Source organism: Sphingobium sp. V4, from assembly GCF_029590555.1.
Lineage (GTDB): Bacteria > Pseudomonadota > Alphaproteobacteria > Sphingomonadales > Sphingomonadaceae > Sphingobium.
Genome location: NZ_CP081001.1, coordinates 1,568,604 through 1,682,079 on the forward strand (window position 1 = coordinate 1,568,604; position 113,476 = coordinate 1,682,079).

Here is a 113,476-nt window from a genome sequence, read left to right on the forward strand (position 1 = left end):
TTTCGTTTGGCCGCCCACCGCCAGACGCTGCGGGCTTGCCTGGTCTCTACACTCATTCGGATAGACAGCTGCTCGCATCAGAACGCCGCGATGCGCCTCGTGTTCATTTACAGCCCGCCCGCCTCGGGCAAGCTGACATCGGCCGCATCATCGTCGAACGCATCTACCTACGCTGTTCCACAATCATTTGATCGTGGGACAGCCTGCGCGAAAGCTTGTGGATGCCAGCCATTTCCCAGGCAGCACGATCCGGCCTGATCGCTCCTATTCACCGCGGCGCCTGAGCCCAGCGTTGCAAGCAACTTTCCCGCGCGTCTTTTTGAGGAGGTATGCCGCGCAGGTGGCAGCGGCCTGGGAGTAGCGCTCGATCTGAGCGCAGCGGAGCTGGAGCGGCGTCTGGTGGCAACGGATCGTACCGCATATGGGACGCTGAGCTGCCTGACGCTCCTGCACGAACTCAGGCCGGCGATCACCGGAGGCATGGATGCCATGCCACCGCCGCACTTTCCGATCGACATCGGCGCCACCACGGCGTCCGACGCCGCCGATACGATCATTCAAGCACTTAGATAAAGCCGATAGGTTAGTTGCGGGGCAACAGGGCCATGTTCCGGAAGAAAACAATCGCCGTCACCGTTGCGATACCGGTCAGCCGGCAAAGCCGACCGAGAGGAAGGCAGGCACCGGACCGTTCCAGCCGTCATCCGGCCCCTCGTCGGCCGCGTCGTGGCGACGCTGGCGCTGCGGGACGGCGGCGCGATCCTTGCGGTCGTCGCGGCGGTCGTCGCGGGGACGCTCCTCGCGCCGTTCGCTGCGAGGGCGCGCATCGCGCTTTTCGCCCCGTGGACGGTCATCCTGGCGATCCCGGCCCTCGGCACGCTGATCTTCGCGCGGAGCTTCGGCACCGGTCGCACCGGCCGGCAGATCGGCATAGGCGATCTTGGTACCGATCAGCTTCTGGATATTGTCGATTGCCTCGGCGTCCGCTTCACTGACGAAGGTATAGGCGACGCCGGTCGCACCGGCGCGACCCGTGCGGCCGATGCGGTGGACATAATCGTCGGGGTGCCAAGGCGCATCGAAGTTGAAGACGTGACTTACGCCCTTGATGTCCAGCCCGCGGGCTGCGACATCCGACGCGACGAGGATATTGACCCTGCCCTCGCGGAACCGCTCCAGTTCGGCGATGCGCGACGCCTGGTCGATGTCGCCATGGATCTCGCCCGACTTGAAGCCATAGCGTTGCAGGCTCTTGTTGAGTTCGCGCACCGTGGTCTTGCGATTGCAGAAGATCACCGCGCTGGTGACATCCTCGACGTTCAACATGGCGCGCAGGGCCTCGCGCTTCTTGCGCGAATCGACTTTCACCAGATGCTGGGTGATGTTGGTGGAGGCAGTGGCCGGCCGGGCCACCTCGATCGACTTGGGATTGCTGAGGAAGCGGTCGGCGAGTTTCTTGATGACCGGAGGCATGGTCGCCGAGAAAAGGAGCGTCTGGCGCTGCGCCGGCAGCTTGGTGCAGATTTCCTCGATGTCCGGGATGAAGCCCATGTCCAGCATCCGATCGGCTTCGTCGATGACCAGCATCGAGCAGCCGTTCAGCAATATCTTGCCGCGCTGGAACAAATCCATCAGCCGGCCGGGCGTGGCGATCAGCACGTCGACGCCGCGTTCCAGAGCCTTGATCTGATCGCCCATCTGCACGCCACCGATCAGCAGCGCCATCGAGAGCTTGTGATATTTGCCGTACTTCTCGAAATTCTCGGCCACCTGGGCGGCGAGTTCGCGCGTCGGCTCCAAAATCAGGCTGCGCGGCATGAGCGCACGAGCGCGACCATGGGCGAGGATATCGATCATCGGCAGCACGAAGCTGGCGGTCTTGCCCGTCCCCGTCTGCGCGATGCCGATAATGTCCTTCATCATCAGCACGGAGGGGATAGCCTGCGCCTGGATGGGCGTCGGCGTGTCATAACCGGACTCGGTTACGGCCTTGAGCAATTCGTCGGAAAGGCCGAGATCGGCAAAAGTCATTCAATGGTCCGGGACAGGAGGTGGCCTGCCCTGCGCGTCCGCGGGACAGAAATCGGCCGCGACTTGCGGAAATATCGGCCTCTTGTCAAGAAAATCGCGTCATTTCCCGCCATCAATTCGCTTAATCGTCCGACTCTGCGGCAATCAGGCGACGAAAGCTGTCGATTGCGCAGCTCAGGCCGCTACGCGCGTGCAACTCGTCCCGCCCCGAACAGAGCGACCCGTCCTCATGCGGTTCCACATAGAAACCCGAATAGAAGCCGGTCGAATCGCAGCCCCGTTCCAACCGGGCGCGATAGCGATGCTCATCCGCAAGCAACAGGTCCACGCCATTGCGCACCAGGATGTTGGCCCCACGAATGGAACGGAGCGCGATACAGCGCGGTCCTTTCTTCTCTTCCCAGGCATCCCCGGCTTCCGGCGCGATTCGCGGCGGCGCCTTGCCCTTGCGGGGCATCGGCACGCGAATGATGACGCGCTGCTGAATCGTCAGCTGCGCCAATTGCACAGGCTCTCCGGCAGGCGCGGCAAGGAGCAGCAAAACGGAATGAAACAAAATGGACCCCTTCTTGCGATCCCACGCTATCGACCAACGGTTGAACAGTCGATGAATTCCGGGGCATAGGTGCGTCCATGATCGGACAGGATATCATCGACCGCTTCGCCGCCCTGCTTGGCCCCAAGGGCGTCACCGACGACCCCGACGATATCGTTCCTTGGGTCAGCGACTGGCGTGGCCGCTACCATGGCGCGGCAGCAGCGATCTTGTCGCCCGCGTCGACGGCGGAAGTCGCCGCCGCGGTGAAGCTGGCGGCGGAACTGGGCGTCGCTTTGGTGCCCCAGGGCGGCAATACGTCGATGGTGGGCGGCGCCACCCCGCCGGCGGATGGTTCCGCCCTCATCCTCTCGCTGCGTCGGATGAACCGCATCCGCAGCCTGTCGCCCGAGGACAATCTGGCGGTTTGCGAGGCTGGGGTTATCCTGAGCGTGTTGCACGACGCAGCGGAAGCCGCCGGCCGCCGCTTTCCCCTCAGCCTGGGAGCCAAGGGATCGGCCACGATCGGCGGCCTCGTATCCACCAATGCCGGAGGCACGCAGGTGCTGCGCCATGGCACGATGCGCGCGCTCGTCGAAGGGATCGAGGCGGTTCTGCCCGATGGCAGCATCTTTGACGGGCTGGACGCGCTCAAGAAGGACAATCGCGGCTACGACATAAAGCAGTTGCTGATCGGCGCCGAAGGAACGCTGGGCGTGGTCACGGCGGCATCCTTGCGGCTGGTACCCGCCATCGCGGCGCGGGCGGTGGGCTGGGTCGGCGTCAAGAGCCCCGCCGATGCCCTCCGCCTGCTGCGCCTGACCGAGGAAAAGCTCGGCGACAGCGTGGAAGGCTTCGAGGTGATCGCGAACGATACGCTGGGCTTCGTCCTCGGCCATGTACCCGGCACCCGCTCGCCGATCGAAACGCGCACCCCATGGCATGTATTGATCGAGGTGGACCATGCCGACCTGTCGGAACCTGGTCCGTCGGAACGGCTGGAAGGGGCGCTGGCAGAAGCCTTCGATCGCGGCATCGCCATGGACGCCGCGATCGCCGCGAACGAGGCCCAGGCCGAGGCCTTCTGGCGGATTCGCGAATCCCTCTCGGAATCGGAGCGGGCGCAGGGGCCAGCGCTGCAATATGATATCAGCGTGCCGGTTGCGAAGATGCCCGCCTTCATGATCGAGGCGGCGTCGGCGGCGGAAGCGACCTTTCCCGGTACGACTGCCTCGTCCTTCGGCCATCTGGGCGACGGCAATGTCCATTTCCATGTCCGCGCTCCCAGGGGAACGAGCGACGGCCCGGCGTGGATCGCCGCACAGGGTCAGGTCATCAACGCCTTCGTCCACGATGCCGTGGTCGCAGCCGGGGGCTCCATTTCTGCCGAACATGGCATCGGCCAGATGAAGCGGGCGGAGTTGGGCCGCCTCGCCAGCCCTGCCCGGATCAGCGCGCTGCGCGCGATCAAGGCGGCCTTCGACCCCAAGGGCCTGTTCAATCCCGGCAAGCTGATCCCGCTGCCCGGCGAAGGCTGAACGCGGGCCACCGACAAAGCGATTGCACCCGACCCGCAAGGCCTATATCGCCCTGCCCCAATCTACGGACCCGCGGCGCAGGTCAACGCGTCGCATCATTGAGAGAATGGACCTGATCATGGCCAGTGCGCCCGCGAACAACCTGCCGATCTTCTATAACGACCTGCTCCCGCTCAGCACCGTGGATCATGCGGATTTCAAGAGCCGCAGCGTGGAATCGGCACCCTTCCTCACGACGCAACATGCCGTGCCGCTGACCGTCGATGAATTCGTCAACGCGCAGCGCTTTGCGCCGATCATCTTCTCGGCCGGCGCGGACTCCGTGCCGCTGCTGCTGATGGGCCTCAATGAAGGCGTCAACATCTTCGTGGATGATGAAGGCAAGCTGCGCGGTCCGGCCTATGTCCCCGCCTATGTCCGTCGCTATCCCTGGATGCTGGCCAAGCTGCGTCCCGATAGCGAGGAATTGTCGCTCTGCTTCGACCCCACAAGCCCTGCAATCGGCGCGTTCGAGGAAGGCAATGCCCTGTTCGAGGACGGCAAGCCCAGCGAACTGACCCAGGGTGTGCTGAAGTTCTGCGAGGATTTCGAGCAGGCAGCGGCCCGCACCGGCCAGTTCGTCCGCGAGCTTCAGGAACTGGGCCTGCTGATGGATGGCGAAGTGTCGATCCAGACCCCGATCGCGGACCAGCCCTTCGTCTACCGTGGTTTCCGCATGATCAATGAGGAAAAGCTGCGCGACCTGCGCGGCGACCAGCTGCGCAAGATCAATCAGAGCGGGATGCTGCCGCTGATCCACGCCCATCTCTTCTCGTTGCAATTGATGCGCGAGATTTTCGAGGCGCAGATCGCCCAGGGCAAGGGGCCGATCGCCATGCCCGAAACCCCGGTCCCCGTAGAAGCCTGAACGGCAAGTTAACCCGAACCAGCTCAAATAATTGATGGAAGCCAGGGCGCATCCCTCTTGAAAGGCAGTGCGACCTGGCCTATCTCTTGAATATACGGCGCGCCTGCCCCCCTTTCGGGTGTGTCGTATGGGCGCCTCCCCCCTTTGGAGGCGTCTCCTCCCTGAACCTTGGCCACCCCATGCTTGCATGGGGTGGTTTTTTATTATCCAGCGATAATGGCGCACGCGCTTTCTCTTGACGCGGCGGATCGGCCTGCTAAAGCGCTCCCCCTGCCCGGCCGCCATGCGGCCATGTGGCCCCTTCGTCTAGCGGTCAGGACGCGGCCCTCTCACGGCTGAAACACGGGTTCGATTCCCGTAGGGGTCACCAAAATACTCTCCCAGAGAGTATCAGAATGTGCCGAGAACGGCGGGATTCTGCGGTTTTTCATGGTATAGGTATCCCATACGGAGCGGTCTCGGACCACCGGATACCAGCAACTTGATGGTATGTCTGATGGTAGCGCGGCCCTCCTCGAAAAGGAGATACCATCATGGCGCTCACCGCCGCTGCGATCAAAAACGCCAAGGGCAAAGCCAAGCCCTATAAGCTCACCGATAGCGATGGCCCGTTTCTCTATGTGACGCCCAATGGTGGGCGCTACTGGCGGATGAACTATCGCCACCTTGGCAAACAGAAGACGTTGGCCTTCGGGGTCTATCCCGACACCGGCCTCGCCGACGCCCGCGAGCAGCGCGACGCCGCCCGCAAGGTGCTAGCAAAGGGGGATGATCCCGCCGAAAAGATCAGACTGGATCGGATTGCCGCGACCGTAGCCGCGTCCAACAGCTTTAAGGCGGTTGCCGACGAATGGTTGGTGAAAGTCGAGCGCGAAGGCCGCTCCGCCGTCACGATGAAAAAGCTGCGCTGGCTGCTGGCCTTCATTAATGCGTCGCTGGGCAAGCGCCCTGTCACCGCCATCACCGCGCAGGAGGTGTTGAACATGCTGCGTAAGATGGAGGGCAAGGGCCGCTACGAGACGGCCAAACGCCTACGCAGCACATGCAGCCAGATATTCCGCTACGCCATCGCCACGGCGCGCGCGGAGTGAGCCGCCCCGGGTTTGCCGGAGGCTCCAACTTCTGAGTAAGTGGAGCCAATATGAGCAGGACGACGAACAAGTTTGCACCTGAGGTGCGCCAGCGGGCGGTACGCATGGTGCTGGATCACGAGGCAGATCATCCCTCTCGCTGGGCGGCGATGGTTTCTATCGCCGAGAAGATCGGGTGCTCGGCACACACACTGAACGAGTGGGTAAAGAAGGCCGAGGTGGACAGCGGGAAGCGCGCTGGCGTGCCTACCGAGATGGCTGATCGCCTGAAGGCGCTGGAACGCGAGAACCGCGAGCTGCGCCAGGTCAACGAGATATTGCGCAAGGCGAGCGCATATTTTGCCCAGGCGGAGCTCGACCGCCCGTTCAAACGATGACGGCCTTCATAGACGAGCATCGCGCGGAATATGGGGTCGAGCCGATTTGCAGGGTTCTGCCGATTGCCCCATCCACCTATCATGAGCGCGTCGCGCAGCGGCGTGATCCAGAGCGCCTGTCTGATCGTGCCCGGCGCGATCAGGATCTGAAGCCAGAGGTGGTCCGGGTCTTTGCCGAGAATTTCGGGGTGTACGGCGTGCGCAAAGTTTGGCGGCAGATGAACCGCGAGGGCTTTGCAGTCGCCCGATGCACTGTCGAACGGCTGATGCGCGATTTGGGCTTACAGGGGGTGGTCCGTGGCAAGCCTGTGCGGACCACGATCAGTAACAAGGCTGCGCCATGCCCGCTCGATCACGTCAACCGGCAGTTCCATGCTCTGGCGCCCAACATGCTTTGGGTGTCGGACTTCACATATGTCGCGACGTGGGCGGGCTTCGTCTATGTCGCCTTCGTAATCGACGTCTATGCCCGCTACATTGTGGGCTGGCGCGTCAGCAGAACTGCGCATGCCAGCTTTGTGCTGGATGCACTGGAGCAGGCTATCCATGAGCGGCGCCCTGTTCACCGTGGCGGCCTTGTCCACCACAGCGATCGCGGCAGCCAAGGCGGACTCAACCGGTCGTCGCAACACCCAACAAATTGGAGGTTGCGATGGGGAAGCAAAGGCAAGGTGCAGATCGATGTGGGCGACCGCCGTTACGGTCCCCTGGCCGCCCTAGTGCTGCGGCGCGTGATGAGCGGCAGTCGTTCTGGTTTCATATCGCGAGAGGACTGAGTAGCGAGGCTGCTGCTATCGAGGCTGGCATCTCACAACCTGTAGGAACCAGGTGGTTTCGGGAGTCCGGCGGTATGCCACCTACGATTTTCAGGGCGACGGCGAAGCCGCTATCGGGAAGGTACCTCTCGTTGGCGGAGCGCGAGGAGATCGCGCTGCTTCTCGTGCAGAACTGCAGCTTACGCGAGATAGCGTGCCAGATTGGTCGTTCTGCTTCGACAATCTCACGAGAGGTTCGCCGTAATGCAGCCACTCGCGGTGGTCGTTCAAGTTACCGTGCTACCGTCGCGCAGTGGCATGCTGAACGATCTGCTCTCCGGCCCAAGGCAACGAAACTCTCCAAAAATCCTGCTCTGCGCTCGTATGTCGAAGAAAAACTCGCTGGCGTCGTACGCACCAATGGCGGCACTGCTGTTCCTGGTCCCGCTGTGCCATGGAATGGGCGGCGGCACGGACCGCGCCAGGATCGACGATGGGCTTGGGCTTGGAGTCCGGAACAGATTGCAAGCCGCCTGATCATCGATTTCCCGAATGACGAGACAATGCGCATCAGTCACGAAGCTATCTATCAAGCGCTTTACGTTCAGGGTCGCGGCGCTTTGCGTCGCGAGTTGACTGCATGCCTGAGAACGGGACGGACTTTACGAATGCCGCGCGGCCGTACCGCCCTGCGTGGTAAGAACTTCGTTTCAAGCGATATCATGATAAGCCAACGTCCCGCTGAAGCCAACGATCGGGCAGTACCGGGCCACTGGGAAGGCGATCTCATTTTGGGCTTGGGCAGTTCCGCGATAGGCACGCTAGTCGAGCGTACGACGCGCTTCACGATGTTGCTGCACCTACCGCGATTGGAAGGTCATGGTGTTGGCCCAAGTGTTAAAAATGGCCCCGCGCTTACAGGACATGGGGCCGACGCCGTACGCGATGCGATCACCCGTACCATTATGACCTTGCCCGAAGAACTTCGCCGTTCGCTCACATGGGATCAGGGTGCGGAAATGGCGCAGCATGCGCGCCTCAAGGTCGATGCTGGCGTGCAAGTCTACTTCTGCGACCCGCAAAGCCCATGGCAGCGAGGCACCAACGAAAATACCAATGGCCTCCTGCGACAGTACTTCCCGAAAGGCACTGATCTCAGTCGGCATTCGAAAGACGAACTCGAAGCAGTTGCTCACGCGATGAATACCCGGCCGCGAAAGACACTCGGATGGAAGACGCCTGCAGAAGTCCTCGACCAGTTCCTTGCCTCATAGTATCGAGCAGGTGTTGCGACGACCGGTTGAGTCCGCCCAATATGTCTCTATCCGATACTCGGAGCGCCTTGCAGAAGCCGGGATTGAACCCTCGGTTGGCAGTGTTGGCGACAGCTATGACAATGCTTTGGCTGAGACGATCAATGGCCTTTACAAGGCCGAGGTGATCCATCGCAGGGGACGGTGGCGATCTTTTGAAGCTGTCGAATATGCCACGCTCGAATGGGTGGACTGGTTCAACAACAGGCGCTTGCTGAAGCCAATCGGCAATATCCAACCGCTGAAGCCGAAGCACAATATTATGCCATGCTGGACGACGTCTCTGAGTAGCCCCTAGATTTCTGGACGCCTTCTATCCTAATTTTGAGGACAGGAGACGACGATGGGGAAGCCTAATTTCAGCGATGAGTTCAAGCGTGATGCGGTGGCCCAGATCACCGAGCGCGGGTATCCGGTAGCGGAGGTTTCTGAACGGCTCGGCGTCAGTCAGCATTCGCTGTACGCATGGAAGCGGCAACTGGCGAAGGTGGTGTCTGGCGATGCCAGCAAGGATGCCGAGATTCGCCAGTTGAAGCGCGAGCTGGCCCGGGTGACCGAGGAGCGCGATATACTAGGCCGTAGACTCATAAGCCCTGAGCCACAGCCGCATTGAGGCAAGCTGGACCATTGCAAGGAAGTTGGCCGCGAGTTTGTCGTATCGAGTGGCGACGCGGCGGAAGTGCTTCAACTTGGAGAAGAACCGCTCGATCAGGTTGCGCTCGCGGTAGAGGCGCTTGCTGAAGCAGGGTTTCCAGCGGCGGTTGCTTTTGGGCGGGATATTGGGCGTTGCGCCCTGTTCCTCGATCAGAGCGCGGATGCGGTCAGCGTCATAAGCCTTGTCTGCCAGCACGATGGTGTGGGGACCAAGATGGTCGAGCAGCGTGTCCGCGACCTGCCCGTCATGAGATTGGCCAGCGGTCAGGCCGAGACGGATCGGGAGCCCCTGCGCATCGACGACGGCGTGGATTTTGGTCGTAAGCCCACCTCGGGAGCGACCGAGACAATGATCTCGATCCCCCTTTTTGCCGTCGCGGCCTGTTGGTGGACGCGAACGGAGGTGCTGTCGATCATTTGGATGTCGCCGTCATGGGCAGCGGTGACAGCGTCCATCATCCGGTCCCAGACACCGGCCTTCCGCCATCGCACGAAGCGATTGTAGCATGTCGTGCGCGGCCCATAGCGCTCGGGCAAGTCGCGCCACGGCGCACCGGAACGCAGCACCCAAAAGATGCCGTTCAGCACGCGCCGATCATCGACGCGCGGCACTCCTCTGGATTTGTTGGGCAACAGCGGCTCGATCACGCGCCATTCGAAATCGGTCAGATCATATCGGCTCATGCCGATGCTGAATCAGATTCAGGGGCAAGATGTAATCCACCAAACGGATTTTCGCGTTATCCCGTGCATTCATCGAGAGATTTGTGTTGATAGTCGCGAAGGAGGCCTTCCTTTCCGAAGGCAACGCGAACCACTGGTCCCGCGCTCGTGTGTAACACACGATAGAAGCGGTCCTCCGAAGGCGTAAAAATCAAACGACCATCAACGATGGCCGCGTCCATTGGCACACGAAGCACTGTTCCGACTTTTGGCAGTTCGTAACGATAGGACACACCCTTTCCGTCACCGGCAAATTTCACGGTAGAAGCATCGATGACAAACCACGGCGCATCTGGGGCGATGTAACAACCGAGAATAGGGCTAGGGTCTTGGGCGGATGGCTCAGGAAAACTCGGACTGCACGAGCCCGCAAGCATTGCGAATATGAGGCAATAGGCGATGCGCGATATCATGCCCAATGAATAGCCCCTCTTGCGCGATCATCAATAACGATCCGCCACGTTCGAGCGATGCGATTTATGGGTTCACGACCTAAACCGTTTCTTGAGCAACTGGCGGGTGCGATCCCGGATCAGGCAGCGCATGTCCGAAGCCTTTACGATATCGGATCACCTTCCGAATGTGCGGGCTGGGAAGCCGTGGACATTCTGGTCGCCTTTGCCGTTCCCTGCACCGCTCAGGACATGGCGCGCGCGCCACGATTGAAGGCTGTCGTCATTCCGTCGCTCGGATTTGAGGGCGTCGATGTCGCGGAAGCGACGGCACGGGGCATCAGCGTGGCCAATGGGCATGTAACGGAAAATTTTGAAAGCGTCGCAGAGGCGGCCTTTCTTTTCATGCTGATGTCGCTCTACCAGATCCGGGCGGTCGAGGATCGGTTACGACAGGGCGTGGCGCGCGCCGGTCCGCCCACGGCCAGGATGCTGAAGGGCAAGACGATCGGCATCATAGGTTTCGGCAACATCGCGCGCGCGCTGGTCCAGCGCCTCGCGGGATGGGGCGCCGATATCCTACTGTGCACCCGTACCGCCAACGCGACGAATCAGCAAAATATCAACCATTGCGATCTGGCCACCCTGCTTCAGCGCAGCGATATCGTTCTGCCGCTCCTGCCGCTGACGAGCGACACGCATTACATGCTTTCCAAAGCGCAATTCATGGCAATGAAGAAGGGGGCGATCCTCATCAACCTGTCGCGGGGCGCGGTGATCGACGAAGCCGCGCTCTATGATCCGGAGGTGGTGGCGCATCTGGGGGGTATTGCATTGGACGTCTTCGAATTCGAACCCTTGCCAATGACCAGTCCGCTGCGCGATCACCCCAATGCGATCCTGACCGGTCACGAGATCTCCCATACTCAGGAAAACCTACAGGCGTTATTTCATATGGCGAAGACGAACATTTTTGCCGCGATCGACGGTCGGGCCATGCCGACCCGGCTCAATTCCGATGCTGGTGACTCGAGCGCGCTGCATTGAATGAGATGCAGGACGCGCGTTCAAGGCTCAGAACTCGCTGATCACAGCCAGAAGAGAGGGGGGGGCGCCGTCCGCAAGGGCGGAGAAGAAGACGGTCCCACTCCGATCGTAGCGGATTGCGACGCGGACGTCAGTCGTAGAGGCGGCCGAGCATAATCTCGATGCGGTTGCGATGCTTGTATCGGTGCGCCTCGTATTGGACGGGCATGGAGCGGGATTTGCGGTCTGTAACGCAAGGTTGATGATCTTTTTTTTTCAACGGCGTCCCTGAACCATTCGGCGTCATAGCACCGATTGGCCAGCCTCCACTGTGCCTTGCCAGACTTGCGCACCAGGTTGTAGAACATCTCGATGTAATCTAGGGGCTACTCATTCAATGCCCAAGCAATCAGTTCAGGGTAGCAACGGCACAGGGGTTGCGAGACAGCAAAATGCCCGCCAATTCGTCCGGCGCAGGCCGTCAATAGCCGGCCTCAACCGCCAGTCGAATGGCGTCCGCCGGCGTCGATACGTCCAATGCCTTGAGCAAGGCGGCCTTGTGCATTTTCACGGTGCGCTCCGACAGGTTCAGCGCATGGGCGATCTGCTTATTCAGTTGCCCCGCCGCCATCTGGATCAGAACCTCGCGCTGACGTCTCGTCAGCGCGGAGACACGCATATACGCATCCGACCGCCTGGCAGCGTCGGATGCGTCACCGACCGTTTCCCTGATCTCCATGAGAGACCCGAGATAATATAGTAATGTTCCGGTTTCGTCGAAAATCGGCGCCACCAGCACGGCATTCCGAAACGGCGTACCGTCCTTCTTGTAATTGAGGATTTCGACCAGGATGGGGCGGCGGTTGCGGATCGCCGTCCGCAGGCTTTCGGTCAGCCAAGGTTCTGTCCCGGTCCCGGTCAAGAACCGGCAATTGCGCCCCACCACTTCGTCAGATGCATAGCCCGTCAGCGCTTCGAACGCGGCATTGCAGGCCACGATCGGAACATCAGCCTGTCGCGGATCACAGATCAGGGCCGCTATCGGACTCGTGGCGATCAGGTCCGACAAGGACATATTGAACTCAGCTGCAAACCGATCATTACCGCACCATAGGTCATGTTGCGCTGGCCGTACAACGCAAGTGAGGCGATTGCGAACCATATCGTTGGCTCGACCATTGCCCGGCCGATTTTCTCTCAACATCCTGCGGCGTGCCGCAATTTCGGAACACCGCCCGACCGTGCCCAACGACCGGCTACGACGAGACCGACAGACCAGCTTTGATCCAAGGACAAACTTGAGAAAGGCGGGCATCGCGGCCCCGGCTACAACGAAATAGACAGTTGCGCGAAAGTGGCAAATTTCGTGAATTGAACGCATCATATATGCTGTTTCGTGACTAAATATCACCAAATAGCTTGAGGTGGCGCCGGCGGCATCCTTATCAAATTCTTCACCCTGATGCGGCTAGAAGCGGACGCCTCTCGACCCGACGGACCATTTGATGCGCCCTTATGCCGCCCTCTCCCTGATTTTCCTGCTGGTGGCGCCGGACGCGGCGCGCGCGCAGGTCGCTGTGGCCGACAGCGGGGATACGGCCTGGATGATGCTCTGTGCGCTGCTAATGTTCGCGGCTGCGCTGCCCGGCCTGATGCTGCGTCACGCCGGACAGGTGAATGTCCGCAACGCCCTGTCCGTCATGGCGCAGGGCGCCGGGGTGGCGGCCGTCGCCTCGATCGGCTGGGCGATTGCCGGCTACAGCCTGGTCTATGCGCCGGGCAGCGAATGGCTGGGCGGCGGAGGCAATCTCCTCCTCGCCAATCTGGGCCAGTTGCGCGACGGCCTGACGGTGCCGGAATCGGCCTTCGTCCTGTTCCAGCTGGCCGCGGTGCTGGTCGCCGCCTGCCTGCTGGTCGGCGGGGTGGCGGAGCGGACGCGGATCGGCTGGTTCTTGCCCTTCACGCTGCTGTGGCTGTTGCTGGTCTATGTGCCGGTCGCCCATGCAGTCTGGGCCGGCGGCTGGCTGGCGGGGCTGGGCGTCATGGATTTCGCTGGCGGGCTGGTCGTCCATATGGTCGCCGGCTTTTCCGTGCTGGCGCTTGTCCTGATCGTCGGCCCGCGGCGGGAGCCGTCCGGCGGAGGCCATAGCATGGTGCTGAGCATGGCCGGTAGCGCGCTGGTCTGGATCGGCCTGTCTGGACTTGTCGGCGGATGGGCGCTGGGCGCGACCGACGACGCCGCGACCGCCCTGCTCAACCATCATCTCGCCGCCTGCGCGGCGGCGCTGACCTGGGCCTTGCTGGACCGGCTGCTGTCGGCGCGCAGCAGCGCGAGCGGCATCCTGTCCGGCGCGCTGGCGGGCATCGCGGCCATTGCCGCCTCCGCCGCGCTGGTCGGGACCGGCGGCGCGATGCTGATCGGCGTGATCGCGGCGCTGGCCAGCCGGATCGCCGCAGCCATTGTCGGCCGCAGGGTCGATGACGGCGCAGGCATCTTCCTGATCCACGGGGTGGGCGGCGCTACCGGCGCCCTGCTGTTGCCGGTCTTCGCCCTGCCCCTGTTCGGCGGCGTCGGCTTCGACGCCGATGTCCATTTCAGCAGCGCGCTGATCTATCAGGCGATCGGTGTCCTGATCGTGGCGCTGTGGGCGATGGTGGGGAGCGCGATCGCGGCGCTGATCGTGTCGATCATCATCCCGATGCGGGTCGATGCACCGATGGAAGCCGCCGGGCTCGATGCGGCCCAGCACGGCCAGCAGGGCTGGGACTTTCGTTGATCCGATGACCGTCACGGTCGCCATCTTCGCCCATCAGGAGGAGCGCCGGATCGCCGGCTGCCTCGCCTCGCTGCCGCTGGACCGGCCAGGCACGCTGTTTCATGTGCTGGTGAACGGCACTACAGACGCCACGGTCGAGCGGGCCAGGGCTGCGGCGGGCGGACGCACGAACGTGATCGTCCATGACATCGCGCAGGGCGGCAAGTCACGCACCTGGAATCATTGCGTCCACGAACTGCTGACCGGGGATGATGACGCGGTGATCTTCATGGACGGTGACGCCGAGATTGCAGCGGGTTCGATCGACGCGCTGGTAGCCGACCTGGCCGCCCATCCCGCCGCCAATGCCGCCGCCGGAATGCCGATGAACGGGCGGATGGTGGAGGCCTATCGCGCGGGGCTGCGCGCCGAGGGCGGCCTGTTCGGCGATCTTTATGCGCTGTCGGGCCGTTTCGTCACGGCGATCCGCGCGCGCGCGCTGCGGCTGCCCGATGACCTGATCGGCGATGACGGGATGATCGCGGCATGGGCGCATACCGACCTCAGGGATGACAGCCATTGGGTGCATGACCGGGTGCTGGCCTGCGATGGGGCGGGATTTCTGGCGGAGCAGGTGAGCCTCGCCCGCCCATCGACCTGGGCGATGCAGTATAAGCGGCTCATCAATTATTCGGTCCGCTTCTTCCAGAACCGGATCGTGTCGGACATCATGACGCGCGAGGGGCCGGTCGGCCTCCCCGCGCGTCTGGATAGTCTCTATGCGGACTGGCTGCCCCGCTTCCGCCCGCGCCCCGGCCTGACCGGATGGTTCGACCGCAAGGCGCTCGAGCGGATGCGGGCCGCCGCTTAACGGTCGCGGCCGGCCAGTTCCTTGTTGACGTAGAGCGCGACCATCGTCGCCACCGCGCCAGACAGAAGATAGATGCCCGAGGCGGCCAGGCCGAACTTCACCGACAGCAGCAGCGCCACCAGCGGGGCGAAGCCTGCGCCAACCAGCCAGGCAAGGTCGGAGGTGAGCGCCGATCCGGTGTAGCGCGCCTCCGTGGCGAAGTTGGACGCCACCACGCCCGACGACTGACCGAAAGCGAGGCCAAGCAGCATGAAGCCGAGGATCATGAAGGCGACCTCGCCCAGTTCCCCACCGTTGAGCAGCAGCGGCGCCATGACGCTGAAGATCGCGATGCCGAGCGCCGACCATGCGAGGAGCGAACGGCGGCCGATCTGGTCCGCGATGAAGCCAGACACGACGATGGCGAGCAGGCCGACCGACGCCCCGATCATTTCGATGATGAGGAAGCGTTCGAGCGGCTGGTCGGTGTAAAGCGCGACCCAGCTGAGCGGGAACACCGTCACCATGTGGAACAGCGCGAAGCTGGCCAGCGGGGCGAAGGCGCCGATGATGATGTTGCGTCCTTCCGCCTTCACCGTGGGCAGGACTGGCGAGGGTTGCAGATCCCGCTGCTCGAACAGCCGTTCGAATTCATGCGTGACCACGATCCGCAGACGGGCGAAGAGCGCCACGACGTTGATCGCAAAGGCGACGAAGAAGGGATAGCGCCAGCCCCAGTCGAGAAAGTCCGCCTCCGTCATGTTGAGCAGGAAGAAGGCAAACAGTCCGCTCGCCACCAGCAGCGCCAGCGGCGCGCCGAGTTGCGGCACCATGGCGTACCAGCCGCGCTGATGCTGCGGTGCGTTGAGCGAAAGGAGCGATGCGAGGCCGTCCCAAGTGCCGCCGAGCGCGATCCCCTGCGCGGCGCGCAGGATGAGCAGCACCACGGCCGCATAATGGCCGATCGTCGCATAGCCGGGCATGAAGGCGATCGAGGCGGTCGATCCGCCCAGCAGGAACAGGGCGATCGTCAATTTGGTGCCACGGCCGTAGCGTCGGTCGATGGCCATGAAGATCAGCGAGCCGATCGGCCGGGTGATGAACGCCACCGCGAAGATGGCGAAGGAATAAAGGGTGCCGGTCAGCGCATCCACATAGGGAAAGACCAAACTGGGAAACACGATCACCGAAGCGATGGCGTAGACGAAGAAATCGAAAAATTCGGAGGTGCGACCGATAATCACCCCGATCGAGATATCCCCCGGCGCAATCGAATGGTCGCGCGCGTTGATCTTCCGCGCGTCATCCTCAAGTTGCGTGGAGGTGAAGGCAATGGCCCCAGAACTCATAAGCATCCGCTCCCTAGCTGGGCCGGCGGCGCCTGTTTCAAGTCTTCCGACGGCCAGAGAATGGCAACATAACAGAAAACCCACAGAGTCTAAGCAGTATCCCACACCCAAAACATTTTTTGCGGCCGCACACAATTGGACAAATTGCCCACTGGCCGACTCCGTGCGGACCCGCTAGTCGCGCGCCATGTCTACCGCTCCCTCCCCCCACCGGATCAGGCTCCTGCGCTGGTCCGCTCCGATCCTTGCGGCGCCGCTGGCGGGCTGCAACTGGGTCGTGATGAACCCGTCGGGCGATATTGCAGTGCAGCAGCGCGATCTGATCCTGATCTCGACCGCGCTGATGCTGCTGATCGTCGTCCCCGTCATGGCGATGGTCGTCTGGTTCGCGGTGCGCTATCGCGCCACGAACGAGGCGACCCAGAAGGACTATGATCCGGACTGGGATCACAGCACCAAGCTGGAGCTGCTGATCTGGTCGGCGCCGCTGCTGATTATCATCGCGCTGGGCGCGCTGACCTGGGTCAGCACCCACAAGCTGGACCCCTATCGCCCGCTCGACCGGATCGACGCGAAGACCGCGATCGACCCGAAGGTCAAGCCGCTGACGGTGCAGGTCGTCGCGCTCGACTGGAAATGGCTGTTCATCTACCCGGAACTGGGGGTTGCGACGGTCAATGAGCTGGCGCTGCCGACCAATGTCCCGGTCCGCTTCGACATCACGGCATCGACCGTCATGAACAGCTTCTACGTCCCCGAACTGGCCGGCCAGATCTACGCCATGCCCGGCATGAAGACGCAGCTGCACGCCGTCGCCAACAAGGCGGTGTCCGGCACCGGCTTTTCCGCCAACTATTCGGGCGCGGGCTTCACCCACATGCGCTTCGGGTACAAGGCGCTGGATCAGGCCGGTTTCGACGCCTGGGTCGCCAAGGTGAAGGCCAGCGGCGCGGCGCTAGACCGCAACGTCTATCTGACCCTGGCCAAGCCCAGCGAAAAGGCGCCGGTGGCCTATTTCACCGCCGCCGATCCCAAGCTGTTCGACGCGGTCGTGAACCTTTGCCCCAAGCCCGGCCAGCGCTGCATGAGCGAGCTGATGCACATCGACCAGATGGGCGGCGCGGGCAAGGAAGCGGCGAAGGAGACGCACGGTCTCCAGTATGACTTCCCCAACAGCCATGTGATCGACCAGACGGAGCGCAACGAAGGCAAGCAGACCGCCCCCGACGCGCCCGGCGCTCAAAAGGCTCCGGCCGATCACTCCTCTCACAGCGGCGCTGACGCGCACGCGCAGCATCGGTAAGGCCCATGACTGGCACAATGACAACAGCACAGATGATCTTCGGTCGTCTGACATGGGACAGCTTCCCATGGCATGAGCCCATCGTCGTCGCGACATTCTGCGCGGTGGTGCTGGGCGGCGCGGCGCTGGTCGCGGCGCTGACCTATTTCAAGCTCTGGGGCTATCTCTGGAAGGAGTGGTTCACCAGCGTCGATCACAAGAAGATCGGCATCATGTACATGGTGCTGGGCCTCATCATGTTCCTGCGCGGCTTTGCCGATGCCATCATGATGCGCCTGCAACAGGCTTTGGCTTTTGGCGGGTCGGAGGGCTATCTGAACGCCCACCATTATGACCAGGTGTTCACCGCCCATGGCGTGATCATGATCTTCTTCGTGGCGATGCCGTTCATCACCGGCCTGATGAACTATATCGTCCCGTTGCAGATCGGCGCGCGCGACGTCAGCTTCCCGTTCCTCAACAATTTTTCCTTCTGGATGACGACGGGCGGCGCGGTGCTGGTGATGGCTTCGCTGTTCTTGGGCGAGTTCGCCCAGACCGGCTGGCTCGCCTATCCGCCGCTGTCGGGGATCGACTATAGCCCGGCCACGGGTGTCGATTATTATATCTGGGCGTTGCAGGTGGCAGGCGTCGGCACGACATTGTCGGGCATCAACCTGATCGCGACCATCGTGAAGATGCGCGCGCCGGGCATGTCGCTCATGAAGATGCCGGTCTTCACCTGGACCTCGCTGTGCGCGAACGTCCTGATCGTCGCCTCCTTCCCGATCCTGACCGCCACGCTGGTCCTGCTGTCGCTCGACCGTTATGCCGGCACCAACTTCTTCACGAACGACTTCGGCGGCAACCCGATGATGTACGTGAACCTGATCTGGATCTGGGGCCACCCGGAAGTCTATATCCTCATCCTGCCGCTGTTCGGCGTCTTCTCTGAAGTCGTCTCCACCTTCTGCGGCAAGCGCCTGTTCGGCTACACGTCGATGGTCTACGCCACCTGCACCATCATGGTGCTGTCCTACCTGGTGTGGCTGCACCACTTCTTCACCATGGGATCGGGCGCCAGCGTCAACAGCTTCTTCGGCATCACGACGATGATCATCTCGATCCCGACGGGCGCCAAGCTGTTCAACTGGCTGTTCACCATGTATCGCGGCCGCGTCCGCTTCGAACTGCCGATGATGTGGACGGTGGCGTTCATGCTGACCTTCACGGTCGGCGGCATGACCGGCGTGCTGCTGGCGGTGCCGCCTGCGGACTTCGTGCTGCACAATTCGCTGTTCCTGATCGCGCACTTCCACAACGTCATCATCGGCGGCGTGCTGTTCGGCCTGTTCGCCGCGATCAACTACTGGTGGCCCAAGGCGTTCGGCTTCAAGCTCAACCAGTTCTGGGGCCATGTGTCCTTCTGGTGCTGGAACATCGGCTTCTGGCTGGCCTTCACCCCGCTCTACATCATGGGGCTGATGGGCGTGACCCGCCGGATGCGCGTGTTCGACGATCCGTCTTTGCAGATCTGGTTCGTCATCGCCGCGATCGGCGCCGCGATCGTCGCGGCCGGCATCGGTGCAATGCTGGTGCAGTTCGCCGTCTCCATCTGGAAGCGCGACGAGCTGAAGGTGGAGGGCGATCCCTGGGATGGCCGCACGCTGGAATGGGCGACCAGCTCGCCCCCGCCGGAGTATAATTTCGCCTTCACGCCGGTCGTCTATGACGCCGACAGCTGGGCGGACATGAAGAAGAACGGCTATCAGCGTCCGCTGACCGGCTATCAGGCGATCCACATGCCCAGCAGCACCGGTGCCGGCGTCATCCTGGCCGCCCTCGCCACGCTCTGCGGCTTCGCGCTGATCTGGTATATCTGGTGGCTCGCCGGCCTCAGCTTCCTGGGTCTGATCGCGGTCGCCATCGGCCACACCTTCAACTACAAGCGCGACTTCTACATCCCGGCGGATGTCGTCACGCGCACCGAGGAAGAGCGCACGCGCATCCTCGCGGCGGGAGTCTGACCATCATGAGCAGCGCAACTGCGACCACCATGGAACCTCGGGCCTATCATCTGCCCGAGGAACCGCACCTCCATGAAGGCCACAGCACCATGCTGGGCTTCTGGATGTACCTGATGAGCGACTGCCTCATCTTCGCCATCCTCTTCGCCACCTATGCCGTGCTCGGCGGCAATTTCGCCGGCGGGCCGGGGCCGAAGGATCTGTTCGACCTGAACCTCATCGCGCTCAACACCGCGATGCTGCTCTTCTCTTCGATCACCTACGGCTTCGCCATGCTGGCGATGGAAAAGAACAGGGTCAGCGCCACCCAGGGCTGGCTGCTCGTCACCTTGCTGTTCGGCGGAGCGTTCCTGTTCATCGAACTCTACGAATTCTCGCACCTGATCCATGAGGGTGCGGGCCCGTGGCGTTCGGCTTTCCTGTCGGCCTTCTTCACCCTGGTCGGCACCCACGGCCTGCACGTCACCTTCGGTTCGATCTGGCTGATCACGCTGATGGTGCAGGTCGCGAAAAAAGGCCTGATCCCCGCCAATAAGCGCCGCCTGATGTGCCTCAGCATGTTCTGGCACTTCCTCGACGTCATCTGGATCGGCGTCTTCACCTTTGTCTATCTGATGGGAATGCTGCGATGAGCGATGCCGTCCACAGCCACGAAAGCCACGGGCATCATGACGACCACGCCCATGGGCATCATGATGAAGGCGCGCATGGCAGCTATGGCAGCTACATGATCGGGTTCGGCCTGTCGGTGATCCTGACCGCCATCCCCTTCTGGCTGGTGATGTCGGGCACGCTCGGCAATCCGCAGCTGACCGGCTTCATCATCATGGCCTTCGCCGCCGTGCAGGTGGTGGTCCACATGATCTACTTCCTGCACATGAACACCCGCGTCGAAGGCGGCTGGTCGTTCATGGCCATGATGCTGACCATCGTGCTGGTCGTCATCACCCTGTCGGGTTCGATGTGGGTCATGTATCATCTGAACGCCAACATGATGCCCCATGCCGACATGAACGCCATGCAGCATATGAGCGAGATGCCGTGACAACGGCGCAAACCGGGGGGCGCCGCCGGCGCTCCCCGGCGTTCCTGATCGGCCTGACGCTGATCGCCCTCCTTCTTTTTTCCGGCTTCTGCGCGCTCGGCGCCTGGCAGGTCCAGCGTCTGGGCTGGAAGCGCGACCTGATCGCCCGCGTCGACGCCCGTATCCATGCCGCGCCCGTAGCGGCGCCCGACCGCGCGCGTCGCGACGACGAATATCGGCGCGTCGCCACGAGCGGCGTCTTCCTCCATGATAAGGCCGCGTTGGCGCAGGCCTCCACCGTCCGGGGCGCCGGCTATTGGGTGCTCACCCCGCTGCGCCGTCAGGACGGCACGATCATCCTCATCAACCGCGGCTTCGTACCCGATCGCAAGACGGCCTATGACCGTCCGCAAGGGACCGTGCGGATCGCCGGACTGCTGCGGCTGACCGAGCCGGGCGGCGGCTTCCTGCGCGACAATGATCCCGCTGCCGACAGATGGTATTCAAGGGATGTGGACGCCATCGCACGGGCGCGGGACATCGGCACGGTCGCCAACTATTTCATCGATGCCGAAGCGCGCCCCTCCTCCGCCGGCTTCCCGGTCGGCGGGCTGACGGTCGTGTCCTTCCCCAACAATCATCTGCAATATGCGATCACCTGGTTCGTACTGGCGGCGATGACCCTGGGCGCCTATATTCTCGTCATGCGCCAGACAGGAAAAGACGGCCGGGGATGAGCGCCAAGGCGCCGAACCGCGCGCGCTGGTTGCCCAGCCAGTGGCCCGCCGACGCGGCCGGCCGCAAGAATATGGCGCTTCTCGTCCAGCTTCGCTGGATCGCCATCGCCGGGCAGATCGCGACCATCCTGATCGTCCATCATGGCATGGGCATCCGCCTGCCGCTGCTGCCGATGCTAGTGGTTCCCTGCATCGCCATCGCCATGAACCTGGGCAGCCTGATGGTGCTGCGCGGCCGCACCGACATCAGCCATGCCGAGCTGTTCCTGGCGCTGCTGTTCGATGTCATCGCGCTCACGACCCTGCTGTACCTGAGCGGCGGGGCGACCAATCCATTCGTGTCGCTCTATCTGGTGCAGGTGGCGCTGGGGGCCATGCTGCTCCATCGGTGGAGCGCCTGGGGGATCGTCACCGTGTCGTCGCTCTGTGCGGCAGGCCTTGGCTTCGCCTACCGTCCGCTCAACCTGAGCGACGCGCTGGAGGGGCGGCTGTTCGACCTCCACATCGTCGGCACCTGGATCTGCTTCACCATGATCGCGGTGCTGCTGGTCCTGTTCATGACCCGCATCAACCAGAATCTCCAAGTGCGTGAAGCCTATCTCGCGCGGCTGCGCCAGCAGGCGGCGGAGGAAGAGCATATCGTGCGGATGGGATTGCTGGCGTCGGGCGCCGCGCATGAATTGGGCACGCCCCTCGCCCAACTGGCCGTCGTGCTGGGGGATTGGCGGCACATGCCCGAAATCAATCGCCACCCCGCGCTGGTGGAGGAGGTCGGCGAGATGGAGACGGCGGTCAAGCGCTGCAAGGCGATATTGAGCGGCATCCTTATGTCCGCCGGCGAGGCGCGCGGCGAGGCGCCGGAAGTGACCAATGTCCGCGACTTCATCGACATCATCGCGCGCGACTGGCGCGGCGCCAATCCGGGCATGGCGCTGCGTTGCGACTTTGGTCCCCATGATTACCCCCGGATCGTCGCCGATCCGGTGATCCGCCAGGCCGTGACCAACCTGCTCGACAATGCGCGCGAGGCAGGCGCGACCTATATCAACATGATGGTCAGCCGGGACAGCCAGTGGCTGCATATCGCCGTGCGCGACAATGGCCCCGGTTTCAGCGATGACATGCTCGCCGATGTCGGCAAGCCATACCGGTCGAGCAAGGGCAAGCAGGGCGGCGGGCTTGGCCTGTTCCTGGTGGTCAATGTGGTGCGCAAGCTGGGCGGAAGGGTCGACGCCAGCAATGGCACGGAAGGCGGCGCGATGATCCTGCTTCGCCTGCCGCTGGCGACACTGGCCCTGGAGGAGACAGGCTTTGGCGACTGAAAGGCAGTTGTTGATCGTCGAGGATGATGACGCTTTCGCCAAGACGCTCAAGCGCTCCTTCGAGCGGCGCGGCTATGAAGTGCTGCTGGCCGACAGCCTGGAAGCGGTCCACCGCCTGCTCGCCACGCAGCGGCCGGGCTTTGCCGTCGTGGACCTGAAGCTGGGGCCGCAATCCGGGCTGGCTTGCGTGCAGGCGCTGCACGCCCATGATCCCGCAATGCTGATCGTCGTGCTGACCGGGTTCGCCAGCATCGCGACCGCCGTGGAAGCCATCAAGCTGGGCGCGACCAACTATCTGGCCAAGCCGTCCAACACGGACGACATCGAGGCGGCATTCGCGCGGTCGGGCGGGAATCCGGACGCGCCGCTCGCGCCGCGCCCGACTTCGATCAAGACGCTGGAGTGGGAACATATCCACGAAGTGCTGAAGGACAGCGACTTCAACATTTCCGAGGCCGCGCGGCGGCTGGGGATGCACCGGCGCACCCTGGCCCGCAAGCTGGCGAAGCGGCAGGTCGGCTGAGGATCACGTCATGGAGCCGCCTCCCCGCCGAAGCAGGGAGAGGCGGATGCAGGCGTCAGGCCGGGACGCTGGCGAGCGCAGCCTTGACCGCGTCGAGCGCAGCCTGCGCCTTGTCGCCATCGGGGCCACCACCCTGCGCCATGTCGGGGCGGCCGCCGCCGCCCTTCCCGCCCAGCGCTTCCACGCCCGCGCGGACGAGATCGACGGCGCTGACCTGCCCCTTGAGGTCGTCGGTCACGCCCACCGCGATGGTGGCGCGGCCTTCCACCACGGCGAGCACGGCCGATACGCCGCTGCCCAGCGTCGCCTTGTTCTGATCGACGATGCCGCGCAGTTCCTTGGGGTCGAGCCCGTCGATGACCTGGCCGAGAAAGTCGATGCTGCCGACCTTCTCCGGACCGGCCGCCTGGGCGGACCCGCCGCCACCGAGCGCCAGCGCCTTCTTCGCGTCGGCGAGGTCGCGTTCCAGCTTGCGGCTCTGTTCGACCAGCGCGGCGATGCGCGCGGGCACGTCTTCGGGCGTGGTCTTGAGCGCGGCAGCGGTCTGGCGCAGCTTCTCGTCGCGCTCGCTCAGCCACAGGCGCGCGGCCTCGCCGGTCAGTGCCTCGATCCGGCGGACGCCCGAGGAGACGGCGCTTTCCGAGACGATCTTGAACAGGGCGATGTCCCCGGTCGCGCGGACATGGGTGCCGCCGCACAGTTCGACCGAATAGCTTTGTTCGTCGCCCCCAACGCCCGGACGCCCCATGGACAGGACGCGGACCTCGTCGCCATATTTCTCGCCGAACAGCGCCATGGCGCCGGCCGCGATGGCGTCATCGGGCGTCATGAGGCGGGTCGTGACCTCTTCATTGTGACGAATTTGCGCGTTCACATCGGCCTCGATCGCGGCGATCTGCGCCGGGGTGAGGGCTTCGGGGTGCGAGAAGTCGAAGCGCAGGCGATCGGGCGCGACCAGGCTGCCCTTCTGCGTGACATGCGCGCCCAGTTCCTTGCGGAGAGCGGCGTGCATCAGATGGGTGGCGCTGTGATTGGCGCGGACGCGATCGCGACGCTCCACATCCACGACCAGGTGGACGGTGTCGCCGATCTTGACGCTGCCCGCCTCGATCGTCGCGCGATGGGCGTGGAGTCGACCGAGCGGCTTGGACGTATCCTCGACCTTCGCGGACAGGCCGGCTTGCGACGTGATGACGCCCGCGTCGCCCATCTGGCCGCCGCTTTCGCCATAGAAAGGCGTCTGGTTGGTGACGATGGTGACGGTGTCGCCAGCGCTCGCGCTGTCGAAGTTCACACCGTCCTTGACGATCGCCAGCACCTCGCCCTCGCCCTCGGTCGAGGAATAGCCGATGAACTCGGTATTGCCGGCCTTTTCAGCGATGTCGAACCAGATTTCGTCCGACGCCTTTTCGCCCGATCCCTTCCAGGCGGCGCGCGCGGCGGCCTTCTGTTCGGCCATGGCGCTGTCGAAACCGGCGCGATCGACGGTCAGGCCGCGCGAGCGCAGCGCGTCCTCGGTCAGGTCATAGGGGAAGCCATAGGTGTCGTAGAGCTTGAACGCGGTCTCGCCGGGCAGCGTGCCGCCTTCGCCAAGGTCGCCGGTCGCTTCGTCGAGCAGACGCAGGCCGTTTTCCAGCGTCTTGCGGAAACGGGTTTCCTCGCGCAGCAGGGTTTCCTCGATCAGCGGCTGGGCGCGGACCAGTTCGGGATAGGCGCCGCCCATTTCGGAGACGAGGCTCGAAACCAGACGATACATCAGCGGGTCTTTCGCCCCGATGATATGGGCGTGCCGCATGGCGCGGCGCATGATCCGGCGCAGGACATAGCCACGGCCTTCGTTCGCAGGCAGCACGCCGTCCGCGATCAGGAAGCTGGTCGAACGCAAATGGTCGGCGATGACGCGATGGCTGGCCTTGTGCTCGCCGTCGGTCGCGGTCTTGCTGAGCGCGCCGCTCTCGGCGATCAGCGCCTTGAACGTGTCGGTATCATAATTGTCGTGAACGCCCTGAAGCACGGCGGCGATGCGCTCCAGCCCCATGCCGGTGTCGATCGAGGGCTTGGGCAGTTCGCTGACGATCTCGTTCGCTTCCTGCTCATATTGCATGAAGACGAGGTTCCATATCTCGACGAACCGGTCGCCATCCTCTTCCGGGCTACCCGGAGGGCCGCCCCAGATATGGTCGCCATGGTCGTAGAAGATTTCCGAGCAGGGACCGCAGGGGCCGCTGTCGCCCATCGCCCAGAAATTATCCTTGGTCGGGATGCGGATGATGCGCTCTTCGGGCAGGCCGGCGATCTTCTTCCACAGGTCGAACGCCTCGTCGTCCGTGTGATAGACGGTCGCGGTCAGCTTGTCGGCGGGCAGCCCCCATTCCTTGGTCAGCAGGGTCCAGGCATGGGTGATCGCCTGTTCCTTGAAATAGTCGCCGAAGCTGAAATTCCCCAGCATTTCAAAGAAGGTATGATGGCGCGCGGTATAGCCGACATTGTCGAGATCATTATGCTTGCCACCGGCGCGGACCGACTTCTGGCTCGACGTCGCGGTCTTGTAAGGGCGCGTTTCCAGACCCGTAAAGACATTCTTGAACGGCACCATGCCCGCATTCACGAACATCAAAGTCGGGTCGTTGTGCGGCACCAGCGGGGCGGACGGAACGATGGTGTGGCCGTTGGCCCCGAAATAGTCGAGGAAGGAGCGGCGAATGTCGTTGGTCGAGGTCATGCGCGCGATTTAGTGGGAAGCGGCCCGCCGCACAAGCGGGGGATTTGGTCGCGGTGCAACATCACTCTTCAGATTAGTTGTAGCGTGACCTCCACACCATAGTCATGTCGCGCATCGGCGAACATGGTTGCCGCCTGCGCCAAAAAATCGGACATCTCGGCCGGCAGGCGGTCGATATTTCTTATCGTCACACAAAAGGGCGGCTCGACGGCGTTAATGTCACCCAACAGGCTGTCGTATAGCGCGTCTAAATTAAGGCCATGCCAGTCGGGTGCTCCCAGTTTTGGCAACAAGGCCAGATAGAAGTCCAATGGCTTTGTCCAGCCGCACGCATCGAGTTCAATCAACCTCATCTTACCATGTTTATCCGATGGGCTCTTCAATCGACACCGGCGGTTTCGAGAACCATGCCGGTCCCTGCGGGGTCATGTGGAAACAATCCTCCATGCGGACGCCCATCACGCCTGGCAGATAGAGACCCGGTTCGTTGGAAAAGCACATGCCGACGTCCAGCTTCGTGGCTTCGCCATGGACGAGGTTGACCGGCTCATGCCCCTCCATGCCGATGCCGTGGCCGGTGCGGTGGGACAGACCGGGGAGCGCATAGCCGGGGCCGTAGCCCTGTGTTTCGTACCAGCGGCGCACGGCATCATCGACTGATCCCGCCGGGACGCCCAGCCTTGCCGCCTCGATGGCGATCATCTGGCCCTGCGACACGTCGTTCCAGACCTTGCGCTGCTGCGCGGTGGGCGCGGCGCCATGGACGAAGGTACGGCTGATGTCGGACTGATAATCCTCGACCGTGCAGCCGCAGTCCATCAGCACGACCTCGCCCGCGCGCACCGCCTGCGGCTTGCCCGATCCATGCGGATAGGCGGCGGCTTCGCCGAGCAGGATCAGGTTGAATTCGACTTTGCCGCCCAGTTGCTTCGTCGCGGCGCTCATCAGCGCACCGATGTCGGCGGGGGTCATGCCGGGCTTCACCTGCGGGTAGGTCCAGCGATAGGCGGCCATGGTGACGTCGGCGGCAGCCTGCATAAGCGCGATTTCGGCGGCGGTCTTGCGCATACGGATCGCGCGGGTGACGGGGTCTTTCACCAAAGTCGCGGCAGGCAACGCGGCGTGCAGGCCATCGACCGCGAAATAGCGGACGGTTTCCTCGATGCCGATGCGGCCCTTCACCAAACCCTTTGCGGTCAGGAAGTCGGCGATCGGGGCATAGGGACTTTCATGCTCCTGCCAGACGCGCACCTCGGCCGGGATAGCGAGCGATTCGTCGATCGACGGTTTCTCGAAAAAGGGGCAGACGATGAGCGGCGCACCGCTGGCCGGGATAACGGCGGCGGTCAGACGTTCGCTGCGGTGCCAGCGGATGCCGCTATAATAAATGAGGCTGGCACCCGGTTCGATCAACAGCGCGTCGATGCCCGCCGCCTGCATCGCCGTTTGCGCGCGGGCGAGTCGGTCTGCGCGCTCGGCCTTGCCGATCGGGGCGACAGCGCCAGTGAGGGATTTCAGCGCCTCGGTGGCTTTTTCCTGCGCGAAGAGACGCGGGGCGACGAGCGACGTGGCGATCCCGGCGGCGGCATAGCGCAGCAAGGTGCGGCGGTCAGGCGTAGGCATATGCGCCTCCGGTCTTGAGGGCGGCCTGATAGGCGGGTCGGGCGTGCATCTCGTCCAGCCAGCGGATGATGTTAGGGCGCGATTCGCTCAGGCCGCCACGCGCGCGGGACGCCTCCAGCGGGAAGCTCATCATCATGTCGGCGGCGGTGAAGGCGTCACCCGCGAAATAGGGGCGCGACGCCAGTTCGGTTTCGAGCCAGTCGAGATGATCGTCCAGCATCTTCTGCACCGTGGGCCGCGCGGGGCGACCGAGCAGGCCGAGCTTGCCGATGATGAGCAGCGCCAGCAGCGGCGGCATCATCGATCCTTCGGCATAGTGCATATATTGGCGGTAGCGGATCGCGCTTTCCGTATCGGCAGGCGGGCCGAAGCGGTTGCCGGCGCGGGCGACCAGATGCTCCATGATCGCGCCGGTTTCGATCAGGCGATGGCCGTCCACCTCCACCACCGGGGAGCGACCGAGCGCGTGGATGGCGCGCAATTCTGCGGGCGCGCGCATCGTCTTGGCGTCGCGTTCGTAGCGGCGGACTTGATAGGGTTCGCCCAGTTCCTCCAGCAGCCAGAGGATGCGTTGCGACCGGCTGTTGTTCAAATGATGGACGATGATCGTCATGGCGGCTCCCTTGCTGCGCGCCGGTCAGGGCGTAACGCAGCATGGAAGGGTTGCCAAGTTCAAGCCAGGCCCCGTCATCCCCGCGCAGGCGGGAATCCTTCTCCCGACCTCGCGCAGGAGGATGGCTTTGGAGATGGATCCCCGCCTGAGCCGGGATGAACGTGCTTATTTTCAGGCGTCGACCAATGCCCCTTGCGCCTTCTGCTTCGCGCGGAAGGCGTGGAGGAGGGGTTCGGTGTAGCCGCTGGGCTGCTCGACGCCCTCGAACACCAAGGCACGGGCGGCCTGATAGGCGAGGCTCTCCCCTTCCCGGCCGCTCATCGGCTGGTAGAGCGGATCGCCTTCATTCTGGGCGTCGACCTTGGCGGCCATGCGGGCCAGCGCGGCGTCGACCTGATCGGGCGTGCAGATGCCGTGCAGCAGCCAGTTGGCCATATGCTGCGAGGAGATGCGCAAGGTCGCGCGGTCCTCCATCAGGCCGATGTCGTGGATGTCGGGCACCTTGGAGCAGCCGACGCCCTGGTCGACCCAGCGGACGACATAACCCAATATGCCCTGCGCATTGTTGTCCAGTTCCTGCGCGATTTCCTCCTCGGAGAAGTTGCGGCCGACCGCGACCGGGATGGTCAGCAGCTTGTCGAGCGGCGCGACACCCTCCGCCGTGCGCTCCGCCTGACGGGCGAAAACGTCGATGCGGTGATAATGGGTCGCGTGCAGCGTCGCGGCGGTGGGCGAAGGCACCCAGGCGGTGTTGGCGCCGCTCCGGGGGTGGCCGACCTTCTGCTCCAGCATGTCGGCCATGCGATCGGGCGCGGCCCACATGCCCTTGCCGATCTGCGCCCGGCCCGACAGGCCGCAGGCGAGGCCGATCTGGACGTTGCGATCTTCATAGGCGGCGATCCAGTCGCTCGTCTTCATCTCGCCCTTGGGGATCATCGGCCCGGCCTGCATCGACGTGTGCATCTCGTCCCCGGTGCGGTCGAGGAAACCCGTGTTGATGAAGACGATGCGGTCGCGGACGGCATGGATGCAGGCGGCGAGATTGGCCGAGGTGCGGCGTTCTTCGTCCATGACGCCGACCTTGATCGTGTGGCGGGCGAGGCCCAGCATGTCCTCGATCGCGTCGAACAGGCGGTTGGTGAAGGCGGCTTCCTCCGGCCCGTGCATCTTGGGCTTGACGATATAGACGCTGCCCGCGCGGCTGTTGCCGCCGTCGCGCGCCAGATCATGCATGGCGATCAGGCTGGTGACGATGCCGTCCAATATGCCTTCGGGCGCTTCGTCGCCATCGGGCAGACGGATGGCCGGGTTGGTCATCAGATGCCCGACATTGCGGACGAACAACAGGCTGCGGCCCGGCAGGGTGAAGCTGCCGCCGTCCGGCGCGGCGTAGGCGCGGTCGGGGTTGAGGGCGCGGGTCATCATCCTGCCACCCTTCTCGAACGTGTCGGTCAGGTCGCCCTGCATCAGGCCCAGCCAGTTGGCGTAGGCCGCGACCTTGTCCTGCGCATCGACGGCCGCGACCGAGTCTTCAAGGTCACAGATGGCGGTCAGGGCGGATTCGAGGATGACGTCGGCGATGCCCGCCGGGTCGGTCGCACCGATCGGGTGGGTAGGATCGAAGACGACTTCGATATGCAGGCCGTTATGACGGAACAGCTTGCCCTTGGCGCTGGTGCCCACGAACTGCAACGGATCGGCGAGGATGATGTCGTCGCTCGACAGGTCAGCCCAACTGCCGGTCGCCAGCGGGATCGCATCGTCGAGGAAGACCTTGGCCCAGGCGATGACCTGTGCGCCGCGGGCGGCGTCATAACCATTTCCCGCCGCCGCGCCGGGAATGGCGTCGGTGCCGTAGAGCGCGTCATAGAGGCTGCCCCAGCGCGCATTGGCGGCGTTCAGCAGGAAGCGGGCGTTGAGGATGGGGACGACCAGCTGCGGCCCGGCCATGCGGGCGACTTCATCGTCGACATTCTCGCTGCCAATGGTGAAGGGCGCGGGTTCAGGGACGAGATAGCCGATCCCACGCAGGAAGGCCTGATAGGCCTGGCCGTCATGCGGCTGACCCTTGCGCTGTTCGTGCCAGCTGTCGATCTGCGCCTGAAGCGTATCGCGCTTGCGTAGCAGGGCCGCGTTTTCGGGAGCGAAGCGGGCGAAGATGGCGGCGGCGCCGGCCCAGAAGGCGTCGGGCGCGATGCCAGTACCGGGTAGCGCGCGGCTGTCGATGAAATCGGCCAATTGCTCGGCGACCTGGAGGCCGGCTTTGTCGATCATGCGGTCGGTCATCATCTTCTCCTGCACATTTCCTGTTCGTCGTTCCCGCCTGCGCAGGGACGACGATAATGCTGGAAAGTGTTTACGCGATTCCTATTATGTCGTGTAGACGCTATTATGCGAATACAGTCATTCCTATGGTGAACGAATATGATGGATCCCGACCATGAATTGTTCGTGAGCATAGTGGACGAGGGCGGGCTGGCCGCAGCCGGGCGGCGGCTGCATATATCGCCAGCCATGATGTCCAAGCGGCTGGCGCGGCTGGAGGAGCGGCTGGGCGCGAAGCTCGTCCATCGCACCACGCGGCGGCTGGCGCTGACGCCGGCGGGCGAGCGGCTCCATACCGACCTGCGTGGCATATTGGCGGCGCTGGAAGAGGCCGAGCGGCGGGTGTCGGGCGCGTCGGCGGTGGCGAGCGGGCCGCTGCGCATCACGGCGCCGACCTCCTTCGGGCGGATGCATCTCGCCCCCTACCTCCAGCGCTTCATCGACGCGCATCCCAAGGTTGAACTCAGCATCGACCTGTCGGACGATTTCGCCGACCTGATCGAAAGCCGCGCGGACCTCGCCATCCGCATCACCGCCGATCCGGGGCCGGGGCTGACAGCGAAAAGGCTGGCGACCAACCGGCGCATCCTGTGCGCCGCGCCCGCCTATCTGGAGCGGTTCGGCGTGCCGGAGACGATCGCGGACCTGAAGGAGCATCGCCTGCTGGCAGCGGAAGGCCAGATGCCCTGGCGGCTCGTCGGGCCGAAGGGGCCGGTCCCCGTCGAGGGACGCAGCCATGTCCGCACCAACAGCAGCGAACTGGTGCGCGAACTCGCGCTGGCCGGCGGCGGCATCGCGCTGCGATCGCTCTGGGACATCAGCGACGCGCTGGCTCGATGCGCCGTGCGGCAGATATTGCCGGCTTATGAGGGGTCGAGCGATGTAGGCCTGTTCGCGGTGACGCTGCCGCAGGCCAATCCGCCCCGCGCCATCACGGCCTTCGTCGAATTTCTTGTCGGACTATATGCCCCGACGCCACCCTGGGAGCTATCGGCGGTTGCCCTAGCGAAACGCAGTCATTAAGGCGCATCGCATGGACGATAACACCCGCCGCGCCGCCCTCGACTATCACCGCTATCCGCAGCCCGGTAAGCTCCGCATCGAGCCGACCAAGCGCATGGTCAACCAGCGCGACCTGGCGCTGGCCTATTCGCCCGGCGTCGCCGCGCCCTGCGTCGAGATCGCCGCCGATCCCGACAAGGCGATGGACTATACCGCGCGCGGCAACCTGGTCGCCGTCATCTCCAACGGCACGGCAGTGCTCGGCCTGGGCGCGATCGGCGCGCTGGCGTCCAAGCCGGTGATGGAGGGCAAGGCCGTCCTCTTCAAGAAATTCGCGGATATCGACGTGTTCGACATCGAGGTCGATACCACCGACCCCGACAAGTTCGTCGAGGCCGTCGCGCTGCTGGAGCCGACCTTCGGCGGGATCAACCTGGAAGACATCAAGGCGCCCGAATGTTTCGCGATCGAGGCGCGGCTGAAGGAACGGATGAATATTCCGGTCTTTCATGACGACCAGCATGGCACCGCCATCGTCGTGGCCGCCGCCGTGCGCAACGCACTGGTGTTGCAGGGCAAGACGCTGGCCGACGCGAAGCTGGTGACGTCTGGCGCGGGTGCCGCTGCGCTCGCCTGCGTCGACCTGCTGGTATCGATGGGCCTGCCGGTCGAGAATGTCACCATGACCGACAAGGACGGCGTCATCCATGCTGGCCGCGAGGGCATGTTGCCCAACATGGCGCGCTATGCCCGCACCACCAATGCGCGCACCCTGCCCGACGTGCTCCCGGGCGCGAACCTGTTTCTGGGTCTGTCCGCGCCGGGCGTACTGAAGCCCGAATGGCTGCCGCTGATGGCGCCCAACCCGCTGATCTTCGCACTGGCCAACCCGGAGCCGGAAATCCGCCCGGAGGCTGCCCGCGAAGTGCGCCCGGACGCGATCATCGCCACCGGCCGGTCCGACTATCCCAACCAGGTCAACAACGTCCTGTGCTTCCCCTATATCTTCCGCGGCGCGCTGGACGTCGGCGCGACGCAGATCAACGAGGCGATGAAGGTCGCCGCCGCCGACGCCATCGCCGGCCTCGCCCGCAAGCCCGCTCATGACAGCGTGGCGCAGGCCTATGGCGGTCGCAAGCTGGTGTTCGGCGCAGACTATATCATCCCGACCCCCTTTGATCCGCGCCTGATCGGCGAGATCGCCGTCGCGGTCGCCAAGGCGGCGATGGACAGCGGCGTCGCGAAGAAGACGCTGGACCTGGACGAATATAAGCGCAGCCTGGCGCGCCAGAGCACCCGATCGGGCCAGTTGATGCTGCCCGTGTTCGAGGCGGCGCGCGGCAGCGCCTGCCGCATCGCCTATGGCGAGGGGGAGGATGAACGCGTATTGCGCGCGATACGCGACGCGCTGGACGAAGGCATCGTCCGTCCGACCATCATCGCGCGCCGCCGCATTCTGGCGCAGAAGCTGCCGGAAATGGGGCTGAACCTCGACCTCGACAATGATGTCGAGGTGATCGATCCCGAAACCGATCATCTGGTGATGGGCGAACTGGTCGAGGCCTATCGCGCGGTCGCTTCGCGCCGTGGCGTGCCGGCCGACGAGATTTTGCGCCATGTTTACCGCCGCCCGACCATCACCGCCGCCCTGCTGCTGCGCACCGGGCGGGTCGATGCCGCGCTGGTCGGCGGCCGATCCGAATATTGGGGCCAGGTCGAACATGTGCTGCGGATCATCGACCGGGTGCCCGGCCACAGCCGCGTTTACGCATTGTCGGGACTGATCCTGGACGCGGGCGCGCTCTTCATCACCGACACCCATATGGTGCCGGACCCGACGCCCGAGCAGATCGCGGAAATGACGCTGGCGGCTTCGGCCGAATTGCAGCATTTCGGCCTTGCGCCGCGCGCGGCATTGCTGTCGCATTCCAATTTTGGCGCATCGCACACCGACAGCGCGCGCAAGATGCGCCGGGCGCTGAAGCTGGTCCGCGAGGCTGCGCCGGAACTGGCGGTGGATGGCGAGATGCATGCCGATGCGGCCCTGAGCCAGGCGTTGCGCGAGCGGTTGATCCCCGATTCCCGCTTCGAGGGACCGGCCAACCTGCTGGTCATGCCCAATCTGGACGCGGCGAACATCACGCTGACCGCCCTGTCGGCCGCCTCCAGCTCGCCCACGGTCGGGCCGATGCTGATGGGCCTGACGAAGCCGATCCATGTGCTGACGCCCGGCGTAACGTCGCGCGGCATCCTGAACCTGACCGCGATCGCGGCGGCGGAAGTGGCGCGGGAAGGCTGAACTTAACCTTTCGCCGCTACGCTGCCGCCTGAACGGAGGCATGAGGAACGTAATGGCGGGTTTGTTGAAAAGCGTTGTGGCCAGGCTGGCGCCCAAGCTGGCGGTCGCGCTGCTGCTGGGCGGTGGCGCGCTGCTGACGATGCAGTGGATCGACCGGCCGGCGGCAAGCGATGCAACCCCGGCTGAACTCGCCGCCGAGAAAACCGCGCCAGCCCCCCCTCCGACCAAGCCTGCCGAACGGCGCAGCGACCAGCCGATGCACGTCGATCCCCGCGCGCTGGCGGTGAAGCGCGTGCTGCGGATCGACGGCCCGTTCCGCCATGGCGACTATGTCTGGGACGAGAAAGGCGCACCGGCCACAGGGCCGGTGGTCATCACCGTGGACCTGAAGGCCGAAACGCTGTCGGTGTTCCGCGCCGGCTACGAGATCGGGGCGGCGGTCATCCTCTATGGCGCGACCGACAAGCCAAGCCCACAGGGCGCCTTCCCGATCACGCAAAAGGACGCCGACCATGTGTCCAACCTCTATGACGCGCCCATGCCCTATGCGCAGCGGCTGACCAGCGACGGCGTCTTCATCCACGGCAGCGACGTCGAATATGGGCGCGGCACTCATGGCTGCATCGGCGTGCCGGTCGCGTTCGCGAAAAAGCTGTTCGGCGTGACGAAACTGGGCGACATCGTCGTCATCACCAATGGCAAGATGCTGGACGTGAGCAAGGCGCAGATTGGCGGTTGACGTCAAGAGGCCGAAGCGGTGCATCTGCCCGTCCCTTTCCTCCGGCCCGACGAGTCGCACGATGACCTCCCCTGCCTCCGATCCTGCCGCGCCCGGCCACCCGCTCGACCATCCGGTCTGGCACAGCCTGAGGTCCGGCTGGTCCGCGCTGGCGGAAGGCGACGCGCTGGCGATGCGCCTGCACACGGAACACGGGCCCTTTGCCGCGACGGCAGGCCAGGAACTCGCGGCCCTGCGCCCGCTGATCCCGGCGGACGGCGAATTATGGCTGGTCGGCCGGGACGCAGCGGCGACGGCGCCGCCGGACATCCATGTCGCGCGGACCGCGCTGCTGGCGCAGATGGTCGCGCCGCGCGTGACCGCCGCGACCACCACCCTGCCCGACTGGGTCGTGCTGGGCGAGGAGGATGCGTCGACCATGCTGGAGCTGGCGCTGCTGACCAAGCCCGGCCCCTTTCGCCCCCTCACCCACCGCCTCGGCCGCTTCATCGGCGTGCGGGAGGGCGGCCGGCTGGTCGCGATGGCCGGCGAACGGATGCGGATGCCGGGCTTCACCGAAGTCAGCGGGGTCTGCACCCATCCCGACTGGCGCGGACGCGGCCTGGCCGGCGCCCTGATGCGGGTGGTGATGCAGGCGATGCTGGATCGTGGCGAAACGCCCTTCCTTCATGCCTATGCCGCGCATGACCGGACGATCGCGCTTTACCGGACCCTGGGCTTCGAGGTGCGCGCGCAGCTGCCGATGATGGTCGTGACGCACCCGCCCGCGAACTGAGAGCGAGCGGCCGGATGCCAGCACATCCCCCCTCACCCGGCTTCGGCCAGGCAGCAAGCTGAGAAGCCTGCGCATCCCTCTCCCTCAAGGGACAGGGGTTGATGGGCCTCAAACACGGCCTGCCGCACTCACGCACGAAAGAGGCCGGCGGATCGCTCCGCCGGCCTCGTTCTTATCCCATGGGGCATGAGACCCCAGCCTGCGCTGGGGTGACGCTTCGCGTCAGAAGTCCATGCCGCCCATGCCGCCCATGCCGCCCGGCATCGCCGGGGCCGACGACTTGTCTTCCGGCAGCTCGGCGATCGAGGCTTCGGTGGTGATCAGCAGACCGGCAACCGAGGCAGCGTTCTGGAGCGCGGTACGCACGACCTTGGTCGGGTCGATGACGCCAGCGGCGACCAGGTTTTCATAGGTGTCGGTCGCAGCGTTGAAGCCGAACGAGGTGTCGTCCTGATCCAGCAGCTTGCCCGACACGACAGCGCCGTCCTGACCGGCGTTGGCGGCGATCTGGCGCACCAGCGAGGTCAGCGACTTGCGGACGATGTCGATGCCGCGGGTCTGGTCGTCGTTCGAGCCCTTGAGGCCTTCCAGAGCCTTGGTGGCGTACAGCAGGGCCGTACCGCCGCCGGGGACGATGCCTTCCTCGACAGCCGCGCGGGTCGCGTGGAGAGCGTCGTCGACGCGGTCCTTGCGCTCCTTGACTTCGACTTCGGTCGCGCCGCCAACCTTGATGACGGCTACGCCGCCAGCCAGCTTCGCCAGACGCTCCTGGAGCTTCTCGCGGTCATAGTCCGAAGTCGTGACTTCGATCTGCGCACGGATCTGCTCGGTGCGGCCCTTGATCGACTCATGGTCGCCAGCGCCGTCGACAATGACGGTGTTGTCCTTGTCGATGGTGACGCGCTTGGCGGTGCCGAGCATCGCGAGCGTGACGTTTTCGAGCTTGATGCCGAGGTCTTCGGAGATGACTTCGCCCTTGGTGAGGACGGCGATGTCTTCCAGCATGGCCTTGCGACGGTCGCCGAAGCCGGGCGCCTTAACTGCCGCGACCTTCAGGCCGCCGCGCAGCTTGTTGACGACCAGGGTCGCCAGCGCTTCGCCTTCAATGTCTTCCGCGATGATGAGCAGCGGACGACCCGACTGCACCACGGCTTCGAGGATCGGCAGGATCGACTGGAGGTTCGACAGCTTCTTCTCGTGGATCAGGATGTACGGGTCAGCAAGCTCGACCGCCATCTTTTCCGGGTTGGTGATGAAGTAGGGCGACAGATAGCCGCGGTCGAACTGCATACCTTCGACGACGTCCAGCTCGAATTCGAGACCCTTGGCCTCTTCGACGGTGATGACGCCTTCCTTGCCGACCTTTTCCATGGCTTCGGCGATCTTCTCGCCGACTTCACGGTCGCCATTGGCCGAGATGATGCCGACCTGGGCGACTTCGTTCGAACCCGAAACCGGCTTCGAGCGCGACTTGATGTCATCGACGACCTTGGTGACGGCGAGGTCGATGCCGCGCTTCAGGTCCATCGGGTTCATGCCGGCGGCAACCGACTTCATGCCTTCGCGCACGATCGCCTGGGCGAGAACGGTCGCGGTGGTGGTGCCGTCACCAGCGATGTCGTTGGTCTTCGAAGCGACTTCGCGGACCATCTGGGCGCCCATATTCTCGAACTTGTCCTTCAGTTCGATTTCCTTGGCGACCGAAACACCGTCCTTGGTGATGCGGGGCGCGCCGAAGCTCTTGTCGATGACGACGTTGCGGCCCTTGGGGCCGAGCGTCACCTTGACCGCGTCGGCCAGGATGTCGACGCCGCGCAGGATGCGCTCACGAGCGTCACGCGAAAACTTTACGTCCTTCGCTGCCATGATCTTTCACCTTCTTTGAGAATTGCAAAATATGCGAAGTTCACACCGTTGCAGGTGTCGGAATTCCGCGAAAAAATCAGATTTCTGCCCGGTTCGCAGCTTAGCCAATGAGGCCAAGTCCGCTGGCGTTAGCCAACAATACCGAGAATGTCCGATTCCTTCATGATGAGCAGGTCTTCGCCATCGACCTTGACTTCGGTGCCCGACCATTTGCCGAACAACACGCGATCGCCAGCCTTGACGTCCAGCGGCGTCACCTTGCCGTCTTCGGCCTTGCTGCCGGTGCCGACGGAGACGATTTCGCCTTCCTGCGGCTTTTCCTTGGCGGTGTCGGGGATGATGATGCCACCGGCGGTCTTCTCTTCCGCTTCCACGCGGCGGACGAGAACACGGTCGTGCAACGGACGAAATGCCATGTTGATTGCCTTTCCCTAGCGTCTTGGGATCAGATGGGCGAGAAGGACGCCGGGTTCATGCCCCGAAATGCCTTTTTCACCCTTCCTTCTCCCGATGAACTCTTCGTTGTTAGCACTCCCTGATGAAGAGTGCTAGCGGCGTGAATATGGAAAAGTCGTTTCTCGGGTCAAGGGTGGAATCGCAGAAAAATTTTCCACCCCTGTCTGTGGCCGTTCGCCGCGCTCCATAGCTCCGCGCGCGACGCGGGTCACGAGGTCCGCGACGGGATGGGCGGATATTGCGGCTGTTCCGGATTCCCCCGATCTGGAGTATCATCGCAGACAGGGCGCGGCAGCGTGCAAGACGCCCGTAAGGCCGGCATTCGGCGGGAGAGGATAATGAGCTACGCGACGATCCTTGTGGCCGTGGACATCGACAATCCGGCGCTGGCCCACGCCGCCATGGCCAGCGCGGCGGAGGTTGCCGGAGCACAGGGGCTGGTCCACATCCTCTATGTGCGCCATCATCTGCCGACCCGCTATTCCGCCCTGCTCGCCAGCGATTTCGACGAACGCGAGGGCGCTGAAGCGCGTGCCCACATGAAGGCATGGGCGGATGAGACGCGACTCGATCCGGCGCGGACCCGGTTCGTCACCCATCGCGGGCGGGTGCGCGACGAAGTGCTGAACGAGGCGGAAAGCTGCAAGGCCGACCTTATCATCCTCGCCTCGCACCAGCCCTCGCTCGTGTCCCGCCTGCTCGGCTCCAATGCGTCGGCCATCGTCCACCAGTCGCCGATCAGCGTTCTGGTGGTGCGGGTCGGCGAGAAATAATCACGCGGCGGCGGGCGACACTCGGTTGCGGGCGGCAAGGCCGCTTCCTACCTGCGGGCGAGAACGCAATTTCGGAGCCACGCCCGCATGACCGACAGCTATACCCCGCCCAAAGTCTGGACCTGGGACAAGGAGAGTGGCGGCGCCTTCGCCAATATCAATCGCCCGATCGCCGGGCCGACCCATGACAAGGCGCTGCCGGTGGGCAAGCATCCCTTCCAGCTCTATTCGCTCGCCACACCCAACGGGCAGAAGGTGACGATCCTGCTGGAGGAATTGCTGGAGGCGGGTATCACCGCGGCGGAATATGACGCCTGGCTGATCCGCATCGGCGAGGGCGACCAGTTTTCTAGCGGCTTTGTCGAGGTCAATCCCAACAGCAAGATCCCGGCGTTGATGGACCATAGCACGTCCCCGCCCCAGCGCGTGTTCGAATCCGGCGCGATCCTGCTCTATCTGGCCGAGAAGTTCGGCAGGTTCCTGCCGACCGACCCGGCCGGGCGCACCGCGGCGCTGAGCTGGCTGTTCTGGCAGATGGGCAGCGCGCCGCTGCTGGGGGGCGGCTTTGGCCATTTCTTCGCCTATGCGCCCGAAAAATACGAATATCCGATCAACCGCTATGCGATGGAGGTGAAGCGGCAACTGGACGTACTCGACCGCCATCTGGCGGAGAATGCGTATATGGCCGGGAGCGAATATTCGATCGCCGACATCGCCATCTGGCCCTGGTATGGCGGGTTGGTGCTGAACCGGGCCTATGAAGCGGCAGAGTTCCTGGACGCGCGGAGCTACGGCAATGTGCTGCGCTGGGCCGAGCAGATCGACGCCCGCCCGGCGGTGAAGCGCGGCCGCATGGTCAACAAGGCGAACGGGCCGCTGGAGGAACAACTGCGCGAACGCCATGACGCCGGCGATTTCGAGACTAAGACCCAGGACAAGCTGGAGGGGGCGCAGTAAGCGTTGCGCATCTGGCGGAGGGTCGCTTCAGGTGAGGACTTGGAGCGGCCATTTTTGGACACATCCACATCCGTTGGCGCTGAGCCTGTCGAAGTCCCATTTTCTCTTTCAAGCCTTGCGTCTGGAAGAAGAAGTGAAGCCCTTCGACAAGCTCAGGGCGAACGGGAGTCGGAAAACCGGAACGTCGCCTAGCTACGCCGCCCTCAATAGCCCACAGTGAACCGCGCGCGGCTGTGCCGGGGCGTCTCGATTTCGTCCGCCATGGCGATGGCATAGTCGGCATAGGAGATGCTGCTGTTGCCGTCGGCGTCGACCAGCAGTTCGTCCCGACCGAGGCGAAAATGTCCGGTGCGGTCGCCGACGAAGAAATAGGCCGAGGGCGAGAGGAAGGTCCAGTCGATGTCGTCCACCCCGCGCAGATAGTCTAGAAAGGCCGCGCCCTTGCCGGCTTCGGCCCGGTAGGCATCGGGGAAGTCCGGGGTGGTGATGAGCGCGACGCCCGGCGCCACCTCCAGGCTGCCGGCGCCACCGACCGCCAGATAGCGCGGCACGCCCGCTGCCCGCACCACGCCGACCAGCGAAGCGGGATCGGTGTCGGAGAACATCACCGCGCTGACCACCACGTCATGGCCGCGAATCGCTTCGGCGAGCGCGGCGGGATGATTGACGTCGCCCGCGATCGCGGTGACGCCTTCGGCCTCGACGGCGTTTTCGGGATGGCGCGAAAGGGCGGTCACCCGATGCCCGCGCCGCGCCAGTTCCGTGCTGATTTCCCGGCCCGCACGGCCGCTGCCGCCGATGATCGCTACCTTCATGGCTGATATCCTGTATGGTTACTGATGGAAACCAGATAGCGATCAGGCTATCAGGGCGACAAGAAGGCACTTTGCCGTCACCTGGTTACGCCAAGGATACCGACATGACCGATCCCCAGCCGCTTCGCGTGGGCGACGCCTATGATCCCGACTGTCCGACGCGCCAGATCCTCGACAGGATCGGCGACAAATGGGCGGTGCTGGTGCTGCTGAGCCTGAAAGACGGGCCGGTGCGGTTCAACGATCTGCGGCGGCGGATCGGCGCAATCTCGCAGAAGATGCTGTCGCAGACGCTGAAAAGCCTGGAGCGCGACGGGTTGGTCAGCCGGGCCGCCTTCCCCACCGTGCCGGTGACGGTGGAATATGCGTTGACGCCGCTGGCCGGCGGGCTGATCGGCATATTGGACCAGATCACCCGCTGGGCCGAGGCCCATGTGGGCGCCATCATGGCGTCACGGCGGGCGCATGACGGAGAGGGGGCGCTGGCGGCCTGAATCCGCTTGATCCCGCCACGACGCGCCGCCATGATCGGCGCACGGGGCAAGGCAATCCCCCGTTCAGGCGTTCCCCGCCCAAGCATTGCGGCGAAAAGGGCGTTGTCGCCCAGGGGGAACGTGCGTGTCGCATCCAAGTTTTTCGGACCTTGTCCATGTTTTCGGCAAGATCGGCTTTCTGAGCTTCGGCGGGCCGGCGGGTCAGATCGCGCTGATGCATCGCGAACTGGTGGAGGAGCGGCGCTGGGTGGAGGAAGGTCCGTTCCTGCGCGCACTCAATGTCTGCCACCTGCTGCCGGGACCGGAAGCGCAACAGCTGGCGACCTGGATCGGATGGCGGCTGCATGGGACGAAGGGCGGGCTGGCGGCCGGGTTGCTGTTCGTGCTGCCCGGCGCGGCGGTGATGATGGGGCTGGCGATCCTCTACGGCTATGCCGCCGACCTGAAGCCGGTGGCGGCGCTGTTCCTAGGGATCAAGGCGGCGGTGCTGGCGATCGTGACTCAGGCGTTGATCCGCATCGGCCGGCGGGCGCTCGACACCGGTTTCAAGCGGGTGCTGGCGGTCGCCGCCTTCCTGGCGCTGTTCTTCTTCGCCCTGCCCTTTCCGATCGTCGTGCTGGGCGCGGGCGCGCTGGGCTTCGTGCTGGCGCGGTGGCGACCGGCATGGCTGAAGGCGCACGGCGCGGCGCCGGAAAGTGCGCCGGCGGGGCCCCGGCCCTGGGCGCAGACGGCGCGGACCATCCTGCTCTGGCTGCTGATCTGGGCCGCGCCGATGGCCGCGATCCTGCTGCTGCTGGGGCCGGACCATGTGCTGTGGAGGATCGGCGCCTTCTTCTCGCAACTGGCGGTCGTCACCTTTGGCGGCGCCTATGCGGTGCTGGCCTATATGGCGCAGGAGGCGGTGCAACAGATGCACTGGCTGTCGGCAGGCGAGATGACCGATGGCCTCGGCCTCGCCGAAACCACGCCGGGGCCACTGATCCTGGTGACGCAGTTCGTCGGCTTCCTGGGCGCCTTCCGCGCGCCCGAGCCATTTTCGCCGCTGATCGCCGGGATATTGGGTGGACTGGTCACGCTCTGGGTCACGTTCGCGCCCTGTTTCCTGTGGATTTTCAGCTTCGCGCCGTGGATGGAGCGGCTGGAACATGCGCCGCGGTTGCAAGGCGCGCTGGCCGCTCTGACGGCGGCGGTCGTGGGCGTGATCGCGAACCTGACCCTGTGGTTCGCGCTGCATGTGCTGTTCACGCGGCTTGAGACGATACGGGCGGCGGGGATGACGCTGCTGCTGCCCGATCCGGCGAGCCTGGACTGGCGCATCGCCCTGATCGCCATGGGCGCGGCGGTGATGATCTTCCGGTTTAAGCAGGGCGTGATGACCACGCTTGCGGTGGCGGCGGTGGCGGGGCTGGCGCTGTCCTACCCGCTCTGACCACGCACGAACATATTGCAACAGCGTAACTTTGTTACAAAGCACTGGACGAGCGGCGTCGGCGGAGTAAGACAAGAGCCTGAAAAATCAGCAGCCAGACAAAATCAGGGAGTCGCCGCCATGGATCGCCGTTCCTTTCTTTCCACCGCTGGCGCCGCCGCGCTCGCCACCGCCGCGCCGCGCGGATTTGCGCAGGTCGCGGGCAACGACGATGCGCGGCTGTCCGCCACCTTCGCCGCAATCTTCGAACGCGCGCTCGACCTGTCGCCGGGGATGGTGACGAGCCTGGGCCTCGACAAGGGCGCGCGCGCCGGGGCGAAGAGCCTGCTCGATGACAACAGCAAGTCGGGCATGATGAAGAAGCTGGCGGCGACGCAGGCGGCGATCCAGGAATTGCAGGGCTATGAGGCGGCCAGCCTGTCCGACGCGCAGCGGTTGAACCTGGAGGTCATCCTTTATTCGCTGGGCCAGCAGACGGTCGCGCCGGCGACATTCGGCCTCAACAGCGTGCAGCGGCCCTATCGCATCTTCCAGCAGGGCGGCAGCTATTTCCAGACGCCCGATTTCCTCAATACCGCCCATACCATCAACGCGGCGGCGGACTGCGACGCCTATGTCGCGCGGCTCGACGCCTTCGCCCGCAACCTGCGGACCGACACGGCGCTCCAGCGGGACGAAGCGGCGCGCGGCTATCTGGCGCCGGCCTGGTCGCTGGACCTGACGTTGGGGCAACTGAAAAAGCTGCGCGGGCAGCCGGCGGCCGCATGTTCGATGGTCCAGTCGCTGGTGAAGCGCGCGGCGGCCAAGGGCATCGCGGGCGACTGGCAGGGGCAGGCGAGCGCGATCGTGGAGCGGGCGATCTACCCCGCGCTGGACGAACAGATCGCGGCGATCGCGGCCCTCACGGACAGGACGGCGGCGGGTGATGGCGTATGGCGCACCCCACGCGGAGACGAAATCTATGCCGCCGCGCTCAGCCAGGCGACGACCACCGATCTCAGCGCCGAGCAGATCCACGCCATGGGGCTGGAGCAGGTCGCCGACATCAGCGCGCAGTTGGACAGCATTCTGAAGGGCGCGGGACGGAACAGCGGCACGATCGGGGAGCGGCTGGCGGCGCTCAATGTCGATCCGACGCAGCTCTATGCCGACAGCGCGGAGGGGCGCGCCGCCCTGCTGGCGCAGCTGAACCGCGATCTCGACGCAATGAAGGCCAAGCTTCCCAATGCCTTCTCCACGATTCCTGATACTGTGCTGGAAATTCGTGCGGTGCCCATCGAGATTCAGGATGGCGCGTCCAACGGCTATTATAACCGCGCGGCGCTGGATGGATCGCGACCGGCCATCTACTTCATCAATCTCAAGGATGTCGGCGACTGGCCGAAATATGGCCTGCCCGCGCTCACCTATCATGAGGGCGTGCCGGGCCATCATCTGCAAATCTCGACCGCGCAGAATGCGGGCGACGTGCCGATGCTGCGCAAGACCGCGTTCATGAGCGCCTATACCGAGGGCTGGGCGCTCTATGCCGAGCAACTGGCCGACGAACTGGGCGGCTATGCGACGCCGCTCGACCGGGCGGGTTATCTCCAGTCCTTTCTGTTCCGCGCGGCGCGGCTTGTCGTCGATACCGGCATCCATGCGAAGAAGTGGAGCCGCGAACAGGCGACCGACTATATGGTGGAGAAGACCGGCTTCGCCCGGCCCCGCTGCCAGCGCGAGGTCGAACGCTATTGCACCCAACCGGGGCAGGCGACCAGCTACAAGGTCGGCCATGGCGTGTGGAGCAAGGCTCGCAAGGCGGCAGAGGCGGAGCTGGGCGATGCCTTCGATATCAAGCAGTTCCACGCCATTCTTGAGGAAGGCGCTATGCCGCTGTCGATGCTGGAGAAGCGGGTAGCGGCGCGGGCCAAGGCGGCCAAAGCCCAATAATCTTTTTCGTCATCCCGCCGAGGCGGGAATCCCTCTCCCTGACATCGAACCTGGTTCAAGGTCCGGAGAAGGGTTCCCGCCTGGAGCTGTTTGCGATCCTGGTGGATCGGATCAACCGCTCCACTGGTTTTATGCGATTGACGACTCATCAGAAGATTCCATCTGATGGGAAATCGCTCTGGGCGGGAATGACGACGATGATTGTTGTCTCAGCTCATTCGTAGCTCAGATCCTCATAGCTGTCCTCGGCCAGATCGGAGAAGCGGGTGATCTTGGCGTCGAACTTCATGCGGATACGGCCGGTGGAACCGTGGCGCTGCTTGGCGACGATGACTTCCGCCTTGCCGTAGATGCGCTCCATATTTTCTTTCCACGCGGCGTAGGCGGCCTCGTCGTCGGGCTTGGGTTCCTTGGCGGCCTCGTAATAATCCTCGCGGAACACGAACCAGACCATGTCCGCGTCCTGCTCGATCGAGCCGGATTCGCGCAGGTCGGACAGTTGCGGCCTTTTGTCCTCGCGCTGTTCCACCGCGCGGCTGAGCTGCGACAGGGCCAGCACCGGGACATGAAGTTCCTTCGCCAAGGTCTTCAAACCACGAGAAATTTCCGAAATTTCATTGACGCGATTCTCGTTCCCCCGCCCGGTTCCCTGGAGTAGCTGGAGATAGTCGACGACGATGAAGCCGATGTCGTGGCGGCGCTTGAGGCGGCGCGCGCGGGTGCGCAGCGCCGCGATGGTGAGGCCGGGCGTATCGTCGATGAAGAGCGGCAGTTCCTGTAGCTCCCGCGCGGCGCGGGACAGATTCTGGAAATCGGCGCGGCTGATCTTGCCCATGCGCAGCGCTTCCCCGGAAATGCCGGACTGTTCGGCGAGAACGCGGGTCGCCAGCTGATCCGCCGACATTTCGAGCGAGAAGAAGGCGGTCTTGGCACCCATATTCTTTTCCGCCGGGATGCCGTCGGCATTGTCCCGCAGCCAGCGCGACGCCGCATTATAGGCGATGTTGGTCGCCAGCGAGGTCTTGCCCATGCCCGGACGTCCCGCCAGGATCATGAGGTCCGAATTGTGCAGGCCGCCGATCTTGGCGTTGAGGCTGTTGATCCCGGTGGTGATGCCCGACACATGGCCGCCGCTGTTGAGCGCGCGCTCGGCCACCTGCACGGCGGCGGTGGATGCGGTGAGGAAACTTTTGACCGATCCCGTCTCGCCCTCACCCTCCGACACCTTGTAGAGAGCGACTTCGGCCGCCTCGATCTGCTCGCGGGGATTGACATCCTCGCTGGTGTCCATTGCATTTTCAACAAGTTCTCGGCCGACGCTGACAAGCTGGCGCAGCAACGCCAGGTCGTAGATCTGGCTGGCGAAGTCGCGCGCGCCGATCAGCGCCGCGCCATTGCCGGTCAGTTGCGCCAGATAGGCCGCCCCGCCAAGTTCCCGGAGCGCCGGATCCTGTTCCAGCATGGGCTTGAGCGTCACCGGGTTGGCGACCATGTCCTTGTCCAGCAGGCGCATGATCGCGTCGTAGATGCGGCCGTGCAGCGGCTCGAAAAAATGTTCGGCCTTGAGCCTGAGCTGCACATCCTCGGCAATGCGGTTGTCGATCATGATCGCGCCCAGCAGCGCGGCCTCCGCCTCGACATTGCGCGGCAGTTCGGTTCCGCCCGTTTCGGCGGGATTCAATTTCAGCAGTTCGACCATGCGCCCTCTTTCCTCTCCCGACACGCGCCGCGCAAGGGCAATATCCGAAAGCATCTGTGGATAAGTCCCGCTTGCATTTCGGCGCGCGCCGCCGCACTGACAGTGCGCTTGCATATGGCTGATCCGCGCATCATAGACATCCAGCTCGACCAGCGCACGATCCTGTGGCGCAATGCCGACGTGGAGCAGGAACGGCGCATCGCGATCTTCGACCTGCTGGAGGATAATCATTTCGCGCCCCAGCGCGTTCATGACGACGGCTATGCCGGTCCCTACAAGGTGATGCTGCGGGTCGAGGAAGGTCGGCTGGTGATCGAGATCAACCGGGAAGACGACAGCCCGCTGGAGGCGATCATCCTGGGGCTGGGCCGGTTCCGCCGCCCGATCCGCGACTATTTCGCGATCTGCGACAGCTATTATCAGGCGATCAGCAATGCGTCGCCCCAGCAGATCGAGACGGTCGACATGGCCCGCCGCGCCATCCACAATGATGCGGCGGAGGTCCTGAAGGAGCGGCTGGAAGGCAAGATCGACGTGGATTTCGACACGGCGCGGCGCCTTTTCACGCTGATCTGCGTGCTGCATATCAAGGGGTAGAAAGATCAGGGTTGTGACTTTGGGGGGCCTGCTGTTCCGGATCGGGGCGGGACTGGCGGTGGTCGCGGCGCTGGCTCTGGCGCTGTGGCTCCATGCGCGCGCCTGGGCCCCTGACCGCGAGCAATATCCGGTGCAAGGCGTCACCATCAGCGCCGACAATGGCGTGGTCGACTGGGGCACGCTGGCCGCGCAGGGAACGGATTTCGCCTATGTGCGCGCGGTGGATGGCGCCGGCCGGCGCGACCCCGCCTTCGCCGCCAACTGGCGCGCCGCGCGCGCGGCGGGGATGCGCTATGGAGCGTTCATCGATTTGAGCCTGTGCCGCCGGCCGAGCGACCAGGCGACCGGCTTCATGACCACGGTGCCGCGCGACAACGCCGCGCTGCCCCCGGTCATCCGACTTGCGTTCCAGCCGGGATGCAGGGCGCGGCCGCGGCGCGACCAGCTGCTGTCGGACCTCAACACGCTTATCAACCTGGTGGAGGGCCAGGCGGGAAGGCCCGCCCTGCTCAACCTGACCGAGGATTTCGACAAGGCCTATGATGTCGGGTCGGGCATCAACCGGACGCTGTGGCTGGACGGCAATTTCTTCCCGCCCGATTATGCCTCCAAGCCCTGGGTGATGTGGACAGCCAGCGACATGCGGCATATCGACGGCGTCGATGGTCCGGTCCGATGGAATGTGGTGGCGCCGTGATGAGTGAAACAGACGATATCCAGATGCTGATCGCCGCCGCGCGCGGGGCGATGGCGAACGCCCATGCGCCCTATAGCCGCTTCGCCGTGGGCGCGGCGGTGCGGCTGACCGACGGCAGCATCGTCACCGGGTGCAATTTCGAGAATGCGAGCTACGGCCTGTCGCTCTGCGCCGAGACGGTGGCGCTGGCGAGCGTCAATGCGCAGGGGCGTTTTGGCGACGTAGCCGCGATCGCAGTCGTGGGCGGGGCAATGGATGGTCCGCAGGACGCGCTCGTCACCCCGTGCGGGCGATGCCGCCAGATCATGAACGAGGCCGAGCAGATGGCCGGCCGCACCCTGGCCGTCTATTGCGCCACGCCCGGCGGCGAACGGGTGCTCGACCTTCGCGTCGCCGACCTTCTTCCCCATGCCTTCGGTCCGGCGGACCTGGGCATCGGCCCCATCAAAAAGAGCTGAGACATCATGGCCATTCTTTCCGACAAGTGGATTCGCGAACAGGCGCTGAGGACCGGCATGATCGAGCCGTTCGTGGAGAGCCAGAAGCGCGACGGCTGCATCAGCTATGGCCTGTCCTCCTATGGCTATGACGCGCGGGTCGCGGACGAGTTCAAGATCTTCACCAATGTCGACAGCGCGGTGGTGGACCCCAAGGATTTCGCGGCCAACAGCTTCGTTGACCGCAAGACCGACTGCTGCATCATCCCGCCCAACAGCTTCGCCCTGGCCCGCACGGTCGAATATTTCCGCGTGCCGCGCGACGTGCTGGTGATCTGCCTGGGCAAATCCACCTATGCGCGGTGCGGCATCATCGTGAACGTGACGCCGCTGGAGCCGGGCTGGGAAGGCCATGTCACGCTGGAGTTTTCCAACACGACGCCGCTGCCCGCCAAGATCTACGCGAACGAGGGCGCCTGCCAGTTCCTGTTCCTCCAGGGCAACGAACCGTGCGAGGTCAGCTATGCCGATCGCGCCGGCAAATATATGGGCCAGCAGGGGGTGACACTGCCCCGCCTGTAGGCGACACTGGGTCCATGAGCTTCTGGCGCATCGGAAAACAGCGGCACGCCGAACCTGATGATCGCCCGCCGCCGAGCATAGGCGAGGATGGGCGCTGCTATGCGATCGGCGACATCCATGGGCGACTGGACCTGCTGGAGCAGTTGTTGCGGCTGATCGCCGCCGACTGCCTGACGCGGGAACCGATGGCTTCGCGCCTGCTATTCCTGGGCGACCTGGTCGATCGCGGCCCCTCATCGCGCGCGGTGGTCGATCGTGTCATGGGGCTGGTCGACCGGGAGGATGCGATCTGCCTGAAGGGCAATCATGAGGAATTGTTCGTCGCGGCCGCTTATGGCGACGAACGCGTCGTTCCGACCTTCCGCCGGGCGGGCGGCGCGCAGGCACTGGCCAGCTACGGCCTGACGCCACGCCAGTTCGAAACGATGGAGGACGCCGCCATCGTCGCGTGGATGCAGGCCCATGTTCCGCGCGCCCATGTCGATTTTCTGGATGGCTGCCCGAACAGTATCGAGTGGGGCGACTATCTCTTCGTCCATGCGGGCATCCGTCCCGGCATAGCGATCGACGATCAGGACCCGGTCGACCTGCGCTGGATCCGACGGGACTTTCTGGACCACGACCGCGCCCACCCCAAGATGGTCGTCCATGGCCACAGCATCACCCCGGACGTCGACCTGCGCACCAACCGGATCGGCGTCGACACCGGCGCCTATTTTTCGGGAAGATTGACCGCCATCGGCCTGGAACGGACCGACCGCTGGTTCCTCCAGACCGGAAGCTGAAGACGCGCGGCGGTCCGCCAAAGATAATTTCGGACAAATGTCCTGCTTTGCCCGAATGAAATAGTGGATCGCACGACCACATTCGTTCCCTAGCAGCAGAACGGCAATAATTGTCGTCGCATCAGGGGAACAGACAATGCGTATTCGCCATGCCGTGGCGGGGGCTGCCCTCGCCATCAGCCTTGTTTCGCCCAGTCAACTTGTTGCCGCGGCGACCACGGACGCTTCACTGGTCCAGCGTCACAAGTTCGACATCCATGTCCAGCCGCTGAGCGGGGCGCTGCGGCAATTGTCCGCCCAGTCGGGCGTGCGTATTCTCTTTCCCTATGACGAGGTCGCCGCGATCCGCAGCCGCCGCGTACAGGGATGGATGTCGACCCAGGAAGCCCTGGCGCGCCTGCTTGCGGGCACCGACCTCAAATCCTCCGAAGCCGGCGCCGGCGTCATCGCGCTGGCATCCCCCGCCAGCCGCAGCGCCGCCCGGCGCAGCCCGCTGGCGCTGCAATATGCGCAGGCCAGCGTGCCGGGCGCAGGGTCGGACACTCTGGCGATGGCCCCTGCCCCCGAGCCGGTCGAGGATGCGACGCCGATTATCGTCACCGGTACCCGCACCACCACCCGCACCGTCGCCGAGAGCCTGGCGCCGATCGACGTGCTGGGCGCGAAGGATCTGGAAACCAGCGGCAAGCAGTCGGTGCGCGACCTGCTGGGCACGCTGGTCCCCTCCATCAACGTTTCGAATAATGGCGCGGGCGCGAGCTGGGCGGTGCGTACCCTGTCGCTGCGCGGTCTGGGCGGCGACCAGCTGCTGGTGCTGGTGAACGGCAAGCGCCGGCACAATACCGCGACCCTGTTCATCAACGGGTCCGTCCAGAACGGCCAGTCGCCGCCCGACCTGGACCTGATCCCCGGCAACGCGATCCAGCGAATCGAGGTGCTGCGCGACGGTGCGTCGGCGCAATATGGGTCAGATGCGATCGCGGGCGTGGTCAACATCATCCTGAAGAACGACACGGCGGGCGGCGCGGCGCTGACCATGGGCAGCACCGCGGACAATGGCGGCTGGCAGGGGCGCTGGCAGATCGACAAGGGCTTTTCGATCGGCCCCGACGGCGGCTATATCCATCTGTCGGCGGACGGCGTGTTGCAGGACAATACGGTCGTCGCCAGCAGCCCGATCACCACCAATCCCTTCTACCCGACCGGCGACGCGCGCAATGCGAACCCGGACCGCATCCGCGCCAAATATGGCCAGCCGCAGGTGATCGGTGGCAATGTCGGCTATGACGCGATGATGCCGGTGGGCAATGGCGGGCTGGAACTCTACAGCTTCGGCACCTATTCCAAGCGCCACGCCGCCGGCTGGCTGACCTATCGCAATCCGGCCGCGCTCAACAACATCTACGCGATCTACCCGGAAGGCTATATCCCGCGCATCCACGTCTATGACGAGGATTTCCAGGTCGCCGCGGGCCTGCGCGGAGAACTGGGCGGTGGCGTCAATTTCGACTTATCCACAAGTTATGCACAGGATGAGGTCAAATATTCGCAGACCACATCGCTCAATCCGTCCATGGGCACGGCCAGCCCCACCCATTTCTACCTGGGCAAGATCCGGTTCGATGAATGGACCAGCAACCTGGACCTGACCAAGGAATTCGATGTCGGCCTGAGCGAGCCGCTCGCCCTGGCGGTGGGCGCCGAATATAAGAAAAACAAGTTCCTGATCGGCGCCGGCGACCCGGAATCCTATATCGACGGCAAATATGTGTCGCCGGCGGGAAGCTGGCTGGCGGGGGTGACGCGGACTGGCGTCGGCTCCCAGGGCGTCACCGGCTTCCTGCCCGAGGGTTCGGGCAGCTGGAGCCGCGACAACTGGAGCGCCTATGTGAACCTGGAAGGCGAGATTGTCCAGGGCGTGGAATTCGGCCTGGCCGGGCGGCATGAGGATTATTCCGACTTCGGCACGACCGATACCGGCAAGGCATCGATCCGCATCGAACCGACGCGCGGCTTCGCCATTCGCGGCACCGCCAGCACCGGCTTCCGCGCGCCGACGCTGCAACAACAGCATTACGCGTCATCGTCGACCATCAACGTGCCGGTGAACGGCGTCAACCAGCTGCTGCCGGTGCAGGCGCTGCCGGTCGACGGGGTTGCCGCGCGCGCTCTGGGCGCGGTGTCGCTGAAACCCGAAAAGTCGACCAACTTTTCGGCTGGCATCGTCATCACTCCCGCGCCGAACCTGAACCTCACCATCGACGCCTACCAGATCAAGATCAAGGACCGCATCCTGCTGTCCGAGACGCTGAGCGGTACGGTGGTCATGAACGCGCTGGCTGCGGCAGGCATCCAGGGCGTGGCCGGTGGCCTGATCTTCTCCAACGCCGCCGACACGCGCACCCGCGGCCTGGACATCGTCAGCACCTATCGCGCGGGACTGGGCGACATGGGGACAGCGACGGTCAGCCTGTCGGCCAACTTCAACAAGACGATCTTCACCCACATCGACCCGGTTCCCGACGTGATCGCCGCTTCGGGACTGGCGCTGATCGGCCGCGCCAAGATCGGCGATCTGTCGGAAGGCACGCCACGCAACAAGTTCATCGCGAACATCCTGTGGGAAAAGGATGCGTTCAACCTCAACCTGCGCGCCACCCGCTTCGGCAAGATCACCCAGCGGGCCAGCGCGCGCGTCTATCACACGAGCGACTATGTCGCCTGCACCGCGGGCAGCGCCGGCTGCACGCTGGGTTTCGTGGACGAGGTGTTGTCACCCAAGGCGATCCTGGACCTGGAGATCGGCTACAAGCTGGCCAAGGGCGTGAAGCTGTCGATCGGAGCGAACAATCTGCTTAACACCTATCCCGACAAGCTGAAGCCGGTGAACCGCGCGGCGGGCAGCCTTTACAACGCCTATGCCCCCTATGGCATCAGCGGCGGCTTCTATTATGGCCGGTTCAACCTGGAGTTCTGAGGGACAGGGGGGCACAAGCGCCCCCTGACTTCGGTCTCGAAGCGCGGATGACACACGGTCAGCGCCATCCGCCCGCCTGCGCCGCCCGCTCGCCGGCGGTATCCACCGGCGCACCGTCGATCAGCGCATCGACGGTCGCCATCACCCGCGCATCAGCCGAGGACGCCTGGCGATAGGCCGTCCCCTGCCCCGCGCCCGGCAGCGCCTGCTGCACCTGCCATCCTTCACCCTGACGACAGGCGACGCCTGCCAATGCACCGTCGAAACTGCGGCACCAGCCGCCGCCCTTGCGCCGGAAGCTGACGCCGATGCGGATCGCGACGCCATCCTGCGCCGACGCCAGTTGCGTGTCGAGCGCAGCGGCCAGCGGACCTTGTGCCACCATCACGCCATCGCGCAGACCGATTGGTCCTGTCCCCTCGCCCGTCATGCGGCCGATGCCAAGGCCGAGCAGGAGGCTGGCGGCGATCGCACCGCCCATCGCCCAGTCACGCCAGCGCGGCGCCGTGCGCGTGATCGGGGTCACGCGTTCGCCGTCGGTCAGCAGGGCGCTGAACCGTTCGGGCACCGGCTCTTCCGCGACGGGCAAATAATGGGCGGTCAGGCGCGCGCGCAACCGCAGGTGCAGGTCCAGCCGCGCCGCCAGTGCCGGATCGTCCGCCACCGCGCGTTCGACGCGTCGGCGATTGACCTCGTCCAGTTCTCCGTCGACCAGCGCGATCAGCATGGCTTCGTCGATCCGGTTCATGCCGCTTCTCCCATCAGTTCGATCAGCGCGCCGCGCCCGCGCACCAACCGCGAAGTCAGTGTCCCCATTGGGATACCCAGCACCTGCGCGGCCTCCTTGTATGACAGCCCCTCCACCAGCACGAGCGCGATGGCTTCGCGCTGTTCCTCCGGAAGGGCCTGCATCGCCCGGTCTACATCGGACAGGGCCATATGTGCCTCGATATCGCGGTCGCCGGCATGGCCGATGTTCGCGCCCGCCTCTTCGGGGGCAAAGGTCCGGGCGGCGCGCTGCCGCGCACGCGCCTCGTCGATCCAAAGATTGCGCATGATCCGGTACACCCAACTGTCGAGACGGCTGCCCGGCTGCCACTGATCGCGCGCCTTCAAGGCACGCTCCAGCGCCGCCTGGCACAGATCGTCGCCGTCGGCGCGGTTGCGCGACAGGCTGGCGGCAAAGCGCCGTAACCTGGGGAGTATCGCCAACAGGTCGCGCTCGAACGACATCAGGTCTCCGTCTCTTGTTCGCTGGATGAAACGCCCTTCCTCGACCGTTTCATCCCCGATGAGAGAAGACAGATGGAAATTTTTTCGCAATGGATGATTTTGCGGGTGAAGGGACTGGTGAGACAGAGATGAAATTGACGCGCCCCTGGATGATCGCGGGGCTGATCCTGATCGCTCCGGAAGGCCAGGCCCAGTTGTTGCCAGACGTCGGACGAGCGGTGCCCGACCTGCTCGGACGGGTCGAGGGCGCAGTCGACGCAACCGGCATCGAACGCCTGTCCCCCGACAGTCTTGCCGGACGGCTCGCAGCGATGCGGGCGACGCGCCTGACCAGTTTGCTGCGCGACCATGGCGACCGGGTCGAACTGGATGATCGCCGTGCGCCGGCCCGGCGTGGCATCATCCTGCTGACCGGCGCCGATGCGCCCGCGCTGGCGGCGCTGCAGGCCGCTGGCTATGGGGTGGAACATGAGGTGGTGGAGGGGTTGGACCTGCCCCTGGTCCGCCTCACCGTGCCGCAGGGCCGCAGCCTTGCACGAGCGCTGCGTGAGGTGCGCAGGATCGCCCCGCGCGGGCAGGCCAGTGCGGACAATCTCTATTTCCCCAGCGGCTCCACGCGCGCGCCCACCCGCGACGCGCTGGCGGGCGGCCAGATCGAGGGGCGTGCCGCCGGATTGATCGACGGCGGCGTCGCGCGCCACCCCGCCCTGACCGGCGCGATCGAGCAGCGCGGCTTTGCGCAGGGGGCGCCCCGCGCCAGCGCCCATGGCACCGCCGTCGCCTCGCTCATCAGCGGTGCCGGCATCGTGAGGGGGGCCGCCCCTGGGACGCCGTTGCTGGTCGCGGACGTCTATGGCGATGATCCGGCCGGCGGCGGCGCCTTCGCCATCGCACGCGCCCTGGGCTGGATGGCGGCGCGCGGCGTGCGGGTGGTGACGGTCAGCCTGGTCGGGCCTGCCAATCCGCTGCTGGAGGGCGCGATCCGGCTTGCGCGGGACAAGGGCGTGATGGTGGTCGCGGCGGTCGGCAATGACGGGCCTGCCGCCCCGCCTGCCTATCCGGCCTCGTACCCCGGCGTGATTGCGGTCACGGGCATTGATGCGCGCGGACGCCCGTTGCCCGAAGCGGGACGTGCACTGCATATCGATTTTGCCGCGCCAGGTGCGGATATGCAGGCGGCGGACGCCTTTGGTGGCATGGCGAAGGTGCGGGGCACCAGCTTTGCCGCGCCACTGGTTGCCGGACGGTTGTTTGCCAGGGGCAGCGTAGAAGCACTGAACACCGAAGCGACCAAGGGAAAACCGCCGATCCTGTGCGGATCATGCCGAAATATGAATTGAATTTCAGAGCCTTGCTAAATTTTTCCCGGTTCCGGGATTAAAGCGCCTTCGCCTCCCGTTCTCCTTCCATCGCATCGACACATATCAAGGAGATGAGCGATGAAGACGAAGTTTCTGATTGCCGCCGCCTGCCTTACCGCGCTGACCATGGCGCCCGCTTCCGCCCAGTTGCTGGGCGGCGGGGGCGGCCTGGGCGGATCACTCGGCGGCGCCTTGGGTGGGTCCGGCGGCCTTGGCGGATCGTTGGGTGGTGCGCTGGGCGGAGCCGGCCACCTCGACCGCAGCATCGACCTGGACGATGGGCGCGTGGGCGCCAGCGGATCGCACCAAGGCCGCGCCTCCGCCGAGGGCGCGGCGACTCGCAAGGGCAAGACCCGCAGTACCTCGGGTTCGGCCGAAAGCTCCGCCAGCGGCAGTCTGGGGGTGGACACGCTGGGTGTCAGCGACGCGCGCAACGCCGTCGCGCCCGTTCGTGACCGCGCCAGCGACACCGCCGGCACCGCGCGGGATCGAGCGACCGCCATTGCGGAGAACGCCCGATCCCGCGCCACCAACACGGTGACCAACGGTCGCGATCGGGTGGAGAATGTCGCGAGCCAAGGCGCGAACAGCGTCGGTGGAACGCTGGACAATGCGGCATCGATCGACGCCAGCGGGCAGGTTTCGGGCAGCGGCCAGGGAGCGGCATCGACCGGATCGTCCGGCCCGGATCAGGCGGAAGACTGACCCCCGCAGGAGCATGGCTCCGACGCCTGGAACGGGCCGGCGACCTTTCGGGGATCGTCGGCCCGTTTTTTTCGTCAATCGAGCGTCAGCAGGCGGCGGATCGCGGCGGTGCCGCCATGGATATGCAGGATGCCCTGCGGCCCGGCCGGGCGGGATCGGCGTTGAAGATATGGAGCGGCACGTCAGGCGCGCCGTCGCGACCGGGGATCGCGCGGATGTCTGGCGTCGCGACAGGACCGGGATAGTCGATCGGCGGCACATGCCGGCACGGATCGCCGGGAGGCTTTCATGGCCGAGATCGAGTTCGGGCAGAAATTCGAGGACGGGGGCGATTTTCGGGTCGATCAGGTGGCGGGTCGTCATGGCCTCTGCCACCTGTTTATATTCCTACTGCCCTCGTCGCCGCGACGGAAAAGGCCGGCGTCCTTGCGGACCCCGGCCTTTCCACCCCCTCAAAACCGTCCCTGCGATCAGGCGACCTTCGCCTGCTCCTCCAGGATTTCATCCGGATCGCGCAGCACATAGCCGCGACCCCAGACCGTCTCGATATAATTGTCGCCGCCACAGGCCAGCGCCAGCTTCTTGCGCAGCTTGCAGATGAACACGTCGATGATCTTGAGTTCCGGCTCATCCATGCCGCCATAGAGATGATTGAGGAACATCTCCTTGGTCAGCGTCGTGCCCTTGCGGAGCGAGAGCAGCTCCAGCATCGCATATTCCTTGCCGGTCAGGTGGACGCGGTTGCCGTCCACTTCCACGGTCTTGGCGTCGAGGTTGACCGACAGCTTGCCGGTGCGGATGACCGACTGCGAATGGCCCTTCGAGCGGCGCACCACGGCGTGGATGCGGGCGATCAGTTCCTCGCGGTGGAAGGGCTTTGTCACATAGTCGTCGGCACCAAAGCCGAAGGAACGCACCTTGCTGTCCATCTCGCTGACACCCGACAGGATCAGCACCGGCGTCTGCACCTTGGCCGCGCGCAGCTTCTTCAGCACGTCATAGCCGTGCATGTCGGGCAGATTCAGGTCGAGACAGATGATGTCATAATCATAGAGCTTGCCGAGGTCGAGACCTTCCTCGCCCAGGTCGGTGGTGTAGACGTTAAACCCCTCGGTCGTGAGCATCAGCTCGATCGCCTTGGCGGTGGTCGGTTCGTCCTCAATCAGCAGCACGCGCATATGAATGCCCCTTTGCGTCGCAGTCCCGTTCACCCCACCAGAACGGCTTCTGCTCCAAATCATTAACCAAAAAACTTCTGAAGGACAAAGGTTAATTTTTCGCTAACCGGCAGAAATCCACGAGTCGCGTCAAAACGAATCTGTTTACAAAGGGTTGAGGCCGAAACGGTCGGCCTTGAGTCAAGACGGATTCACCTGCGAAACGAGCCAGGACGCCCGTTCCGCAGCCAAGCAACCGGCCTGTCGGGAGAATTTTTTTACGGAGGTGAATGCGTGCGGTTAACAGCCGTGATGGCGGGTCAGGAAGTCGAGCAACGCGTCCACCCGCGCCGGCCGCAGGCGCGACGGCGGCGTCACCAGATGCAGGCCGAAGGGCGCCGAGCGCCAGTCGATCAATATTTCCTCCAGTTCGCCGCTTGCCAGCGCTTCCCCGACGATGAAGTCGGGCAGGCGCGCGATCCCGACCCCGAGCCGCAGCGCAGGCAGCATCGCCTCGCCGCTGTTGACCGTGATGCGGCTGCGCACCTGGACCACGACATTCTGCTGCCCCGGCCCGGCAAAGCGCCAGACGTCCGGCGTCGTCACGTTGGAATAGCAGAGGCAGTCATGGGTGCCGAGGTCGGAGGGATGCTGTGGCCGCCCGCGCGCATCGAGATAGGCGGGCGAGGCCACAACATGCATGGTCACGTCCGCCAGCCGTCGCGCGCGCAGGCTGCTGTCGGGCATGTCGGCGATGCGGATGGTCGCATCCAGCCCCATTTCGACGATGTCGATCTTCGCGTCGGACAGATGCAGGTCGACATCGACCAGCGGATGCTCCCTGGTGAACTGCGCCACGAGCGGCGCGACGCGCAGCAGGCCGAAGGTCATGGGAGCGCCAAGTCGCACCACGCCTGACAGTTCCGCCGTCTCGTCGCGCGCGGCCTCCTCCGCCGCCTGCCCTTCCGCCAGGATGCGATGGGCGTGGTCGGCCAGCCGCTTGCCGCTTTCGGTCAGCGCCAGACGGCGGCTGGTGCGGTTGAACAGGCTGGTGTCGAGATGCTCCTCCAGCCGCGTGACCGCCTTGGACACCGTGGCCTTCGATACGCTCAGCGCCTTGGCCGCGTCAGTGAAACTGCGATGCTCGACGACCGCGGCGAACATCGCCCAGGCCTCGAAATCAGGTAGTCGCATCAGGAAACAATCCGTTTCAAAGCTGCTTGTTCAAGAAACGATCTTGATGACTAGATTGACGGAAAGCAAGCGGAAGCATTCGCCTCCGCAACGAACCTTCGGGTTCGACAACCCAGAGGCAAAGACTCATGACGACGACCACTGCGAGCCGCATCGAGCGCCGCCCGTTCGCGTCGCTTGGCCATGCCGACCATGGCTGGCTCAATGCACGCCACCATTTTTCGTTCGCGGACTATCATGACGAAGAGCGCATGAACTGGGGCGCGATCCGGGTCTGGAATGACGACGAGATCGGCCCCCGATCCGGCTTCCCGCCGCATCCGCACAGCGACATGGAAATCATCACCTATGTCCGCACCGGCGCGATCACCCACCAGGACAGCCTGGGCAACAAGGGCCGCACCGCTGCGGGCGACGTTCAGGTCATGTCGGCCGGCACCGGCATCCGCCACGCCGAATATAATCTGGAGGATGACACCACCACCCTGTTCCAGATCTGGGTCATCCCCCGTGCACGCGGCGGCCAGCCCTGCTGGGGCGCCAAGCCCTTTCCGAAGGGCGACCGTTCCGGCCGGCTGGTGGTGCTGGCCAGCGGGCATGACGCGGACAAGGAAGCGCTGCGCATCCGTGCCGACGCCCGCCTGCTGGGCGGCACCATCAAGGCAGGGACAAGCGTGACCTATGACAGCGGCGACGGGCGCCACCTCTATCTGGTTCCGGCGACGGGGCGGATCGAGATTGACGGCCAGACCTTCGAGGCGCGCGACGGCGCAGCGATCATCGGCGGCGCGCCCATCACCATCACCGCGATCGAGGACGCCGAAATCGTCCTGGTCGACAGCATCTGACGCTTTCGGTCCGTCCTCTCTCCCCTCCCCCCGGACGGACCGGGCCGCCCGCATATCCCCCTCCCTCATGCGGGCGGCCACCCTGCTTTCATCGACGTTCCGACAAGGAGATATGACAATGGCAAAGGTTCTGGTTCTCTATTATTCCTCCTACGGCCATATCGAGACGATGGCCAAGGCCGTGGCCGAAGGCGCCGCCGCCGCCGGGGCACAGGTCGATATCAGGCGCGTGCCCGAAACCGCGCCGCTGGAAGTCGCGAAGAACGCGCATTTCAAGCTCGACCAGGATGCGCCGGTCGCTTCCGTTGCCGAACTGGCGGATTATGACGCGATCATCATCGGCACCGGCACCCGCTTTGGCCGGATGTCGAGCCAGATGGCGGCTTTCCTCGACCAGGCGGGCGGCCTGTGGGCGCGCGGCGCACTGAACGGCAAGGTCGGCGGCGCCTTCACCTCGACCGCGTCGCAGCATGGCGGGCAGGAAACCACGCTCTTCTCGATCATCACCAACCTGCTGCATTTTGGCATGACCATCGTCGGCCTCGACTATGGCTTCCAGGGCCAGATGGGCGTGGACAAGGTGCGCGGCGGATCGCCCTATGGCGCGACTACGCTCGCCGATGGCGACGGCAGCCGCCAGCCGAGCGAGGAAGAACTGGACGGCGCCCGCTATCAGGGTCGCCGCATTGCAGAGACCGCGATCAAGCTGCACGGCTGATCGCTGCGAGCGACGTCATTCCGTCGAGCAGCATGGAAACGGCCTTCGGGTCGCATGAAGGTTGAAAACATGCTGCGGGGCCGGCGCATCGGGACTATGCGCCGGCCCCAATGCGTTTTGGCGTTTATCCCGGCGTCTTGGGCGTGACCCAGACCTCGACCGGGGTGATGAACTTGCCCGGTGCGGGCTTGCCGACGACGACGCGGTCGGCCGTCACCAGCTCCCCATTTTCAAGGTTGAACGACACCCAGGGCTTGGGCATGCGCTCGAACTTCATCTTCTGGATCGGCTGGCCGGTGGCCGTGTTCATGATGGTGGTGATGACTGACATAGGGCGCGCCCGCTAACGCCCGGCGACGCCCTCTGTCCAGAGCCGCAGGCCACGAAAATCGCGTGGGTCGAAAAAATTTCGCCGCCCATGTCACATCCGGCATTGCCGTCTCGTCATGTCAGCAATCGTAACGAAGGAGCTGCATCATGACCGACAAGATCAATCCCTACACCGCCGCGCCGCAACTGATGAAGAGCTGGACGGCCCTGTCGACCGCCGTCGCCGACAGCCTGGAACCGAGCCTGATCGAGCTGGTGAAGATCCGGTCGTCGCAGATCAACGGCTGCGCCAACTGCATCAACATGCACACGTATGAAGCGCGGGAGAAGGGCGAGACAGAACAGCGCATCTACCTGCTTTCCGCCTGGCGCGAAGCCCCCTGCTATACCGAGCGCGAGCGCGCCGCGCTGGCCTGGACGGAGGCGCTGACAGAAATCGCCAAGGGCCACAATCACGAAGCCGCCAGGGAAGCGCTGAACTGGGAGTTCACCGAGGAGGAGCAGGTCAAGCTGACGCTGATGATCAACATCATCAACGGCTGGAACCGGATCGCGGTGGGGTTCAACCTCTGGTACGACATGCCGATGAAGGCGGCAGCCTGATGGAGCGGGGGACGCAGGAGGACGCGGCGGCGCGGTTCGACCCGCTGCGTCCCCGCCTCATCCGCGTCGCCTACCGGATGCTGGGCTCGGTCGCCGATGCCGAGGATATGGTGCAGGAGGCGTTCATCCGCTGGATGGGCACGGATCGCGGCGCGGTGCGGGAACCGGAAGCCTTTCTGCGGCGCACGGTGACGCGCCTGTGCCTGGACCAGCTCAAATCGGCGCGGGTGCAGCGGGAGACCTATGTCGGCCCCTGGCTGCCCGAACCGCTGGTCGAGGAAGGGGATGATGAGGAAGATGTCGCCCTGCCGCTGATGCTGGCGCTGGAACGGCTCTCGCCGCTGGAGCGCGCTGCCTTCCTGCTGCACGACGTGTTTGGGTTGGGTTTCGAGGAAGTCGCCGCTACGGTGGGGCGTGACGCCGCCGCCTGCCGCCAACTGGCCGCGCGCGCCCGCAGCCATGTGCGCGACGCCCGGCCGCGCTACCGGCTGGAGAAGCAGCGCGGGATGGAGATCGCCTCCGCCTTCTTCGCGGCATCGCGCAGCGGCGACATGACGGCGCTGGGGGCGATGCTGGCGGCCGATGTCAGCCTGCACAGCGATGGCGGCGGCAAGCGCCCCGCGGCGGTGCGGCCGGCGATCGGCTTCGGCCAGGTCATGCAGGTACACAAGGCGCTGGCGGTGCTGTTCGGCAAATATGGATCGACGCTGCTGCGCACCTGCATCATCAACGGCCTGTCCGGCTTCGTCACCCGCGAGGCCGATGGCGAGGTCCAGACGACGGCGCTGGATATCGAGGATGGCAAGGTCACGGCCATCTACATCATGCGCAACCCCGACAAGCTGCGCCATCTGCATTGAGGATGTGGTTGAGGCGGCGGCGGCCAGAAGCGACCATTCTTGGTCGCGCCGTTAGGTCATCCGCGTTCCTGAAACCCGTCACTCATTTAGATGGCAAGTCGAAGGCTGGATGACCAAACCGATGGAAAGCGGAAGAACGGCTTATTGGCGTGGTGACTGTAGCTCGCTGATCTCGCCATCACCAAATTGATCTAGTGTGGAGAGAAATGGCATTGACGCCAAATTGGCGCAGTCTGGCGCTGGCCCGTTCCCCGTTAAGAATTGGGCGTGCGTCAGCGCGATGTAGGACGAAAACGCATCGGCCGTATCGGCTTCGGTCGGGCTGAGAGCCTTCCGCGCAGCTTGTAGGCCGATATCGTTGCGCTGACTCACCCCGAGCCGTTCGCTGACCTTCACCCCCCACATATCATCACGGAGGTGGCAGACGGTCATAGCTAGCGCCGTACCACGCACCCGCGAATATCGGTCATTCGCTTTCTCGTAATCGAGCAATGCCGCGCTGCCGCTGTTTTGAGTAGCAGCATACCGCTGTCGCTCATCAGCAGCGACAGCCGCTCCCCAGATTGCGCCCGGCACCTGAACGACCCACGCACCGAAGCCCGTTGCCTGATCGCGCTGTACCGGATCGCTGCCGAACTCGGCGATACTGTTTGCCGGAACACGATCTGCCTCGGCAATCTCATTGCTAGGAGCGTCGGCCGCATTTTCGATGTAGGCGAGCGGCTCTTCCGATTGCTTCGGACTACAACCAGTAACGATCATGCCACCCAGCGCAGCGACTAAAAAGACTGTCTTCATGCCCCCCACAGCCGGTAAAGTCAAAACGCCGCCCGCGCAGATACAGAGCACATCACGACAGCTTTTAGGAACGATCGCATTAAGGCTGTGCGGTAGCAAGCGGGTGATTGCTGCCGAATGATTTTTTGCCGCACAGCGCCAGCTATTGCAGGCCATCTCACCGAAACCTGACAGTCCGCAATCCACCCTTCTTGCCGATCCCTCTGTCTATAGAAATATCCGCCGCAACGGCGTCACCCGGATCAGGCGGAAGGCGAGGAACGGCAGCAGCAAGGCCAGCGCAAGCAGCACCGCCTTGCCCATATAAGGCGTCAGATAATGGACCACCGCGACATGGAGATACATGATCACAAGCGACGCGCGCCCAATTGTCGCCACCGGCCCGGCGTAAGGCGCGATCAGGGCTGACAGGCGGAAGATCAGGAGCGACGTCGCCACCGCCACGCCGATCGACAGCAAGGGCCAGCCATAGTCGGCGACCTTCATGTTAAGCGTGGGCAGGACACCGCCCAAACCCAGCACCGCCAGCGCGCCCAGCGGCAGGATCATGCGGTTATGCCAGGGCACGCGCGGCCAGACCGCGCCGACCCAGAGCAGCAGGAACGCCATCGGTACGCTCAGCAGCCCCAGCGGCGACGCGTGAGTCCACCAGCCCAGCACGTAGGCGAACAGCAGCATCGGCAACAGGAGCAGTGCCCAGCGCCGGTCCAGCGGATCGGGCCAGCGTTTCAACGCGACGTTGAACAGGATGCGGGCGATCATCAGGCAGGGCACGAACCAGAAGATGATATAGGGGCCTGGCAACCAGGTTCCGCCCAGCAGGATCGGCGCCAGATCGTCCGGCCAGTGACGGAATATCGGCCTTTGCCCCTTGAGCGGCTCGATGATCTGTTCAACGATCAGAAGCAACGCGAGGAAGGCGGCATAGGGCCGCATCTGGCTGGCGATCTGGCGGCGGGTGAAGGCGCCCACCGGCTGCGGGCGCGAGAGCATCCCCGATAGCAGGAAGAAGAGCGGCATGTGGAAGCTGTACATGGCGTCGCGCAGTGGGCCGCGCGTCCAGACATGGCCGATGACGACGGCGATGATGCCGATCCCCCGTGCCACATCGACCCAGTCGAGCCGATATTGCGCCTGTGGCTGCCCCCTTTTATCCATCGCCGTCACGCCCTATAGGATGCGGCGCGTGCGTCAATCGCCCCCCTTCCCTTGATCGGATTTTCCCACTTGGCCCTGCTTACCGACCATGTCCTGTTTATCGATGGCGAGGCGCTGATCCTCGACAAGCCCGCCGGCCTGCCGGTGGACGCGCCGCGCGACGGGTCGATCGCGCTGGAGAACCATCTCGCTTCGCTGACCTTCGGATTCCAGCGCTGGCCGTTGCCCGTCCACCGGCTGGATCGCGACACCAGCGGTTGCCTGCTGCTCGCGCGCAATCCCAAGGCGCACAAACGCTTCGCCGCAGCATTCGAGGCCGGAACCGTCGTCAAACGCTATGTCGCGGTGCTCGAAGGCGTGCCGGCGGAGGATGAGGGCACGATCGAACTCTCGCTCAAGAAGGTCAGCACCGCCGCGCAGGGATGGCGCATGATCGCGGCGAAGGCGGGCAAGCCCGCCGTCACCCACTGGCGCAAGCTGGCGGAGAAGGATGGTCGCGCGCTGATCGCCTTCACCCCCGAAACCGGCCGTACCCACCAGATCCGCGTCCATGCCCAGCATGGGCTGGGCTTCGGCATCGTCGGCGATCCGGTCTATGGCGATGGCATGGGCAAGATGCTGCTCCACAGCCGCTTCCTGAGCGTGCCGCGTGGCGACAAGCCCCCGGCGGAGGCGACCGCGCCCTTGCCCGCGACCTTCGTCGCGGCCGGCTTCGGGCCGGAGATACTGGACGATGCCGGACTTTGAGATTCCCGATGATGCGCTGGAAGAGCGCTTCATCACCGGGGGAGGCCCCGGCGGCCAGAATGTGAACAAGGTCGCGACCGCAGTGCAACTGCGCGTCAACCTGTTCCGGCTCGGCCTGCCGCCCTATGCCTATCGCAAGATCAAGGAACTCGCCGGATCGCGGCTGACGTCCGCCAACGAGATACTGATCCAGGCGAACCGCTTTCGCACGCAGGAGGCCAATCGCCAGGACGCGCGCGACCGGCTGGCCGAGATGATCGCCAGGGCGCATGAACGCGACGCCCGCCGCATCGCCACCAAGCCGGGCAAGGCCGCCAAGGCCCGCCGGGTCGACGCCAAGAAGGCGCGCAGTTCGGTGAAACAGGGGCGTGGCAAGGTACGGATGGACTGAGCCATGCTCTGGTCAGAACGGCATCGACCGCCTACATCGGCCGCATGTACGACTTTGCCCCCGATGCCGACGCCGACAAGGCGACCCTGTATGCGGACCTTCTGTCCGCAGCCGATGCGCTGACGCGCGATGAAGCCGATGGGGTCGCCAACATGGCGAACCTGTCCGCGCTGATCTGGCAATATCTTCCCGACCTCAACTGGGCCGGCTTCTACCGGATGGTGGACGGCGAACTGGTGCTTGGCCCCTTCCAGGGCAAGGCGGCGTGCATTCGCATTCCGCTGGGCCGGGGGGTGTGCGGGACGGCGGCGCAAACCGGCGAAACGCAGCTGGTGCCCGACGTCCACGCCTTTCCCGGCCATATCGCCTGCGACGCGGCGAGCGCGTCCGAGATCGTCGTGCCGCTGGTCGTCGATGGCCGGGTGGTCGGGGTTCTGGACCTCGACAGTCCGCGCGTGGCCCGTTTCGATGCGGAGGATGCGAAAGGGCTGGAGGCGCTCGCCGCAAGGATTGCCAGCCGGATCGGCTGACCCCCGTTAGCCCGCCTGCCGCACGCCCCGTTTCGGGACAGGGTGCCGCGGCTGGACGCGTGGATGCAGGCGGATCATCATGCTAAACGACGCGTTAGCATTTTGGCCCGCGCGTCCGCGCGCCGTGGCAAACAGGGAGACTAGATCATGCGGATGGCAACTCTGGCCCTGATCGGCGCCAGCCTGGTCCTGACGGGTACGACGACCCCCGCCATCGCCGGCGGCAAGCCGGGCGCGCAGGCGCCCCGCGTCGGGATGGGCGGAACCGCGATGCACCGTTGGGGGCCGCGCCATAATGGACGCTGGTTTGCCGGCTGGCGTGCGCCGGGGGGATGGGCCGCCTATCGCCGTCCGGTCCATGGCTATATCCTGCCGCGCTACTGGATCAGCCCCGCCTATTATATCGCCAATTACGGCGCCTATGGCCTGCCGGCGCCGGCGCATGGCTATGGCTGGTCCCGCTATTATGACGATGCGGTCATGACCGACCGTTATGGCCGCGTCTATGATTACCGCAGCGATGTCGACTGGGACCGCCATGAGGGCGGCTATGACGATCGCTATCCCGGTCCGCCCCGGCGCGACGATGGCGTCGGCGGCGCGGTGATCGGCGCAGTCGTGGGCGGCGTGGCGGGCAACCGCATCGCCGGACGCGGAAACCGTACCGCCGGTACGCTGATCGGCGCCGGTGTCGGCGCGGTTGCCGGCATGGCGATCGACAAGGCGGAGGACGGACCGCGCCACGCGCCGCCCCCCCCGCATCACCGGGGCGCGGACTATGATGACGGCCGGGGTTATGACGACGATGTGGTGGCCCGCCATGGGGACGATGGCGAAAGTCAGTATGACGGCCGCTGGACCGGCACCTGGACCACCGACGACGGCCGCAAGGTCAGCGGCACCTATGAAGGCCGTTTCGAGGGCGACGTGCGCGGCGCGGGTGTCGATTATGACGCGCCGCCCTATGGCCCCGGCCCGCATTGGGGGGCCGGCCCCGCGCCGATGGTGAGCCATGGCGGCGGCTATATCGCCGGGGGCTATTATTATCCCGCGCCGATCGTGACCACCGTCACGGTCCAGCCGGCCGCAACCTCGACCACGACGACCAGCTATGTGACCGAGAAGGTGCGATACCGCACGTCGGCGGGCAAAGTCCGCCGGGCCTGCCGCTGCAAATAGGGGGCCGATGCGGCCGGCGCGCCCGCGCCGGTCAACGGCCGGGAAAGACGGCGGTGAAGGGTTGCGGCCGGCCGAAATGGAATCCCTGGCCGATCAGGCAGCCCCGGCCGAGGAGCAGTTGCGCCTGCTCCTCCGTTTCCACGCCCTCCGCAACCACTTCCATGCCGAAACTGCCGCCCAGCTTCACGATGGCGTCGACGATTGCCGCATTGCCTTCATCCTGCCCGATATTGCTGACGAAGCTGCGATCGATCTTGAGCACATCGACGGGATAATGTTTGAGATGGCTGAGCGAGGCATAGCCCGTGCCGAAATCGTCCAGCGCGACGCGCACGCCGGCTTGCGAAAACTGGCGGAGTGCGATGGCCACCTGATCCGCGCCGCGGCCCAGAAAGACGGTCTCCGTGACCTCGATCTCGACATGGGCGGCAGGGATGTCGCGCCGGTGCAACTGCTCCAGCACGCTGTCGGCAAAGCCCGCCTGGGTGAAATCGGCCGCTGAGGCGTTGATCGCAATCCGGCCCGGATCATGGCCCGAGGCCAGCCATTGGCAAAGGTCGCGCAGCACGGCGTCCAACATGCGCTGGGTCAGCGCAACGGCGATTTCTCCATGGTCGAAGGCCGCCGCGATGCTGGCGGGCAGTTGCACGCCCATGCGCGGGTGCAGCCAGCGCAGCAACGCTTCATAGCCCAGCACCCTGCCGCTGCGCAGGTCGACCTTGGGCTGATAATAGGGCATGACCAGATCGTCGGCGATCACCTGTCGCGCCATGCGCAGCATCGAGCCGCGTTGCTGCGCTTCGGCCCGCAGGCTCGACCGGAACAGCGTCAGACGGCCGCGCCCCGCCGCTTTGGACGCATAGAGGGCCAAGTCCGCCGCCTTGAGAAGTTCGTCTGCCTCTATGCCGTCCTCGCCGAACAGCGCCGCACCCATGCTGACACCGCAGTCGAGCGAACGGCCCTGATGCAGGTGCGGCCTGCGCAACTGCTCGGCCAGTTGCCCACTCCAGCGTTCGAGCGACGCCGCGCTGTCCAGCGACGGCGCGATCAGACCGAATTCGTCGCCCCCCAGCCGACCGAGCACCGCATCGGACGGCGCGACCGCCGCGAGCCGCGCGGCAAAGCCGCAGAGCAGCGCATCGCCCGCATCATGGCCCAGCGAATCATTCGTGCGCTTGAGATCGTCGATGTCGAGCAGCAGCAAGCCGAACCGTTCGCTCCGCTGCACCGCATCGGCCGCCATTTCCTCCAGCCGCGCCTGCCACAGGGCGCGGTTGGGCAGCAGGGTCATCGGATCATGTGTCGCCGCCCAGCGGATACGCTCTTCCGCGTCATGTTCTTCCGTCACGTCGAGAAAGGTGACGATGATCCGCAGCGGCCGCCCCGCCTCGCACCGGGTGGTCCAGCCTGTGCTCTTGATCCAGCGCAATGCGCCGTCATTCGCGCGGACGATGCGCAGCGTCGCTTCGAAATGGGGTGGCACGGTGCCCCCCGCGACAGCATCCAGCATGGCGCGCAGACTGTCCCGGTCCCCTGGATGTACCAGCGAAAGCGCGAGTTCGTTGGTTGCGGGCACATCGTCCGCAACGCCCAGCATGGCGCGCAGTTCAGGCGACCAGTTGCGCGTGCCCGCCATTGCGTCGAAATCCCAGATGCCAAGCCGCGCCGACTGGACCGCGAGGCGGAACCGCTCCTCGCTGTCGGCCAGCGCGCTCTGCGCCAGGCGACTGGCATGGACATCCTCCAGCGTGCCGTACCAGCGGATGATCCGGCCCCGATCATCGCGGCGCGCAGCCGCGCGGGCGCGCATCCAGCGAAAGTCGCCATCCCGCAGCAGGATACGATAATCGACGTCGATCGGTTCGCCGCTCGCCAGATGCTCCTGCCACAGGGCCGTCACGCGCACGACATCCGCTTCGTGCAGCGCCGCGATCCAGCCCGTGCCGAGCGCATCCTGCGCGGTCATGCCGGTCAGGTCCTCAAAACGCGGCCCGACCTCCTCAATGCTGCCGTCCGGCGCCGCAGTCCAGGGCACCTGCGGACTGAGATCGACCGACCAGCGATAATGTTCCCGGCTTTCCGTCAGGGCTGCTTTGAGCGCCATCGTTTCCGACCGGTGGCAGTCCTGAATATCCTCCACCGTCCCGATGAACAGGCTGTTGCCCCCCGATCCCGCCGCGCGCCGCAGCCGGATACGGCACCAGCGACGTCCGCCATCCGCACAGCGCAGGCGCAGCGTAATGGGCGCGGGATGATTGCGGGTCGCCGCATCGAGCAATCGGCGCAGGTCGGCGGGGTCGAACGCGGCGCGCCAGCCATGTCCACGCGGTTCGCCCGCGAATCGCAGGGTCGCACGCCCCTGCTCGGACCGCCAAGCCAGCATGTGACCCCGATGATCCACCACCCAGCGAAACAGGGCCGGCGACAAACGATCGAAAAGGGGCGAATCAAGGAGATTGTTACGGTCGGGAAACAGCGTGTGCGAGGCCCGATCACGGAGCGGAATCAGCCGCGCGTCGTCGAAACGGCGATCAGCAAAGCGATCCACCGCCGTCCTCCAATCCCACTTTCCTCATCCTGCCCATGAGAGGCAGTTAGAGGAAAAAGTTAAACAAATTAATCAACGGCGCACGAAATCTGTCGCAAATGAAGGGCTTTTGCCGAATTATTTGCGCAGGATCGCAGCAAGTTCGACGGGAAGCGGCGGCCCGTCCCGACGCGGCATGTCGCGCAGCGCCTGCTCCTGCTCGCTGGGGTCAAAGCGCACCCAACCGTTACGGCCGAGCTTTTCGAGCGGGCGGTAGCGGACCTTATACTGCATCCGGGTCGACCCGTTCACCCAATAGCCCAGATAGACATAGGGCAGTCCGGCGCGGGCGGCGCGCAGGATATGGTCCATGATGATATAATTGCCCAGCCCCTGCCGGTGCGGCAATTCGGTGTCGAAGAAGCTGTAGATCATCGACAGGCCGTCGCCCTGTCGGTCGGTCAGGCAGGCGCCCACCAACTTGCCCACGCGTCCGTCGACGCCCGGCTCGCGATATTCGATGACATGGCTGTCGACGGGCGTCTGTTCGACCATGTCGGCAAAGTCCATCTCGTCCATTTCGGTCATGCCGCCGCCGGGATGACGGGAGTGGAGATAGCGCTGGAGCAGGGCGAACTGTTCTTCGGTCGACCAGGGCTTGCACGCGGTGACGACCAGATCCTCGTTACGGCGCAGGAGTTTGCGCTGCGTCGCATTGGGCTGGAATTCCTGGGCCACGACACGCACGGACACACAGGCCGAACAATCGGCGCAACTGGGCCGATAGGCGACATTCTGGCTGCGGCGAAAACCGATCCGCCCGAGCGCGTCGTTGAGCTCGGCGGCATTGTCGCCGCTCAGTTCGGTAAACACCTTCCGCTCGCTCTTGCCGGGAAGGTAAGGGCAAGGACTGGGATTTGTGACAAAGAAACGCGGAAAACGGAAAGGCGCAGTCACGCTTTCTCCTCCATCCCTGCTCTGTGTCGGCGCTGGCTCATGGACGGACTATGCCGCTCCGATGCCCGGCTGGAAAGGGCATTTACTACGAAAAATCGGAAGCGGCACGTCCCATTATGCAACCTCGATGGGGGCGACCTCATAGCCTGCCTCGCCCAGCGCCGCGATCAGCCGCTGGAGGTGCGCCCTGTCCCGCGTCTCGCACTCCACGTCCAGGCTGAGACCCTTGGCCGGCAGGTTGGTGAAGATGCGCTGATGCGCCAGTTCGAGGATGTTGACCGCCTCCTGATCGAAGATGCGGGCGACATGGAACAGCGCGCCCGGCCGGTCCTGGAGGATGATGCGCAGCCGCGCCAGGCGGCCCGATCGAGCAAGGTCGCGCAGCAGGACATTGGCGAGCAAGCGCGTATCGATGTTGCCGCCGGTCAGGATCAGGCCGACATTGCGCCCGACAAACTGCTCGCGATAGCTGAGCAGCGCGGCAAGACCCGCCGCCCCGGCACCTTCGACCACGGTCTTCTCGATCTGCAACAGCAGACTGAGCGCTTCCTCCAGCCGCCGTTCGTCGACCAGCAGGACATCGTCGGCCAGCCGCTCGACGAAGCGGCGGGTGATCTCGCCCGGCTGCTTGACCGCGATACCCTCCGCCAACGTATCGCCGTCGCAGGGCAGGTCCGCGCCCTTGATGAAATCATACATGGACGGATAGAGTTCGGCCTGCACGCCGATCAGCCGGATGTCGGGCTTCATCGCGCGCGCGGCCGTCGCCATGCCGGAAAACAGGCCGCCACCGCCGATCGGGATGACCAGCGTGTCGATCTCCGGCGCATCCTCCAGCATTTCGAGCGCGACGGTGCCCTGCCCGGCCATGATGTCGGGTTCGTCGAAGGGATGAACGAAGGTCAGCCCCTGCTCCACCTCCAGCTTGCGGGCATGGGCATAGGCGTCATCGAACTTCTCGCCATACTGCACCACGGTCGCGCCATGGCCGCGCGTCTGCGTGACCTTCACGATCGGCGTGGTGGTGGGCATGACGATGGTGACGGGCACGCCCAGCCGCTTGCCATGATAGGCAAGCCCCTGGGCATGATTGCCCGCCGATGCGCCGATTACGCCCTTGGCCTTCGACGCCTCATCCAGTTGCAGGAGGCGATTGAGCGCACCGCGTTCCTTGTAGGCGGCGGTGAACTGGAGATTTTCGAACTTGAGATAGACCTTGCAGCCAAGCATGTCGGACAGCGTCTGGCTGATCAGCGTCGGCGTCTTGACGATCGCGCCGGCAATGCGGGTGCGGGCGGCAAGGATGTCATCGACGGTGACGGGCAGCGGCAGCGCGCTTTCGATCTTGGCTAGCGTGTTCATGGGCACGCCCCCTAGACGAAAATTGCCCGCGAAGAAACTGGCACTGTCGGAAAACTCGCCTTATGGCGGGGATGGACGCACGAAATGTACGAGGCTTGATGGCTAGGATCGCGTTTATCGGCTTGGGAATCATGGGTGGCCCGATTGCGGGCCATCTGGCGCGGGCGGGGCATGATCTGACGGTCTATAACCGCTCCATCGGCAAGGCGAAGAGATGGGCCGAAGCCTATGGCGGCGCGGTCGCGATCAACCCGGCCAAGGCGGCCGAGGATGCCGAGATCGTGATCAGTTGCGTCGGCACCGACGACGACCTGGCGCAGATCACGCTGGGACGCGAGGGCGCGTTCCGGGCGATGCAGCCGGGCAGCCTGTTCATCGACCATACCACCGTGTCGGCGCGGATCGCCCGGCAATTGTTCGTCGAGGGCGAAAGCCGGGGCATTCACAGCGTCGACGCGCCGGTATCGGGCGGTCAGGCGGGCGCCGAGAATGGCCGCCTGTCGATCATGTGCGGCGGCAGCGAACCGGCGGTGGCGGCGGCGAAGATCGTGATGCAGGCCTATGCCGCCCGCATCGTCCATGTCGGCGGCGCGGGCGCGGGCCAGACCACCAAGATGGTGAACCAGATCTGCATTGCCGGCGTGATTCAGGGGTTGGCGGAGGCGATGCGCTTCGCCCAGGCCGCGGACCTAGACCTCGATACGGTGTTCGAGGCGATTTCCGGCGGCGCGGCGCAGAGCTGGCAGATGGATCATCGCTGGAAAACGATGGCGCAGGACGAGTTCGACTTCGGCTTCGCAGTCGACTGGATGCGCAAGGATCTGGGGCTGGCGCTGGAGGAAGCGCGCGCCAACGGAGCCACCCTGCCGGTGACGGCATTGATCGATCAATATTATGCCGATGTGCAGGCCATGGGCGGCCATCGGCAGGACACCAGCGCGCTGGTGCGGAGACTTACCCGAGCATGATCCGATTTCTCTCTTCGAGCGCGCTGAAGAGCGCCGCCCTGGCGCTCGCCACCCTGCCCGCGCTTGCCCCCCTGCCCGCGCTTGCATCGGGCGTGGTCGACAATGTGAACGGCATCGCGATCGACGCGAACGGCAGGATCGTCCGTTTCGGCGCGCTGATGATCGACGACGACGGCAAGGTCGAAAAGCTGATCCCCGGCCGTTACCAGGAACCCGAATACAAGCCCAAGAAGCCCAAGCGCGGCCAGCCCTGGCCCGAACGACCCAAGGGGCCGACGTTCAAGCTGGACGGGGGCGGCAAGACGCTCATCCCCGGCCTGATCGACGCGCATGGCCATGTCATGGGATATGGCCTGTCGCTCATCACGCTGGACCTGTCGGACACGACATCGCTGGGACAGGCCCAGGAGAAAATCCGGGCCTATGTCGCGGCCAATCCGGGGCGCAAATGGATCATCGGCACCGGCTGGAACCAGGAGGCCTGGGGGCTGGGCCGCTTCCCCACGGCTGCGGATCTGGACGCGGCGGTCGGCGACATTCCGGTCTGGCTGGAGCGGGTCGACGGCCATGCCGGCTGGGCCAACAGCGCCGCCATCCGCGCCGCTGGCGTGACGGCGGCCACCAAGGCGCCGGCGGGCGGGCGCGTCGAGATGGCAGCGGGCAAGCCGGCGGGCGTATTCGTCGACAAGGCGATGGACCTGATCCAGAAATTCGTGCCGCCGCCCGCGCCCAAGGACCGCGACCTGGCACTGGAGAAGGCGCAGCGCGCGCTGTTGTCGATGGGCATCACCGGCATCGCCGACATGGGGACCGGCATCGAGGATTGGCAGGCCTTCCGCCGATCGGCCGATCGCGGCGCGCTGCGCGTGCGGATCATGTCCTATGCCGCCGGCCTCGACAATATGGTGCTGATCGCCGGGCCCGAGCCGACGCCCTGGCTCTATGACGATCATCTGCGCATGGGCGGGATCAAGCTGCTGCTCGACGGGGCGCTGGGTTCGCGGGGGGCGTGGTTGAAGGCGGACTATGCCGACGCGCCGGGGCAGCGCGGCCTCACCATGATCCCCGGAACGCAGCTGCGCAACATCATGAGCCGCGCGGCGATGGACAATTTCCAGGTCGCTGTCCATGCTATCGGCGACGCGGCCAATGGCGAGATACTGGACGCGATCCAGGAACTGAACGACACCTACAAGGGCGACCGGCGCTGGCGCGTCGAACATGCGCAGATCATCGACCCGGCCGACCTGCCGCGCTTCGGACCGCTCGGCGCGATCGCGTCGATGCAGCCGGTGCACGAGGCGTCGGACTGGCGCATGGCGACCACGCGCATGGGCATGGACCGGCTGAAGGGTGCCTATGCGTGGAAGGCGATGCTCGACAATCGCGTGCCGCTCGCCTTCGGCTCCGACGTGCCGGTGGAGAGCCCCAACCCCTTCCCCGGCATCGCCGTCGCCATGAGCCGCGAGGATGCGAAGGGCGAGCCGACGGGCGGCTGGATGCCCGATCAGCGGGTGAGTTTCGAGGCGGCGCTGGACGGCTTCACCCGGCAGGCGGCCTATGCGGGCTTTGCCGAAAAGAGGTTCGGCAGCCTGATTCCGGGGCAGCGCGCCGACTTCCTTCTGATCGACCGCGACATCAGCAGCGCGCGGCCGGCCGACATCCGCCAGACGCAGGTGCTGGAAACCTGGATCGGCGGCAAGCGGGTCTATGTGAAGGGGCAATAGAGCGGGCTGTTCGGTCAGTGCGCCAGATTGCCGGCATTCACATCGCGTTATCGGCGGCGTTGAAGGCGTCCTCGAACGTCTCGGGCAGCGGGGGCTGAACCGGCTTGTCGCAGCCCACTTCCTTCATGTGCGCGCGCAAGGCGTCCATGCGGCTGAGGTTCCAGCGCGCCAGCGGCACGCCCAGCGGACGGAATTCGGCGCGGTCGAACAGTTCGACGACATAGGAAGCGCAAAGCATATCCACCTGCTCCAGCGTCAACATGCCAAGGTTCATCACCATCGGCTTGCCGGGCACGCCATCGCGCCCGCGCACCAGATCGGTGACGTACAGGCCGCCGCGCGGATCGATCAGCACGACGTCGGCCTGGCTCGAATCGATCAGCTTGTGGCTGGCCGCATAGGGCGCGACGAAGGCATGGGTGCGCCAGACCAGGAAGGCGCTGGACAGGGCCGTGATAAGCAGGGCGAGCAGGATCGGGCGCATCGCCCCTTCCGGCCGGAAGCGCGCCCAGCCCAATCCCGCGAGCAGGCAGAAGGGGCCGATGAAACCATGGGCGTAGCGGAAGCCCCAGCCATAGCCCTGCGCCAGTGCCAGCATACAGCCCGCGAGGCAGCCCAGCGCCAGCGGCAGCGCGATTTCCTGCCCCCGGATCATGGTGCGCCAGCGCATCGCGACCATGCCCAGCACGGCGAGCGGCACCATCAGGATATTGTTCCAGGCGACGTAGCGGCTGATGTTGACGAGCGGTTGCCAGCGATCGCCGAGCCGCTGGAAAAGGCTGCCCACCTTGTCAGCGACGCCCGCCGACGGGCGGATGTCGGTCGGCGCGCCCAGCGCATGGAGCAGGAAGCCCGGCCAGAGCTTCGCCCAGACGATGACGATCGCGACCAGCGTGAGCGTATGGAAGGCCGCCACCGCCCAGCGCCGCGCCAGCAGCATCCAGAGGATGAAGGGCGCGATGAAGATGGGCGGGAAATGCCATTGGTGCAGCCCCGCCGCGATCAGTGCGACGACGCCGGCGCTGAGATGGCCGACCACGCCGCCGCGCAGCACCAGCGCCAGCCAGATCATGTTGAGCGCGAAATGGCCCGTCATGGCATAGGGGGTCATGGCCGTGACCCAGAGCTGGCTGGAAGAGAAGCCCAGCAGCACCGTCACCCAGACCGCATCGGGCCGGTCGGGCATCAGGTGCAGCGCCACCCGCCAGAGCGCAAACAGCCCCGCCATCAGCAGCGCCGGTCCGGCGAGGTTTGGGTCGCCCAATTGCCAGAAAATCGCCTGGATCGCGCTGTTTACCGGCAGATAGGCCGCCGTCCAGTAGTCCGCCGCGCCGAAAGGCGAGAAGAATTCGGGCATGATCGCCCGGCGATAGGGTTCCCATTCGACCGGGATCGGCCGGGCAAAGAGTCCTTCGCGCATATAGGCGGCGGCAAAGCGGGCAACTTCCTCGTCGCGGCTGATCGCGTAATTCTGGAACAGGGCATAATGGCCGGCCCACGCGGCCATGCCCAGCAGCAGGATCAGCGGCACGACGATGCGCGCGGTCGGACGGGGGAGAGCAAAGCCCTTCCCTTCCGCCCATGGCGCGGCCAGCGCCAGCAATAGCAGCGATCCGAGCAGAGCCGGAAAATCCTGGTCCAGCAGCAGGATCACCGCCAGGCTGATCCCCTGCCGATAGGTCACATGCCACAGGAAGGTCGCACCCAGCCACAGGGTCAGGCCGATCGCCCCCGCCAGGAACAGGCGGCGCGCGGACAGGAAGCCGGCGACCTTGCCCATGGTCAGCTCTCGACCAGCGCCCGGTTGACGAAAATGCCATCCATCTCGACCAGGCGCGGGAAATGGCCCTTGTTGTTGGCGAAGAAGGCGGAGGGCACGAAGCCGCGTCCCTCCAGCCAGTCGATCATCGCGCGATAGCCGGTGCCGCCTTCATAAATGGGGCGGACGCCCAGTTCCGTCTGCACGCCCAGCATCTTGCCCAGCACATCGCCCGCGCCTTCGCAGACCGACAGGTCATGGCCCTGCGTGTCCATCTTCAGGAAGGGGCGGGCGAAGCCATGCTGCGCCATCAGTTCGGGCAGCATGGTATCGAGGCGACGGCACTGCATCTCCACCGTCTTCGTCACCTTGTTGCGATCGGCGAAGATCGCGTCCTGCTCCCCGGACGGCCTTTTGAGCGAACTGAACTGATCGGCGGCCATGATGTTGAAGCTGGCGCTCCCGTCGAAATCAGACAGTGCCATGTTGAACACATGCCAGTTGCGATCGGACGCGGCATGTCTCTGCAACTCGGCGAACACGTCCGGGTTCGGCTCGAACGACAGGATCAGCCCCTTATAGCCCGCATCCTTGCGGACCATCGTCGCATATTGGCCGCGATTGGCGCCGACGTCGAACAGACAGTCGACCGCGAAGGTCGACAGGAAGCGCCTCAATGCCTGAACCTCGGGATATTGGTGGACGCGGCCGGCCAAGGCGAGACGCATGGCCAGCTTGCGGTCGGCAAGTTCGCGAAGATAGCGGTTCATGCGCGCCCGGCCAGCACATTATCGTAGATGCCGATCGTCGCCACCGCCATATCCTTCCAAGACCCCATTTCTTCACCATAGGCGCGCGCCCGCGCGCCATATTCCTGCCTGATGGCCGCGCTTTCGACCAGCGGCAAGAGGGCTTGGGCAAGGGCGGGTGCATTTCCCGCCGCCGCCCGGACCGCGACGCCGTCCGGCAACTGGCCGAACATGCCTGCGTCGGACGTGACCATCGCCTTGCCATGGTGCAGCGCCGACAGGAAGGCGCCGCTCGAATCGATATGTCGATAGGGGAAGGCGATCATGTCGGCGCGCGCCATGTGCGCGTCGAGCCGGCTTTCGGTCAGGAAACCGAAATCGGTGATGAGGCGGTCGGCAAAGCCCGCCTGCGCGACCGCATCGGTCAGGGGCGCCACGTCCATGAAGGGCTTTCCGGCCAGCACCAGTTCGAAAAGATAGCCCGCGCGCCAGAGCTGGAGGCAGGCTTCGATGAGAAGGTCGATGCCCTTGTAGGGGCGGATCGTGCCGAAGAAGAGGAGGCGCGGCAGGGTCGGCGGAGGGATGGCGGCGAAGTCCTCGCTCGACGCGGCGGCGAGGCGCATGGGCGGGTGTGGCGTCACATGGATGCGCGCGGGATCGACGCCCTGCCCGACCAGCGCGGCCCGGGTCGTGTCGCCATGCACCACCAGCGCGTCGAACAGGTCGAGCAGCGCGCGATAGCCCCGGCCCTGCAAGCCGGCATCGGCATGATAGGCGTCGGCATTGTGGACAGTGTGGACCAAAGCGGTCCGGCCCTTCAGCCGCTGGAGCATCAGCCGGTCGGCGGGCGCGAGCGGGAGCCACTGGACATGGACCAGTTCTGCATCCGTCAGCGGCGCAATATCGCCCAGCGCGCAGGCCAGCCCATATTCGGCCGCCTTGACGATACGGAAGGCGCGGCCCTCGCCCATTTTCGCGCGCAAGGCTTCGCTGCGGCGGAAGAAATGGGGGAGATAGGCATAGCCCTGCGGCGCGATGGCGTCGGTCGCGCGCATCGGGCGGCCGAGCAGGGTTACCTCTGCCCCCTGCCCCGCCAGCGCCGCGCAAAGACTGTCGTCATAGCGCCCGGTGAAGAGCGACGGATCGAGCATCGCGATGTTCATACGCGCAGCAGCCTCTTGAGCGACAGGAGGTGCAGCCCGGCCACGCCCAGCAGCGTCAGCGCGTAGAGCGCAAGAAAGGCGATGTCGAAACGGTCGGGCCAAAGCAGCAGCGCGAGCGGCGCGCTGCCCAGCGAGCCGGCGAGGAAGGGGAGCGAGCGCGCGAGCAACTGCCTGAACCGCCCCAGCGCCGCCTGCACATAGACGGAGACGCAGAGAATGGTGAGCGCCGCCAGCGCAATGATGATGAGGCCGATGTCGGCCCGGTCGACCGCCGCGCGCCCGTCGAACAGGATCGCGAACAGCCGGTCGCCCGCCACCAGCAACACTGCCGCCAGCGCGACGGCAAAGACCATCGCCGCGCCCAACGCCCGCAGCAACAACTGCCGGAGCCGGGCCTTGTCGCCGGCATGATAGGCGCGGGTGATGCGCGGCAGGGCAGCTTCGACCATGGCGCGCACCAGCATGGACAGCGATCTGGACATCTTGAAGAAGAAATCGAACACCAGCATCGGCCGCGCGTCGGATGTCATCGCCGCTATGGTGAAATAGGGCGCGTTATAGGCGATGATGTCGGACACGGTGAAGGCCGCCGATGCGCCGATATCGCGCAGATAATGGGCACGGACATGGCCGCCCCCGACGCGGAAGGCGAGCCAGTGGCGGCGGTTCATGTTCAGGCGGCGATGGACATGGGCGATGGCCCAGCCGATCACCGCGATGCTGGCGACCAGTTGCAACGCCACCGAGAGGCGCGGGTCGAGACCAGCCAGGATCGCCAGCAGCAGCCCGATCGTCACGACACGCCGCGCGCAATCCAGCCCTTCCCACAGGAAATTGCCGTCGACCGCCGCCAGCGCCCGCTTGGCGAGCAAGGCCGGCAGGTTGAGGCAGGCCGACAGGAAGAAGAGCAGGAACAGCAGCGGCATCCCCGTCGCCAGCCAGCCGCCCACGAGCGCCGCGATCAGGATCAGCGTCGCACCCGCCACCAGCACGGCAAGGAACAGGAACAGCACGCCCATCTCCTCCAGCCGGAAGCCGCCGTCAGTTGCGGCTTCGCCGCTGTCATCGTCTCTGGCCAGCCAATGCTGACGCAGCCGGGCATAGATGATGCTCGTGAGGCCGAACTCCGCCGAAATGGTGAAGTTGCCGAAAGCGACGAGCAGCAGGAAGGCCTGGAACTCGGCGATCGGCAGCACGCGCACGAAGACGAAGGTGACGGCAAAGCCCCACAGCAGCACCAGCCCGACATTGGCGAGCTTGACCAGGGCCAGGATGCGGGCACTGCCCTCCACCCGTGCGAGACGGTTCATGCGGGCTTGCGCGCCCGGAACAGCCGGTCGTCAAGCGCATGGAAATGGCGCGTGGCGACGTCGATCGAGGCGGCGTCGATCTCCTCAAGGTCGAAGCCGGCGGCGCGGATGCGGTCGGCGAAATCGGGGCCATATTGGCGGACATGATCCCACTGGCCGAAACGGCGTTCGCGTTCGCGCGGGGGCATGTCGAAGCTGCCGTCCTCGGTCGGTCGGTCCCAAAGCGGGACGATCAGCCAGGCTTCGCCGCCGGGCTTGAGCGCGCGGAGAATGTTGCGCAGCACGGCCATGTCGTCGGGCACATGCTCCATGACATGGCTGGCGTAGAACAGGTCGTAGCGATCGCTGTCGGCCAGTTCCATCAGGTCGACGCGGCGCATGTTCGGCACGCTGTAGCGCGCCGGATCGAGGTCAGCCGGCGCGTAATCGGCGGCGGCGGAGAAGCGCCTGACCAGGCTGCCTTCATTGGGGGCCATGTGCAGGATCGCACCCTGCGTCGGCACGATCAGCGTCCCCTGCCCGATCAGCCAGTTCATAAGCCGCTCGCGCGGCGAGGCGCCACATTCCGGGCAACCCCATTCGCCATTGTCGCCATAGCGGAAGAAGCCAACCACCGTCGCGCCGCAGGCGGGGCAGCCGCGGTTTGCGCGTGCGCCCATCGCCTTGCGCACTTTGAGCGCCGCCTTGGTCAGATGCTTGCCGGCGGCCTTGGCCACCCGCTGGACAGTAATCACGTCATTCTCCGCTTGGGGTCTGGCAAGCGCCTATACAATATCGCGCGGCCTTGGCGAGAGGGTCAGCGCGACTTGGCGGGGTTCCATGTCGTGACGGTGCGCCCGCTCATCGCCTTGAGCACGCCCTGCAAGGTGGCGGCATAAGCGATCAGCACGTCGACCAGCGCTGCAAACGGGCCGCTTTTCGAGCGGACGCCGATCCAGACAGCGAAAGCGACAGCTAAGGCGCCAGCGAGGTATAATGTCGGCGAGAGACGTAGCGCCAGCGCGCCCGCCGCCACCGCGCCGATCAGGATGAAGACCCCGCCGAACCAGCGGATGATCTTGCGCGAGGCATATTTGAAGCGGTCGATCACGGTCATTTGCCTGAGTTGCGGACGCAGATGGCTGTGCGTGTGCCAGGCGCGCGCGGCGATGCGGACCTTGCGGCGATATTCATCCTTGCGCGCCGTGACGAGCCGTTCGCGGGCGATCACGTCCTTCGCCTTGACGAGCCGCCGGCCCGCGAAGACCACGGCCATGGACACGGTGAGGTCGTCCAGGACGCTGTCGGGAAATGCGGGATAGAGGCTCCGCCGGATCGAAAAGATGGAGCCGTCGGCGCCCAGCACATTGCCGGTGCGCGATTCCTCGTCCTTCAATCTTTCCTCCAGCCGCCAGTAGAGCGACCCGACCGAGGCAGTGGCGCTTTCGTCCGCGCCGACATAGTGAAGCGAGCCGAGCACACCGCCGATCGCCGGGTCGGCATAACGGGCTAGCAGCCGATCGACCGCCTCCTCGTCCAGCAGCACATTGGCGTCGGTGAAGATCAGCACATCGCCCCGCGCCCGCGCCGCGAGCTGCTTCATGCCATGCGCCTTGCCGCTGCGGCCGGGGCCTCGGATCAGGGCGACGAGGTCGCCCCGTGCCGCGATCAGGTCGCCAGTGCCGTCGGTGGAGCCATCGTCGAAGGCGAGACATTCGAGCGCGGGATAGCGGCGCTTGAGCATCGCCAGATTGGCGAGCTTGTCCGGCATCGTGTCGGCTTCGTTGTAGGCGCAGAAGAGGAGCGACGCGCTGGGCGCCAGCCCTGCGACCGGCTGTTCGGGCCGGGTCGGCAAGGCGCGAAGGATGAGCGGGTAGCCAAGAAAGGGCCAGGCCACCGCCACCAGGCACAGCAGCAGGATGGCAGCAAGGATCAGGTTGGTCGCCATCGGCTCAATAGGCCTTGTGGTGGACGAGCACGCCCAGTGTCGCGACGATGATCCGCATGTCGCGCCAGATCGACCAGTCGCTGACATATTCAAGGTCGGAGCGGAGGCGGTCGATCAGATCCTGATGATGGTCGGTCGCGCCGCGATGGCCGCGCACCTGGGCCAGGCCGGTCATGCCCGGCTTGATGCAGTGCCGTTCCCAATAGCGGGCGTCGACTTCCCAATAGAGGCTGTCCCCCGCCTTGGCGGCGGCGGCGTGCGGGCGCGGGCCGACGATGCTCATGTCGCCCTTCAGCACGTTGAAAAGCTGGGGCAGTTCGTCGATGCTGGTCTTGCGCAGGAAGGCGCCGACGCGCGTCACCCGGTCGTCGTCGCGCCTGGTGAGCGTCGCGGCTTTATGGTCGCTCGCCTCGCTGCGCATCGAGCGGAACTTGTAGATGGAGAAGGGCCGCGCATCCTTGCCGATGCGCGGCTGGCGGAACAGGATCGGGCCGGGACTAGTCAGTTTCACCGCCAGCGCGGCGCCGACAAGGATCGGCGACAGGAGGATCGTGGCGATGGTCGCGACGATCAGGTCGAACAGGCGCTTGATGAGGCGATCCCGGAACTGGAGCGGACCGCCCGCGACAATGATGGTCGGCTGCCCGTCAAATTCGTCCACCCGCGCAGGGGCGAAGCGCAGCAGTTCGGGCACGACGATCTCGCCCCGGGCGGAGAGCGACTTGAGCGCGGCCGACCAGTCGTCCATCCGTTCGAGCGGACAGGCGACGATCACCCGCTCCGCCATGCCGACCGCCGCCGCGAGCCGGGCAGCCATGTCCGCATCATGCCGTTCGGGATGGAGATTGGCGTCGTCGGCCTGAATGATGTCCATGTGCGGGCCGGTCTCAATCGCGACCCCATCCATGATGACGGCGGTCAGATGCGGCACGTCACCCAGCAGGCTGACCGCCAGCCGCGCCACGGCGAGGCGGACGAGGGCCAGGGTGGCCGCGCCCAGCACGAGGCCGGCAAGGAAGGTCAGACGCGACAGTTGCTCGGCGATCTTGCCCAGATAGACGATCAGCAGCATCAGCAAAGCCGCCTGCGCCAGCGCCAGCAGCGCGCGGAATATGCCGCGCCGCACATGGTCCAACGTGTTGATGCCATAGGCTCCGCCCTGCACCGCAAGGATTGCGTAGAGCGGCGCGACCATGGCGAACATCACCAGGCCGTGCGGCTTGCCCGGCTCGCCCCAGAGCGCGCCCAGCACGAACCAGTTGGCGGCGAGAAAGGCGCAGAACAGGCCCGCCATGTCCCCCGCCAGACACAGCGCATAGAGCCGCAGCCGCACGATTTCCTTGGAGACTGTCACTTGCGCGCCCTGTTTATCGTCATGTGCCCCGTTGGCACCGGCTGGCGCGGGTTGCAAGGGGCGTTCTAAATGCAGTCACCTGTCGTGCATACGGACAGCAGCCCAATAAATGGCTGAGCAAGCACGAGTAAAATTGTGTAGATCGCCAACAGCGCCAGCAGATACTTTTCCTTCCAGCGCGCAAATGGAAAGCCGAGAAGCCAAAAGCCACTCATTCCCGCAGCGACTGACAGCGAGGCTGTAATCAAAGCGACAACTTCGCCGCTCCACCAAGGTCGAACAAGATGGGCAAACCCCAGCCAGATCAGCCAAGGCGCGCCTAAAATGACGCCAAGTCCCAGCCAGTTGCGCAACATGTTGCTCACACGCCGAACAACCGGGTCAGCGCCTTGTCCAGCATCAGCAATTGCCAGAGCAGCCGGCCATGGTCCGATACGCCGGACCGATGGTCGGCGGCGACCTTCGCCAGCATCCTGGCATCGAACCAGCCGGTCCTCGCCAGCGCGGAGCCGCCAGCGATCGCGGTCGCCTCACCCGCCAGCGCGCCGCGGAACCAGGCGCTGATGGGCGTCACGAAGCCCATTTTCTGGCGATAGAGAATATCCTGCGGCAGGAACGGCTCCATCGCCTTCTTCATCAGATATTTGCCGCTGTTGCCGCGAATACGCTGCGTCACCGGCAGGCGTGCGGCGAACTCGACCAGTCGATAGTCGAGCAAGGGCTCGCGCGCCTCCAGGCTGACGGCCATGCTCATCCGGTCGGTCTTGGTCAGGATGTCGCCGGGCAGCCAGATGCGGATATCGGCATATTGCGCCCGGTCAAGCGGGTCGCGCGCGGGCGCATCAGCCATCGCCTTGATATAGCGGTCCTCGGCCCGATAGGCGCCGAGGCGGCTCTTCATGTCCTGGCCGAACAGGCGCTGGCGCAGAGCATGGGGCGTCACGCCGACCGAGGCGGCATAGGCTTCGCCGCCCTCCCCCGCCAGTTCGAGGAAGGTCGACTTGGCGCGCAGCGCGCGGGGCGCCCAGTCGGCCTTGGGATAATATTTCCCCAATGTGCCGAACAGCGGCTGGCGCACCGACGCGGGGATCAGGCTGCGGAACCGTTCCCCCTGCATCTGGAAGCGGTGGCGGCGATAGCCCGCAAAGGCTTCATCCGCGCCGTCGCCCGACAGGGCCACCGTCACCTGTTCGCGCGCCAGTTCGCAGACGCGATAGGTCGGCAGCGCGGAGGCGTCGGCGAAGGGTTCGTCGAAATGGAAGGCGAGCGTATCGATCAGGCCATAATCGTCCGGCGACACGATCCGGTTGCGATGATCGGTGGCGAAGCGGCGGGCGACGCGGTCCGCATAGCCGGTCTCGTCGAGGCTGGCGACGTCGAAGCCGATGGTGCAGGTCTGGACCGCGCGGGCCGACGCCTCGGCCATCAGCGCGACGACGCTGCTGCTGTCCACCCCACCGGACAGGAAGGCGCCGAGCGGCACGTCCGCCACCATGCGCGACCTGACCGCCTGGCGCATCAGCGCGACCAGTTCCTCTTCCAGCGCTTCGGGCTTGGCTTTGCTGCGATCGGCGAAGCTGACGTCCCAATAGCGTTGCGGCTGCGGCAAAGGGCGACCGCGCACCAGGCGAAGTGTCTCGCCCGCGCCCAGCTTGCGCACGCCCGCCACCAGGCAGGCGTCGTCAGGGACATAGCCATAGGCCATGTAATCCTCGACCGCCGAAAGATCCGGTGCGCGGCGCAGGAGCGGATGAGCGAGCAGGCTTTTGAGTTCCGATCCGAAGATCAGGCTGCCATCGGAGAGCAGCGCATAATGGAGCGGCTTGACCCCCAGGCGATCGCGCGCCAGCCAGAGCGATTGCGCCCGCGCGTCGAACAGGGCGAAGGCGAACATGCCGTTGAAGCGGGTGACGCACTCCTCGCCCCATTGGCGATAGCCGTGGAGGATGACTTCAGTATCGCTGTGGGTGCGGAACACATGGCCCTTGGCCTCCAGCTCGGCGCGCACTTCCGCGAAATTGTAGATTTCGCCGTTGAAGACGACCGCCAGGCTTTCATCCTCGGTCAGCATCGGCTGCGCGCCGCCGGCAAGGTCGATGATGGAGAGGCGCAGATGGCCAAGGCCCACGCCCGGCGCGGTCCAGATGCCGCTGCCGTCCGGGCCGCGATGCGGCATCACGTCCAGCATGGCGCGGACCCGCGCGGGATCGACCGGCTTGGCCGTTTCGAGATGGAAGATGCCCGCTATGCCGCACATGCGAAAGACCTCTAGCGGATACCGATGCTGCGGTCAGCCAAAACCCGCACGTCGCCCAGATCGGTCAGGAAGGCGGATATGGCGGAGTCAGCAGGGTGACCTTCCCCCTGTTCCGCCGAGACGAGGATGGCAACGGCGCGCTGGTCCTGTCCCAGCAGCCGGGCCTTCATCGTTTCCAGCTTGACCGTTGCCTTGCTGCCGGTCGGCGCCCGATCGCCCACGACGTAGAAGCTCACCACATGGCGCACCACCGGGCCGGGCGCGGTGATCTGCTCGCCACGCGCGTCGGCGGGCGCGCGAGCGGGCGAGGACCAGACCCATTCGCTGTCGGGATCAGCCGCGCCCTGGCCGAAGCCGACCAGTTCGCGCTGGTCCTCCTGCCGGACATAAGTGGCGATGGCGAGATCCACCACCCGCCCGCGGCCATTGCGATAGCGGCCGCTCACGAAATGATCCGCCCCGTCGAAGCGGGGTATCCACGGATAGGCCTGCGGCGTGCTGGTGCGGGTCCAGCCCGCGACGGACGGCATTTCCAGCACCGACGGCAACGCGGCAGCGGTCGCGGCGGTGGCGGCGAGCCAGAGCGGCGCGGCGATCACGAGCGCCAGCGCTGCGCCCGCCACCTTGCCCACCGGGCCGCCGCCCGCGCCTTCGCGCTGTAGAGCGCGCGGATCGAACCAGGGGTCGCCGGGCCTGCGGTCGAAAAAGGGCCAGGCGGCCGCCATGACGAGGAACATGACGATCGCGAAGAAGACCCAGCCATAAACGACATGGTCGAAGCCGACAGCGGCATCGACCGTGGTCAGGTGCGCCACGAGAATGGTGGCGAAGGCGCGGACGCCATTGGCCAGCACCGACAGGCCGAGCGCGCCAGCCATGAAAAGGATGCGGCGGTTCCAGTTGCGGAAGCAGACATTGCAGACCAGCGCGCCATAAGCGGTCATGGCGATCAGGAATTTCGCGCCGGAGCAAGCTTCAGCGACCTCGAAATAGCCGGTCGGCGTGGTGATGAAGATGCCCTCCATATGCGCGGGGACGCCTGACAGGTCGAGCAGCAGCATGGCGAGCCGCGCGGTCAGCAATTGCAGTGGCGGTACGATCTCCTCGCCGAAGGGGACCATGAAGAAGGCGTAAAAGAGCGGGAAGAGCAAAGCGCGGGCGACCGCCGGACCGAGCAGCGCGATGGTCGCGCCCTGGAGCATGACGACCAGCGCGCCATGGCGGATCATCGCCACCCCCGCCGCCGCGCCGAGCAGCCAGGCAAAGGCGCCGGCGCCCAGCCAGAGCAGGCCCGGCGCCCAGGCGACCGGCTGCAACTGGCGCAGGCCGCCCAGGCGTTGCTGCACCAGCCAGGCGATGAGAAAGGGGATGAAGAGGCAATGGCCGAAGGTGGACGCTTTCAACCAGATCGACACCATCGACCAGACATCGTTCAGGAAAAGCGAGAGGATGGCGAACGCCACCACGCCCAGCGCGACCAGATGGCGGCGCCAGCCGGTCAGGGCGATGAGCGGCACATGGTCGGACGCGATGGTGCGATCACTCATGCGACCGGAGCCCCGCCCAACAACAGATCGGGCAGCCGGTCGAGCGTCGCGGACCAGCGATAGCGTTGCTCCATCCGCGCCCTTGCCGCTTGCCCGAGCGCCGCCGCGCGGGCCGGGTCGGCGAGGAGCGCGATGATGCTTTCGGCTTCCTTCGCGGGATCGTCGGCGACCAGAAGATGCGCGCCATGGGTTGCGTCTATGCCTTCGGCGGCCTGCGACGAGGCCACAACCGGCCGGGCCATCGCCATGGCTTCGAGCACCTTGTTCTGGATGCCGCGCGCGATCCGCAGCGGTGCGACGACGACATCCGCCGCCGCCAGCCAGCCGCGCACATCGGGCACGCCGCCGGTCACGATCACGCCGGGCAGGTCGGCAAGCGCCTGCACCGACTTGACCGGGTTGCGGCCGACGATGGCGAAGCGGGCATCGGGATGGGCGGCGCGGATGGCGGGCAGGGTTTCGCGGGCGAAACTTTCCACCGCCTCGACATTGGGGCGATAATCCATCTGGCCGGTGAAGACGAGCAGCGGCCCCTGCCCTGCGTCGATGGGCGAAAAATCGGCGGCGGGATCGAAATAGTCGAGCGTGACGCCATTTTCGATCGCCACAACGCGACCCCGGTCGAGGCCCGTCGCCGCACGGAACATCTGCGCCTCGGCCTCGCTCACGAAGCTGGATATGGCGGCGCGCCGAGCGGTCCGTTGCTCGAAATCGAACAGCCGACGCCCTTCGCGCCGGTTGATCCAGGCCATGGGACCGCTGCCCTGCGCGCCATAGGCCGCATATTTGGCCGAATCGAAATCTACGAAATCCATCATCAGCGGGATATGCGCCGGCAGCACGGGCACGAAATGCGCCATCTGCGCCGAATAGGCGAAGACGGCGCGGACCGGCCGTTCCGCGAGCGTGCGGGCGACCCATTGGTGCAGGCCGGGATGATCGAACAATGCGATGAGGAGCGACTGGCGCCGGGCGAGGCCGGTCAGGCCGGCGACGACCCTGGACCGGTCGCGCATCAGCACGCACTGGCTGGCGGCGACCTGCGCCAGTTCACCGGCAAAGCCCATGTCGCGATCATCGTCGGCGAAACAGCCGACATGGACGGGCGCCACCTGCGCCAGACGTTTCAGCAGATGACAGGAGCGGATCTTGTCGCCCCGGTCCGGCGGAAAGGGAATGCGGTGGCAGAGGAAAAGAATGTCTCCGCTCACCCCAGCCCTCGCGCGATATGCGGGCCGATCAGGTTGGCGAGGGATTCGGGCAGTTTCTTCCACAATTCGACCTTGCGCCGATATTGGGGCGACAGCGGGTTGACGTCGCGCGTCTCATGGCCCGGCGCGGTGCGCAGATGATAGCCCAGCGGTTCACCCGCGAAGCCCCATGTCTTCTTCCATGCCGCCGGGCCGGTTCCGACCTTCGACCGGCCGAAGTCAAAAAGGGTGCAGCCCCGCTCGTGCGCGCGGCGCATCAGCCGGAAATAGAGCGCCTCGTTCGAGCGCATCGCGCGCGCGCCATCCGCTGCGCCGTGCCAGTAGGGCATACAGGCGCCCTGATGGTAAAGGCTGATGACGGCCGAGAGCGGCTTGCCATCCTTCGACACAAGGGCGATGTCGGCATCATCCCCGAACCGGTCGAGCACGGCGTCGAACAGGGCGCGGGGAAAGACGGGCGTGCCGAGATTGTGGACGCTGTGTGCATAGAGCCGATAGTGAATGTCGCGCAGTCTTTTGTCGCGGCCGACCTCGAAGGCCAGATCATTGGCCAGTCCCTTGCGGATTTCGGCCCGATGTCGCTTGGGCACGGCCTTGAGTTCCGCGGCGTCGTCCTCAGCCAGGGGACGGGAGAAACCGAGATAGGCGTCGGCCTTGTTTTGCCAGATGGGGTCGGTCGGCGCTTCGCCGCCGCGCAGTTCGACAGTCGTGCAGCCCAATGTCCGGGCGAGCGTCCAGGCGGCATCGGCCAGTGCCGGACCCGCCTTCCGGTGATCGACCAACATGCCGCCGTCGACCGCGAAGCCACTGCTGACCAGGGCGCGGCCGAACAGCGCAGACCGGATATGGGTGAGCGGCAACACGCCGGCGATTTTGCCACCCGGGCGGCGCGCGACCAGCATTTTCGCCTTCTGTCCGGTGCCCGCCTCGACCGCCATGATCCATCCCGGCCGGTGGAACGGCGTCGAATCGGGATGGGCCAGGACCCATTTGTCGAGTGCGGCGACCGTCGCGGGATCGGACAGGCGGGCCTCCTGCACGATAACCGCAAGATCAACAATCGCGTTCATGGTCATCTCCCCTCAGCCCAGTCCGCGCGCGATGAATGGTCCGACAAGGTTGGCGACCGGCAACGGCAATTTCTTCCAATATTCGATCCGTCGCTGATATCGGGCGCTGGTGGGATCGACGTCGCGCCGGGCTCCGTCCGGCGACCAGGCATGATAGACGAGCGGATGCGGTTCGAAGCCGAAGCTCCTCTTCCAGGCAGCCTGCCCGCTGCCGACCTTGGACCGGCCGAAGTCGAACCCGGTCATGCCCCGCGTCCGGGCATGGCCCATCAACCGATAATAGAGGAGTTCGTTGGACCGCAACCGGCGGGCATCACTGATGCCGCCGCCCCAATAGGGCATGACCCGGCCCCGATGGTAGAGGCTGAGCACGGCCGATACGGCCCGCCCCCCTTCCCGCACGATCAAAATGTCGGCATCCTGGCCGAACCGTTCCAGCACGGCGCGGAACAGGCGCGCGGGAAAGACAGGCGTGCCGAGATTGCGGACGCTGGTGGCGTAGACATGATAATGGTCGCGCAGATGGCGCCGGTCCCGGCCCACCTCGACCGTCAGCGCGGGATTGGCCAGCGCCTTTCGCAGTTCGGCGCGATGCTTGCGCGGCACGGCCAGCAATTCGGCCTCGTCATCGGCGGCGATCGGGCGGCTGAAGCCGACATGCTGCCCTTCCCGCCGGTCCCAGCCCGATCCGGGTTCCACGCCCCCGCGCAATTCGATCGGCAGGTTTCCGCGTGCGCGCGCAAGTTCCTGCGCCGCCGCGGCGAGCCTTGCCACCGCGCGCGCATCGTCGGCCAATATGCCGCCATCGACCGCGAAGCCGGTGGATATGAGCGCCTGCCCGAAGAACGCGCTCTTGACGTGATGGAGCGGCAGGAAGCCGATGATCTGACCCGAAGGCGCGACTGCCGTCAGCGCCAAGGCCCGGTTTCCCGTCGCCTCCTCGATCGCGCCGAGCCACGCGGGACGATGGAAGGGCGTTCCTTCCGCATGATCCAGCACATAGGCGTCGACCGCCTGCGCCTGCACCGGATCGCGCAGGTCGAGCATGGTTATGGCGATAGCGGCGCCGTTTCCTGCGATCATGTCGCGCGCGCCGCTTCGGCATCGGCCAGGGCGTCGACCCGAGTCCAGTCGAAATCACCGGTCAGGCGGCGCAGCTTGGCCGCCATCACCGACAGATTGCTGTAATGGCGCAGGCGGGAGCGCAGCGGCGCATCGGCCACGCGCGGCTGATCGGGATCGATTTCCCAGGGATGGAAATAGATGATCGCGGGCCGGCCGGCCTGTTCGTTGACCTGCCGGATCGCCCAGCGGGAAAAGCCATAGGGCAGCAGACGGAAGAAGCCGCCGCCGCCAGCCGCCAATGTGCGCTTGCCCAACCTGGCGGTCGTGACCGGCAACTCCACCAGCGGCGAATCCTTGACCGGCTTCCAGGCGAAGCGCGGAGAATCGGGCCAGCCATAATGGTCGTGCCGGATCGGCGCGACGCTGGAGGAATAGCGATAGCCTTCCTCCGCCAGGATCGGATGCGCCCAGGGCGTGCGCGGATCGATGGAGAAGCTGGGCGCACGATAGCCGGTCACGGCCTGCCCGCTCGCATCCTCCAGCAGGGCGCGTGCCTTGCGCAGGTCGGCGCGGAACTGGTCGGGCGTGAAGGTGAAGACGCGCGCATGGTCGTAGCCATGGCTCGCAATCTCATGCCCGCCCATCGCAATGCGCCGCATCAGCGCGGGATAGCGCTCCGCGACCCAGCCCAGGGTGAAGAAGGTCGCCTTCACACCCGCCTGCGCGAACAGATCCAGCACCGCATCGGTATTGCGCTCGACCCGGTGGGTCAGCCCGTCCCAGTCGGCACGGTCGATCGTGCGCTCGAAAGCGCCGACCTGGAACCAGTCCTCCACATCGACGGACAGGGCGTTGCGCATGGTCGTGTCACCCCGCCTTCGATCAGTGCGCGCGGGCCAGCGCCGCATCCTGCCCGGCGTCGGCCATCCGATCCTCACGCTCGACCCATTCGACCAGCATGGTCAGGACGCGGCGCAGCGCGGTATCCTGCTCCTCGGCGCGAAATTCGAGCGTGGAGAGGCGTTCCTCGACCAGGGTGAAGCAGTCCTTTAGCGCTTCGGGATCGACCGTCGGCACCGGCGCGCCGAAAGGCGCGTGGGCCTGGACCGCGCGCAGCGAGGCGATTTCGGCGCGCAGGGCGGCGATTTCGTCCTGCATGTCGCGGCGCAGCATATCGAGGGTCTCCTGCGGGTGGATTGGATCGACGATGTCTTCGTCCTGGTTGAGGGCGTGGACGGGGTCGAGTTCCGGTTCGTCGGAGTCCTGCCGGTCGGCCGAATGGCAGGCGACCGGCTCGTCCGGGGCGTCGACGGGCCAGACATCCTCGGTCGGCTCATCATGGGACGATGCGAAAGAGGGAACCGGGGACACCGGCTCGCTCTCCGCTTCGGCCGTACTGCCATAGGGAGCGGCGAAACGCGCAGGAGAGAGGAAACGCGGCTGATAGTCCTCGCCCTCCAGGTCCAGCGGTGCATCCTCATCCTGATCGACCGGATCGGCCAGGCTTTGCTCCGGCTGTTGCGGATCGGCGCCCGGCTGCTCGGTCCACGCGGATTCCGACGCCTCCGCCATGGGGAATACCGGCAAGGGTTCGGCAGATTCGGGTTCAACCGCCGCCTCCTCGGCTTCCACCGGATCGGCCCCATCCGGTTCGGCCGGTTCCTGGGCCAGATCGAGCACCGACGGTGCGATCGGTTCGGGCATCAGGTCGACATCCATGCCCATGTCGGCGACCACGGCCGCCACGACATCGGCGTCGATCTCGTGCAATCCCTCGATCGCGCCCAGCAGCAGCACGCGGCTGACAAGCGCGTTGAGGCGGCGCGGCACGCCGCCGGTCGCGGCATAAAGGGCGGAGAAGGCGGCCGGGGTGAAGGCGGGGTTTCCGCTCCAACCCGCCACGCCAAGACGATGGAGGATATAGGGTTCGACCTCGCGCGGCATCATCGGTTCGAGATGATGGGTCGCGATCACGCGCTGGCGCAACTGTTCCAGTTCCGGCGATTTCAGCAGGTCGCGAAATTCCGGCTGGCCGAGCAGGAATATCTGGAGGAGCGACTGTCCGCCCAATTGGAAGTTGGACAGCATCCGCAGTTCCTCGATCGCCGAAATCCCCAGATTCTGGCCTTCGTCCACGATCAGCAGGCTACGCCGTCCGGCGCGCGCCTGGGCATGGAGAAAGCCCTCTATTCGTTGCAGGGTCGCCGCCTTGGTGAAGCCTTCCGTCTCCAGACCGAAGCTCTGCGCGGCGAGGCGCAACATGTCGTCGCCCTCCACCTGCGTCGACACGATCTTGACCGCGGTCAGGCGCGCCGGGTCGATCGTCTGCATCAGATGCCCGACCAGCGTCGTCTTGCCCGCGCCGATGTCACCGGTGATGACGATGAAGCCTTCGCCCTGGGCAAGGCCATAGCCCAGATAGGACAGCGCCTTGCGGTGCGTGGCGCTCTCGAAATAATAATGCGGGTCCGGCGTCAGCTGGAACGGGCGGCCCTGCAATCCGTAGAATTGATCGTACATCTCTTCGTCTCCAAGGCGATCGGTTAGAAGCTGTAGCGCAGGCCGACCTGCCCCATGGCGCTGATGACCGTGTCGATGTCATCGGCCTTGACGCCGTCGATACCGACGGACGCCGATGCCGACAAACGTCGGCTCAGCCCCTTGAAATAGCTGGTGAAAGCACCGTAGTTGAGGACATCGGGCCGTCCACCGCTGGCATCGAAATAGTTGATGTAGGCGACAGTATCGATGCTGTCCCGGTCGTTGAACATATAGGTCATCGACGCATTGCCGAACCAGTTTTCATCCCGCGACCCGCGGATCAGCACGGTCTGGCCCTGCGGCGTGATGAACTTGCGCTGCGAATAGCCGGCGCCCAGTCCCCAGCCCCACGGGCCGCGCCGCAGCGCATATTGCGCCGAAACGCCGCGATAACGGAAATTGGCGTCGGTGATGCCCGACAGCGCGTCGTTGAAGCATTGCCCGCCGCCGGTGGCGGAGAAGGCGCAGCCGGTGAGGTCGCCGGTGAACGGATTGCGCACGACGTTGAGGTTGCTGCCTGACAGGGCGGCGACATCGGCCATGATCATCCGGCCGAAACTGTCGATGCCGTCGAAGACGACAAGCGCGAAATTACTGTCGCGCCCCTGCCAGAGGAAACTGCCCTGATAGGTCATGCCGCCATAGCGTTCGCCCACGCGCGCCTGAAGCGAGGTGCGATGGCTGGGCCGCCAGAGCACGCCCACGTCCCAGATGATGTCGTCAAATTCATAGACCAGCGCGCGCGGCGAGCTTTTGTCGGTGACATAGCGGCCGTCGCGTATGACCGGCGCGCCCGTCGCGTCCAGCACCGGCGAGCGCTGGCTGATCTCGATGTCCTCATAACCGATGCCGCCGACCAGCGCGACGGTGCGCGACACCGGCAGGGTAGCGTCCAGCCGGCCCCAGGCGTCCTCGAACCGCTGGTCGAGCTGGCTGGCATCCTCCCGATCATAGCCGGCGCTGGCGGTCAGGCCGACCGGCAGCACGGTTCCAGGCGCGAAGCCGACGGAGCCGAGCAGGCTGTGGGTCCAGCTGTCGGCGAAGGAGCCGCCGGGCAGCGCGCCGGGGAGGTCCGCATCGATATCGTCCTCCACCCGCGCATAGCCCAGCCGATAGGAGCCATTGACCGTGAAATCGCCGATCTGCGTCGTATAGGACGGGCCAACATAGCCGGCATAGACCTGGCTGGTGTAGCTGCTGTCGTTGAGCGCCGTCGCGCCCGAAAGCCCGTCGGTCCGAACGCGCGTCGCGAGACCGCCGGCGTTGAGCGTCAGCCCGCGGGCGACATGGGCCTGCGCGCTCACTATGCCGCTGATGACGTCCTGGTCGGGCGTCTGGCTCCCCCAGCCGAAGCTGTGATTATATTGGGCGTCGATGGTCGCTTCCACGCGACGGCTCTGGATCTGGGCCGTCACGCCTGCCGTGACATTGGTATAGGTCAGCACGTCGCCATCGCCCTTGAGCGGCGCCATGACGACCTGGTCGATGCCGAGATAGGGCACGACATCGAGCCGCTGCCGTGGCTGCGACGATTGGGCGAGCGCCGGCACGGCCATGGCGGCCAGCGCAAACATGGACGCGCCCGAAATCCAATGGCGCGCCGTCATGACTGCTCGCCCCCCTTGGCATAATAGCTGCCGAAACGGCGGCCGCCCGTGAAGCTGACGGCGTTGAGCAGCAGTTGCACCTGCGTTCCGCCCTTCAGCATGGCGGCGGCTTCGCGGACCGCGCTCTCGCTCGTCCGGTCGGCGCGCACGACCAGCAAGGCGATCGCGGCATGGCTGGCGAGTACGGCGGCCGGAGAGGCTGCGAGCAGGGGTGGCGAATCGAAGATGACGATCCGTTCCGGGCGCCCCTCGGTCAGCCGCGACAGCAGGTGCTGGGTCCGGGCAGAGGCCAGATATTCGGTGTCATTGTTGCTCCGCTGTCCGGCGGGCAACACCGCCAGCGACGGCAGATCGGTGCGGATGATGATATCCTCGATCGCGATCGACGGATCGGCCAGCGCGTCCATCAGACCCGGCCCGGCGGTCAGTCCCAGCTTGGCCGGGATGCCCGGCTTGCCGAAATCGGCATCGACCAGCAGGATTTCCCGATCCTTCTCCGCCGCCAGGCTGAGCGCCAGATTGATTGCGCAGAAGCTCTTGCCGTCGCCGCTATGCGCGGAACAGACGAGGATGCGATTGCCGCGCGGACTGGATTGCAACTGGGCGAGCAGGTCGCGCTTGAGCAGGCGGAACTCCTCGCTCATCGCGCTCACCGGACCGTCGGGCTGGAGATAGCCGGCCTCCGCCAGCGCCATGCGGTCGATCGGCTGGATCGGGCCGGTCCACGCAGGCGCGCGCATCGCCCGCGCATGAGCAGGAGCGGTCGCCTCGACCGCAGCTGCGGGCAGCGGCGGCAGGTCGGCCGAGAGGTCGACCGCTGGCGCGGCGCGGCCCTTGAGCGCGGCATTGAAATCATAGATTTCGGTGGCGCGCTCGATCAGCGATCCACGGCCCGTGATGGAGCTGTGCTGGTTCATGGTTTTCCGATCCTTCACGCCATGCCACGCTGGACAAATTCGACGACGATCAGCAGCAGGCAGACAGCGGCCAGGCCGCCGCTGGCGCCGGCGAACCATTTGAGCCGCTGCCGTTCGACCGCGACCTGCGCGGCGTTGCGCATCTGGCTGATCGAACCGGCCACAGGCAGGCCGATCGCCTTTTCGAGCCGGGCGGCGGTAGAGAAGCTGCCCTTGAGCTGGCCCATGGCGAAAGCCACACCGATCCCTGCGCCGATGCCCAGTATCAGCACGCCCAGCAGCAGCAGCGGCCGGTTGGGCGCGGATGGCGCGGTCGGGGCGCTGGGCGGCTGGATGACACGGAACTGGACGGAGCCGGTCTCGGTCTTGACCTCGCCGCGCAGCCGGATTTCCTCCCGGTCGGACATGAGCTTGTCATATTGAGTCTTGAGCGCCGCATAGTCGCTGTCGAGCTTTTCCTGCTCGGACGCGACGCCGGGTTCATCGACCTGGCGCGACATCATGGTGTTGAGATCGGCCTGAAGCTGCGCCTTGCGCGTCTGGAGCGCCTGCACGGTCGCTGCGCGCTCGGCCTGCATCGACTTGATCGATAGATAGGCGGGATTGGGCGTGCCGCCACCGCCGCTTGCGCTGCCGCCGCCCGCGCGACGCAGGGCATCGACTTCGCGCTGGGCCGCGATGACGTCGGGATGGCTAGCGGTCCAGCCGCGCGCGCGCATCGATGCGAGGTTGGATTGCGCCTGCGACAGCGCCGAGGGGCCGCCGGACGCACCCATGCCCGGAAGGGTCTGCGGCGTGCCGGCCAGCTGGCCGTTCATCGCGGACAGCGCGCTCTGCGCCTGGACCAGCTGCGAATCGAGCTGGTTGATCTCCATCCGCGCGGCGTCCATGCGCTGGCTGATGGAACCGGCGCCCGGCAACAGCCCGACATAGCGCTGGGCGAATTCGACGCGACGCTGGTCGGCGGCTTCCAGTTGCTTGCCGCGCGCGGCGATCTGCTGGTCGAGGAAAGCCAGGCTCTGCTTGGTTTCGTTGCGGTCGCCCGAGAGATTTTCTTCCTGGAAGATGTCGATCAGCTTCTGCACGATCTGTTGCGCAATACGCGCGTTGGCACCGTCCGACAGGCCCGAATCGGCCGAGATGGCGCTGATGTCGATCATGCTGGGATCGGCCTGCGCCATGACGGTGATATTCTCGCGCAGCCTGGTGATCTTCGCCGCGATGTCGCGCGGGCCGGCGACGGTCTGCGACAGATCGGTTTCGCGCACGACCTTTTCCAGATTTTCCGCGCTGGCGAGCGTACTGCGCACCCGGTCGAGATCCTGTTGCGACTGGACCTGAGTGATGCCCAGCTTGTCCTCCAGCAGCGACTGCGTGTTCACATAGACCCGCGCCTTGGACTGGTAGCTGTTGGGGATCAGCGCCACGCCCAGCCAACCGAGCATACAAACGCCCCAGGCGACGCCGAGAGCGATCCAGCGCCGGTTCCAGATGCCGTGAAGCAGAACCATCAGTTCGTCGTAAAGGCCCGCCATGGTCAGAACATGCTTTCGGGAATGATGATGACGTCGCCGGGCGCCAGCATGACGTTGGCACGGGTTTCCCCCTTCTTGAGCAGGTCGTTCAGGCGCACCTGATATTCCTTCTGCTTGCCCGTATCCTTGTCGAAGCGCACCAGTCGCGCGCGATTGCCCGCGGCAAATTCGCTGAGGCCGCCCACCGCGATCATCGCATCGAGCAGGGTCATGTTGGCGCGATAGGGAATGGAAGCCGGCTTTTCCGTCGCCCCCACGATCCGGACCTGCTGGCTGAAGGTGCCGCTGAAATTGTTGACGATCACCGACACCAGCGGATTTTCGATATATTGGGTCAGCGCCAGCTTGATGTCGTCGGCCAGCATTTTGGGCGTCTTGCCCACGGCTGGCATGTCGGTGATGAGCGGCGTGGTGATGCGACCGTCGGGGCGCACCTGAACCTTCGCGCCCAGTTCGGGATTGCGCCAGACGAAGATGGTGAGATCATCGAGCGGGCCGATGACATATTCCTCGCCCGGCCCCTCCTGCGTCGAGACGAAGGAGGCCGGGGGCAATTGCGGCCCGGACGGCCCGGAGGCGCAGCCCGACAAGGCGACGGCGGGCAGCGATGCACCGAGCAGAAGCCTGGAAACCGGCACGAAACGCATATTTTCACCCCTTGTCGTGGCCATGCGCCATCGGCCGCCAAAGAGAAGAGGCGGCCCGAGGGAACAGGGCTTTGGGCTTCTTCTTGCCCCGAAAGGGTAAAGATACCGTTAGGAGTTAAGTCCCGAGCAAATCAGCCAAGTAAAAGTTCGCGGGGACTTGGGTGGCCAAGGAAGGCGGCGGGGCTGGCCGATGCGCCATAGGCTCCGGCAAGGAAGATGGCGATGAGATCGCCCTCCTCCACCGGCGGCAGGGCTACCTTGTCCCCCAGCCGGTCGATCGGCGTGCAGAGGCATCCCACGACCGTTACCGGTTCCGCCGCCGGGGCGACGCCGAAACGGTTTGCGACCGCGATCGGATAGTTGCGCCGCACGACCGTGCCGAAATTGCCGCTGGCGGCGAGTTGATGGTGCAGGCCGCCGTCGACAACGACGAAGGTTTCACCCTGGCTGATCTTCACGTCGACCACGCGCGTCAGATAGACGCCCGCCTCGCCGACCAGCCAGCGGCCAAGTTCGATCGCGAAGCCGCTGCCGCGGAGAATGTCGGCCCTCTGCTCCAGAGCCGTGTCGAGCGCCGTGCCGATCGGCCGGATGTCGAGCCGCTGATCGCCGGGGAAATAAGGGATGCCGAAGCCGCCGCCCAGATTGACCAGCGCCGGGCTGGCGCCCACATCGTCGGACAGGCGTGCGGCAAGTGCGATGGTCGCGGCCTGGGTTTCGATGATCGCCAGCGGATCCAGATTCTGGCTGCCCGCGAAGATATGCCAGCCCTGCCACGCCGCCCCGGCGTCGATCACCATGCGGGCGAGCGCCGCCGCCCGGTCCGCATCGACGCCGAAGGGCTTGGCGCCGCCACCCATACGCATCCCCGACCCCTTGAGATCGAAGTCGGGATTGACGCGGACGGCAAGGCGCGGCGTCTTGCCGATCGCGTCGGCCACGGCCAGAGCGCGGCGCGCCTCCCCTTCCGATTCGAGATTGATGGTCACGCCCGCGAAGATGGCGGCGGACAATTCGTCATTGCGCTTGCCCGGCCCGGCGAAGCTGATGCGATCGTGCGCCATTTCAGCTTCGAGCGCCATGTCCATTTCGCCACCCGAAGCGATGTCGAAACCGTCGACCAGATGCGCCATGCGCGCCAGCAGCGGGACGAAGGGATTGGCCTTGATCGCATAATGAAGATGGAGCGTATCCGGCATGGCGTCTCGGAAATGGCGGACCTGCGCCTCGACGATCGCCATGTCATAGACGAAGAGCGGCGTGTCGCCCGCCTCGTCCACCAGGCTTTCCGCGCCGCAGTCGCCGATCAGCAGCATGTCGTCCTCGGCATCGAACCAGGACGGGATCGGACCCATGGGCTTCATACGCCAGACTCCCCGGTGCCAAAATCTCTCGACAGTGCAACCCGGTCGATCTTGCCATTGGGATTGCGGGGAAATTCAGGGCGCACGATGATGTCCTTGGGCTGCATGAAATTGGGCAGTTCGACCTTGAGCTGCGCCGCGACCGCTTCGGCGATGGCGGGATCGTCGGCGCGCAGGAGCAGACGCACCGCCTGTCCCAGCCGGTCGTCCTTGACGCCGAGCGCCACCGCTTCGGCCACGCCGGGCACGGCGACGGCCGCCTCCTCGATCTCGGTCGGGCTGATGCGGTTCCCGGCCGACTTGATCATCGCGTCGTCGCGGCCGACGAAATAGAGCAGTCCGTCCGCGTCGCGCCGCACCGTATCGCCCGACCAGACCGCCATGCCGCCATAGCGCGACGCGGCCGGTGCCGGCCGGAAGCGTTCGGCCGTGCGCGCCGGATCGCGCCAATAGCCCTGCGCCACCAGCGGGCCGCAATGGACCAGTTCGCCCGGCTCGTCGCTGTCGGTCAGGCTACCGTCGGGGCGCACAACTAGGATTTCGGCGAAAGGGATGGCGCTGCCCATCGAATCGGGATGAGCGTCCACCAGAGCGGGCGGCAGATAGGTGGAGCGAAACGCCTCGGTCAGGCCGTACATGGGATAAAGGTCCGCCTGAGGGAATAGTGCCCGCAGCCTCGCCACCAGCGGACGGGTCAGCGCGCCGCCGCTGTTGGTCAGGCGCTTCAATTTCGCAGCGACTTCCGACGGCCATTCCAGTTCGGTCAGTTGCACCCAGAGCGGAGGCACGCCAGCCAATGTCGTAATGTCGCGCCGGTCCACCAGCTTCATGACGTCGCGCGGCGTCAGATAGTCGAGCGGATAGACGCAGCCACCCGAGAACCAGGTCGAAAGCAGCTGGTTCTGGCCATAGTCGAAGCTGAAGGGCAGGACGCAGGCGGTGCGATCGTTTGGCGCGAGTTTCAGATAGTCAGCCACCGCCACCGCGCCCAGCCATAGATTGGCATGGGTCAGCACCACGCCCTTGGGCCGCCCGGTCGACCCGCTGGTGTAGAGAATCGCGGCCAGATCGTCCGGCCTTGCGTCCGATGGGCCTATCCCCTGCCCGCCGCTCATGGCGCAGGCCGCATCATCTTCCCGGTGAAGCCGGCATCCGGGCGGGACGTCACCCGGCTTCAGGCTGTCGAGTCGCGCCGCCGTTCCTATCAGCAGCGCTGCCCCGCTGTCCGCCAGGATATGGGCGACCTGAGCATGTTTGAGCAGCGGATTGATCGGCACATGGACCAGGCCGGCGCGCGGCGCGGCCAGCGGCATCAGCGCCGCCACCGGCCCCTTGGCCACCCAGCTCGCGACCCGTGCGCCCGATTCCAGTCCGAAGCCCGCAAGCCAACCGGCCAGCCGGCCCAGCGTCTGTTCCAGTTCGGCATAGCTGTAGCTGCCCGATCGGCCGTCCAGCGCCAGCTGGACCGAATCGCCGCGAAGCAGCAGATGGTCCACCGGACTAAGCTGAGCGCCGTCGATCATGGAAGGATATTCAGTCACGGCCGCTTAACTCCATGTGCAGATTCTTCTCCTATGCGTGTCGTGACTGGGGCGGAGATAGTCGGTTGCGGGCGCCAAGGGAATATCACAGCCTGGATGATGTGCGGCAGGCGCTCGCCGGCCGCCTCGGTCGCGGCCATGTGCCCGCCCTTTTCGGAAGACTCGACTGGTTCGAGGCGCTCCATCGCCATTGCTGCGCCCAATTGCCGCTCCGCATCCTCCACGCTCAGGAGGGCGAGGCCGAAGTCTGGCTGTTCCTGGTCGCCCCTGCCCCGCGCCGGATCAGCGCGCTGGCGAACTGGTACAGCTTTTCCTGGGCGCCCATCTTCCTCGGTGCGCCGGACCCGGCCGCGCAGGCACGCCTGCTCGACGCGGTCGCCCGCGCATTGCTCGCGCAGTGCGCGCAGATTGACCTCTATCCACTCGAGGATGGCACCGAGCTGCTGAACGCCTTGCGCCGCGCGGGCTGGTTTACCGTAAGCCGGCCGATGGGCGGGCGCCATTTGCTGAAGATGGAGGGTCGCAGCTTTGAGGATTATTGGGCGGCACGCCCCGGCCGGCTGCGGAACCTGGTCCGGCGCAAAGGGCGCAACAGCCCCTTCGCCCTGTCGATCAGCGACAGGCTGACCGACGATCTGTGGACCGACTATGTCGATGTCCATGCACGCAGCTGGAAGGACGCGGAACCGGCGAGCGGCCTCGATTTCCTGCGCGCCCTCGCCGAACGGGAAGCGGCAGCGGGAACCCTGCGACTGGGTTTCGCCCGGCTCGACGGACGGGCGGTCGCGACGCAATTGTGGACGATCGAGCATGGCGTCGCGCTGATCCACAAGCTGAGCCATGACCGCGCGTGCGACGGCGGATCGCCCGGCACGCTGCTGAGCCACGCCATGTTCGAACAGGCGATCGATCAGGATCGAGTCACGCTGATCGACTACGGTACCGGCGACAATGGCTACAAGCGCGACTGGATGGAGCAACGCGTTCCGCTCCAGCGGATCGACGCCTTCAACCCGCGCGCGGCCTCCGCCTGGCTGCCCGCGGCGCGGACGGCTATTTCCGCGCTTGTAGGTTAGGCCGCGAGCCTTTATTCAGGCCCCATCATGCGGGCGCAAACTTCTCAACCGGTCGATCGGACCATCGATGTGGACAGCCTGATGCGAGCGCTGTTGCGCGACGTGCTGGGACTGACGCAGAGCCAAGTCGACGCGTTCGACGCGGACACTCCGTTGTTCGGCGCTCTGCCCGAACTGGATTCCATGGCGGTCGCCGGCCTGCTGACCGAGATGGAGGACCGTTTCGACATCCTGATCGAGGATGACGATATCGACGGTGACACGTTCGAGACTTTCGGAACCCTGGTAGCGTTCGCGCAGGCGAAGATAACGGGCTGAACGCCCGTTTCAGCGGCGAAGGCCCGGTTCTGGCGCCATCGTCCAAGACCCCGGCATTCGCCGGGGCCGCATATATTCAAGCCTCGACCAGTTCCTCGAAATCGGCCTCGGCCAGGAATTTCTCGACGTCGAGCGCGGCCATGCAGCCCATGCCGGCGGCGGTCACGGCCTGGCGGTAGATCTTGTCGGTGACGTCACCCGCCGCGAACACGCCGGGAATGGCGGTGCGGGTCGTGCCCTTTTCCACCAGGATATAGCCTTCGTCGAGCGGCAGCTTGCCGGTGAAGAGTTCGGTCGCCGGATGATGGCCGATGGCAACGAAACCACCGTCGGTCGGTACATGCGACTTTTCACCCGTGACCGTATCGATGAGGTCGACGCCCACCAGCCCTTCGGGCGTGCCGCCGCCGACGAACTGTTCCACCGCCTTGTTCCAAAGTACCTTGATGTTCGGATGGGCGTGCAGGCGCTGTTGCAGGATCTTTTCCGCGCGCAGCGAATCCCGGCGGTGGATCAGCGTCACGTCATGGCTGTGGTTTGTGAGGTAGAGCGCTTCCTCGACAGCGGTGTTGCCGCCGCCGATCACCACCACCTTCTTGCCGCGATAAAAGAAGCCATCGCAGGTGGCGCAGGCCGAAACGCCCTTGCCCTGGAGATGCTCCTCGCCAGGCACGCCCAGCCATTTGGCCTGGGCGCCGGTGCAAATCACCAGCGTGTCGGCGACGTAGAGCGTGCCACTGTCCCCGCGCAGGCGGAAGGGACGCTCGCTGAGGTCGACGTCGACGATCTGGTCATACATCATCTGCGCGCCGACATGCTCGGCCTGGGCCTGCATCTGCTCCATGAGCCAAGGCCCCTGGATCACGTCCTTGAAGCCGGGATAATTTTCCACGTCGGTCGTGATGGTGAGTTGCCCGCCCGGCTGCATCCCCTGCACCACGATCGGCGCAAGGCCGGCGCGCGCGCCGTAGATGGCGGCGCTGAGGCCCGCCGGGCCGGAACCGAGGATCAACATGCGGGTCGAATGGGTAGCGGTCATAAGAGGCTTTCGGCTGCGATTCGTGTTGGCCAGAGAGATAGGCCGTGACGAAGCGCTGGCAAGCGAAGGATTTGCTTGGCGCCATGCAAGCTGGCCTGCGCGGGCCATGGCGTGAATGAAGAGCCGCACTCGCTCTCGGCCGATCCGGCGGCTTGAACCGTGCCGCCGGCGCGTTACGCTGGCGGCATGAACGCACCTTCCGCCTTTGCCCGCAACCGCCGCTCGCGCTGGATCAGCATCCCGCTCAGGCTCCTCTTTGGCTTCGTCGCCCTGTCGCTGCTGATGGTAGTGGTCTACCGCTTCGTGCCGCCGCCCGTGACCTGGACGATGCTGCTTGACCCCAATGGCATCACCAAGGACTGGACCAGCCTGGACGAGATCGATCCGGACATGGCGCGGGCGGCGATCGCGGCGGAGGACGGGAAATTCTGCTCGCACCATGGCTTCGACGTGGACGCGATCGCCAAGGCGGCGATCCATAACGCCAGCGGCGGTCGCGTGCGCGGCGGATCGACCATCAGTCAGCAGACGGCGAAGAATGTCTTTCTCTGGCAGGGCGGCGGCTTCGTCCGCAAGGGTCTGGAGGCCTGGTTCACCGTCCTCATAGAGGCGATGTGGGGGAAAAGACGGATCATGGAGGTCTATCTGAACGTCGCCGAGACCGGGATCGGAACCTACGGCGTACAGGCGGGCGCTATTCGCTACTTCCGCCATGGCGCGGGCAAGCTGACCCGTGCCGAGGCAGCGCGCATCGCCGCCGTCCTGCCGCTGCCCAAGAAGCGCGCGGCCGTGGCGCCCAGCGGATTCACCCGCCGCTACGGCAATTCGATCGCCGCCCGCATCGGCGTGGTGCAGCGCGATGGGCTGGATGGGTGTCTGAAATGAAAAGGGCGGGGATTTCTCCCCGCCCTTCTCTGGTCCAGACTGATCGGGCGATCAGAAGCTGACGTGCAGCGAACCCGACACGGCGCGCGGGGAACCGATCTGAACGAAGCCTGGGTTGCCATAAGCACCGCTGGTGAGCGTGATCGACTGGTTCAGGTTCCCGCCAAAGCCACCGACATAGAATTTGTCGAAGAGGTTACTGACATTGAGCTGGAACCATGTGTCCTTTGCACCCCAACGCGCCAGCGAGAAGCGAGCGTCCAGATCGACCAGCGTGTAAGCCGGGGCGGCCGCGCCGTAGATTTCGACCGGCGACGCGGTCGTACCGCGATAGGTCGGCAAGTTGGTGTCATAGACATAGCGCTTGCCGGTCCGCTTGGCCTGGATGCCGACGGTCACGCCTTCGACGTTCACTTCGGCGCGGCCACCCAGGGTGTAGACAGGGGCACCGCTCTCGCGCTTGCCCGCGGTGGGAGCATAGACGGTGGTTCCGTTCAGCACGCCGATCGCGATGTCGTCCTTGATCTCCGACTTCAGGTAGGAACCGAAGGCGTAGACGGTGAAATATTCGATTGGAGTATAGCTGATGCTACCGTCGATACCATATTTCTCGACCTTGCCCAGGTTACGATAGACGCTGACGTTCAGCTCCGGATCGTAGGACGAGGCCAGACGATTCTTGTAGTTGGTGTACCACAGAGAAAGCTGCGCCTGAAAACCGTTGGTGGCGTAGCGGGTACCGAGGTCGAAGCTGTCTGTGGTTTCCGGAGCCGGGTTCGCGCCGTCGGTGTTCCGGGCGAAGTAGAAGGCATTGTAAAGCGAGTCGGTGCCGGGCACCGACAGACCCTTAGAATAGTTCCAGAAGATGCTCGCTTCCGGCGTGATCTTATAATTCAGACCAATGCTCGGGAAAACCTTGTCATACTTATAAGTGCGCTTCTGGGGAACGGCCCAAGCGGGATTCAGCGTGCTCGCATTTGCCGGGATGACACCGTCGGTGCCGAAGCACTGGGTGGTGCCGCTCGCGGAGCTGGTGAAGCAGTTATTGTCCAGCTTGCGCTTGAAGAAGGGCGCACGCACGCCAGCCTGAACAGTCAGCGCTTCATCCAGGAACTTGCCGAGATATTCGGCCGAGAACTGGTTGAGGATGGCGTAGGAGAGGCGATCCCGCTTCTGGAGCGTCGCGCCGTTGACGTCGAGCTGTGCATTGTCGACGGGGAAGACGTCGAGCGCCTCGCCCGTCACGCCGACCAGGCCGACTTCGCCGGTCTGCCGGTGACGGCCATGATCGAAGGTGTAGGCGAAGCGGACGCGGTGGTCCTCATTGATGTCATAGCGCAGCGAGCTGATGACCGCGAAGCGATGGGTCTGGGTCTGGCTGGGCGCGAGGACGGTGACTGTGTCGAGCCTGTCGCCGTCGCCATTGATGTCACGGCCGAAATAGGGCGTGCTGCCGAAATAGCCGGTGACATTCTGGACGTTCGCCGCGCCACTGGCGGGGTTCAGGTCGTAGAAGCCTTCATTGGCGGTCGCCGTGCCTCCGCCATTCGCCTTCACATACTGATAGCTGGGGTCGACCGTCAGTACGAGGCCGTCAGCCAGCGTGAAGCGCGAGTTGATGCGGATATTGCCGGTGTTCGACGGGTTGAACCGATAGTCGAACACGGTGCCGCAGCTGTTCGCGACATCGGCGAGGCCCGGGCGAGCAGCGGAGGTTGTGCAGGCCGCAAGCGTATAAAAACGCTCGTCCTTCGTCATGGGGAAGCGGTTTGACGAGTTCGGACCGACCACGCGGCCCTGGTCCGTATCGATGCGCAGCGGCAGCGAGCCGAAGAAATTGTTGCGGTTCGCGTTATAATGGCCGGCGATCGAGATGAAGTCGCCATTGCTGCCGATCGGCTGATAGACTTTGGCGTTATACTGCTGCTTGTCGATGACGCCGAAATTGTTGAACACGTTGTCGTTGCGCGTGGTCGACGCCGAGAACCAGGCCTTGGTGCCGAACGGCGTGAACACGCCGGTTTCGACCAGACCGAAAAGGCGGAAGAAGTCGTAATCGCCAGCCGCGCCGACCATCGTGACCTTGAAATCATCCGAGCCGTTCATCGACCGATAATTGACCGTGCCACCCGATGCCGCCGCAGTCGGGCTGTCGACGTCGGTCGAACCCAGATTGACGTTCACTTCCTCGATCAGTTCGGGATCGAGCTGCTGGTTGGAATAGATCGCATAGTTGCCGGTGTCGTTCAGCGGCATACCGTCAAAGGTCAGCGACACGCGATCCGGTCCAAAACCGCGGATGTTGAGCGTACCGCCGGCCGAGCCGTAGGGATCGTTATTCTGGAAGCTGACGCCGGGGATCAGGTTGATCGCGTTCAGGATGCTGTTGCCGGACCCCTGCTTGGCAATGATCTCCTGGGTGAGGACACCCTTGGCCTTGGTCGTATCGGGAAGGACGACGCCGCCGACACCGCCAGCGACTTTCGCGCCAGTGACGATGATGGTGTCTTCGAAATCCTGCGAACCCGTCGACTGCGCAAATGCAGCGCCCGGAATGGCGACAGCGATGATCGCGGCGCTGCCCATCAGAAATTGTTTCATATGCCCCTTGTCCCTTTTCAAGAGTGGCGCGAGCCGCGCCCGAATGTCCCGCTCTTTCAAGCCGCTGCCGCCTGTGACGGCCTCTGGCGACGCCCCTGTGATGCTCTGATTGCAATTTTGTTACAATGCACCATCAGGACTGTCACAACCCTGCCGACGCCAAGACCAGCGTCCGGCTTGGCGGTACGGAATTGCAGGTAATTTGTTGAAATTTAATGACGAATTTTGACGCAACAGACCTAGTTTGACAGTGGTGCAATTTTGCAACGCGGCGAGAATTTTTGTGCAGCGCACGCACTGCACAACAAAAAAGGCCGGCGATCGCTCGCCGGCCTTTTTGGCTTACGCTACGGAAACCGTCGCAAAGATCAGGCGGCGTCCTCCGCCCGCTTCTTGTTGTCGCTGAACACGCGAATCGGTTCCTTGGTGCCGGCAACGACATCCTTGTCGACCACCACTTCGCCAACGCCCTCCATAGACGGCAGGTCGAACATGGTGTCCAGCAGGATCGCTTCCAGGATCGAGCGAAGCCCGCGCGCGCCGGTCTTGCGCTCGATCGCCTTCCTGGCAATCGCGGTCAGCGCGTCTTCGGTGAAGCTGAGTTCGACATTCTCCATGTCGAACAGCTTCTGATACTGCTTCACCAGAGCGTTCTTCGGTTCGACCAGGATCTTGACCAGCGCGGTCACATCCAGATCCTCCAGCGTCGCGATCACCGGAAGACGACCGACAAATTCAGGGATCAGGCCGAATTTGAGCAGATCCTCCGGTTCGCTCTGACGCAGCAGTTCGCCGGTCTTGCGCTCCTCGGGCGCGGCAACATGGGCGCCGAAGCCGATCGACTTGGCTTCCAGACGGTCGCCGATGATCTTTTCCAGTCCCGCGAACGCGCCCCCGCAGATGAACAGGATGTTGGTCGTGTCGACCTGGAGGAACTCCTGCTGCGGATGCTTGCGGCCGCCCTGCGGCGGCACCGAAGCGGTGGTGCCTTCCATCAGCTTGAGCAGCGCCTGCTGCACGCCTTCGCCCGACACGTCGCGGGTGATGGACGGGTTTTCCGCCTTGCGGCTGATCTTGTCGATCTCGTCGATGTAAACGATACCGCGCTGCGCCTTCTCGACATTATAGTCGGATGCCTGGAGCAGCTTGAGGATGATGTTCTCCACATCTTCGCCGACATAGCCCGCTTCGGTCAGGGTCGTCGCGTCCGCCATGGTGAAGGGCACGTCGAACGTCTTGGCCAGCGTCTGCGCCAGCAAGGTCTTGCCGCAGCCGGTCGGGCCGACGAGCAGGATGTTCGACTTCGCCAGTTCCACCTCGCCCGGCTTGGTCCCGTGGTTGAGGCGCTTGTAATGATTGTGGACCGCGACGGAGAGAACGCGCTTGGCGCGATTCTGACCGATCACATAATCGTCGAGCACGTCGCAAATTTCCTGCGGCGTGGGAACGCCGCCATCCTTCTTGCCGACGAGACCGCCCTTGGTCTCCTCGCGAATGATGTCGTTGCACAGTTCCACGCACTCATCGCAGATGAACACGGTCGGCCCTGCGATCAGCTTGCGCACCTCATGCTGCGACTTCCCGCAGAAAGAGCAGTAGAGGGTGCTTTTTGAATCGGAGCCGGTCAGCTTGGTCATTCGTCAATCTCTCTCCCCTCCCGGACTGGAACCGCAGAACCGTGTCCGGAGAGGGATTTTCTGGTCCAAAGGTCATCCTAGACCGCGGCGCGCCTTTTCCACAAGTGGAGAAAGTGGAGCACCACGGTAAAGATGGCCTTTAGCCCTCCGTGGTTTCCGCCGCGGCAGGGCGGCGATCGAACACTTCATCGACCAGGCCGAATGCCTTGGCCTCGTCCGCTTCCAGGAAGGTGTCGCGGTCCATCGCCCGTTCCACCTCATCCAGCGTGCGGCCGGTATACTGAACGTACAGGTCGTTCAGGCGACGACGGATACGCAGGATTTCCTTGGCTTGAATCTCGATGTCGGACGCCATGCCCTGGGCGCCGCCCGACGGCTGGTGCACCATGATGCGCGCGTTCGACAGCGCTATGCGCTTGCCCGGCTCGCCGGCGGCCAGCAAGAAGCTGCCCATCGACGCGGCCTGGCCGATGCAGACGGTGCCGACCTGCGGACGGATATATTTCATCGTGTCATGGATCGCCATGCCGGCCGTGACCACGCCGCCGGGCGAGTTGATGTACATCCAGATGTCCTTCTTCGGGTTTTCCGATTCGAGGAACAGCAACTGGGCAACGATGAGCGAGGCCATATGGTCCTCGACCTGGCCGGTGACGAAGATGATCCGTTCGCGCAGGAGCCGCGAGAAGATGTCGAAGCTGCGTTCGCCGCGGTTCGACTGTTCGATGACGATGGGGACCAACGCGGCCATGGGATCGGACATGATATCGGTCATTGTGCTCTTTCAGAGTGGTTGCTTTTGCCCAGGCCCTACATCGGCACAAATGGCGGATGGTTCAAGGGGCTTGGCGCGCGGACCCGCCGATCAGTCGCGGCGGGCGAAGTCGGACGGGGCGCGGAAGGCGAGATAGGCGAGCCGGCGTACTTCGCGACGCCCACGCACGACCGTGTCCAGGATGAGGCCGCACATCATCGACAGGGTCGCGAGGATCATCAACCCCGTGACCAGGATCGCGGTCGGGAAGCGCGGCACCAGGCCGGTGTGAAAATAGGTGACGATCAGCGGCGCCGCCAGCCCCAGGCCCAGCGCCGTCAGGAAGGCCGCGATGATGCCGAAGAAGAGGACCGGCCGCTCGATGCGATAGAGGGTGATGATGGTGCGCAGGATGCGCCAGCCGTCGCGATAGGTGGAAAGCTTGCTGACCGACCCTTCAGGGCGCGCGCCATAGGCGGTCATCACTTCGGACACCGGCATCGCCAGTTCCAGCGCGTGGACGCTGATCTCGGTCTCGATCTCGAAGCCCGCGGACAGAACAGGGAAACTCTTGACGAAACGGCGTGAAAAGATCCGATAGCCCGAAAGAATGTCGGTGAAGCTGCGACCGAACAATTGCTTCAACAGGCTGGTAAGCGCCCAGTTGCCGAAGCGGTGGCCGCGTCGATAGGCGGCATCCACCTCGTCGCGGCGGCACCCGACCACCATGTCGAGATTATCGTCCAGCATCGCTGCGATCATAGCCGGGGCGGCGGCGGCCTCATAGGTCGCGTCGCCATCGGCCATGACATAGATGTCGGCATCGACGTCCGCGAACATGCGGCGGACCACATGGCCCTTGCCCTGCTGACCCACGCGGCGGACGATCGCGCCCGCACCGGACGCCAGCTCCCGGCTGCCGTCGCTGCTGTTATTGTCGAACACATAGATATCGGCGCCCGGCAACGCCCGGCGGAACCCCTCCACCGTCTGCACGATCGCGCCCGCTTCATTGTAGCAGGGCAGGATCACCGCGACGCGCGGCGCGACCAGCCCGGGCACCTTGCCCACGTTGTCGCCGGTCGCGCTCTCACCGGTCACTGGCGGAAATTCCTTCATCGTCGCACCTGGCCCCTGCCCCTTATGCCATCGCCATGGAGCATCATGATTAATATTTAATCTGCCATGCCGCCCGCGCAATGAAAAGCGCCCGCGCTTCCTGCTGGAAGCCGGGCGCTCGTCATGCCTGATCGGCAAGCTTATTCGGCCTTGGCGGCAGCCTTCTTGGGAGCAGCCTTCTTCTTGGGCTTCTCCTCGGCGGCAGCCTCCTCAGCGACGGCTTCGTCCTTCTTGGCGGCCTTCTTGGCGGCCGGCTTCTTGGCGGGCGCCTCCTCGGCTGCGGGAGCGGCTTCGGCCTCGGCAGGCTCGTCGGCCTTCTTCTTGGCAGCGGCCTTCTTCGCCTTGGGCTTTTCGTCATGATGGTCATGACCACAGCCCGGACCATGGACGTGCGGCTTGAGGTCGCCATCCTCGGCCTCGATCGCGGCTTCGAGTTCCTCGCGGGTCACCGCGCGATCGGTGATTTCAGCCTTGTCGAACAGGAAGTCGACGACCTTGTCCTCATAGAGCGGCGCGCGCAGCTGGGCGGCCGCCATCGGGTCCTGGCGAACATATTGCACGAAGCGCTCGCGGTCCTGCGGGCCGTACTGCTGCGCGGCCTGCATGATGAGGCGGTTCATTTCCTGATCCGAAACGGTCACGCCATTGGCCTGGCCGATTTCCGAGAGCAACAGACCCAGACGGACGCGACGCACGGCGATGGCGCGATAGTCGTCCTTCTCGGCTTCCATTTCCTTGAGGGCCGCTTCGGGATCTTCCTCATGGCCGGCTTCATGCTGGAGCTGCGCCCAGATCTGCTCGAACTCGGCTTCGACCATGCTCGGCGGAACATCGAAATCATGCGACGCGGCCAGCTGGTCGAGCAGCTTGCGCTTCATGTGAGTCCGGGTCAGGCCGTTATGTTCCTGTTCGATCTGGCCCTTGAGCAGTTCGTTCAGCTTTTCCAGGCTTTCCAGGCCCAGCGACTTGGCGAAATCGTCGTCCAGCTTGGGCTTTTCACCGTCCAGCACCGACTTGACGGTCACGTCGAAGGTCGCGGCCTTGCCGGCCAGATGCGCGGCGCCATAATCTTCGGGGAAGCTGACGTCGATGGTCTTTTCCTCACCCTTCTTCACGCCGGTCAGCTGTTCCTCGAAGCCGGGAATGAACTGACCCGAGCCGAGCTTGAGGCGGATGTCCTGGGCCGAACCGCCCTCGAACGCCTCACCATCGACCTTGCCGACGAAGTCGATGACCAGCGTGTCGCCCTCGGCGGCTTCATGGTCGTCGGCCTGTTCCTCAAGCGCGCCCTGCTGGGTGGCGATGCGGCCGGCAGCCTCGGCGACCTGCTCATCCGCGACCGCGACGGTCAGGCGTTCCAGCTTGAGGCCCTCGACGCTCGGCGCCGCGATTTCGGGCAGCACTTCCAGCGCGACCTTGACCTCGGCATCCTTGCCGAATTCGAAATTCTCGTCCAGCTCGACCGAGGGCTGCATCGCGGGACGCAGCTTCTGGTCAGCGATTAGCTTCTGGATGCTTTCCTGAATCGAATTGTTGAGCGCGTCGCGCTGCAGCGATTCCCCGTGCATCTTCTTCACGAGGTTCGCGGGCACCTTGCCGGGGCGGAAGCCGGGCATACGCACCTGTGGTGCGATCGCCTTCACTTCCTTTTCCACGCGGGCGTCGATATCCTTCGACGTGATGGTCACGGTATAGGCGCGCTTCAGGCCCTCGTTCAACGTCTCGACAGTCTGCATCTCTTCTCTCAAACGCTTTCTTCAGCTGAATTTCGGTGGCTTGGCCGCAGGCGGCGCTCTGGTGCGGGCGAAGGGACTCGAACCCCCACATCTTGCGATACCAGAACCTAAATCTGGCGCGTCTACCAGTTTCGCCACGCCCGCATCGGTCGCCGGTCGGCGCGGCATAGAGAAAAGCGCGCGCAGAGGCAAGGGATAGTGGAACCCGCCGCGGAACCGGTGGTGAGGGCCGAGCGTAGCGTCTTCGGAAGACAAAGGAGTGACAGCCATGGCCACCCGCCCCGACACCGGCCCGGACGGCGTTCCGCCGCCCGACAGAATCGAGCCTCAATCGCCCGACGAAATGCCCGCGCCCGACCTGCCGGTCGAAACGCCGATGACAGAACCCGACGAAATCAGCCCGGTCGGCCCCGACTATGACCAGCCGGATCGGGCGCCGACGGAGTTGCCGCCTCCCGACTGAGCAACGAAACGCAAGCGGGGCGCGGCTTATCCACAATAAATTTACCCAACCCCGCGCCTTTTTGGTTGATCGCTAAAAATTTGCCGCCCCTATGGCTGGACAGCCCCCTGCATCCATGATTGAACTGTGACAAATAAAATAATTCGGGAGAGGCGCGGCTGACAAAATAGGGGGTCAACGTGCAACGGGTTCGCGCCAAGCTGGAATGGTTCAAGACGGTGATCCTGCCACAGGAAGCCGCCCTTCGTGGCCGGCTCCGTAGGATATTGCCCTCCACCCACGAACTGGAGGACATGGTCGCAGAGGTCATGGCCCGCGCCTATGCCACGGACAATTGGGAAAATGTCACCACCGGCCGGGCCTATCTGTTCACCATCGCCCGCAATCTGGTGATCGACACCGCACGCCGCAACAAGGTGGTCAGCTTCGAGACGATCGCGGACCTGGAATTGCTGGGCGGAGAAAATAATATCGAGGCGCAGCTCCATGCCCGCGAAGCGCTGCGCCAGGTCGAGGCGATCGTCGAGTCGCTGCCCCCTCAATGCCGCCGGGTCTTCATTCTTCGCCGCATCCACGAAAAATCGATGCTGGAAATAGCGGAGGAGATGTCGCTGTCCGTTTCTACAGTTGAAAAACATCTGGCCAAAGCAATCGCAATAGTTATGCGGGCCTGGGCAGAACGTGAGGAAACGGACTTCGAGCGTGCAGGCGTCGGGACCAAGTTCAAGCTGCGGGGACAGGAACGCGATCGAAGCGGAAGCCGCGCGCCTGCTGGCCAGGCTTAACAGCGATCCCACCCCGCAAGACGAAGCCGACATCTGCACATGGATAGAATCCGATCCGCGCCACGCCGTGGCCTTCGCCCGAGCCGAAGCCGCCTGGGAAGCCGCCGAAAGGCTTAAAAGCGCCGCCGCCGATGTTACGCTGCCACCGCTTCATGCGATCGTCAGCGAAGAACAGCAGCGCCGCCTCTCCCGCAACATCATGGTCGCGGCCGCCGTTGCGGTCATGCTGTTCATCGTCGCGGCGATCGTGACGGTCCGCACCTTCAGCGGCGTCGAACGCCATGCCACCGCCATCGGCGAAATGCGCGACATCGCGCTGGAGGACGGCTCCACGCTGCATCTCAACAGCGACAGCGAAGCGGAAGTCCGCTTCACCTCCAATGGGCGCAAGGTCCGCATCCTGAAGGGTGAGGCATCGTTCGACGTGGCCCGCGACGCCGAACGCCCCTTCGACGTCGAAGCCCGCGCCGCCGTCATCCGCGCGGTGGGAACGGCCTTCAACGTGCGGATGCGGCCTTCGCTGATTGAACTGACCGTGACCCACGGCACCGTCACCGTCCATTCGGGCAACAGCATCCAGCAGAAGGTCGCGGCCGGCAGCGGCGCTGTCATCCAGCCGCGCAGCATCGCCCTCACCCGGCTGGGAACCAAGCTGATCGACCAGCGCACCGCCTGGCGCGAGCGGATGGTCGAGCTGGACGGCGAAACGATCGAGCAGGCGGCGGGCGAGTTCAACCGCTATCGCAAGGCGCCGATCCTGATCGGCGATACCCGTGTATCTGCGCTGCGGATCGGCGGGCGTTTCCGCACGACCGACAGTCGGGAGTTCCTGTCCGCACTGCAAATGAGCCTGCCGATCCGCGTGGTTAACGGCGAGGACGGGTCGGTGATGTTGCTGTATCGCGACGAATATCCGGCGGAAGCCGCCAATGCGACCGCCGGCTGATCAGCCCAGCAGTTCCCGCACCAGTTCCGGCACCAGTTCGCTGGCCGGCCCCATCCGGCTTTCCTCGAAATAGAAGCTGCCGGCCGAGGGATCGAGATTGAGTTCGAGTGTCCGCGCGCCGACATGGCGGGCGGTCTGGACGAAGCCGGCGGCCGGATAGACCGCGCCCGACGTACCGATCGACACGAACAGATCCGCGTCGCGCAGCGCCGTATCGATCCGGTCCATCTCATAGGGCATTTCACCGAAGAACACGATGTCCGGCCGCAGCGCGGCCCGGCCGCAGCCTTCGCAGATGGACGCAGGCGGGAGCGGGCCGGCCCAGGCGACGGCCTTGCCGCAGGCGGCGCAGAGGGCCGATTTCAGTTCGCCATGCATGTGGAGCAACCGCCGCGCGCCAGCGCGCTCATGCAGGTCATCGACATTCTGCGTGACGATCAGCAGGTCGCCGGCCCACGCCCGGTCGAGCGCCGCAAGCGCCTCATGCGCTGCATTGGGCACCACCTCGGCGAGCTTCGCCCGCCGCTCGTCGTAGAATCGATGGACCAGGCCGACATCCCGCGCCAGCGCCTCTGGCGTGCAGACATCCTCGACCCGATGGCCTTCCCACAATCCATCCGGCCCGCGAAAGGTGGCAAGGCCGCTTTCGGCGGAAATACCGGCGCCGGTCAGGATGACGATGTTGCGAATATCCTCGTTCATGGGCACAGCCTTAGCGATGCGATCATGGCTTCGCCAGCCGTCAGGCCGCGAGCTTGCGCGCCCGCTCCCGCCAGGCTTCCGCCAGCACATCCATGTCCACGAGCGCGCGAACGGCATCGGGATCGGCCTTGTGCCCGCCGCCGATGAGCAGGCGAAACAGCCGTGCGACCGACCATTGCGGTAGAGGCCGGTCGAGCAAGGCCATCCGGGTTCCTGCCTCCGCCTCGCCTTCGCGGATCACACGAAAATAGATGCCGCAACGCCCGGTCCGGACAATCGTCGCCATCACGTCGCGCGCGCCGAAACGATGGTCGAGCTTCCAGCAGGGTTGGCGTCCATGGCTGACTTCCACGATCGCACTTCCCAGCGAGAAGCGATCACCCAAACACAGATCCTCCTCGGTCATCCCGCGCGAGGCGATATTCTCACCGAAGGCTCCAGGGGCGTCTAGCAGCGGATGGTCCGGCCGAGCTTGCCGCCACCAGTCATAATGGTCCTGCGGATAGAGATGGATTGCCTTGTCCCACCCGCCATGATGGATGCGGTCAGCCACCGCATTGCCCTCCAACCCGTCCCAGCCGATCCGCACGGGGCCGTCGACCGGCCGCTTGGCAATGGCGCTATAATCCTCGCCGCGAAAGGGGACAGGCCTGCCGATCAGAAGGGCCTCGACGATCATGTGGGGCGTGTTC

The 113,476-nt window shown here is 65.0% G+C and carries 101 protein-coding genes, 2 tRNA genes, 3 pseudogenes and 1 other annotated feature (1 of these 107 running past the window's edge); of the genes and pseudogenes, 52 read left to right on the forward strand and 54 right to left on the reverse strand.

Annotated features, from left to right (window positions below):
* The first annotated feature begins 399 nt into the window (after positions 1-399).
* On the forward strand, positions 400-573 hold the full coding sequence (locus K3M67_RS07925; RefSeq protein WP_285832855.1) for a hypothetical protein: 174 nt from the start codon (positions 400-402) through the stop codon (positions 571-573).
* A gap of 75 nt (positions 574-648) precedes the next feature.
* Here the strand turns inward: K3M67_RS07925 and K3M67_RS07930 are convergent, their stop codons facing one another.
* Positions 649-2,031: a DEAD/DEAH box helicase gene (locus K3M67_RS07930; protein ID WP_285832856.1), complete on the reverse strand. Its 1,383-nt coding sequence runs from the start codon at positions 2,029-2,031 to the stop codon at positions 649-651.
* A 121-nt stretch (positions 2,032-2,152) separates the two neighbouring features.
* The gene (locus tag K3M67_RS07935; protein ID WP_066859283.1) at positions 2,153-2,587 is read right to left on the reverse strand and encodes a hypothetical protein; all 435 of its coding nucleotides are present in this window, start codon (positions 2,585-2,587) and stop codon (positions 2,153-2,155) included.
* A gap of 77 nt (positions 2,588-2,664) precedes the next feature.
* Here K3M67_RS07935 and K3M67_RS07940 point away from each other — a divergent pair, with 77 nt between their 5' ends.
* The 8 genes and pseudogenes from K3M67_RS07940 to K3M67_RS07975 form a co-directional block, all read left to right on the forward strand.
* A complete protein-coding gene (locus K3M67_RS07940; protein WP_285832857.1) occupies positions 2,665-4,104 on the forward strand; it encodes an FAD-binding oxidoreductase in 1,440 nt (479 codons plus the stop codon).
* A gap of 118 nt (positions 4,105-4,222) precedes the next feature.
* Entirely contained in the window at positions 4,223-5,011 is a 789-nt protein-coding gene (locus K3M67_RS07945) for a SapC family protein (RefSeq protein WP_285832858.1), read from the forward strand.
* A 295-nt stretch (positions 5,012-5,306) separates the two neighbouring features.
* Positions 5,307-5,381, forward strand: a tRNA-Glu gene (locus K3M67_RS07950).
* 163 nt (positions 5,382-5,544) lie between these two features.
* Positions 5,545-6,102, forward strand: a complete 558-nt coding sequence (locus K3M67_RS07955; protein ID WP_285832859.1) for a tyrosine-type recombinase/integrase — start codon at positions 5,545-5,547, stop codon at positions 6,100-6,102.
* A gap of 50 nt (positions 6,103-6,152) precedes the next feature.
* Positions 6,153-7,084: pseudogene (locus K3M67_RS07960) on the forward strand (IS3 family transposase); the annotation flags it as partial.
* Positions 6,434-6,550: a sequence feature (AL1L pseudoknot), on the forward strand. (Overlaps the previous pseudogene by 117 nt.)
* Before the next feature lie 47 nt (positions 7,085-7,131).
* Positions 7,132-8,508, forward strand: a complete 1,377-nt coding sequence (locus tag K3M67_RS07965) for an IS30 family transposase (protein ID WP_285832860.1) — start codon at positions 7,132-7,134, stop codon at positions 8,506-8,508.
* A 34-nt stretch (positions 8,509-8,542) separates the two neighbouring features.
* Positions 8,543-8,838, forward strand: a pseudogene (locus K3M67_RS07970) (integrase core domain-containing protein); the annotation flags it as partial.
* A 52-nt stretch (positions 8,839-8,890) separates the two neighbouring features.
* Positions 8,891-9,121 (forward strand): annotated as a pseudogene (locus tag K3M67_RS07975) (transposase); the annotation flags it as partial.
* Here K3M67_RS07975 and K3M67_RS07980 read toward each other — a convergent pair.
* A protein-coding gene (locus tag K3M67_RS07980; RefSeq protein WP_285832861.1) for an IS5 family transposase occupies positions 9,119-9,885 on the reverse strand; the annotation gives its coding sequence in 2 pieces (ribosomal slippage) (positions 9,119-9,573 and positions 9,573-9,885; 768 coding nt in all). The pseudogene K3M67_RS07975 and the gene K3M67_RS07980 overlap by 3 nt on opposite strands.
* A 638-nt stretch (positions 9,886-10,523) precedes the next feature.
* On the opposite strand from K3M67_RS07980, the gene K3M67_RS07985 reads away from it, so the two are divergent.
* A complete protein-coding gene (locus tag K3M67_RS07985) occupies positions 10,524-11,363 on the forward strand; it encodes an NAD(P)-dependent oxidoreductase (protein ID WP_285832862.1) in 840 nt (279 codons plus the stop codon).
* A gap of 460 nt (positions 11,364-11,823) precedes the next feature.
* On the opposite strand, the gene K3M67_RS07995 is transcribed toward K3M67_RS07985, so the two are convergent.
* Positions 11,824-12,417 carry a PAS domain-containing protein gene (locus tag K3M67_RS07995; protein ID WP_198162913.1) on the reverse strand — a complete coding sequence of 198 codons (594 nt, stop codon included), beginning with the start codon at positions 12,415-12,417 and terminating at the stop codon, positions 11,824-11,826.
* Positions 12,418-12,847: 430 nt separating this feature from the next.
* Between K3M67_RS07995 and K3M67_RS08000 the strand changes: the two genes are divergently transcribed.
* Both K3M67_RS08000 and K3M67_RS08005 read left to right on the forward strand, forming a co-directional pair.
* Complete coding sequence (locus K3M67_RS08000; RefSeq protein WP_285832863.1) at positions 12,848-14,119, forward strand: ammonium transporter; 1,272 nt, start codon at positions 12,848-12,850, stop codon at positions 14,117-14,119.
* Positions 14,120-14,123: 4 nt separating this feature from the next.
* Positions 14,124-14,969 (forward strand): glycosyltransferase family 2 protein, encoded by an 846-nt coding sequence (locus K3M67_RS08005; protein WP_285832864.1) that lies wholly within the window; start codon positions 14,124-14,126, stop codon positions 14,967-14,969.
* On the opposite strand, the gene K3M67_RS08010 is transcribed toward K3M67_RS08005, so the two are convergent.
* Positions 14,966-16,297, reverse strand: a complete 1,332-nt coding sequence (locus K3M67_RS08010) for an MFS transporter (RefSeq protein ID WP_066859165.1) — start codon at positions 16,295-16,297, stop codon at positions 14,966-14,968. The genes K3M67_RS08005 and K3M67_RS08010 overlap by 4 nt on opposite strands.
* Before the next feature lie 187 nt (positions 16,298-16,484).
* Here K3M67_RS08010 and cyoA point away from each other — a divergent pair, with 187 nt between their 5' ends.
* From cyoA to K3M67_RS08045, 7 genes are read left to right on the forward strand one after another with little or no spacing between them, the layout of a single operon-like run.
* Positions 16,485-17,600 carry a ubiquinol oxidase subunit II gene (cyoA, locus tag K3M67_RS08015; RefSeq protein ID WP_285832865.1) on the forward strand — a complete coding sequence of 372 codons (1,116 nt, stop codon included), beginning with the start codon at positions 16,485-16,487 and terminating at the stop codon, positions 17,598-17,600.
* A 5-nt stretch (positions 17,601-17,605) separates the two neighbouring features.
* The gene (cyoB, locus tag K3M67_RS08020) at positions 17,606-19,606 is read left to right on the forward strand and encodes a cytochrome o ubiquinol oxidase subunit I (protein WP_285832866.1); all 2,001 of its coding nucleotides are present in this window, start codon (positions 17,606-17,608) and stop codon (positions 19,604-19,606) included.
* Positions 19,607-19,635: 29 nt separating this feature from the next.
* Positions 19,636-20,238 carry a cytochrome o ubiquinol oxidase subunit III gene (gene cyoC, locus K3M67_RS08025; RefSeq protein ID WP_232313762.1) on the forward strand — a complete coding sequence of 201 codons (603 nt, stop codon included), beginning with the start codon at positions 19,636-19,638 and terminating at the stop codon, positions 20,236-20,238.
* Positions 20,235-20,651 carry a cytochrome o ubiquinol oxidase subunit IV gene (gene cyoD / locus K3M67_RS08030; RefSeq protein ID WP_066859161.1) on the forward strand — a complete coding sequence of 139 codons (417 nt, stop codon included), beginning with the start codon at positions 20,235-20,237 and terminating at the stop codon, positions 20,649-20,651. Before cyoC ends, cyoD begins: the two co-directional genes overlap by 4 nt.
* Positions 20,648-21,367: an SURF1 family protein gene (locus tag K3M67_RS08035; RefSeq protein WP_285832867.1), complete on the forward strand. Its 720-nt coding sequence runs from the start codon at positions 20,648-20,650 to the stop codon at positions 21,365-21,367. Before cyoD ends, K3M67_RS08035 begins: the two co-directional genes overlap by 4 nt.
* Complete coding sequence (locus K3M67_RS08040; protein ID WP_285832868.1) at positions 21,364-22,689, forward strand: ATP-binding protein; 1,326 nt, start codon at positions 21,364-21,366, stop codon at positions 22,687-22,689. The genes K3M67_RS08035 and K3M67_RS08040 overlap by 4 nt, the downstream gene beginning before the upstream one ends.
* Entirely contained in the window at positions 22,679-23,212 is a 534-nt protein-coding gene (locus K3M67_RS08045) for a response regulator transcription factor (protein ID WP_066859158.1), read from the forward strand. The genes K3M67_RS08040 and K3M67_RS08045 overlap by 11 nt, the downstream gene beginning before the upstream one ends.
* A 55-nt stretch (positions 23,213-23,267) precedes the next feature.
* Here the strand turns inward: K3M67_RS08045 and alaS are convergent, their stop codons facing one another.
* From alaS to K3M67_RS08070, 5 genes are all read right to left on the reverse strand, one after another.
* Positions 23,268-25,934 carry an alanine--tRNA ligase gene (gene alaS, locus K3M67_RS08050; RefSeq protein WP_285832869.1) on the reverse strand — a complete coding sequence of 889 codons (2,667 nt, stop codon included), beginning with the start codon at positions 25,932-25,934 and terminating at the stop codon, positions 23,268-23,270.
* Positions 25,935-26,002: 68 nt separating this feature from the next.
* A complete protein-coding gene (locus tag K3M67_RS08055; protein WP_285832870.1) occupies positions 26,003-26,287 on the reverse strand; it encodes a barstar family protein in 285 nt (94 codons plus the stop codon).
* Between the two features lie 10 nt (positions 26,288-26,297).
* Complete coding sequence (locus K3M67_RS08060) at positions 26,298-27,557, reverse strand: M24 family metallopeptidase (RefSeq protein ID WP_285832871.1); 1,260 nt, start codon at positions 27,555-27,557, stop codon at positions 26,298-26,300.
* A complete protein-coding gene (locus tag K3M67_RS08065) occupies positions 27,544-28,170 on the reverse strand; it encodes a glutathione S-transferase family protein (protein ID WP_066859154.1) in 627 nt (208 codons plus the stop codon). The genes K3M67_RS08060 and K3M67_RS08065 overlap by 14 nt, the downstream gene beginning before the upstream one ends.
* Before the next feature lie 171 nt (positions 28,171-28,341).
* Positions 28,342-30,456, reverse strand: a complete 2,115-nt coding sequence (locus tag K3M67_RS08070; protein WP_285832872.1) for a malate synthase G — start codon at positions 30,454-30,456, stop codon at positions 28,342-28,344.
* 138 nt (positions 30,457-30,594) lie between these two features.
* Between K3M67_RS08070 and K3M67_RS08075 the strand changes: the two genes are divergently transcribed.
* The 4 genes from K3M67_RS08075 to K3M67_RS08090 all read left to right on the forward strand — a co-directional run bounded on the left by K3M67_RS08075 (position 30,595) and on the right by K3M67_RS08090 (position 35,310).
* Positions 30,595-31,518: a LysR family transcriptional regulator gene (locus K3M67_RS08075; RefSeq protein WP_066859153.1), complete on the forward strand. Its 924-nt coding sequence runs from the start codon at positions 30,595-30,597 to the stop codon at positions 31,516-31,518.
* A 10-nt stretch (positions 31,519-31,528) separates the two neighbouring features.
* Complete coding sequence (locus K3M67_RS08080; RefSeq protein ID WP_066859152.1) at positions 31,529-33,796, forward strand: NADP-dependent malic enzyme; 2,268 nt, start codon at positions 31,529-31,531, stop codon at positions 33,794-33,796.
* Positions 33,797-33,848: 52 nt separating this feature from the next.
* Positions 33,849-34,535 carry a L,D-transpeptidase family protein gene (locus K3M67_RS08085; protein WP_066859151.1) on the forward strand — a complete coding sequence of 229 codons (687 nt, stop codon included), beginning with the start codon at positions 33,849-33,851 and terminating at the stop codon, positions 34,533-34,535.
* Between the two features lie 61 nt (positions 34,536-34,596).
* A complete protein-coding gene (locus K3M67_RS08090) occupies positions 34,597-35,310 on the forward strand; it encodes a GNAT family N-acetyltransferase (protein WP_066859150.1) in 714 nt (237 codons plus the stop codon).
* A gap of 222 nt (positions 35,311-35,532) precedes the next feature.
* Here the strand turns inward: K3M67_RS08090 and groL are convergent, their stop codons facing one another.
* Both groL and groES read right to left on the reverse strand, forming a co-directional pair.
* Positions 35,533-37,176 carry a chaperonin GroEL gene (gene groL / locus K3M67_RS08095; RefSeq protein WP_066859149.1) on the reverse strand — a complete coding sequence of 548 codons (1,644 nt, stop codon included), beginning with the start codon at positions 37,174-37,176 and terminating at the stop codon, positions 35,533-35,535.
* A 128-nt stretch (positions 37,177-37,304) separates the two neighbouring features.
* A complete protein-coding gene (gene groES / locus K3M67_RS08100; RefSeq protein WP_066859148.1) occupies positions 37,305-37,592 on the reverse strand; it encodes a co-chaperone GroES in 288 nt (95 codons plus the stop codon).
* Between the two features lie 378 nt (positions 37,593-37,970).
* On the opposite strand from groES, the gene K3M67_RS08105 reads away from it, so the two are divergent.
* Together K3M67_RS08105 and yghU are read left to right on the forward strand one after the other, a co-directional pair.
* Positions 37,971-38,405 (forward strand): universal stress protein, encoded by a 435-nt coding sequence (locus K3M67_RS08105; RefSeq protein ID WP_285831235.1) that lies wholly within the window; start codon positions 37,971-37,973, stop codon positions 38,403-38,405.
* Positions 38,406-38,492: 87 nt separating this feature from the next.
* A complete protein-coding gene (gene yghU, locus K3M67_RS08110; protein ID WP_285831236.1) occupies positions 38,493-39,362 on the forward strand; it encodes a glutathione-dependent disulfide-bond oxidoreductase in 870 nt (289 codons plus the stop codon).
* Positions 39,363-39,565: 203 nt separating this feature from the next.
* Here yghU and K3M67_RS08115 read toward each other — a convergent pair whose 3' ends face one another.
* Positions 39,566-40,177 (reverse strand): NAD(P)-dependent oxidoreductase, encoded by a 612-nt coding sequence (locus tag K3M67_RS08115; protein ID WP_285831237.1) that lies wholly within the window; start codon positions 40,175-40,177, stop codon positions 39,566-39,568.
* Between the two features lie 104 nt (positions 40,178-40,281).
* On the opposite strand from K3M67_RS08115, the gene K3M67_RS08120 reads away from it, so the two are divergent.
* The 3 genes from K3M67_RS08120 (at position 40,282) to K3M67_RS08130 (ending at position 44,032) form a co-directional block, all read left to right on the forward strand.
* Complete coding sequence (locus K3M67_RS08120; RefSeq protein WP_066859145.1) at positions 40,282-40,671, forward strand: winged helix-turn-helix transcriptional regulator; 390 nt, start codon at positions 40,282-40,284, stop codon at positions 40,669-40,671.
* Positions 40,672-40,795: 124 nt separating this feature from the next.
* Positions 40,796-42,100: a chromate efflux transporter gene (chrA, locus tag K3M67_RS08125; RefSeq protein WP_285831238.1), complete on the forward strand. Its 1,305-nt coding sequence runs from the start codon at positions 40,796-40,798 to the stop codon at positions 42,098-42,100.
* Positions 42,101-42,220: 120 nt separating this feature from the next.
* Positions 42,221-44,032: a DUF885 domain-containing protein gene (locus K3M67_RS08130; protein WP_285831239.1), complete on the forward strand. Its 1,812-nt coding sequence runs from the start codon at positions 42,221-42,223 to the stop codon at positions 44,030-44,032.
* A 214-nt stretch (positions 44,033-44,246) separates the two neighbouring features.
* On the opposite strand, the gene K3M67_RS08135 is transcribed toward K3M67_RS08130, so the two are convergent.
* A complete protein-coding gene (locus tag K3M67_RS08135) occupies positions 44,247-45,731 on the reverse strand; it encodes a replicative DNA helicase (RefSeq protein ID WP_066859143.1) in 1,485 nt (494 codons plus the stop codon).
* Between the two features lie 114 nt (positions 45,732-45,845).
* Here K3M67_RS08135 and K3M67_RS08140 point away from each other — a divergent pair, with 114 nt between their 5' ends.
* The 6 genes from K3M67_RS08140 (at position 45,846) to K3M67_RS08165 (ending at position 51,806) form a co-directional block, all read left to right on the forward strand.
* A complete protein-coding gene (locus tag K3M67_RS08140) occupies positions 45,846-46,328 on the forward strand; it encodes a UPF0262 family protein (protein ID WP_066859142.1) in 483 nt (160 codons plus the stop codon).
* 13 nt (positions 46,329-46,341) lie between these two features.
* The gene (locus K3M67_RS08145; RefSeq protein WP_443018155.1) at positions 46,342-47,025 is read left to right on the forward strand and encodes a GH25 family lysozyme; all 684 of its coding nucleotides are present in this window, start codon (positions 46,342-46,344) and stop codon (positions 47,023-47,025) included.
* The gene (locus tag K3M67_RS08150; protein ID WP_285831240.1) at positions 47,025-47,483 is read left to right on the forward strand and encodes a cytidine deaminase; all 459 of its coding nucleotides are present in this window, start codon (positions 47,025-47,027) and stop codon (positions 47,481-47,483) included. The genes K3M67_RS08145 and K3M67_RS08150 overlap by 1 nt, the downstream gene beginning before the upstream one ends.
* 6 nt (positions 47,484-47,489) lie before the next feature.
* Complete coding sequence (dcd, locus tag K3M67_RS08155; protein WP_285831241.1) at positions 47,490-48,044, forward strand: dCTP deaminase; 555 nt, start codon at positions 47,490-47,492, stop codon at positions 48,042-48,044.
* 14 nt (positions 48,045-48,058) lie between these two features.
* On the forward strand, positions 48,059-48,829 hold the full coding sequence (locus K3M67_RS08160; protein ID WP_066859140.1) for a metallophosphoesterase family protein: 771 nt from the start codon (positions 48,059-48,061) through the stop codon (positions 48,827-48,829).
* Between the two features lie 136 nt (positions 48,830-48,965).
* Entirely contained in the window at positions 48,966-51,806 is a 2,841-nt protein-coding gene (locus tag K3M67_RS08165; protein ID WP_066859139.1) for a TonB-dependent receptor, read from the forward strand.
* 58 nt (positions 51,807-51,864) lie between these two features.
* On the opposite strand, the gene K3M67_RS08170 is transcribed toward K3M67_RS08165, so the two are convergent.
* The gene (locus K3M67_RS08170; RefSeq protein WP_285831242.1) at positions 51,865-52,554 is read right to left on the reverse strand and encodes an anti-sigma factor family protein; all 690 of its coding nucleotides are present in this window, start codon (positions 52,552-52,554) and stop codon (positions 51,865-51,867) included.
* Entirely contained in the window at positions 52,551-53,039 is a 489-nt protein-coding gene (locus tag K3M67_RS08175; RefSeq protein ID WP_285831243.1) for an RNA polymerase sigma factor, read from the reverse strand. Before K3M67_RS08175 ends, K3M67_RS08170 begins: the two co-directional genes overlap by 4 nt.
* Before the next feature lie 89 nt (positions 53,040-53,128).
* On the opposite strand from K3M67_RS08175, the gene K3M67_RS08180 reads away from it, so the two are divergent.
* Both K3M67_RS08180 and K3M67_RS08185 read left to right on the forward strand, forming a co-directional pair.
* The gene (locus K3M67_RS08180; RefSeq protein ID WP_285831244.1) at positions 53,129-54,379 is read left to right on the forward strand and encodes a S8 family serine peptidase; all 1,251 of its coding nucleotides are present in this window, start codon (positions 53,129-53,131) and stop codon (positions 54,377-54,379) included.
* Positions 54,380-54,478: 99 nt separating this feature from the next.
* Positions 54,479-55,105: a hypothetical protein gene (locus tag K3M67_RS08185; RefSeq protein WP_285831245.1), complete on the forward strand. Its 627-nt coding sequence runs from the start codon at positions 54,479-54,481 to the stop codon at positions 55,103-55,105.
* Positions 55,106-55,575: 470 nt separating this feature from the next.
* Here K3M67_RS08185 and ctrA read toward each other — a convergent pair whose 3' ends face one another.
* Together ctrA and K3M67_RS08195 are read right to left on the reverse strand one after the other, a co-directional pair.
* Complete coding sequence (gene ctrA / locus K3M67_RS08190; RefSeq protein ID WP_066859134.1) at positions 55,576-56,283, reverse strand: response regulator transcription factor CtrA; 708 nt, start codon at positions 56,281-56,283, stop codon at positions 55,576-55,578.
* Positions 56,284-56,562: 279 nt separating this feature from the next.
* The gene (locus tag K3M67_RS08195; RefSeq protein WP_285831246.1) at positions 56,563-57,456 is read right to left on the reverse strand and encodes a LysR family transcriptional regulator; all 894 of its coding nucleotides are present in this window, start codon (positions 57,454-57,456) and stop codon (positions 56,563-56,565) included.
* Between the two features lie 128 nt (positions 57,457-57,584).
* Here K3M67_RS08195 and K3M67_RS08200 point away from each other — a divergent pair, with 128 nt between their 5' ends.
* Positions 57,585-58,304 (forward strand): pirin family protein, encoded by a 720-nt coding sequence (locus tag K3M67_RS08200; protein WP_285831247.1) that lies wholly within the window; start codon positions 57,585-57,587, stop codon positions 58,302-58,304.
* Between the two features lie 118 nt (positions 58,305-58,422).
* Positions 58,423-59,022, forward strand: coding sequence for an NAD(P)H:quinone oxidoreductase (gene wrbA / locus K3M67_RS08205; protein ID WP_066859131.1), 600 nt, complete (start codon positions 58,423-58,425; stop codon positions 59,020-59,022).
* 124 nt (positions 59,023-59,146) lie between these two features.
* Here the strand turns inward: wrbA and K3M67_RS08210 are convergent, their stop codons facing one another.
* On the reverse strand, positions 59,147-59,353 hold the full coding sequence (locus K3M67_RS08210; protein ID WP_198162892.1) for a hypothetical protein: 207 nt from the start codon (positions 59,351-59,353) through the stop codon (positions 59,147-59,149).
* A gap of 146 nt (positions 59,354-59,499) precedes the next feature.
* On the opposite strand from K3M67_RS08210, the gene K3M67_RS08215 reads away from it, so the two are divergent.
* Complete coding sequence (locus K3M67_RS08215; protein WP_066859130.1) at positions 59,500-59,955, forward strand: carboxymuconolactone decarboxylase family protein; 456 nt, start codon at positions 59,500-59,502, stop codon at positions 59,953-59,955.
* Positions 59,955-60,815, forward strand: a complete 861-nt coding sequence (locus K3M67_RS08220) for a sigma-70 family RNA polymerase sigma factor (RefSeq protein ID WP_285831248.1) — start codon at positions 59,955-59,957, stop codon at positions 60,813-60,815. The genes K3M67_RS08215 and K3M67_RS08220 overlap by 1 nt, the downstream gene beginning before the upstream one ends.
* A gap of 141 nt (positions 60,816-60,956) precedes the next feature.
* Here K3M67_RS08220 and K3M67_RS08225 read toward each other — a convergent pair whose 3' ends face one another.
* Positions 60,957-61,769 carry a hypothetical protein gene (locus tag K3M67_RS08225; RefSeq protein ID WP_285831249.1) on the reverse strand — a complete coding sequence of 271 codons (813 nt, stop codon included), beginning with the start codon at positions 61,767-61,769 and terminating at the stop codon, positions 60,957-60,959.
* A gap of 51 nt (positions 61,770-61,820) precedes the next feature.
* Positions 61,821-62,771: an acyltransferase family protein gene (locus tag K3M67_RS08230; RefSeq protein WP_285831250.1), complete on the reverse strand. Its 951-nt coding sequence runs from the start codon at positions 62,769-62,771 to the stop codon at positions 61,821-61,823.
* A gap of 69 nt (positions 62,772-62,840) precedes the next feature.
* Here K3M67_RS08230 and K3M67_RS08235 point away from each other — a divergent pair, with 69 nt between their 5' ends.
* The 4 genes from K3M67_RS08235 (at position 62,841) to K3M67_RS08250 (ending at position 65,618) form a co-directional block, all read left to right on the forward strand.
* Positions 62,841-63,518, forward strand: a complete 678-nt coding sequence (locus tag K3M67_RS08235; RefSeq protein ID WP_066859471.1) for an RluA family pseudouridine synthase — start codon at positions 62,841-62,843, stop codon at positions 63,516-63,518.
* Positions 63,505-63,909, forward strand: a complete 405-nt coding sequence (arfB, locus tag K3M67_RS08240; RefSeq protein WP_066859126.1) for an alternative ribosome rescue aminoacyl-tRNA hydrolase ArfB — start codon at positions 63,505-63,507, stop codon at positions 63,907-63,909. Before K3M67_RS08235 ends, arfB begins: the two co-directional genes overlap by 14 nt.
* 44 nt (positions 63,910-63,953) lie before the next feature.
* Entirely contained in the window at positions 63,954-64,439 is a 486-nt protein-coding gene (gene msrC / locus K3M67_RS08245; protein ID WP_066859125.1) for a free L-methionine (R)-S-oxide reductase MsrC, read from the forward strand.
* Between the two features lie 147 nt (positions 64,440-64,586).
* Positions 64,587-65,618, forward strand: coding sequence for an RcnB family protein (locus K3M67_RS08250; protein ID WP_285831251.1), 1,032 nt, complete (start codon positions 64,587-64,589; stop codon positions 65,616-65,618).
* Between the two features lie 31 nt (positions 65,619-65,649).
* Here K3M67_RS08250 and K3M67_RS08255 read toward each other — a convergent pair whose 3' ends face one another.
* From K3M67_RS08255 to K3M67_RS08265, 3 genes are all read right to left on the reverse strand, one after another.
* Positions 65,650-68,166, reverse strand: coding sequence for a sensor domain-containing protein (locus K3M67_RS08255; protein WP_285831252.1), 2,517 nt, complete (start codon positions 68,164-68,166; stop codon positions 65,650-65,652).
* 117 nt (positions 68,167-68,283) lie between these two features.
* Positions 68,284-69,102 (reverse strand): arginyltransferase, encoded by an 819-nt coding sequence (locus K3M67_RS08260; protein WP_066859122.1) that lies wholly within the window; start codon positions 69,100-69,102, stop codon positions 68,284-68,286.
* Between the two features lie 114 nt (positions 69,103-69,216).
* Positions 69,217-70,464, reverse strand: coding sequence for a threonine ammonia-lyase (locus K3M67_RS08265; RefSeq protein ID WP_066859121.1), 1,248 nt, complete (start codon positions 70,462-70,464; stop codon positions 69,217-69,219).
* Positions 70,465-70,562: 98 nt separating this feature from the next.
* Here K3M67_RS08265 and K3M67_RS08270 point away from each other — a divergent pair, with 98 nt between their 5' ends.
* Both K3M67_RS08270 and K3M67_RS08275 read left to right on the forward strand, forming a co-directional pair.
* Entirely contained in the window at positions 70,563-71,432 is an 870-nt protein-coding gene (locus tag K3M67_RS08270; RefSeq protein ID WP_066859120.1) for an NAD(P)-dependent oxidoreductase, read from the forward strand.
* Complete coding sequence (locus K3M67_RS08275) at positions 71,429-73,159, forward strand: amidohydrolase (RefSeq protein WP_285831253.1); 1,731 nt, start codon at positions 71,429-71,431, stop codon at positions 73,157-73,159. The genes K3M67_RS08270 and K3M67_RS08275 overlap by 4 nt, the downstream gene beginning before the upstream one ends.
* A gap of 37 nt (positions 73,160-73,196) precedes the next feature.
* On the opposite strand, the gene K3M67_RS08280 is transcribed toward K3M67_RS08275, so the two are convergent.
* From K3M67_RS08280 to K3M67_RS08380, 21 genes are all read right to left on the reverse strand, one after another.
* Positions 73,197-74,939, reverse strand: coding sequence for an MFS transporter (locus tag K3M67_RS08280; protein ID WP_285831254.1), 1,743 nt, complete (start codon positions 74,937-74,939; stop codon positions 73,197-73,199).
* Positions 74,940-74,941: 2 nt separating this feature from the next.
* Positions 74,942-75,688 carry an FkbM family methyltransferase gene (locus K3M67_RS08285; protein ID WP_066859117.1) on the reverse strand — a complete coding sequence of 249 codons (747 nt, stop codon included), beginning with the start codon at positions 75,686-75,688 and terminating at the stop codon, positions 74,942-74,944.
* Positions 75,685-76,830, reverse strand: coding sequence for a glycosyltransferase family 4 protein (locus K3M67_RS08290; protein ID WP_285831255.1), 1,146 nt, complete (start codon positions 76,828-76,830; stop codon positions 75,685-75,687). The genes K3M67_RS08285 and K3M67_RS08290 overlap by 4 nt, the downstream gene beginning before the upstream one ends.
* Positions 76,827-78,140: a hypothetical protein gene (locus tag K3M67_RS08295; RefSeq protein ID WP_285831256.1), complete on the reverse strand. Its 1,314-nt coding sequence runs from the start codon at positions 78,138-78,140 to the stop codon at positions 76,827-76,829. Before K3M67_RS08295 ends, K3M67_RS08290 begins: the two co-directional genes overlap by 4 nt.
* A complete protein-coding gene (locus K3M67_RS08300) occupies positions 78,137-78,874 on the reverse strand; it encodes a class I SAM-dependent methyltransferase (protein WP_066859115.1) in 738 nt (245 codons plus the stop codon). Before K3M67_RS08300 ends, K3M67_RS08295 begins: the two co-directional genes overlap by 4 nt.
* Before the next feature lie 62 nt (positions 78,875-78,936).
* Positions 78,937-80,067 (reverse strand): glycosyltransferase, encoded by a 1,131-nt coding sequence (locus K3M67_RS08305; RefSeq protein WP_285831257.1) that lies wholly within the window; start codon positions 80,065-80,067, stop codon positions 78,937-78,939.
* Between the two features lie 4 nt (positions 80,068-80,071).
* Positions 80,072-81,421: a sugar transferase gene (locus K3M67_RS08310; RefSeq protein ID WP_066859113.1), complete on the reverse strand. Its 1,350-nt coding sequence runs from the start codon at positions 81,419-81,421 to the stop codon at positions 80,072-80,074.
* Positions 81,422-81,486: 65 nt separating this feature from the next.
* On the reverse strand, positions 81,487-81,777 hold the full coding sequence (locus K3M67_RS08315) for a hypothetical protein (protein WP_066859112.1): 291 nt from the start codon (positions 81,775-81,777) through the stop codon (positions 81,487-81,489).
* 5 nt (positions 81,778-81,782) lie between these two features.
* The gene (locus K3M67_RS08320; protein WP_285831258.1) at positions 81,783-83,678 is read right to left on the reverse strand and encodes an XrtA/PEP-CTERM system amidotransferase; all 1,896 of its coding nucleotides are present in this window, start codon (positions 83,676-83,678) and stop codon (positions 81,783-81,785) included.
* 11 nt (positions 83,679-83,689) lie between these two features.
* Positions 83,690-85,225: an exosortase A gene (gene xrtA, locus K3M67_RS08325; protein WP_285831259.1), complete on the reverse strand. Its 1,536-nt coding sequence runs from the start codon at positions 85,223-85,225 to the stop codon at positions 83,690-83,692.
* On the reverse strand, positions 85,222-86,436 hold the full coding sequence (locus tag K3M67_RS08330; protein ID WP_285831260.1) for a TIGR03087 family PEP-CTERM/XrtA system glycosyltransferase: 1,215 nt from the start codon (positions 86,434-86,436) through the stop codon (positions 85,222-85,224). The genes xrtA and K3M67_RS08330 overlap by 4 nt, the downstream gene beginning before the upstream one ends.
* The gene (locus tag K3M67_RS08335) at positions 86,433-87,506 is read right to left on the reverse strand and encodes a FemAB family XrtA/PEP-CTERM system-associated protein (protein WP_285831261.1); all 1,074 of its coding nucleotides are present in this window, start codon (positions 87,504-87,506) and stop codon (positions 86,433-86,435) included. Before K3M67_RS08335 ends, K3M67_RS08330 begins: the two co-directional genes overlap by 4 nt.
* A 12-nt stretch (positions 87,507-87,518) precedes the next feature.
* Positions 87,519-88,589: a FemAB family XrtA/PEP-CTERM system-associated protein gene (locus K3M67_RS08340; protein ID WP_066859108.1), complete on the reverse strand. Its 1,071-nt coding sequence runs from the start codon at positions 88,587-88,589 to the stop codon at positions 87,519-87,521.
* Positions 88,586-89,431: an XrtA system polysaccharide deacetylase gene (locus tag K3M67_RS08345; RefSeq protein ID WP_285831262.1), complete on the reverse strand. Its 846-nt coding sequence runs from the start codon at positions 89,429-89,431 to the stop codon at positions 88,586-88,588. Before K3M67_RS08345 ends, K3M67_RS08340 begins: the two co-directional genes overlap by 4 nt.
* Positions 89,432-89,453: 22 nt before the next feature.
* A complete protein-coding gene (locus K3M67_RS08350) occupies positions 89,454-91,091 on the reverse strand; it encodes an XrtA/PEP-CTERM system-associated ATPase (RefSeq protein ID WP_285831263.1) in 1,638 nt (545 codons plus the stop codon).
* Between the two features lie 23 nt (positions 91,092-91,114).
* Positions 91,115-92,719, reverse strand: a complete 1,605-nt coding sequence (locus tag K3M67_RS08355; RefSeq protein WP_285831264.1) for a hypothetical protein — start codon at positions 92,717-92,719, stop codon at positions 91,115-91,117.
* Positions 92,716-93,636, reverse strand: coding sequence for a P-loop NTPase (locus K3M67_RS08360; RefSeq protein ID WP_066859105.1), 921 nt, complete (start codon positions 93,634-93,636; stop codon positions 92,716-92,718). Before K3M67_RS08360 ends, K3M67_RS08355 begins: the two co-directional genes overlap by 4 nt.
* Positions 93,637-93,650: 14 nt before the next feature.
* On the reverse strand, positions 93,651-95,171 hold the full coding sequence (locus K3M67_RS08365; RefSeq protein WP_066859104.1) for an XrtA system polysaccharide chain length determinant: 1,521 nt from the start codon (positions 95,169-95,171) through the stop codon (positions 93,651-93,653).
* Between the two features lie 2 nt (positions 95,172-95,173).
* Positions 95,174-95,818: an XrtA/PEP-CTERM system exopolysaccharide export protein gene (locus K3M67_RS08370; protein WP_285831265.1), complete on the reverse strand. Its 645-nt coding sequence runs from the start codon at positions 95,816-95,818 to the stop codon at positions 95,174-95,176.
* A 131-nt stretch (positions 95,819-95,949) separates the two neighbouring features.
* The gene (locus K3M67_RS08375) at positions 95,950-97,182 is read right to left on the reverse strand and encodes a pyridoxal-dependent decarboxylase, exosortase A system-associated (RefSeq protein WP_285831266.1); all 1,233 of its coding nucleotides are present in this window, start codon (positions 97,180-97,182) and stop codon (positions 95,950-95,952) included.
* Positions 97,179-98,705 carry an acyl-CoA ligase (AMP-forming), exosortase A system-associated gene (locus K3M67_RS08380; RefSeq protein ID WP_285832913.1) on the reverse strand — a complete coding sequence of 509 codons (1,527 nt, stop codon included), beginning with the start codon at positions 98,703-98,705 and terminating at the stop codon, positions 97,179-97,181. Before K3M67_RS08380 ends, K3M67_RS08375 begins: the two co-directional genes overlap by 4 nt.
* A gap of 83 nt (positions 98,706-98,788) precedes the next feature.
* Here K3M67_RS08380 and K3M67_RS08385 point away from each other — a divergent pair, with 83 nt between their 5' ends.
* Together K3M67_RS08385 and K3M67_RS08390 are read left to right on the forward strand one after the other, a co-directional pair.
* Positions 98,789-99,799, forward strand: coding sequence for a GNAT family N-acetyltransferase (locus tag K3M67_RS08385; protein ID WP_285831267.1), 1,011 nt, complete (start codon positions 98,789-98,791; stop codon positions 99,797-99,799).
* Between the two features lie 27 nt (positions 99,800-99,826).
* Positions 99,827-100,117 (forward strand): phosphopantetheine-binding protein, encoded by a 291-nt coding sequence (locus K3M67_RS08390; protein ID WP_066859101.1) that lies wholly within the window; start codon positions 99,827-99,829, stop codon positions 100,115-100,117.
* 76 nt (positions 100,118-100,193) lie between these two features.
* Here K3M67_RS08390 and trxB read toward each other — a convergent pair whose 3' ends face one another.
* Positions 100,194-101,156 carry a thioredoxin-disulfide reductase gene (gene trxB, locus K3M67_RS08395; protein WP_066859100.1) on the reverse strand — a complete coding sequence of 321 codons (963 nt, stop codon included), beginning with the start codon at positions 101,154-101,156 and terminating at the stop codon, positions 100,194-100,196.
* A 186-nt stretch (positions 101,157-101,342) separates the two neighbouring features.
* On the opposite strand from trxB, the gene mtgA reads away from it, so the two are divergent.
* Complete coding sequence (gene mtgA, locus K3M67_RS08400; RefSeq protein WP_066859465.1) at positions 101,343-102,041, forward strand: monofunctional biosynthetic peptidoglycan transglycosylase; 699 nt, start codon at positions 101,343-101,345, stop codon at positions 102,039-102,041.
* 51 nt (positions 102,042-102,092) lie between these two features.
* Here the strand turns inward: mtgA and K3M67_RS08405 are convergent, their stop codons facing one another.
* From K3M67_RS08405 to K3M67_RS08430, 6 genes are all read right to left on the reverse strand, one after another.
* Positions 102,093-104,642 carry a TonB-dependent receptor gene (locus K3M67_RS08405; RefSeq protein ID WP_285831268.1) on the reverse strand — a complete coding sequence of 850 codons (2,550 nt, stop codon included), beginning with the start codon at positions 104,640-104,642 and terminating at the stop codon, positions 102,093-102,095.
* A gap of 368 nt (positions 104,643-105,010) precedes the next feature.
* Complete coding sequence (gene clpX, locus K3M67_RS08410; RefSeq protein WP_066859098.1) at positions 105,011-106,279, reverse strand: ATP-dependent Clp protease ATP-binding subunit ClpX; 1,269 nt, start codon at positions 106,277-106,279, stop codon at positions 105,011-105,013.
* Positions 106,280-106,418: 139 nt separating this feature from the next.
* Positions 106,419-107,054, reverse strand: a complete 636-nt coding sequence (locus K3M67_RS08415; RefSeq protein WP_066859097.1) for an ATP-dependent Clp protease proteolytic subunit — start codon at positions 107,052-107,054, stop codon at positions 106,419-106,421.
* A 90-nt stretch (positions 107,055-107,144) separates the two neighbouring features.
* Entirely contained in the window at positions 107,145-108,152 is a 1,008-nt protein-coding gene (locus K3M67_RS08420) for a glycosyltransferase family 2 protein (RefSeq protein ID WP_066859096.1), read from the reverse strand.
* 140 nt (positions 108,153-108,292) lie between these two features.
* Positions 108,293-109,888 carry a trigger factor gene (tig, locus tag K3M67_RS08425; protein ID WP_066859095.1) on the reverse strand — a complete coding sequence of 532 codons (1,596 nt, stop codon included), beginning with the start codon at positions 109,886-109,888 and terminating at the stop codon, positions 108,293-108,295.
* Positions 109,889-109,947: 59 nt separating this feature from the next.
* Positions 109,948-110,032: transfer RNA gene (locus K3M67_RS08430), tRNA-Leu, on the reverse strand.
* 124 nt (positions 110,033-110,156) lie between these two features.
* On the opposite strand from K3M67_RS08430, the gene K3M67_RS08435 reads away from it, so the two are divergent.
* The 3 genes from K3M67_RS08435 to K3M67_RS08445 all read left to right on the forward strand — a co-directional run bounded on the left by K3M67_RS08435 (position 110,157) and on the right by K3M67_RS08445 (position 112,082).
* Positions 110,157-110,351: a hypothetical protein gene (locus K3M67_RS08435; RefSeq protein WP_066859094.1), complete on the forward strand. Its 195-nt coding sequence runs from the start codon at positions 110,157-110,159 to the stop codon at positions 110,349-110,351.
* A gap of 179 nt (positions 110,352-110,530) precedes the next feature.
* Positions 110,531-111,136 carry an RNA polymerase sigma factor gene (locus K3M67_RS08440; protein ID WP_066859093.1) on the forward strand — a complete coding sequence of 202 codons (606 nt, stop codon included), beginning with the start codon at positions 110,531-110,533 and terminating at the stop codon, positions 111,134-111,136.
* Positions 111,054-112,082, forward strand: a complete 1,029-nt coding sequence (locus tag K3M67_RS08445) for a FecR family protein (RefSeq protein ID WP_066859092.1) — start codon at positions 111,054-111,056, stop codon at positions 112,080-112,082. Before K3M67_RS08440 ends, K3M67_RS08445 begins: the two co-directional genes overlap by 83 nt.
* Here the strand turns inward: K3M67_RS08445 and K3M67_RS08450 are convergent, their stop codons facing one another.
* The gene (locus K3M67_RS08450; RefSeq protein ID WP_285831269.1) at positions 112,083-112,784 is read right to left on the reverse strand and encodes an NAD-dependent deacylase; all 702 of its coding nucleotides are present in this window, start codon (positions 112,782-112,784) and stop codon (positions 112,083-112,085) included.
* Positions 112,785-112,824: 40 nt separating this feature from the next.
* Positions 112,825-113,476: the 3' portion of an MOSC domain-containing protein gene (locus tag K3M67_RS08455; RefSeq protein WP_285831270.1), read on the reverse strand. Its footprint extends 2 nt past the window's final position; the window shows 652 of its 654 coding nt (coding positions 3-654); the start codon is cut by the window's right edge — 1 of its three bases falls inside, at position 113,476; it ends in the stop codon at positions 112,825-112,827.

What these genes read in the sequence shown, in the direction of transcription:
- K3M67_RS08055 (WP_285832870.1), bottom strand. Translation starts at nt 26,287, where the DNA reads ATGAGGTTGATTGAACTCGATGCGTGCGGCTGGACAAAGCCATTGGAC.
- K3M67_RS08210 (WP_198162892.1), bottom strand. Translation starts at nt 59,353, where the DNA reads ATGTCAGTCATCACCACCATCATGAACACGGCCACCGGCCAGCCGATC.
- tig (WP_066859095.1), bottom strand. Translation starts at nt 109,888, where the DNA reads ATGCAGACTGTCGAGACGTTGAACGAGGGCCTGAAGCGCGCCTATACC.
- groES (WP_066859148.1), bottom strand. Translation starts at nt 37,592, where the DNA reads ATGGCATTTCGTCCGTTGCACGACCGTGTTCTCGTCCGCCGCGTGGAA.
- cyoB (WP_285832866.1), top strand. Translation starts at nt 17,606, where the DNA reads ATGACTGGCACAATGACAACAGCACAGATGATCTTCGGTCGTCTGACA.
- K3M67_RS08005 (WP_285832864.1), top strand. Translation starts at nt 14,124, where the DNA reads ATGACCGTCACGGTCGCCATCTTCGCCCATCAGGAGGAGCGCCGGATC.
- cyoA (WP_285832865.1), top strand. Translation starts at nt 16,485, where the DNA reads ATGTCTACCGCTCCCTCCCCCCACCGGATCAGGCTCCTGCGCTGGTCC.
- K3M67_RS08010 (WP_066859165.1), bottom strand. Translation starts at nt 16,297, where the DNA reads ATGAGTTCTGGGGCCATTGCCTTCACCTCCACGCAACTTGAGGATGAC.
- arfB (WP_066859126.1), top strand. Translation starts at nt 63,505, where the DNA reads ATGCCGGACTTTGAGATTCCCGATGATGCGCTGGAAGAGCGCTTCATC.
- dcd (WP_285831241.1), top strand. Translation starts at nt 47,490, where the DNA reads ATGGCCATTCTTTCCGACAAGTGGATTCGCGAACAGGCGCTGAGGACC.
- K3M67_RS08195 (WP_285831246.1), bottom strand. Translation starts at nt 57,456, where the DNA reads ATGCGACTACCTGATTTCGAGGCCTGGGCGATGTTCGCCGCGGTCGTC.
- K3M67_RS08135 (WP_066859143.1), bottom strand. Translation starts at nt 45,731, where the DNA reads ATGGTCGAACTGCTGAAATTGAATCCCGCCGAAACGGGCGGAACCGAA.
- cyoD (WP_066859161.1), top strand. Translation starts at nt 20,235, where the DNA reads ATGAGCGATGCCGTCCACAGCCACGAAAGCCACGGGCATCATGACGAC.
- alaS (WP_285832869.1), bottom strand. Translation starts at nt 25,934, where the DNA reads ATGACCTCGACCAACGACATTCGCCGCTCCTTCCTCGACTATTTCGGG.
- K3M67_RS08180 (WP_285831244.1), top strand. Translation starts at nt 53,129, where the DNA reads ATGGATGATTTTGCGGGTGAAGGGACTGGTGAGACAGAGATGAAATTG.
- K3M67_RS08215 (WP_066859130.1), top strand. Translation starts at nt 59,500, where the DNA reads ATGACCGACAAGATCAATCCCTACACCGCCGCGCCGCAACTGATGAAG.
- K3M67_RS08090 (WP_066859150.1), top strand. Translation starts at nt 34,597, where the DNA reads ATGACCTCCCCTGCCTCCGATCCTGCCGCGCCCGGCCACCCGCTCGAC.
- yghU (WP_285831236.1), top strand. Translation starts at nt 38,493, where the DNA reads ATGACCGACAGCTATACCCCGCCCAAAGTCTGGACCTGGGACAAGGAG.
- K3M67_RS08365 (WP_066859104.1), bottom strand. Translation starts at nt 95,171, where the DNA reads ATGGCGGGCCTTTACGACGAACTGATGGTTCTGCTTCACGGCATCTGG.
- K3M67_RS08290 (WP_285831255.1), bottom strand. Translation starts at nt 76,830, where the DNA reads ATGAACATCGCGATGCTCGATCCGTCGCTCTTCACCGGGCGCTATGAC.
- K3M67_RS08280 (WP_285831254.1), bottom strand. Translation starts at nt 74,939, where the DNA reads ATGGGCAAGGTCGCCGGCTTCCTGTCCGCGCGCCGCCTGTTCCTGGCG.
- K3M67_RS08315 (WP_066859112.1), bottom strand. Translation starts at nt 81,777, where the DNA reads ATGTTGCGCAACTGGCTGGGACTTGGCGTCATTTTAGGCGCGCCTTGG.
- K3M67_RS08065 (WP_066859154.1), bottom strand. Translation starts at nt 28,170, where the DNA reads ATGACGATCATCGTCCATCATTTGAACAACAGCCGGTCGCAACGCATC.
- K3M67_RS08085 (WP_066859151.1), top strand. Translation starts at nt 33,849, where the DNA reads ATGGCGGGTTTGTTGAAAAGCGTTGTGGCCAGGCTGGCGCCCAAGCTG.
- K3M67_RS08175 (WP_285831243.1), bottom strand. Translation starts at nt 53,039, where the DNA reads ATGTCGTTCGAGCGCGACCTGTTGGCGATACTCCCCAGGTTACGGCGC.
- K3M67_RS08070 (WP_285832872.1), bottom strand. Translation starts at nt 30,456, where the DNA reads ATGACCGACCGCATGATCGACAAAGCCGGCCTCCAGGTCGCCGAGCAA.
- trxB (WP_066859100.1), bottom strand. Translation starts at nt 101,156, where the DNA reads ATGACCGCTACCCATTCGACCCGCATGTTGATCCTCGGTTCCGGCCCG.
- K3M67_RS08265 (WP_066859121.1), bottom strand. Translation starts at nt 70,464, where the DNA reads ATGAACACGCTAGCCAAGATCGAAAGCGCGCTGCCGCTGCCCGTCACC.
- K3M67_RS08340 (WP_066859108.1), bottom strand. Translation starts at nt 88,589, where the DNA reads ATGATCGCAGGAAACGGCGCCGCTATCGCCATAACCATGCTCGACCTG.
- K3M67_RS08335 (WP_285831261.1), bottom strand. Translation starts at nt 87,506, where the DNA reads ATGAACGCGATTGTTGATCTTGCGGTTATCGTGCAGGAGGCCCGCCTG.
- groL (WP_066859149.1), bottom strand. Translation starts at nt 37,176, where the DNA reads ATGGCAGCGAAGGACGTAAAGTTTTCGCGTGACGCTCGTGAGCGCATC.
- K3M67_RS08160 (WP_066859140.1), top strand. Translation starts at nt 48,059, where the DNA reads ATGAGCTTCTGGCGCATCGGAAAACAGCGGCACGCCGAACCTGATGAT.
- K3M67_RS08285 (WP_066859117.1), bottom strand. Translation starts at nt 75,688, where the DNA reads ATGAACCGCTATCTTCGCGAACTTGCCGACCGCAAGCTGGCCATGCGT.
- K3M67_RS08075 (WP_066859153.1), top strand. Translation starts at nt 30,595, where the DNA reads ATGATGGATCCCGACCATGAATTGTTCGTGAGCATAGTGGACGAGGGC.
- K3M67_RS08355 (WP_285831264.1), bottom strand. Translation starts at nt 92,719, where the DNA reads ATGACGGCGCGCCATTGGATTTCGGGCGCGTCCATGTTTGCGCTGGCC.
- K3M67_RS08040 (WP_285832868.1), top strand. Translation starts at nt 21,364, where the DNA reads ATGAGCGCCAAGGCGCCGAACCGCGCGCGCTGGTTGCCCAGCCAGTGG.
- K3M67_RS08170 (WP_285831242.1), bottom strand. Translation starts at nt 52,554, where the DNA reads ATGAACCGGATCGACGAAGCCATGCTGATCGCGCTGGTCGACGGAGAA.
- K3M67_RS08130 (WP_285831239.1), top strand. Translation starts at nt 42,221, where the DNA reads ATGGATCGCCGTTCCTTTCTTTCCACCGCTGGCGCCGCCGCGCTCGCC.
- K3M67_RS08295 (WP_285831256.1), bottom strand. Translation starts at nt 78,140, where the DNA reads ATGAACCGTCTCGCACGGGTGGAGGGCAGTGCCCGCATCCTGGCCCTG.
- K3M67_RS08380 (WP_285832913.1), bottom strand. Translation starts at nt 98,705, where the DNA reads ATGATCGACGGCGCTCAGCTTAGTCCGGTGGACCATCTGCTGCTTCGC.
- K3M67_RS07930 (WP_285832856.1), bottom strand. Translation starts at nt 2,031, where the DNA reads ATGACTTTTGCCGATCTCGGCCTTTCCGACGAATTGCTCAAGGCCGTA.
- K3M67_RS08080 (WP_066859152.1), top strand. Translation starts at nt 31,529, where the DNA reads ATGGACGATAACACCCGCCGCGCCGCCCTCGACTATCACCGCTATCCG.
- K3M67_RS08185 (WP_285831245.1), top strand. Translation starts at nt 54,479, where the DNA reads ATGAAGACGAAGTTTCTGATTGCCGCCGCCTGCCTTACCGCGCTGACC.
- K3M67_RS08375 (WP_285831266.1), bottom strand. Translation starts at nt 97,182, where the DNA reads ATGAAGCCCATGGGTCCGATCCCGTCCTGGTTCGATGCCGAGGACGAC.
- K3M67_RS07965 (WP_285832860.1), top strand. Translation starts at nt 7,132, where the DNA reads ATGGGGAAGCAAAGGCAAGGTGCAGATCGATGTGGGCGACCGCCGTTA.
- K3M67_RS08165 (WP_066859139.1), top strand. Translation starts at nt 48,966, where the DNA reads ATGCGTATTCGCCATGCCGTGGCGGGGGCTGCCCTCGCCATCAGCCTT.
- K3M67_RS08120 (WP_066859145.1), top strand. Translation starts at nt 40,282, where the DNA reads ATGACCGATCCCCAGCCGCTTCGCGTGGGCGACGCCTATGATCCCGAC.
- K3M67_RS08415 (WP_066859097.1), bottom strand. Translation starts at nt 107,054, where the DNA reads ATGACCGATATCATGTCCGATCCCATGGCCGCGTTGGTCCCCATCGTC.
- wrbA (WP_066859131.1), top strand. Translation starts at nt 58,423, where the DNA reads ATGGCAAAGGTTCTGGTTCTCTATTATTCCTCCTACGGCCATATCGAG.
- clpX (WP_066859098.1), bottom strand. Translation starts at nt 106,279, where the DNA reads ATGACCAAGCTGACCGGCTCCGATTCAAAAAGCACCCTCTACTGCTCT.
- cyoC (WP_232313762.1), top strand. Translation starts at nt 19,636, where the DNA reads ATGGAACCTCGGGCCTATCATCTGCCCGAGGAACCGCACCTCCATGAA.
- K3M67_RS08320 (WP_285831258.1), bottom strand. Translation starts at nt 83,678, where the DNA reads ATGTGCGGCATAGCGGGCATCTTCCATCTCGAAACGGCCAAGCCGGTC.
- K3M67_RS08200 (WP_285831247.1), top strand. Translation starts at nt 57,585, where the DNA reads ATGACGACGACCACTGCGAGCCGCATCGAGCGCCGCCCGTTCGCGTCG.
- xrtA (WP_285831259.1), bottom strand. Translation starts at nt 85,225, where the DNA reads ATGAGTGATCGCACCATCGCGTCCGACCATGTGCCGCTCATCGCCCTG.
- K3M67_RS08275 (WP_285831253.1), top strand. Translation starts at nt 71,429, where the DNA reads ATGATCCGATTTCTCTCTTCGAGCGCGCTGAAGAGCGCCGCCCTGGCG.
- K3M67_RS08220 (WP_285831248.1), top strand. Translation starts at nt 59,955, where the DNA reads ATGGAGCGGGGGACGCAGGAGGACGCGGCGGCGCGGTTCGACCCGCTG.
- mtgA (WP_066859465.1), top strand. Translation starts at nt 101,343, where the DNA reads ATGAACGCACCTTCCGCCTTTGCCCGCAACCGCCGCTCGCGCTGGATC.
- K3M67_RS08350 (WP_285831263.1), bottom strand. Translation starts at nt 91,091, where the DNA reads ATGTACGATCAATTCTACGGATTGCAGGGCCGCCCGTTCCAGCTGACG.
- K3M67_RS08150 (WP_285831240.1), top strand. Translation starts at nt 47,025, where the DNA reads ATGAGTGAAACAGACGATATCCAGATGCTGATCGCCGCCGCGCGCGGG.
- K3M67_RS08230 (WP_285831250.1), bottom strand. Translation starts at nt 62,771, where the DNA reads ATGGATAAAAGGGGGCAGCCACAGGCGCAATATCGGCTCGACTGGGTC.
- ctrA (WP_066859134.1), bottom strand. Translation starts at nt 56,283, where the DNA reads ATGCGCGTGCTGCTGATTGAGGACGAACCGACCACCGCCAAGGCGATC.
- K3M67_RS08360 (WP_066859105.1), bottom strand. Translation starts at nt 93,636, where the DNA reads ATGAACCAGCACAGCTCCATCACGGGCCGTGGATCGCTGATCGAGCGC.
- K3M67_RS08140 (WP_066859142.1), top strand. Translation starts at nt 45,846, where the DNA reads ATGGCTGATCCGCGCATCATAGACATCCAGCTCGACCAGCGCACGATC.
- K3M67_RS08225 (WP_285831249.1), bottom strand. Translation starts at nt 61,769, where the DNA reads ATGGCCTGCAATAGCTGGCGCTGTGCGGCAAAAAATCATTCGGCAGCA.
- K3M67_RS08450 (WP_285831269.1), bottom strand. Translation starts at nt 112,784, where the DNA reads ATGAACGAGGATATTCGCAACATCGTCATCCTGACCGGCGCCGGTATT.
- K3M67_RS07995 (WP_198162913.1), bottom strand. Translation starts at nt 12,417, where the DNA reads ATGTCCTTGTCGGACCTGATCGCCACGAGTCCGATAGCGGCCCTGATC.
- K3M67_RS07955 (WP_285832859.1), top strand. Translation starts at nt 5,545, where the DNA reads ATGGCGCTCACCGCCGCTGCGATCAAAAACGCCAAGGGCAAAGCCAAG.
- K3M67_RS08405 (WP_285831268.1), bottom strand. Translation starts at nt 104,642, where the DNA reads ATGAAACAATTTCTGATGGGCAGCGCCGCGATCATCGCTGTCGCCATT.
- K3M67_RS08435 (WP_066859094.1), top strand. Translation starts at nt 110,157, where the DNA reads ATGGCCACCCGCCCCGACACCGGCCCGGACGGCGTTCCGCCGCCCGAC.
- K3M67_RS08060 (WP_285832871.1), bottom strand. Translation starts at nt 27,557, where the DNA reads ATGCCTACGCCTGACCGCCGCACCTTGCTGCGCTATGCCGCCGCCGGG.
- K3M67_RS08370 (WP_285831265.1), bottom strand. Translation starts at nt 95,818, where the DNA reads ATGCGTTTCGTGCCGGTTTCCAGGCTTCTGCTCGGTGCATCGCTGCCC.
- K3M67_RS07940 (WP_285832857.1), top strand. Translation starts at nt 2,665, where the DNA reads ATGATCGGACAGGATATCATCGACCGCTTCGCCGCCCTGCTTGGCCCC.
- K3M67_RS08345 (WP_285831262.1), bottom strand. Translation starts at nt 89,431, where the DNA reads ATGCGCAACGCCCTGTCCGTCGATGTGGAGGACTGGTTCCAGGTCGGC.
- K3M67_RS08390 (WP_066859101.1), top strand. Translation starts at nt 99,827, where the DNA reads ATGCGGGCGCAAACTTCTCAACCGGTCGATCGGACCATCGATGTGGAC.
- msrC (WP_066859125.1), top strand. Translation starts at nt 63,954, where the DNA reads ATGTACGACTTTGCCCCCGATGCCGACGCCGACAAGGCGACCCTGTAT.
- K3M67_RS08105 (WP_285831235.1), top strand. Translation starts at nt 37,971, where the DNA reads ATGAGCTACGCGACGATCCTTGTGGCCGTGGACATCGACAATCCGGCG.
- K3M67_RS07945 (WP_285832858.1), top strand. Translation starts at nt 4,223, where the DNA reads ATGGCCAGTGCGCCCGCGAACAACCTGCCGATCTTCTATAACGACCTG.
- K3M67_RS08115 (WP_285831237.1), bottom strand. Translation starts at nt 40,177, where the DNA reads ATGAAGGTAGCGATCATCGGCGGCAGCGGCCGTGCGGGCCGGGAAATC.
- K3M67_RS08420 (WP_066859096.1), bottom strand. Translation starts at nt 108,152, where the DNA reads ATGAAGGAATTTCCGCCAGTGACCGGTGAGAGCGCGACCGGCGACAAC.
- K3M67_RS08000 (WP_285832863.1), top strand. Translation starts at nt 12,848, where the DNA reads ATGCGCCCTTATGCCGCCCTCTCCCTGATTTTCCTGCTGGTGGCGCCG.
- K3M67_RS08305 (WP_285831257.1), bottom strand. Translation starts at nt 80,067, where the DNA reads ATGGCGACCAACCTGATCCTTGCTGCCATCCTGCTGCTGTGCCTGGTG.
- K3M67_RS08270 (WP_066859120.1), top strand. Translation starts at nt 70,563, where the DNA reads ATGGCTAGGATCGCGTTTATCGGCTTGGGAATCATGGGTGGCCCGATT.
- K3M67_RS08250 (WP_285831251.1), top strand. Translation starts at nt 64,587, where the DNA reads ATGCGGATGGCAACTCTGGCCCTGATCGGCGCCAGCCTGGTCCTGACG.